This is a genomic window from Clostridium sp. 1001283B150225_161107_B6, assembly GCF_015556325.1.
GTDB lineage: Bacteria > Bacillota > Clostridia > Lachnospirales > Lachnospiraceae > Enterocloster.
The window spans coordinates 403,310-518,652 of the sequence record NZ_JADNMD010000003.1 but is presented as its reverse complement, the minus strand read 5'-3'; the positions used below and the strand labels follow the sequence as shown (position 1 = coordinate 518,652).

106 protein-coding genes, 1 pseudogene and 1 riboswitch (1 of these 108 cut by a window edge) are annotated in these 115,343 nt (G+C 50.9%); of the genes and pseudogenes, 90 read left to right on the top strand and 17 right to left on the bottom strand.

The genetic code is table 11. From position 1 onward, the window contains the following. Positions 1 to 45 precede the first annotated feature (45 nt). Positions 46 to 1,395 (top strand): glucose-6-phosphate isomerase, encoded by a 1,350-nt coding sequence (locus tag I2H39_RS10865; RefSeq protein WP_138310756.1) that lies wholly within the window; start codon positions 46 to 48, stop codon positions 1,393 to 1,395. Positions 1,396 to 1,506: 111 nt separating this feature from the next. Here the strand turns inward: I2H39_RS10865 and I2H39_RS10860 are convergent, their stop codons facing one another. From I2H39_RS10860 to I2H39_RS10850, 3 genes are all read right to left on the bottom strand, one after another. Continuing rightward, a complete protein-coding gene (locus I2H39_RS10860) occupies positions 1,507 to 2,865 on the bottom strand; it encodes an MATE family efflux transporter (protein WP_195626443.1) in 1,359 nt (452 codons plus the stop codon). Positions 2,866 to 2,943: 78 nt separating this feature from the next. After that, positions 2,944 to 3,771, bottom strand: a complete 828-nt coding sequence (locus I2H39_RS10855; protein WP_195626442.1) for a MerR family transcriptional regulator — start codon at positions 3,769 to 3,771, stop codon at positions 2,944 to 2,946. A 53-nt stretch (positions 3,772 to 3,824) separates the two neighbouring features. Next, complete coding sequence (locus tag I2H39_RS10850) at positions 3,825 to 5,744, bottom strand: sigma 54-interacting transcriptional regulator (protein ID WP_195626441.1); 1,920 nt, start codon at positions 5,742 to 5,744, stop codon at positions 3,825 to 3,827. 240 nt (positions 5,745 to 5,984) lie between these two features. Between I2H39_RS10850 and I2H39_RS10845 the strand changes: the two genes are divergently transcribed. The 6 genes from I2H39_RS10845 to I2H39_RS10820 all read left to right on the top strand — a co-directional run bounded on the left by I2H39_RS10845 (position 5,985) and on the right by I2H39_RS10820 (position 12,948). Next, positions 5,985 to 7,607, top strand: coding sequence for a glutathione ABC transporter substrate-binding protein (locus I2H39_RS10845; protein ID WP_195626440.1), 1,623 nt, complete (start codon positions 5,985 to 5,987; stop codon positions 7,605 to 7,607). A 113-nt stretch (positions 7,608 to 7,720) separates the two neighbouring features. After that, entirely contained in the window at positions 7,721 to 8,641 is a 921-nt protein-coding gene (locus tag I2H39_RS10840; RefSeq protein WP_138310751.1) for an ABC transporter permease, read from the top strand. A 14-nt stretch (positions 8,642 to 8,655) separates the two neighbouring features. Then, entirely contained in the window at positions 8,656 to 9,570 is a 915-nt protein-coding gene (locus I2H39_RS10835) for an ABC transporter permease (protein ID WP_138310750.1), read from the top strand. Between the two features lie 30 nt (positions 9,571 to 9,600). Then, positions 9,601 to 10,959 (top strand): M20/M25/M40 family metallo-hydrolase, encoded by a 1,359-nt coding sequence (locus tag I2H39_RS10830; protein WP_195626439.1) that lies wholly within the window; start codon positions 9,601 to 9,603, stop codon positions 10,957 to 10,959. A 29-nt stretch (positions 10,960 to 10,988) separates the two neighbouring features. Then, positions 10,989 to 12,005: an ABC transporter ATP-binding protein gene (locus tag I2H39_RS10825; RefSeq protein ID WP_275892399.1), complete on the top strand. Its 1,017-nt coding sequence runs from the start codon at positions 10,989 to 10,991 to the stop codon at positions 12,003 to 12,005. Continuing rightward, positions 11,998 to 12,948, top strand: coding sequence for an oligopeptide/dipeptide ABC transporter ATP-binding protein (locus I2H39_RS10820; protein WP_138310747.1), 951 nt, complete (start codon positions 11,998 to 12,000; stop codon positions 12,946 to 12,948). The genes I2H39_RS10825 and I2H39_RS10820 overlap by 8 nt, the downstream gene beginning before the upstream one ends. 13 nt (positions 12,949 to 12,961) lie before the next feature. Here I2H39_RS10820 and I2H39_RS10815 read toward each other — a convergent pair whose 3' ends face one another. Beyond that, positions 12,962 to 13,228 carry a hypothetical protein gene (locus I2H39_RS10815; protein WP_138310746.1) on the bottom strand — a complete coding sequence of 89 codons (267 nt, stop codon included), beginning with the start codon at positions 13,226 to 13,228 and terminating at the stop codon, positions 12,962 to 12,964. Between the two features lie 219 nt (positions 13,229 to 13,447). Between I2H39_RS10815 and I2H39_RS10810 the strand changes: the two genes are divergently transcribed. Continuing rightward, positions 13,448 to 14,554 (top strand): hypothetical protein, encoded by a 1,107-nt coding sequence (locus I2H39_RS10810; RefSeq protein WP_138310745.1) that lies wholly within the window; start codon positions 13,448 to 13,450, stop codon positions 14,552 to 14,554. A gap of 182 nt (positions 14,555 to 14,736) precedes the next feature. On the opposite strand, the gene I2H39_RS10805 is transcribed toward I2H39_RS10810, so the two are convergent. The 6 genes from I2H39_RS10805 to I2H39_RS10780 all read right to left on the bottom strand — a co-directional run bounded on the left by I2H39_RS10805 (position 14,737) and on the right by I2H39_RS10780 (position 23,891). Continuing rightward, positions 14,737 to 15,891: an amidohydrolase gene (locus tag I2H39_RS10805; RefSeq protein WP_207739992.1), complete on the bottom strand. Its 1,155-nt coding sequence runs from the start codon at positions 15,889 to 15,891 to the stop codon at positions 14,737 to 14,739. 77 nt (positions 15,892 to 15,968) lie between these two features. Then, positions 15,969 to 17,804 (bottom strand): prolyl oligopeptidase family serine peptidase, encoded by a 1,836-nt coding sequence (locus I2H39_RS10800; protein WP_195626438.1) that lies wholly within the window; start codon positions 17,802 to 17,804, stop codon positions 15,969 to 15,971. After that, positions 17,801 to 19,765, bottom strand: coding sequence for a S9 family peptidase (locus I2H39_RS10795; protein ID WP_195626437.1), 1,965 nt, complete (start codon positions 19,763 to 19,765; stop codon positions 17,801 to 17,803). Before I2H39_RS10795 ends, I2H39_RS10800 begins: the two co-directional genes overlap by 4 nt. A gap of 184 nt (positions 19,766 to 19,949) precedes the next feature. Further along, positions 19,950 to 20,753, bottom strand: coding sequence for a tetratricopeptide repeat protein (locus I2H39_RS10790; RefSeq protein WP_195626436.1), 804 nt, complete (start codon positions 20,751 to 20,753; stop codon positions 19,950 to 19,952). Positions 20,754 to 20,950: 197 nt separating this feature from the next. Then, the gene (locus tag I2H39_RS10785; RefSeq protein WP_138310740.1) at positions 20,951 to 22,063 is read right to left on the bottom strand and encodes a response regulator; all 1,113 of its coding nucleotides are present in this window, start codon (positions 22,061 to 22,063) and stop codon (positions 20,951 to 20,953) included. Continuing rightward, positions 22,056 to 23,891, bottom strand: a complete 1,836-nt coding sequence (locus I2H39_RS10780) for a sensor histidine kinase (RefSeq protein WP_195626435.1) — start codon at positions 23,889 to 23,891, stop codon at positions 22,056 to 22,058. The genes I2H39_RS10785 and I2H39_RS10780 overlap by 8 nt, the downstream gene beginning before the upstream one ends. A 214-nt stretch (positions 23,892 to 24,105) precedes the next feature. Here I2H39_RS10780 and I2H39_RS10775 point away from each other — a divergent pair, with 214 nt between their 5' ends. From I2H39_RS10775 to I2H39_RS10750, 6 genes are read left to right on the top strand one after another with little or no spacing between them, the layout of a single operon-like run. Continuing rightward, positions 24,106 to 25,077, top strand: coding sequence for an ABC transporter permease (locus tag I2H39_RS10775; protein WP_138310738.1), 972 nt, complete (start codon positions 24,106 to 24,108; stop codon positions 25,075 to 25,077). Between the two features lie 42 nt (positions 25,078 to 25,119). Beyond that, the gene (locus I2H39_RS10770; protein ID WP_138310737.1) at positions 25,120 to 26,013 is read left to right on the top strand and encodes an ABC transporter permease; all 894 of its coding nucleotides are present in this window, start codon (positions 25,120 to 25,122) and stop codon (positions 26,011 to 26,013) included. 31 nt (positions 26,014 to 26,044) lie between these two features. Continuing rightward, positions 26,045 to 27,034, top strand: coding sequence for an ABC transporter ATP-binding protein (locus I2H39_RS10765; protein WP_195626434.1), 990 nt, complete (start codon positions 26,045 to 26,047; stop codon positions 27,032 to 27,034). Beyond that, the gene (locus I2H39_RS10760; protein ID WP_138310735.1) at positions 27,031 to 27,975 is read left to right on the top strand and encodes an oligopeptide/dipeptide ABC transporter ATP-binding protein; all 945 of its coding nucleotides are present in this window, start codon (positions 27,031 to 27,033) and stop codon (positions 27,973 to 27,975) included. The genes I2H39_RS10765 and I2H39_RS10760 overlap by 4 nt, the downstream gene beginning before the upstream one ends. Positions 27,976 to 28,006: 31 nt before the next feature. Continuing rightward, entirely contained in the window at positions 28,007 to 29,683 is a 1,677-nt protein-coding gene (locus tag I2H39_RS10755; RefSeq protein ID WP_195626433.1) for an ABC transporter substrate-binding protein, read from the top strand. A 58-nt stretch (positions 29,684 to 29,741) separates the two neighbouring features. Beyond that, on the top strand, positions 29,742 to 30,098 hold the full coding sequence (locus I2H39_RS10750; RefSeq protein WP_138310733.1) for a RidA family protein: 357 nt from the start codon (positions 29,742 to 29,744) through the stop codon (positions 30,096 to 30,098). 148 nt (positions 30,099 to 30,246) lie between these two features. Here I2H39_RS10750 and I2H39_RS10745 read toward each other — a convergent pair whose 3' ends face one another. The 3 genes from I2H39_RS10745 to asnS form a co-directional block, all read right to left on the bottom strand. Further along, positions 30,247 to 32,112: an AAA family ATPase gene (locus tag I2H39_RS10745; RefSeq protein WP_138310732.1), complete on the bottom strand. Its 1,866-nt coding sequence runs from the start codon at positions 32,110 to 32,112 to the stop codon at positions 30,247 to 30,249. A 4-nt stretch (positions 32,113 to 32,116) separates the two neighbouring features. Then, entirely contained in the window at positions 32,117 to 33,187 is a 1,071-nt protein-coding gene (locus tag I2H39_RS10740; protein WP_138310731.1) for a metallophosphoesterase, read from the bottom strand. A 162-nt stretch (positions 33,188 to 33,349) separates the two neighbouring features. After that, positions 33,350 to 34,741: an asparagine--tRNA ligase gene (gene asnS / locus I2H39_RS10735; protein WP_138310730.1), complete on the bottom strand. Its 1,392-nt coding sequence runs from the start codon at positions 34,739 to 34,741 to the stop codon at positions 33,350 to 33,352. 554 nt (positions 34,742 to 35,295) lie between these two features. Here asnS and I2H39_RS10730 point away from each other — a divergent pair. From I2H39_RS10730 to I2H39_RS10715, 4 genes are all read left to right on the top strand, one after another. Beyond that, the gene (locus I2H39_RS10730; RefSeq protein WP_138310729.1) at positions 35,296 to 36,570 is read left to right on the top strand and encodes a glucose-1-phosphate adenylyltransferase; all 1,275 of its coding nucleotides are present in this window, start codon (positions 35,296 to 35,298) and stop codon (positions 36,568 to 36,570) included. Then, on the top strand, positions 36,567 to 37,688 hold the full coding sequence (gene glgD / locus I2H39_RS10725; protein ID WP_138310728.1) for a glucose-1-phosphate adenylyltransferase subunit GlgD: 1,122 nt from the start codon (positions 36,567 to 36,569) through the stop codon (positions 37,686 to 37,688). The genes I2H39_RS10730 and glgD overlap by 4 nt, the downstream gene beginning before the upstream one ends. A 77-nt stretch (positions 37,689 to 37,765) precedes the next feature. After that, positions 37,766 to 38,053, top strand: coding sequence for a septation regulator SpoVG (gene spoVG / locus I2H39_RS10720; RefSeq protein ID WP_138310727.1), 288 nt, complete (start codon positions 37,766 to 37,768; stop codon positions 38,051 to 38,053). Between the two features lie 103 nt (positions 38,054 to 38,156). Continuing rightward, complete coding sequence (locus tag I2H39_RS10715; protein ID WP_227147107.1) at positions 38,157 to 38,567, top strand: hypothetical protein; 411 nt, start codon at positions 38,157 to 38,159, stop codon at positions 38,565 to 38,567. A 108-nt stretch (positions 38,568 to 38,675) separates the two neighbouring features. Here I2H39_RS10715 and I2H39_RS10710 read toward each other — a convergent pair whose 3' ends face one another. Next, positions 38,676 to 40,085 (bottom strand): NAD(P)/FAD-dependent oxidoreductase, encoded by a 1,410-nt coding sequence (locus tag I2H39_RS10710; RefSeq protein ID WP_138310726.1) that lies wholly within the window; start codon positions 40,083 to 40,085, stop codon positions 38,676 to 38,678. A gap of 117 nt (positions 40,086 to 40,202) precedes the next feature. Beyond that, positions 40,203 to 40,298, bottom strand: a riboswitch (purine riboswitch). Positions 40,299 to 40,535: 237 nt separating this feature from the next. On the opposite strand from I2H39_RS10710, the gene I2H39_RS10705 reads away from it, so the two are divergent. The 3 genes from I2H39_RS10705 to mfd all read left to right on the top strand — a co-directional run bounded on the left by I2H39_RS10705 (position 40,536) and on the right by mfd (position 45,790). Beyond that, positions 40,536 to 41,249 (top strand): biosynthetic peptidoglycan transglycosylase, encoded by a 714-nt coding sequence (locus tag I2H39_RS10705; protein WP_138310725.1) that lies wholly within the window; start codon positions 40,536 to 40,538, stop codon positions 41,247 to 41,249. 350 nt (positions 41,250 to 41,599) lie between these two features. Continuing rightward, on the top strand, positions 41,600 to 42,169 hold the full coding sequence (gene pth / locus I2H39_RS10700) for an aminoacyl-tRNA hydrolase (protein ID WP_171042703.1): 570 nt from the start codon (positions 41,600 to 41,602) through the stop codon (positions 42,167 to 42,169). An 18-nt stretch (positions 42,170 to 42,187) separates the two neighbouring features. Next, positions 42,188 to 45,790 carry a transcription-repair coupling factor gene (gene mfd, locus I2H39_RS10695; protein ID WP_195626432.1) on the top strand — a complete coding sequence of 1,201 codons (3,603 nt, stop codon included), beginning with the start codon at positions 42,188 to 42,190 and terminating at the stop codon, positions 45,788 to 45,790. Positions 45,791 to 45,934: 144 nt separating this feature from the next. Here mfd and I2H39_RS10690 read toward each other — a convergent pair whose 3' ends face one another. Both I2H39_RS10690 and I2H39_RS10685 read right to left on the bottom strand, forming a co-directional pair. Then, the gene (locus I2H39_RS10690; protein WP_138310722.1) at positions 45,935 to 46,249 is read right to left on the bottom strand and encodes a DUF1622 domain-containing protein; all 315 of its coding nucleotides are present in this window, start codon (positions 46,247 to 46,249) and stop codon (positions 45,935 to 45,937) included. Positions 46,250 to 46,268: 19 nt separating this feature from the next. Then, positions 46,269 to 46,520: a TM1266 family iron-only hydrogenase system putative regulator gene (locus I2H39_RS10685; protein WP_027641985.1), complete on the bottom strand. Its 252-nt coding sequence runs from the start codon at positions 46,518 to 46,520 to the stop codon at positions 46,269 to 46,271. A 414-nt stretch (positions 46,521 to 46,934) separates the two neighbouring features. Here I2H39_RS10685 and I2H39_RS10680 point away from each other — a divergent pair, with 414 nt between their 5' ends. The 58 genes from I2H39_RS10680 (at position 46,935) to I2H39_RS10395 (ending at position 101,662) form a co-directional block, all read left to right on the top strand. After that, the gene (locus I2H39_RS10680) at positions 46,935 to 47,714 is read left to right on the top strand and encodes a nitrogenase iron protein NifH (RefSeq protein ID WP_195626431.1); all 780 of its coding nucleotides are present in this window, start codon (positions 46,935 to 46,937) and stop codon (positions 47,712 to 47,714) included. After that, positions 47,707 to 49,116, top strand: a complete 1,410-nt coding sequence (locus tag I2H39_RS10675) for a nitrogenase component 1 (protein WP_195626430.1) — start codon at positions 47,707 to 47,709, stop codon at positions 49,114 to 49,116. The genes I2H39_RS10680 and I2H39_RS10675 overlap by 8 nt, the downstream gene beginning before the upstream one ends. Then, a complete protein-coding gene (locus I2H39_RS10670) occupies positions 49,098 to 50,420 on the top strand; it encodes a nitrogenase component 1 (protein ID WP_195626429.1) in 1,323 nt (440 codons plus the stop codon). Before I2H39_RS10675 ends, I2H39_RS10670 begins: the two co-directional genes overlap by 19 nt. A 17-nt stretch (positions 50,421 to 50,437) precedes the next feature. Beyond that, the gene (locus I2H39_RS10665; protein WP_195626428.1) at positions 50,438 to 51,700 is read left to right on the top strand and encodes an ABC transporter substrate-binding protein; all 1,263 of its coding nucleotides are present in this window, start codon (positions 50,438 to 50,440) and stop codon (positions 51,698 to 51,700) included. Between the two features lie 45 nt (positions 51,701 to 51,745). Next, positions 51,746 to 52,765 (top strand): iron ABC transporter permease, encoded by a 1,020-nt coding sequence (locus tag I2H39_RS10660; protein ID WP_138310717.1) that lies wholly within the window; start codon positions 51,746 to 51,748, stop codon positions 52,763 to 52,765. Continuing rightward, positions 52,762 to 53,571: an ABC transporter ATP-binding protein gene (locus I2H39_RS10655; RefSeq protein WP_195626427.1), complete on the top strand. Its 810-nt coding sequence runs from the start codon at positions 52,762 to 52,764 to the stop codon at positions 53,569 to 53,571. The genes I2H39_RS10660 and I2H39_RS10655 overlap by 4 nt, the downstream gene beginning before the upstream one ends. Continuing rightward, entirely contained in the window at positions 53,571 to 54,617 is a 1,047-nt protein-coding gene (gene hydE, locus I2H39_RS10650) for a [FeFe] hydrogenase H-cluster radical SAM maturase HydE (RefSeq protein ID WP_195626496.1), read from the top strand. Before I2H39_RS10655 ends, hydE begins: the two co-directional genes overlap by 1 nt. A gap of 137 nt (positions 54,618 to 54,754) precedes the next feature. Then, entirely contained in the window at positions 54,755 to 55,303 is a 549-nt protein-coding gene (gene spoVT / locus I2H39_RS10645; RefSeq protein ID WP_138310715.1) for a stage V sporulation protein T, read from the top strand. 179 nt (positions 55,304 to 55,482) lie between these two features. Next, positions 55,483 to 56,757 carry a C40 family peptidase gene (locus tag I2H39_RS10640; protein WP_227147113.1) on the top strand — a complete coding sequence of 425 codons (1,275 nt, stop codon included), beginning with the start codon at positions 55,483 to 55,485 and terminating at the stop codon, positions 56,755 to 56,757. Positions 56,758 to 56,786: 29 nt separating this feature from the next. Further along, entirely contained in the window at positions 56,787 to 58,007 is a 1,221-nt protein-coding gene (locus I2H39_RS10635) for an N-acetylmuramoyl-L-alanine amidase family protein (protein ID WP_138310713.1), read from the top strand. Positions 58,008 to 58,029: 22 nt separating this feature from the next. Next, on the top strand, positions 58,030 to 59,238 hold the full coding sequence (locus I2H39_RS10630; protein WP_195626425.1) for an N-acetylmuramoyl-L-alanine amidase family protein: 1,209 nt from the start codon (positions 58,030 to 58,032) through the stop codon (positions 59,236 to 59,238). Between the two features lie 259 nt (positions 59,239 to 59,497). Next, positions 59,498 to 59,827: a flagellar hook-basal body complex protein FliE gene (locus tag I2H39_RS10625; protein ID WP_330640705.1), complete on the top strand. Its 330-nt coding sequence runs from the start codon at positions 59,498 to 59,500 to the stop codon at positions 59,825 to 59,827. Between the two features lie 29 nt (positions 59,828 to 59,856). Beyond that, positions 59,857 to 61,464: a flagellar basal-body MS-ring/collar protein FliF gene (fliF, locus tag I2H39_RS10620; protein ID WP_195626424.1), complete on the top strand. Its 1,608-nt coding sequence runs from the start codon at positions 59,857 to 59,859 to the stop codon at positions 61,462 to 61,464. 1 nt (position 61,465) lies between these two features. Then, positions 61,466 to 62,473 carry a flagellar motor switch protein FliG gene (fliG, locus tag I2H39_RS10615; protein ID WP_138310709.1) on the top strand — a complete coding sequence of 336 codons (1,008 nt, stop codon included), beginning with the start codon at positions 61,466 to 61,468 and terminating at the stop codon, positions 62,471 to 62,473. Positions 62,474 to 62,477: 4 nt separating this feature from the next. After that, a complete protein-coding gene (locus tag I2H39_RS10610; protein WP_243281796.1) occupies positions 62,478 to 63,296 on the top strand; it encodes a FliH/SctL family protein in 819 nt (272 codons plus the stop codon). A gap of 12 nt (positions 63,297 to 63,308) precedes the next feature. Beyond that, positions 63,309 to 64,613, top strand: coding sequence for a FliI/YscN family ATPase (locus tag I2H39_RS10605; RefSeq protein ID WP_195626422.1), 1,305 nt, complete (start codon positions 63,309 to 63,311; stop codon positions 64,611 to 64,613). A gap of 10 nt (positions 64,614 to 64,623) precedes the next feature. After that, on the top strand, positions 64,624 to 65,073 hold the full coding sequence (gene fliJ / locus I2H39_RS10600) for a flagellar export protein FliJ (protein WP_138310706.1): 450 nt from the start codon (positions 64,624 to 64,626) through the stop codon (positions 65,071 to 65,073). Positions 65,074 to 65,106: 33 nt separating this feature from the next. Next, entirely contained in the window at positions 65,107 to 66,546 is a 1,440-nt protein-coding gene (locus I2H39_RS10595; protein ID WP_195626421.1) for a flagellar hook-length control protein FliK, read from the top strand. 25 nt (positions 66,547 to 66,571) lie between these two features. Next, on the top strand, positions 66,572 to 67,213 hold the full coding sequence (locus I2H39_RS10590) for a flagellar hook capping FlgD N-terminal domain-containing protein (protein ID WP_138310704.1): 642 nt from the start codon (positions 66,572 to 66,574) through the stop codon (positions 67,211 to 67,213). A 58-nt stretch (positions 67,214 to 67,271) separates the two neighbouring features. Continuing rightward, positions 67,272 to 67,667 (top strand): TIGR02530 family flagellar biosynthesis protein, encoded by a 396-nt coding sequence (locus I2H39_RS10585; protein ID WP_138310703.1) that lies wholly within the window; start codon positions 67,272 to 67,274, stop codon positions 67,665 to 67,667. Between the two features lie 71 nt (positions 67,668 to 67,738). Then, positions 67,739 to 69,427, top strand: a complete 1,689-nt coding sequence (locus I2H39_RS10580; protein WP_195626420.1) for a flagellar hook-basal body complex protein — start codon at positions 67,739 to 67,741, stop codon at positions 69,425 to 69,427. A 20-nt stretch (positions 69,428 to 69,447) separates the two neighbouring features. Next, positions 69,448 to 69,654 carry a flagellar FlbD family protein gene (locus I2H39_RS10575; protein WP_138310701.1) on the top strand — a complete coding sequence of 69 codons (207 nt, stop codon included), beginning with the start codon at positions 69,448 to 69,450 and terminating at the stop codon, positions 69,652 to 69,654. Between the two features lie 38 nt (positions 69,655 to 69,692). Continuing rightward, positions 69,693 to 70,577: a motility protein A gene (locus tag I2H39_RS10570; RefSeq protein ID WP_138310700.1), complete on the top strand. Its 885-nt coding sequence runs from the start codon at positions 69,693 to 69,695 to the stop codon at positions 70,575 to 70,577. Positions 70,578 to 70,591: 14 nt separating this feature from the next. Next, positions 70,592 to 71,695 carry a flagellar motor switch protein FliN gene (gene fliN, locus I2H39_RS10565; RefSeq protein ID WP_195626419.1) on the top strand — a complete coding sequence of 368 codons (1,104 nt, stop codon included), beginning with the start codon at positions 70,592 to 70,594 and terminating at the stop codon, positions 71,693 to 71,695. 2 nt (positions 71,696 to 71,697) lie between these two features. Further along, entirely contained in the window at positions 71,698 to 73,752 is a 2,055-nt protein-coding gene (gene flhA, locus I2H39_RS10560) for a flagellar biosynthesis protein FlhA (RefSeq protein WP_138310698.1), read from the top strand. Positions 73,753 to 73,764: 12 nt separating this feature from the next. After that, a complete protein-coding gene (locus I2H39_RS10555) occupies positions 73,765 to 74,535 on the top strand; it encodes a FliA/WhiG family RNA polymerase sigma factor (RefSeq protein ID WP_330640706.1) in 771 nt (256 codons plus the stop codon). A 4-nt stretch (positions 74,536 to 74,539) separates the two neighbouring features. Then, positions 74,540 to 75,280 carry a flagellar hook-basal body protein gene (locus I2H39_RS10550; RefSeq protein ID WP_195626417.1) on the top strand — a complete coding sequence of 247 codons (741 nt, stop codon included), beginning with the start codon at positions 74,540 to 74,542 and terminating at the stop codon, positions 75,278 to 75,280. A 13-nt stretch (positions 75,281 to 75,293) separates the two neighbouring features. After that, entirely contained in the window at positions 75,294 to 76,061 is a 768-nt protein-coding gene (locus I2H39_RS10545; protein WP_195626416.1) for a flagellar hook-basal body protein, read from the top strand. Between the two features lie 51 nt (positions 76,062 to 76,112). After that, complete coding sequence (locus tag I2H39_RS10540; protein ID WP_195626415.1) at positions 76,113 to 77,849, top strand: FapA family protein; 1,737 nt, start codon at positions 76,113 to 76,115, stop codon at positions 77,847 to 77,849. After that, positions 77,849 to 79,249, top strand: a complete 1,401-nt coding sequence (locus I2H39_RS10535) for an antitoxin (protein WP_138310693.1) — start codon at positions 77,849 to 77,851, stop codon at positions 79,247 to 79,249. The genes I2H39_RS10540 and I2H39_RS10535 overlap by 1 nt, the downstream gene beginning before the upstream one ends. Beyond that, positions 79,236 to 79,628: an EscU/YscU/HrcU family type III secretion system export apparatus switch protein gene (locus I2H39_RS10530; RefSeq protein ID WP_138310692.1), complete on the top strand. Its 393-nt coding sequence runs from the start codon at positions 79,236 to 79,238 to the stop codon at positions 79,626 to 79,628. The genes I2H39_RS10535 and I2H39_RS10530 overlap by 14 nt, the downstream gene beginning before the upstream one ends. A gap of 18 nt (positions 79,629 to 79,646) precedes the next feature. Further along, entirely contained in the window at positions 79,647 to 80,297 is a 651-nt protein-coding gene (locus I2H39_RS10525; RefSeq protein WP_195626414.1) for a PilZ domain-containing protein, read from the top strand. 37 nt (positions 80,298 to 80,334) lie between these two features. Next, a complete protein-coding gene (locus I2H39_RS10520) occupies positions 80,335 to 81,219 on the top strand; it encodes a M15 family metallopeptidase (protein WP_195626413.1) in 885 nt (294 codons plus the stop codon). A 207-nt stretch (positions 81,220 to 81,426) separates the two neighbouring features. Further along, positions 81,427 to 82,905 (top strand): flagellin, encoded by a 1,479-nt coding sequence (locus tag I2H39_RS10515; protein ID WP_195626412.1) that lies wholly within the window; start codon positions 81,427 to 81,429, stop codon positions 82,903 to 82,905. Positions 82,906 to 83,130: 225 nt separating this feature from the next. Beyond that, the gene (locus tag I2H39_RS10510; RefSeq protein WP_138310688.1) at positions 83,131 to 83,901 is read left to right on the top strand and encodes a ParA family protein; all 771 of its coding nucleotides are present in this window, start codon (positions 83,131 to 83,133) and stop codon (positions 83,899 to 83,901) included. After that, positions 83,894 to 84,412 carry a late competence development ComFB family protein gene (locus I2H39_RS10505; RefSeq protein WP_195626411.1) on the top strand — a complete coding sequence of 173 codons (519 nt, stop codon included), beginning with the start codon at positions 83,894 to 83,896 and terminating at the stop codon, positions 84,410 to 84,412. Before I2H39_RS10510 ends, I2H39_RS10505 begins: the two co-directional genes overlap by 8 nt. A gap of 286 nt (positions 84,413 to 84,698) precedes the next feature. Further along, the gene (locus tag I2H39_RS10500) at positions 84,699 to 85,001 is read left to right on the top strand and encodes a flagellar biosynthesis anti-sigma factor FlgM (RefSeq protein WP_195626410.1); all 303 of its coding nucleotides are present in this window, start codon (positions 84,699 to 84,701) and stop codon (positions 84,999 to 85,001) included. A gap of 11 nt (positions 85,002 to 85,012) precedes the next feature. Further along, a complete protein-coding gene (flgN, locus tag I2H39_RS10495; protein ID WP_138310685.1) occupies positions 85,013 to 85,459 on the top strand; it encodes a flagellar export chaperone FlgN in 447 nt (148 codons plus the stop codon). A 27-nt stretch (positions 85,460 to 85,486) separates the two neighbouring features. Further along, complete coding sequence (gene flgK / locus I2H39_RS10490; RefSeq protein WP_195626409.1) at positions 85,487 to 86,956, top strand: flagellar hook-associated protein FlgK; 1,470 nt, start codon at positions 85,487 to 85,489, stop codon at positions 86,954 to 86,956. A gap of 10 nt (positions 86,957 to 86,966) precedes the next feature. Beyond that, the gene (locus I2H39_RS10485) at positions 86,967 to 87,950 is read left to right on the top strand and encodes an FgL, flagellar protein (RefSeq protein WP_195626408.1); all 984 of its coding nucleotides are present in this window, start codon (positions 86,967 to 86,969) and stop codon (positions 87,948 to 87,950) included. A gap of 21 nt (positions 87,951 to 87,971) precedes the next feature. Beyond that, positions 87,972 to 88,571 (top strand): DUF6470 family protein, encoded by a 600-nt coding sequence (locus tag I2H39_RS10480; protein WP_138310682.1) that lies wholly within the window; start codon positions 87,972 to 87,974, stop codon positions 88,569 to 88,571. A 44-nt stretch (positions 88,572 to 88,615) separates the two neighbouring features. Continuing rightward, entirely contained in the window at positions 88,616 to 89,062 is a 447-nt protein-coding gene (locus I2H39_RS10475) for a flagellar assembly protein FliW (protein ID WP_138310681.1), read from the top strand. Continuing rightward, a complete protein-coding gene (gene csrA, locus I2H39_RS10470) occupies positions 89,056 to 89,334 on the top strand; it encodes a carbon storage regulator CsrA (protein ID WP_138310680.1) in 279 nt (92 codons plus the stop codon). Before I2H39_RS10475 ends, csrA begins: the two co-directional genes overlap by 7 nt. After that, positions 89,321 to 89,797, top strand: coding sequence for a hypothetical protein (locus tag I2H39_RS10465; protein ID WP_195626407.1), 477 nt, complete (start codon positions 89,321 to 89,323; stop codon positions 89,795 to 89,797). The genes csrA and I2H39_RS10465 overlap by 14 nt, the downstream gene beginning before the upstream one ends. An 11-nt stretch (positions 89,798 to 89,808) precedes the next feature. Then, positions 89,809 to 92,703 carry a flagellar filament capping protein FliD gene (gene fliD / locus I2H39_RS10460; RefSeq protein ID WP_195626406.1) on the top strand — a complete coding sequence of 965 codons (2,895 nt, stop codon included), beginning with the start codon at positions 89,809 to 89,811 and terminating at the stop codon, positions 92,701 to 92,703. Between the two features lie 16 nt (positions 92,704 to 92,719). Continuing rightward, positions 92,720 to 93,100: a flagellar export chaperone FliS gene (fliS, locus tag I2H39_RS10455; protein WP_195626405.1), complete on the top strand. Its 381-nt coding sequence runs from the start codon at positions 92,720 to 92,722 to the stop codon at positions 93,098 to 93,100. A gap of 21 nt (positions 93,101 to 93,121) precedes the next feature. Then, on the top strand, positions 93,122 to 93,478 hold the full coding sequence (gene flgB, locus I2H39_RS10450; RefSeq protein WP_138310676.1) for a flagellar basal body rod protein FlgB: 357 nt from the start codon (positions 93,122 to 93,124) through the stop codon (positions 93,476 to 93,478). A gap of 11 nt (positions 93,479 to 93,489) precedes the next feature. Further along, complete coding sequence (flgC, locus tag I2H39_RS10445) at positions 93,490 to 93,924, top strand: flagellar basal body rod protein FlgC (RefSeq protein WP_138310675.1); 435 nt, start codon at positions 93,490 to 93,492, stop codon at positions 93,922 to 93,924. Further along, positions 93,925 to 94,776 carry a flagellar motor protein MotB gene (locus I2H39_RS10440; protein WP_138310674.1) on the top strand — a complete coding sequence of 284 codons (852 nt, stop codon included), beginning with the start codon at positions 93,925 to 93,927 and terminating at the stop codon, positions 94,774 to 94,776. After that, positions 94,769 to 95,659 carry a FliM/FliN family flagellar motor switch protein gene (locus I2H39_RS10435; protein WP_195626404.1) on the top strand — a complete coding sequence of 297 codons (891 nt, stop codon included), beginning with the start codon at positions 94,769 to 94,771 and terminating at the stop codon, positions 95,657 to 95,659. The genes I2H39_RS10440 and I2H39_RS10435 overlap by 8 nt, the downstream gene beginning before the upstream one ends. A 15-nt stretch (positions 95,660 to 95,674) precedes the next feature. Then, positions 95,675 to 96,616, top strand: a complete 942-nt coding sequence (locus I2H39_RS10430) for a FliM/FliN family flagellar motor switch protein (RefSeq protein WP_195626403.1) — start codon at positions 95,675 to 95,677, stop codon at positions 96,614 to 96,616. A gap of 1 nt (position 96,617) precedes the next feature. Next, positions 96,618 to 96,995, top strand: a complete 378-nt coding sequence (fliO, locus tag I2H39_RS10425) for a flagellar biosynthetic protein FliO (RefSeq protein WP_138310671.1) — start codon at positions 96,618 to 96,620, stop codon at positions 96,993 to 96,995. Further along, complete coding sequence (gene fliP / locus I2H39_RS10420; RefSeq protein ID WP_195626402.1) at positions 96,988 to 97,764, top strand: flagellar type III secretion system pore protein FliP; 777 nt, start codon at positions 96,988 to 96,990, stop codon at positions 97,762 to 97,764. The genes fliO and fliP overlap by 8 nt, the downstream gene beginning before the upstream one ends. A gap of 44 nt (positions 97,765 to 97,808) precedes the next feature. Beyond that, positions 97,809 to 98,072 (top strand): flagellar biosynthesis protein FliQ, encoded by a 264-nt coding sequence (gene fliQ / locus I2H39_RS10415; RefSeq protein ID WP_002566250.1) that lies wholly within the window; start codon positions 97,809 to 97,811, stop codon positions 98,070 to 98,072. A 15-nt stretch (positions 98,073 to 98,087) separates the two neighbouring features. Next, positions 98,088 to 98,867 carry a flagellar biosynthetic protein FliR gene (locus I2H39_RS10410; RefSeq protein WP_195626401.1) on the top strand — a complete coding sequence of 260 codons (780 nt, stop codon included), beginning with the start codon at positions 98,088 to 98,090 and terminating at the stop codon, positions 98,865 to 98,867. Positions 98,868 to 98,946: 79 nt separating this feature from the next. Then, entirely contained in the window at positions 98,947 to 100,008 is a 1,062-nt protein-coding gene (gene flhB, locus I2H39_RS10405; protein ID WP_138310668.1) for a flagellar biosynthesis protein FlhB, read from the top strand. A gap of 45 nt (positions 100,009 to 100,053) precedes the next feature. Then, entirely contained in the window at positions 100,054 to 100,740 is a 687-nt protein-coding gene (ftsE, locus tag I2H39_RS10400) for a cell division ATP-binding protein FtsE (RefSeq protein WP_347708581.1), read from the top strand. Beyond that, positions 100,730 to 101,662, top strand: a complete 933-nt coding sequence (locus tag I2H39_RS10395) for a permease-like cell division protein FtsX (protein ID WP_195626399.1) — start codon at positions 100,730 to 100,732, stop codon at positions 101,660 to 101,662. Before ftsE ends, I2H39_RS10395 begins: the two co-directional genes overlap by 11 nt. 180 nt (positions 101,663 to 101,842) lie before the next feature. Here I2H39_RS10395 and I2H39_RS10390 read toward each other — a convergent pair whose 3' ends face one another. Further along, positions 101,843 to 103,744 carry a DUF885 domain-containing protein gene (locus tag I2H39_RS10390; protein ID WP_195626398.1) on the bottom strand — a complete coding sequence of 634 codons (1,902 nt, stop codon included), beginning with the start codon at positions 103,742 to 103,744 and terminating at the stop codon, positions 101,843 to 101,845. Positions 103,745 to 103,956: 212 nt separating this feature from the next. Between I2H39_RS10390 and metG the strand changes: the two genes are divergently transcribed. From metG to I2H39_RS10330, 11 genes and pseudogenes are all read left to right on the top strand, one after another. Next, positions 103,957 to 106,017, top strand: coding sequence for a methionine--tRNA ligase (gene metG / locus I2H39_RS10385; RefSeq protein WP_264469668.1), 2,061 nt, complete (start codon positions 103,957 to 103,959; stop codon positions 106,015 to 106,017). Positions 106,018 to 106,173: 156 nt separating this feature from the next. Continuing rightward, a complete protein-coding gene (locus tag I2H39_RS10380) occupies positions 106,174 to 107,517 on the top strand; it encodes a glycosyltransferase family 4 protein (protein WP_138310663.1) in 1,344 nt (447 codons plus the stop codon). Positions 107,518 to 107,673: 156 nt separating this feature from the next. Continuing rightward, positions 107,674 to 108,447 carry a TraX family protein gene (locus I2H39_RS10375; protein ID WP_138310662.1) on the top strand — a complete coding sequence of 258 codons (774 nt, stop codon included), beginning with the start codon at positions 107,674 to 107,676 and terminating at the stop codon, positions 108,445 to 108,447. A gap of 4 nt (positions 108,448 to 108,451) precedes the next feature. Continuing rightward, a complete protein-coding gene (locus tag I2H39_RS10370; RefSeq protein ID WP_195626396.1) occupies positions 108,452 to 109,216 on the top strand; it encodes a TatD family hydrolase in 765 nt (254 codons plus the stop codon). A 171-nt stretch (positions 109,217 to 109,387) separates the two neighbouring features. After that, the gene (rsmA, locus tag I2H39_RS10365) at positions 109,388 to 110,275 is read left to right on the top strand and encodes a 16S rRNA (adenine(1518)-N(6)/adenine(1519)-N(6))-dimethyltransferase RsmA (RefSeq protein WP_195626395.1); all 888 of its coding nucleotides are present in this window, start codon (positions 109,388 to 109,390) and stop codon (positions 110,273 to 110,275) included. Positions 110,276 to 110,403: 128 nt separating this feature from the next. Next, on the top strand, positions 110,404 to 112,188 hold the full coding sequence (locus tag I2H39_RS10360) for an oleate hydratase (protein ID WP_138310773.1): 1,785 nt from the start codon (positions 110,404 to 110,406) through the stop codon (positions 112,186 to 112,188). A 106-nt stretch (positions 112,189 to 112,294) separates the two neighbouring features. Continuing rightward, positions 112,295 to 112,693 (top strand): zinc ribbon domain-containing protein, encoded by a 399-nt coding sequence (locus tag I2H39_RS10355; protein WP_138310774.1) that lies wholly within the window; start codon positions 112,295 to 112,297, stop codon positions 112,691 to 112,693. 371 nt (positions 112,694 to 113,064) lie between these two features. Beyond that, complete coding sequence (locus tag I2H39_RS10345) at positions 113,065 to 113,655, top strand: hypothetical protein (protein WP_243281795.1); 591 nt, start codon at positions 113,065 to 113,067, stop codon at positions 113,653 to 113,655. A 270-nt stretch (positions 113,656 to 113,925) separates the two neighbouring features. Then, positions 113,926 to 114,102: pseudogene (locus I2H39_RS10340) on the top strand (extracellular solute-binding protein); the annotation flags it as partial. Between the two features lie 171 nt (positions 114,103 to 114,273). After that, positions 114,274 to 115,014: a glycerophosphodiester phosphodiesterase gene (locus I2H39_RS10335; RefSeq protein ID WP_195626394.1), complete on the top strand. Its 741-nt coding sequence runs from the start codon at positions 114,274 to 114,276 to the stop codon at positions 115,012 to 115,014. Between the two features lie 28 nt (positions 115,015 to 115,042). Continuing rightward, positions 115,043 to 115,343, top strand: the start of a protein-coding gene (locus I2H39_RS10330) for a Cof-type HAD-IIB family hydrolase (protein WP_138310874.1). It continues 551 nt past the right edge of the window; the window shows 301 of its 852 coding nt (coding positions 1-301); it begins with the start codon at positions 115,043 to 115,045; its stop codon lies off the right edge, out of view.

The following is a 115,343-nucleotide window of genomic DNA, read 5'->3' as shown; positions in this document are numbered from 1 at the left end:
CATGGGCAGATGGTCCATGGACATAAGAAAAGGAGAGCGCGAGTTATGGGAAAGGAAGTTATGTTTGATTATTCCAAGGCAGCAGGATTCGTTTCTGCGGAAGAGATGGCCAACTTTAAGACCACAGTCATGAGTGCAAAGGAGACCTTGCTGAGCAAGACTGGCGCCGGTAATGATTTTCTGGGATGGATCGATTTGCCGGTAGATTATGATAAGGCCGAATTTGCAAGGATTAAGAAGGCGGCGGAAAAGATTCAGAATGATTCTGATGTCCTGCTGGTGGTAGGCATCGGCGGCTCCTATCTGGGGGCAAGGGCAGCCATTGAATTTCTGTCACACAGCTTTTATAATGTGTTACCCAAGAGCGTTCGCAAGACACCTGAGATTTATTTTGTAGGCAACAGCATCAGCAGTAAATATATCCGTGACTTAAAGCAGGTACTGGACGGCAAGGATTTCTCCGTCAACATCATTTCCAAGTCAGGCACTACCACAGAACCTGCAATTGCATTCCGTGTATTTAAGGAAATGCTCATTGAAAAATATGGCAGAGAAGAAGCCAACAAGCGCATCTACGCAACCACTGACAAGGCTAAAGGCGCCCTAAAGAACCTGGCAGACGAAGAAGGCTATGAAGAATTCGTTGTGCCGGATGATGTGGGCGGACGTTTCTCCGTATTGACGGCTGTAGGCCTTCTTCCGATTGCAGTGAGTGGAGCGGATATTGATAAGTTAATGGAGGGTGCTGCTTCAGGCAGGCAGAAAGCCCTGGAGACACCATATGAATCCAACGCAGCCCTTCAGTATGCAGCTGTGCGTAACATTCTCCACCGCAAGGGAAAGGCAGTTGAAATTGTGGCCAACTATGAGCCAAGCCTTCACTATGTGTCCGAGTGGTGGAAACAGCTCTATGGCGAGAGCGAGGGCAAGGACCAGAGGGGCATTTTCCCGGCGGCAGTGGATTTGACCACAGACCTTCACTCCATGGGACAGTTCATACAGGACGGAGCACGTATCATGTTTGAGACAGTTCTCAATGTTGAAGAATCTCCTGCCGAGATTCTTCTGAATAAAGAAGACGTGGATACCGACGGCATGAATTACCTGGCAGGGAAGAGTGTGGATTTTGTAAATAAGAGCGCCATGAACGGAACTATCCTGGCTCACACCGACGGCAATGTACCCAACCTGATGGTTAAGATTCCGGAGCAGAACGAGTTCTATCTGGGAGAGCTGTTCTACTTCTTCGAGTTTGCCTGCGGTGTCAGCGGATATATCCTGGGCGTGAATCCGTTTAACCAGCCGGGTGTGGAGAGCTACAAGAAGAACATGTTTGCATTGCTGGGTAAGCCTGGATATGAGGCTCAGAGAGAGGAACTGCTAAAGCGGCTGTAATGACGGTGCGGTTTCGGGATGACTGGCCGGTCATGCCATATGAATCTAAGTGAGATAAAAGCTTAACAGAGATACGGCATAGAGAAAAGGCCGTCCTGCTGATGGGGTGAGTCAGCAGGACGGCTTTTCGATTGCCCGGGCATCCTGTTTTAATTGCCGTATCACAAAGAACATGGTATACACTGCCATAAAGCCGGACACAGCGGGCGCAATCAATCCTATGACAAACAGGTTATCAGGGCAGTAGGTGTAGGCCAGCCATATGAGAGGCATTCTGAGGGCCAGGGCGCCGAAACAGCAGCTGACCATGGTAAAAACTGTTTTGGAACGGCCGTTCATAAAGCCGTTGAGACAGAATACAAAGGAAACAGCCAGGTAATCAATGCTGCAGGAATGAAAGAAGGGGATTCCGGCCTCTATGATGTGGGGATTGGTGTTAAAAAGTCCAATCATGGTCCGGGGGGACAGCTGGGCCCACAGGAAGAAGACAGAGGAGGCCAGCACCGCGAATCCAATGCCGGCGGCCAGGGATTTCCTTGCCCGCCCCGGTTTTCCGGCGCCGTAGTTCTGGGCTGTGATGGCAGCCAGGGCGCTGGCGATGGAGGTGGCGGGAAGCATGGCAAACACATCGTATTTGCTGGCAATGCCAACTGCTGCAGCTGCATTTACCCCCAGACGGTTGGTGACCGAAGTCAGATACAGAAAGGACAGCCGGACCATGCACTCCTGGGAAGAGATGGGGATGCCCACCATGGCCAGCTCCTTCAGCCTGTCCCTGTCAATGCGCAGGTTTTTAAGGGTAAAGGTAAATATGAACTTCTTCCTGTTAAGGTAGACAATGGAGCATATCATGCTGATGGATTGGGAGAGGACGGTTGCCAGGGCCGTGCCGGCCACGCCCAATCCCAGATACTTGACAAAAATAATATCGCCTGCAATGTTGAGCACACAGGACAGCGCCACAAAATACATGGGCCTGCGAGAGTCTCCGTACCCTCTTAATATGGCGCTGATGGCATTGTAGCCGCAGATGAAAAATATACCGCAGAAGCAGATGGTCACATACTGCCTGGCTTCATCCATGGAGGCGGCCGGCGTCTTTAAGGCTGCAAGTATGGTGTCCCTGAAAATCAGCATTCCAAAGGTCAGTGCCAATGCCACAACCGCAAATACGGACAGAGTGGTCCCGATGGTGCGGCAGGTCCTTTCATCATCCTTCATGCCGGTGTATTTTCCCACCAGTATGGTGCCGCCCAGGGTCAGGCCGGATACCATGCTGGTGATAATCTGGGTGACCTGGGTTCCGGTGGAAACAGCGGCCACGCTCTCCGGCGGGCAGTACCATCCGATGACCATCAGGTCCACAGCGCCGTAAAGGGCCTGTATCACATTGGCAACCAGAAATGGGACAGAGAACGCCAGCAGCACGTGAAATACATTTCCTTCTGTCAGCAGATTACTGTTTTTCATGTTGAACCTCTCCTCAATCTAACATTTGTTATGTATAAAAATAAACCCTCCAGTAACTAGAGGGTCAATAAGAAATGTCTAATTTTCTGATTTTCTTGAAAAAGGAATCTGTATTTCCGTCACATACCGGGACACATCATTGGTGAAGCCCGCGTCAATCAAGGTGATTTCCACGGAATCCCCGCAGCAGGAATAGCCCATCCGGTCCATGTATTCCAAAAGCAGTATATAGTGCTGGGACGCCTCCTGATGGGTGCCTGAAAAGCGGACGCTTATATAGTCCCCGGCCTGCAGATGCTGTTCCTCTCCCTGATAGTGGTCCTCCTTCTCGAGAAGTACAAAAATACCTGAAAATGATTCAAATCTCCGGGCCTTCAGATTAACGGATGACAGGGACACGCCTACCTTGCCCAGGAACATTGCAGGTTCCAGCGTATTGGCCCTTTCCAGCTCACGGAGGGGGAATTCCAGGTCCTCTCCCAGTTTAATATCCTTGCGCAGATATGCAATGGGCCTCTGTTCCAAATGAAGGATTCTGATTTGGCCGCATTGTGTGTCCATGGCATCCTCCAGGGCCTTCAGGCGGTATTCCAGCTTCTGTTCAATCTGTATCAGTTCACTGATTTTTGCCTGTGTTTCTTCCCTCTGTTCTTTGAGCAGTCCCAGCATAATATCCACATCCCTGTTTTCAAAAAACAATGAAATTTTCTTGAGAGATACGCCCAGGGCCCGGAGATATTTGATGGTATTCAGCCGTTCAAACTGTCGGGTGGAGTAATACCGGTATCCGGTTTCCGGGTCTGTTGTCTCCGGGCGCAGGATGCCGATTCCGTCATAATAGCGCAGGGTACGTATGTTGATGCCGAAGAGTTCGGCCATTTCTCCGATTGTAAATAGGTTTTTCATGATATCCCTCCGCTTGTGGTATAAAGTTGATACACACTGTATTTACAGATGTCTTAAGGCCGCCGTATACCGTGCTTTTTCATGCGTCTCCACAGGGTTGTCCGGTTAATGCCGAGCTTCTCAGCAGTCAGGGTCTGATTATAATTTGATTCTTCTAACATCCGAATCAGGAATTCACGCTCCCCATCCTGGTAAAAAGGCGGAATGGGCGTGTCCGCGGACTGGAATTTTGCCGGCAGCTCTTCGGGATGCAGCGCCTCCCGCATATCATCTGACGTTATTTCTTCTTTATCCATACATATAACAACCAGCCGTTCCGTGACATTTCTCAATTCGCGGATATTTCCGGGGAAATGGTAATCAGACAGCATCTGTATGGCTGCTGTGGCCACATGGGGGATGATTCTGCCCAATTGCCGGTAATACAGATTTAAATAATGGAGGAAAAGTATCTTGGTATCGCCGCAGCGCCTGCGCAAAGGAGGCAGGAACAGCTTCAATACATTCAGGCGGTATAAAAGGTCCTGGCGGAACCGCCCCTGCTCTGTTATGTGGCTCAGGCTGTGATTGGTGGCGGCAATGATACGTACATCCACGGAAATCACCCGGTCCCCGCCCACCCTCCGGACCTCATGCTCCTGGAGGACGCGGAGCAGTTTGCCCTGGATGCTGAGGGGGATTTCGGAAATTTCATCCAGGAACAGGGTTCCCTTGTGGGCCAGCTCAAAGAGGCCGGTTTTACCGCCCTTGGCTGTACCGGTAAATGCACCCTCCACATATCCGAACAGTTCGCTTTCCAGCAGGTTTTCCGGCAGTGCGGCGCAGTTGACTGCCACAAATGGACCGTTGCAGCGGGTGCTGGCATTATGTATGCTTTGCGCAAACAATTCCTTTCCGGTGCCGGTTTCCCCCTCTATAAGGATATTTGAGGAGACAGAAGCGAACTTTTTCGCTTTTTCGATTACATAATCTATTTCCGGGCTTTCATGGATAATATCATCAAAGTGGTAATGGGCGTTAAGCCCTTTATCAGTCATCTTCTTACGTATCTGGATTTCCACCTGCTGAATCTGTGTTACATCCTGGAAGGTTACCACGATACCGGTTAAGCGGCTGTTGATAATGACAGGATGGATGGTGGCGTTGATTGTGTAGTTTTTCCACCGTATGAGCTGGTTGGGAAGCTCTGTTCCCGAATTTATCACAGCAGAAACCGGCTCTGAGAGGAAGGGGAAGGCGGACTGCAGGGAAAGACCCTGGAGCTTCTTCTTTGGCCCTGTGTACATCTTCAGGGCAGCGGGGTTGCATATTTTTATGGTCTGCTGTGTATCCACATATAATACCCCATCCATGGCTGTCTGGGTAATGGTGGTGAACATGGCCGAGCGTTCCCGTTCCATACGGACCACATCCACGGTACGCACAGCCTCGTCCAGGGCCCTGGTAACGGCCTCATTGCCCGTGCGTATGGTGACGGATGGAAGTCCCCTCTGGGAACAGATTAAATTGACGGAATATCCGCCTATGAAGGCAGTATAGCCGTCAGCCACAGCCTGGTCAATTGCTTTGGTAATGTCATCCGTGGATTCGGAATGGTAGCTTTTAATATCACAGTTTACAAAGCTGCCCAGTTCATCCGCCTCCGCAAGGGCGGTATAATTTCCAATAAATGCCACTTTCTTGGGTGAATAAAGAGTGATACACTCATTGAGAGCCCGAATCAAATCATAGGCCGTTATGGGAAGTTCTATGATAGGGAGTTCCGGGGTCATCCTGCGCAGGCCGCAGGCCGTGTAGCCGCGGGCTATAATGACATCGCTGTGGGCGTTAAATGAAAATGTTTCAAGCTCATCGGCCGTGCGCATCTCGATTCTTTTTCTCAGCCTTGCCCGGAGGGGGTGATTCTGGAAAATTTTGTTGACCCTTTCCTCCAATTCCGGATAGGGGATAATAAAAATGATATTTATCAGCATAAAGTACCTCCTGGATGATGCAACGCACGCAACGTTGCTTCAATACTACAACACTGTTGCGAAAAACACAAGAAGGATTTGAAAAATAATTTTCTTTAATCAGTCACAATTTAATGGCAGCTTATGGCTATTTGCAGTGAATTGTGTAATTATATATATGTTGGCATGTGATTTGCTAGTTATATAAGTATCCAAGAAAGGCCCTAACCGGCTCTGTATAAAATCATAGGAGGAATGACAATGAAAAAAAGAACAGTAAAGGTTTTAGCAATGGCTATGGCATCCCTGTTTGTTTTGAGCGCATGCTCCGGGACAGCCAGTAACCAGACAAGTACGGGGGAGGCAGCAGGTGCAGCCGGCACAGCCGATACAACTGCCTCCGCATCGGCAGGCCAGTCCACGGCAGGACAGTCCACGGCAGGCAATCATTTTACGTATGTGATAGGTACGGAGCCCCTTACCATGGATACCCATCTCATGAGTGATGCAAATACCGGCCGTGTATCTGTGCAGATACATGAGAACCTGGTGAAACGGGATTTGGAAGGCAATTTCCAGCCGGTACTGGCAACGGAATGGTCCCCAAATGAGGATGCAACCGAGTGGACCTTTAAGTTAAGGGAGGGAGTTACGTTCCATGACGGCGAACCCTTTAATGCCGAGGCAGTGAAATACAATATTGAGCGTCTTAAGGACCCTGCAACAGGCTCACCCAAGTCTTCCCTGGTGAATATGATTACGGATTTTGAAATTGTCAATGACCACGAAATTAAATTTATCCTGGACCAGCCCTGCGCGGTAATTCCGGCCATGGTCAGTACATACAGTACGGGCATGATGAGTCCGAAGGCCCTGGAGGAGTATGGGAAGGATTACAGCACCCATGCAGCGGGCACCGGTCCCCTTAAACTGAAGGAGTGGATTCCAGGCACTTCCATGTCCCTGGAGAAAAATGAAACCTATTGGGGGACCCCGGCAACGGCAGAAACCATTGATATAAAGATAATTGCCGAGGATTCTGCAAGGGCAATGATGCTTAAGACAGGTGATGCAGATGTTGCAGCTAACATTCCAAGTGTTTTAGTGGATGAGCTTCAGAGCGACCCCAATGTTGAGGTGGAGATGGTTCCCGGTTACCGCACCATTTATCTGGGACTTAATTTCCAGGATGAGAAGCTTGCAAATCTGAAGGTCCGCGAGGCAATTGACTATGCAATTGACCGCGACGCCATCATCAATGGCATTTTAGGGGGATATGTGACCTTCCCGTCTACCGGAGTTATCTCATCTTCAATCCAGAATGCAAAACCGGGAATTGGAGACGATTATAAATACGACCCTGAAAAGGCAAAACAGTTATTGGCAGAGGCCGGTTATCCGGACGGATTTACCACAAAGATTAATACTCCTGAAGGCAGGTATGCAATGGACCGCCAGGTTGCAGAAGCCATCCAGGCCATGCTGTCACAGGTAGGCATTACAGCAGAGGTTAATGTTCTGGACTGGGGCGCTTATACGGAAGCAGCAGCTGCCGGAGATACGGAAATCTTCCTGTTAGGAAAGGGATGCGCAACCGGAGATTTGGCCCAGGACCTTATGTATAATTACAGGTCAGGGGAGCTTCAGAACTATACATTCTACTCCAACCCTGAATATGACAAGGTATGCGAGGAGCAGCAGCGTACGGCAGATGAGTCCGCCCGCAAGGAACTGCTGTATAAGATGCAGGACATCATCCATGAGGACCGGGCGTCCGTCATCCTGTATTATGAGAACCAGACATTCGGCACAAGGGCAGACGTATCAGGACTGGTTATCTATCCGAATGAGACAATTGAACTGGCATATCTGAACAGAAAGTAATGTGATAAAAACAGGATATAGAACAATGTAATCTGTAAATGCAATATAAAAAAATGGTTCCCTCCCCCGGATGTATCCCGGGGAGGGAAGTTAAGAAAGGAACAGGGCGGTCAATGGCAAAATATATTTTTAAACGAATGTTGTCTTTGATTCCAGTGCTTATTGTAGTCTCCCTTTTAGTATTTCTGATGGTACATATGATGCCCGGCGACCCGGCCCGGCTAATAGCAGGTGAGCAGGCTACAACGGAGGACGTGGAGCGGATTCGGGTGGCGTATGGATATGATAAGCCTCTGTACGTACAGTATTTTAAATATGTTGGAGGTATTCTCCAGGGGAATTTTGGCACATCTACAAGAACCGGCCGGCCTGTGGCAGAAGAGCTGGCAGTACGTTATCCAAATACTCTTTTATTGGCAGCCACATCCACAATTGTGGCAATCATAGGCGGTGTAGGGATTGGCCTGCTGTCAGCCGTGAAACGGTTTTCCATATGGGATAATCTATGTATGTTCCTGGCCCTGATAGGCCTTTCCACACCGGCATTTTATCTGGGTCTGATGCTGATGCTGGTTGTCTGTGTCAAGCTTCAATGGCTTCCTATTACACCCCAGTCCACTGCGCTGAGCCTGATTTTGCCTACGGTGACTCTTTCGTCCAGAAGTCTGGCGACCATTGCCCGTATGACCCGCTCCAGTACCCTGGAAATATTGGGTCAGGATTACATCCAGACCGCCAGGGCCCAGGGATTCAGCAAAAGAAAGGTCATATTCGGATGTGCGTTAAAGAATGCCATGAATGCCATTGTGACGGTTGCCGGACTTCAGTTTGGCCTTTTGATTGGCGGAGCCGTCATTACAGAGAAGGTATTCGGATGGCCGGGCCTGGGAGATTTAATCGTGACGTCAATCAAGGCAAGGGACTTTCAGGTGGTGCAGTCAGCCATCCTGGTTATTGCCGCATCGTTTGTGATTGTTAATTTGATTGTAGACCTTCTGTATGCAGTCATCAATCCAAGAATCAAATTGTCCTGATGGGAGGGAGACGAATGCCGGAGAAGACAGAGAATCCAGCAGCTGAAGGCGCTTTGCAGGCGGATATCAAGATTTCCAAATCGTATCAGATTAAGCGCTTCTGGCATAATTTTAAAAAGAGAAAAATCGCTGTTTTAGGCCTGGTGATTGTACTGCTGTATGTGGCTATAGCAATTGCCGCGCCTTGGATTGCTCCTTATGACCCGGAGGAGGCTAACTTCAGCATCATGCTGAAAGCCCCGGGGACCATAGAAGGGCATCTGCTTGGAACGGATGAGCTGGGACGTGATATCCTGAGCCGTCTTGTTTATGGGGCCAGAATTTCAATTGGCATCGGCGTTACGGTGGTTCTGGCTGCATTTTTTATTGGGGTGCCCCTGGGTATCGTGTCAGGCTACTATGGAGGAAAGATGGATTTCATGCTGATGCGTATCATGGATGTGCTGATGGCATTTCCGCAGCTGCTCCTGTGTATTTTGTTCGTGGCAGTGCTGGGGGCCAATCTTACCAATGCGGTCATGGCTGTATCAATCTATACAGTGCCGAATTTTGCGCGCATGGCCCGAAGCGAGACACTGGCGATTAAGAATGGGGAATATATCGAGGCAGCCAAAGCCCTGGGCGCCAACAATTTCCGGATTATCGTATCACATATCCTGCCCAACATTATGTCGCCGTTAATTGTTCTGGCTACTTTGAATTTCGGAAATGCGGTATTAACTACATCCGGAATGGGATTTTTAGGAATCGGCGCCCAGCCGCCCACACCGGAGTGGGGAGCAATGCTGTCCAGCGGACGCCAGTATCTGTTGGTGGCCCCCCATGTGACCAGTATCATTGGTCTGGCAATCCTTTTCCTGGTATTGGGACTGAACCTGTTTGGCGACGGCTTAAGGGATATTTTAGACCCTAAGCTTAAGAGTGACTGATAAAACAGACAATGAATGTGAGGCATTGGAATGAAAGAGATTTTCGATTACATAGAACAGCATAAGGAAGCGTATTTAGAGGAATTATTTACATTTTTGCGGTGTAAGAGCATAAGCACCAGGGATGAGGGAGTGGAGGAATGCGCAGAGCTTCTTGCCGGAATCATGGAGAAAAGCGGTATCAGGGCTTCCATTTTTCCCACGGACAGGCATCCCATTGTATATGGAGAGCGCATGGAAGATGCATCCCTTCCCACCATGCTGGTATATGGCCACTATGATGTGCAGCCGCCGGAACCTCTGGAGGAGTGGAAGAGCGACCCGTTTGAACCGGATATACGGGATGGGAAGATATTCTGCAGAGGTGTATCAGACGATAAGTCACAGCTTTTCACCCATATTAAAGCTGCCCAGGCATGGGCAGAGGTGAAGGGAAAGCTTCCTGTCAATGTAAAGTACCTTTTTGAGGGTGAGGAAGAAATCGGAAGCCCTGATTTGCTGACCTTTGTGGAAAGCCATAAAGAACTGTTGAAATGTGATGTATGTTTCTATTCGGACAGCCACTATCATGAAAGCGGCAGGCCGCAGATTAACTTAGGTGTAAAGGGTCTTTGCTATGCGGAGATTACATTGAGGGAAGCCGAGACAGACCTGCATTCCATGATGGCGACCTGTATACAGAATCCTGCATGGAGGATGGTAAAGCTTCTGAATACAATGCGGGATGCAGAGGGCAATATCACCATTGATGGGTTTTATGATGATGTAAGGCCGCTGAGCCAGCTGGAAATAGATGCAGTATCTAAGATTCCGTCAGATGAAGAGGTCTTAAAGAAACAATATGGAGTGGACCATTTTATAAAGGGAAGGAAGTCAGATAATTTCTATTATAATCTTATATTTGAACCTACCTGCAATATTGCAGGATTATCATCTGGTTTTACCGGAAATGGGTCCAAGACCGTGCTGCCAAGGGAAGCGGTTGTAAAGATTGACATGCGCCTGGTTCCGGGACAGACTCCGGAAAAGATATATAGGACACTGCGCCGTCATCTGGATAACCATGGGTTTAAGGATGCAGAGCTTAAGCATTATGGGATGGTTACCCCGTCAAGGACGCCGGTGGACCATCCGTATGTGGAAGTGGCAGCCCAGGCCCTGCGGGACGGGTTTGAGGAAGAACCCATTATTTTCCCCGGAATTGGGGGAGTGGCTCCGGATTTTGTGTTCACCGGCCATCTGGGAGTTCCCAGTATTGTGATTCCCTATGCCGCGGCAGACCAAAAGAACCATGCACCCAATGAAAGTATGGTTTTGAGCGGATTTTTCAAGGGAATCCGTACATCGGCAGCATTGCCGTATTATCTGGCAAAAAAGAGGCAGGCATGAGCCTGAAAGATTTGTGCGGCTGTCCGTGATTGGCAGTACAGCCGCTGAAAGGGGAAAAGGATATGAGCGAGAACCTGCTTGAAATAAAAGATTTAAGCATTGAATTCCGCACATATGACGGAGTGGTGAAGGCAATCAACCACATGTCATTTGATGTGCCCAGGGGAAAGACCGTGGGACTTGTGGGGGAGACAGGGGCAGGTAAGACCACCACGGCCCTGTCTGTCATGGGATTGGTGCCAAATCCGCCCGGGGTCATCACATCTGGCTCCATCCTGTTTGAGGGCACGGATTTGCTGAAGCTGAATGAGTCGGCCATGTGCCAGTACCGGGGAAAGAAAATAGGAATGATATTCCAGAACCCCATGACATCCCTAAATCCGGTTTACACGGTAGGGCACCAGATTAGCGATGTCATCAAGCAGCATCAGGATGTAGACCAGAAGGAGGCCTGGAAAAGGGCCGGCGATATGCTGGAAATCGTGGGGATTCCCAGGGAGCGCCTTACAAACTATCCTCATGAGTTTTCCGGAGGTATGAAGCAGAGGGTGTGCATTGCCATGGGACTGTCCTGCAATCCCCAGCTTCTCATTGCAGATGAGCCCACCACTGCGCTGGATGTGACTATCCAGGCCCAGATTCTGGAATTGATGAAGGGCCTGAAGGAGAAATATAAGACTTCTACCATATTTATTACCCATGCCCTGGGGGTTGTGGCGGAAATTGCAGACTATGTGGTAGTTGTTTATGCAGGGTGTGTGATTGAGAAGGGAACCATACAGGAAGTGTTTGAACAGCCGTCCCATCCATATACACAGGGACTGTTCGGATGTCTCCCTGATATTGAGTCGGAGGAGTCCGCCATGCTTCACGTAATCAGGGGGTCCATGCCCGACCCCATGGAATTGCCTGCGGGATGTAAATTTTGTCCGAGATGCGACAAGGCCATGGATATATGCAGGACAACAGAGCCGGAGGACATGTCCATCGGCGGGGAGCACACTGTAAAATGTCATTTATACAGAAAGGAAGAACAGTATGAGTGATACGATTTTAGAGGTTCACAACTTGAAGAAGTACTTTAAGGTGCCTGCAGGTACGCTCCATGCAGTGGATAATGTGAGTTTCCATATAGATAAGGGGGAGACGTTAGGACTTGTAGGGGAAAGCGGGTGCGGAAAATCCACGGTAGGCCGGGTGGTCCTGCGTCTGATTCCGCATACGGACGGCCAGGTCATATACCAGGGGGAGGATATTCTTTCCTATGATAACAGGAAGATGCAGGGATTGAGAAAGAAAATGCAGATTATATTTCAGGACCCCTATTCCTGTCTGGACCCCAGAAAGACCATCGGACAAATCATTGCAGAGCCGCTGCGTATACATAAGACATATCCGGCCGGGGAGATTAATGACAGGGTACTGGATTTGATGGCAAAGGGCGGTGTCAGCAGAAAATTATTTAACAGCTATCCCCATGAACTGGACGGAGGACGGCGCCAGAGGGTGGGTATCATAAGGGCGCTGGCCCTGAATCCGGAATTCATCATATGTGACGAACCGGTGTCATCCCTGGATGTATCCATACAGGCCCAGATACTTAACCTGCTCCAGGAACTTCAGAGCACAATGGGGCTGACCTATCTGTTCATTTCCCATGACCTGAGTGTGGTTCGCCATATCAGCAACCGGATATTAGTAATGTATCTGGGACAGATGGTGGAAATATGCGATTCCAGGGAGCTCTTTAAGAATCCCGTGCATCCTTATACTAAGGCGTTGCTTTCCGCGGTCCCCATTGCCAAGTATGGCTATAAGAGGGAACGGATTCTGTTGGAGGGGGATGTGCCCAGCCCAATTAATCCCAAGCCTGGCTGCAAATTCGCCAACCGCTGTCTGATGTGCCAGGATATCTGCAGGCGGGAAGAGCCGCCTGTGTATACGGTGTCGCCCGGACATCAGGTATGCTGCCACATGGCGGAGCATTAAAACAGGCCGGATATTACTCTTCAATTACCTGGATTTCCAAAAAATCAAAGTCAATGGATTCTATAAAATTATCCTGGGTAAACCGTACCTTATCATGAAGCTGGAATTCCTTAACAGAAGATTCCAGCCAGATTGGTTTTTCCAGGTCAAACTCATAGCAGATAGAATCCAAAGAGTCAAATACCATCTGGGTCCTGGACCGTGAGTAGTCAGTCATGACTGCCACCGTGTCCTTGACCAGATGGTTGTCTTTCATAAGTTTTCCCCACATTCTGAACATAGTGCTTCTCCTTTTGCAAGTCTGTTACATTGGCTTCTGATGTTTTAGTATAACATCTAATCCGATGTTTTAAAAGTCATTTTTAAACTCAATGCCGGCTGTGACTGTATCCGTCATATTTCGGCCATATTTGAATTTTTTGTAACATCCCTTGCCCGTGGGGACTATTTGTAGTAAGCTATACGTAATAACAAACGTTCCCATAAGGAGGAAATGCAGGTGGGACAGGCAATTACGGATTATGTAAAGTTCCTGGCAGATGCCAGGGATGCGGTGTACCGTCTTAACTGTGACCAGAATACGGCCGGCCAGCTGGCGGATGAAGAAGAGAAAAAAGAACGGGAGCTTGAAACTGCCGGAAAGGCTGTATCCGATTCCGTGAACCAGACCGTTAAAAAGCGTTTGGATGAGATTAATTCCAGCTATGACAAGGAGATTGGAAAAGGCCAGGAACGTCTTAAGAAAGCCAGGGCAAAACGGGAGAAGGCCAAGAGCCAGGGGATGAAGGAACGGATTGCCGAGGAGACCAGCGAACTGCGGGAACACAACAGGGACCTGAAGGTCCAGCTGAGGACATTGTTCCAGAAGAACCGGGTGCCTGCCTGGTGCGGGACTACATTTTATTATGCCTTGTACTATCCCAGAGGATTTAAGGAAATACTGATATTCCTGCTTACCCTGATAATCTGCTTTTTGGGAATTCCCTGCGGCATTTATTTTCTGATTCCCCAGAGGATTATCTGGTATCTGGCGGCTGTGTATTTTGTGGACGTCCTGTTGTTCGGCGGCCTTTATGTGATGATTGGAAACAGGACCAGGCTCCGTCACCAGGACACGCTTAAAAGGGGACGGGATATCCGCAATGTTCTGAGGTCCAACCAGAAGAAGATAAAGGTGATTACCAGAACCATTCAGAAGGATGGGAACGAGGATATATACGACCTTGAAAAGTATGACGATGAGATTGCCTGTGTGGAGCAGGAGCTGTCGGAAATAGCTTCCAGGAAAAAGGATGCCCTGAGCACCTTTGAGAATGTGACAAAGACTATCATAACAGATGAAATCATAGCCAGCCATAAGGATACAATGGACAGGCTCAGGCAGGAGCTGGACGAGGTGTCCGCGAACCTGCGGAGCCTGGAGAGCAGCATTAAGGAGCAGAATATACGCATTACAGACACCTATGGACCATACCTGGGAAGGGAATTCCTGCAGCCGGATAAACTGGCGCAGCTTTCACGGCTTATACAGGATGGTTCGGCGTCCAACATTACGGAGGCTATTAAGGTGTACCGGGATGCAGGACAGGCTGAGGGCAGAGGATAGGCTTGTGACGGCTTGTCAGTATAAAAATACGGACTCTTCGGAGTCCGTATTTTGTTTCGCGCATAAGGAAGGAGCCGCTGCGCCATAGAGAATCACCCATCTATTTTGCCGCAGCCCCATATTTCTTGAGCCAGTGCCCTCAGACGCTCTATGCCTGAAGGGATGATGGCGGCACGGCAATGCTATTGATTCCGGGAAAATACCTGCTTTCCGTCAATAAATACAGAGAGGATATTGGTTTCGATTTCAAAGGGATTTCCGTCAGTGATTACAATATCCGCATCCTTTCCCACTTCCAGGGAGCCTACCCGGTGGGCCACTCCAATATGTTCAGCAGGATGAATCGTGATGGCTTTCAGCGCCTCAAACTCATCCATCCCAGCCTTCACAGCCAGACCCGCGCAAAGAGTAAGATACTTCTGGGGGATAAAGGGAGCATCCGTAATGATGGAAACATGGCAGCCGCTGGCCGCCAGTACGCCGGGCGTATCCCAGGTCTTGTTTCTCAGTTCAAACTTCGTGGCATGACCCAGGGTGGGCCCCACGGCCAGCATCACATTTTCCTGAGCCAGTTCTTCTGCAACCAGGTGACCTTCCGTAACATGTTCCAGTGTAATATTGACATCAAATTCCCTGGCGATGCGCAGAGCGGTAAAAAAGTCATTTGCCTGATGGGCGTGGGCCTTCAGAGGAATTTCCTTCCGGAGAACCGGCAGCATGGCCTGGAGCTTCATATCAAAGGGAGGACGGGCTGCCATATCATCTCCGGCCCTGTCCAGCCTGGCTTCATACTCCCTGGCTCTGAAAAGAACCTCTCTCAGGCGGGCGGCAGTGGTCATGCGGCTGGAATTCCCCTTTTCCTGGTAGCAGCGCTTCGGATTCTCACCAAAGGCGCATTTCATGGCAGCCTCCTCTTTAAGACACATCTGCTCCACCCTGCATCCAACGGGTTTGATGGCAGCAAAGGTGCCCCCCAGAACATTTGCACTGCCCGGGCCCACGCAGAGGGTTGTAACACCGGCATTTCGTGCTTCCGCCAAGGTTTCATCCCTGGGTTCAATGGCGTCTATGGCGCGAAGCTGGGGGGAAATGATGTCCCCCAGTTCATTATAGTCATGTCCCTCGTAGCCAATGCCGTATCCGGACAGACCGGTATGGGCATGCGCTTCTACAAAGCCGGGATAAATCTCTGCCCCGGCTGCATCATATACTTCTGCGCCATCCCGGACAATATCCGGCTCAATCTTTATAATCCTTTTGTTATCCACCAGAATATCAGCCATAAAAGGAGTCCGGCGGACGGCATTGTGAATAAGTCCATTTTTAATCAGCAGCATAGTGATTTCCTCCTGCCCTTTCTCATTATTATTTAATTCTGCCGGTTATCCGGCACAGAAAAGACCAAATATATTTGTTACAGATACATTCTCAGCCACCGGAGAATTTCGCTGTAGTAGCGGTCCCGTGCCAGAGGCGTTCCTCTGCCTGCAAGGCCGTGATGTTGGCCGGGGAACACGCATAATCTGGCTGGCACATCATGAACCTTTAGGGCGGTGAAGAGCATCTGGCCCTGGGAGAGGTGACTGCGGCGGTCATTTTCGCCGTGGAGCAGCAAGGTGGGCGTTTTCATGGAAGGGATGCGGCTGAGAGGAGAACGCGTCCACAGTTTGGCGGTTTGCCGGAAAGCACAGGCTTTCATCTGTTTTTCGGCAAATTCAATGCCGTAATCACTGGTTGATACCATGGAAACACAGTTGGAAATGACCCCATCGCAGACTGCAGCTCTGAAACGGTCACATTTCCCCGTGGCTGTTGCAGCCAGATAAGCTCCGTAGCCAGTGCCAATCACAGCCATACGGCTGGAATCAATCTCAGGACAGGCGTCCAGAGCCGCATCCAGGAAACGGATAAGACCGTTGTAGTCATAATCGCCCCAGTGTCCGTCCAGCTTTGAAAAATCTTCGCCATACCCCATGCTGCCGGGCAGGTTGGCAAACAGTACAACATAGCCGTTTTGGGCAAGCAGCTGCATTCCAAAGTGGTATACTTCACCAAATGCCTGCTGAGGACCGTCGTGAAGAAATAAAACCGCAGGACAAGTCTTTTCATCTGTTTCCTCCCGTAGTGCCCAGCCCTGAATACCATGGCAGGGGATTTCCACCATGGGGTGGCAGGGAAGCAGGTCCTCATTGTGAAGGCTTGAAACCTTCTGCTCTCCATCCTTCAGGATATAGACCTCCGGACAGGCTCCCCTGCGCAGACCGGCAAAGGCAATACGTCCGGCACGGACGTCCAGCTGGTTAATGCTGCCCGGGTCAAGGGTCAAGGGCAGCGGTTCACCTCCGGCAGCCAGCTTATAAATCTGGGAGGACCCCTTCTCTGTGGCGGCAAAATAGAGATTATCACCATCCGCACAAAAAGTCTTTTCCTGCAGGCAGACATCGGAAACAATGTAATTGCCAACCGCAATTCCGGATGCATACAGGATTCCGGCATTGCCGGTGTGCAGGGAAACCTGCATCAGGGCAGGAGCAGCATCCGCCTCACTGCCAATACCAGCCGCGTAAAAAAACGCATAATTGCTGCCTAAAGCAAGATGTTTGATTTCCCCATGGTTTTTACAGAGGACCCGGTCTTCTCCGTCCCAATAGTGAATCTCATTTGCAGCACCGGCAAGGATTCCGGGAGTATAGCCGGCATAGACCAGACAGCATAAATCTGCCGATACAATACGGACATCCATGCCCTCCGGAGAGATACGTTTCAACCGGCCATCGCAGGAGCAAAGAAAAAGCTGGCGGCGAATCTTGGCCCGGTATCCCACGCCGTCCTCCCAAAGGGGAAATTCATCCAGGATGGTCCACGCTCCATCCTCCCCGGCCTTTTCTTCCGTAATCGGACGGCGGGCTGAGATGAGAAGCCGCCCGGAAACCCAGCCTTCAATTCTGGCGGAAAAGGGGATTTCCCACACAGTCTCCTCCAAACCGTTCTTCAGGGACAGAAGTGCGCACTGCGTGCTGTCTCCATTGGGACGTGCAACCGCCAGTGTGGCTTCATCCACCCAGGCAAAGCTTGTAATCCCGGATACTCCAAGGGGATAAGACTGGGCAAAGTCACTGATATGTATGTGTGTTTCATAGTTATTTTCTGCTTCGCAGGGAGTATGGACAAGGAACGCGCAGCGGCCTGCCCCGGGAGAAATGCGCAGATTCGATATGTTGTGCAGACTTAATATTTCAGGGTGCTTCATGCCTTTCTTTCTCCTTTCAGGTATTTATCCATCCAGTTTGTGATTTCTGTCAGGCGTTTAATCCGGCAGCGGGGCTTGCCGGCACGGGACAGTTCATGGTTTTCACCATGGAACAGGCACATACGCACCGGGGTGCCTGCCAGCACTGCACCGGTATAAACAGGCATCATTTCACTCAGAGGGCAGCGGCGGTCTTCATCAGAATGGATGAAGAGGATGGGTGTCTTAATATTCATGGCATATTTTCCGGGGGAATGGTTCCAGGCATTTGCAGCATCGTACAGCGGTGAAGGGGGGAACTGCTCACTGGTGCCCCAGAAACCACTGTCGCAGGCACCATAATGCACCATCCAGTCACCGATGCTGCGCTGGCTTGCCGCAGCAGCAAACCGGTCTGTATGGCCTGCAATCCAATTGGTCAGGAAGCCTCCATAGGAGCCGCCGGTGACGCCCACCCTGCTTCGGTCGATTTGGGGATATACTTCCAAAACATGGTCGGTAAATTCCATCAAATCATCATAGTCCAGGGTACCGTTGATGCCGGAGATGGCAGAATAGGCATCTCCATGACCGTCGCTTCCCCTGGGATTACAGAAGAATACAAAGTACCCCTGATTGGCCCAAAGCTGCATCTCATGGTAGAAAACCATACCATAGCAGGCCTTGGGACCGCCATGGATGTCCAGAATAGCAGGGTAAGTACAGTTTTCATCATAATCTGCAGGAGGAATTACCCAGCCGGTTATGGTAATGCCGTCATGATTTTGGAAATAACAGGGGATGGGTGTGCAGACTCTGTGGCTGTCCGTATAGTCCTGGTTGAAATGTGTCAGTCTGGTTTCCTGACCCGTGGCCAGATTAAACGTATACAGCTCCTGCAGGCCCATGCCCCGCATTCCGACGAAAACAGCCTTATCTCCCTTGATGTCAAAACAGTCTACGGACCCTTCCTGGCTGCTTATCTGTCGGAAGCTGCCGCCGGATGTTACCTGAAACAGGTGGCTGGATTCAAAATGTGCTGAGGTGAAGTATACGCTGCTGCCGGAACACAGGCAGGTGGTGCCGGTTCCATAGCGGCAGTCGGAGCCGATGCCCAGTCCTCCTACATAGTGGTCAGGATAGCAGAGCTCAGATACTTCTCCGGTGGCAAGATTCAGTGTATAGAATGTGGGATTTTCATTGCTGTCATGGTTTCCCTTTGTACCGGCAAACAGCAGGTTCTGTCCCATCATGGAGGCGAAGTACAGGCGGTAGATATTGGGCTCCACAACCATGCGTCCGGTTTCGGTGGAAATGTCATACAGATAAACACTGCCCCTGATTCCACGGACATCTGTATACTCATGTCCATGGCAGACGATTTTCAGCTCCTTCATACACAGACTGTAGCCCATGGTTTCAAAGTGGGGAGGAGTAATCTGCCGGAGTGAGCTGGTAATCCGGTCAAACAAATACAGGCTGCTGCGGCTGCCGGAGGTGTACCCCACGCCATTGTAATGGGCAGGCAGCTCCTCCAGGACCACGCAGATTTTTTCCGTCAGCAGGCCCTTTGCTTCCTCATTTACATAGCTGGCAGCCTCCACAAGCCAGAGACTATCCGTTATGGGCTGAATGGCCCTGACCTGTATGGGTATGTTAAATGCCGGACTGAGGCTGCCGTCTGGATTCATTTTAGTGAAGCGGGTTTCGCCGTCAGGCGTGGCATAGAGAAGTGAGCCGTCCAGGGCCCAGCAAAACACCTGTTTCTTGTTGCCGGAAGTCACCTGGACAGTACAGCTGCGGCTTAAATCATATATCCAAAGATTAGAATCATATCCATCCTGGGTCCTGCTGCACTGATGCTTCATAAATGCGGCGCGGGTTCCGTCCAAAGAAAGAGACAGGTTGGAAAGGCTTTGAAATTGCAGAATATCGGTAGGCCCTATAGGAATGGAATGATGTTCAGTGTTCTTGTTCATCATGAAAAACCTCCTGGGTGGACATTGGGATTATAACGCGTATTCCTGCTCTGTAACGCAACAGAAAAGGGCTGTTTTGATATGTGGCATCAAAACCGCCCTTTTGTATAGAGCCGTGTTATTTCCCAAAACAACGGTTTCCCGGACAATGCCGGAGCAAATTCTGAGTCATATCAGAGAGATAATATTAGGCGTTGCTGCGGGCCTTTTTGTCAACCATTGCAGCCAGGTAGCCAAAGACCATCCACCATTCAGGGCCGGCCTCTTCCAGAATACGGTCAATCACGCGGTTGGAATTCTCCAAATCGCCGGTGATATAGTAATAGTTGGAGATGGCATACAGCCGGGTAAACTTATCCTTGCAGTCAGGCATATTACACTGAGCCTCGGTATCCTCAGGGGAAACCCAGCCCTTGAACATGCGAAGTGTGCTAAAGTAGGCTTCGCGGCTTGCCTCAAATTGTGTCTCCTTTGTTATAGGCGCCAAAATCTTCTCAGCTTCTTCCTTGCGGCCCAGACGCATCAGAGTAGACCAGTACCATCCGGTGGTAGTGATAATGTCATCGCCGCGGGCCAGGCCGTAGCAGGTCTGGTAGGCGTCTGCCGCTTTTTCGTATTCACCCAGCAGATAGTGGGACAGTGCCAGCAGATACCAGGCCTCCCAGATTTCATGGATATCAACTGTGTTGGGAACCAGTCTGGTAGACATAATAAAGTCAGAGCAGGCTTCCTGGAATTCCCAGCAGGACAGATGCCGGTGTGCGCGGTTGCGGTATGCCAGCCAGTTAAAAGGCTCCAGGCACAGGGCTTTGGAATAGGACTCTACCGCTTCCCGCATCAGGTTCTGCTCTACCAGGGCCAGACCGCGCTTAATCCAAAGATCCGCATTCTCAGGATTCTGGGCCAGCTGCATATTCAGATTCAGGACCTTCTCAGACAGTTCAATGTTGGTTCGTACAGGGTTTGCTACTTGATTCTCACTGCGTACCATATTATTCATCCTCCTATTAATAAACTGATAATTATAATCCTGCCGTGGGTCACAGCACCGACGTTCCTGTGGCTTTGCCTCGTACAGATATATCATGATTATATTTTACATCGCGTTCCAGGGAAGATGAACGGAAAATCTTTTGGTATCGTTTAATATTTTACAAAATTCCTAAAAAAACTTCCGGTCCTGCTGTGCTACATACGGTTGGTATTTGCGGAGGATTGGGCTCTGAATTGAGAAGGAGTGATTCCTTCTGTTTTACGGAAGACCTGCGAAAAGTATTTTTCATCATCATAGCCTATGCAGTAGGCAATTTCGTAGACCTTCATGGTTGTGCCGCATAAAAGCTCTTTTGCTTTCTGGATTCTCACAGACTGCACATAGTTGATAAAGGTGGTTCCCAGAATTCTGGAAAACAGGCTGCTCAGATAGGGGGACGAGAGCTCGATTTCATTGGCAACACTGTCCAGAGAGAGATTTTCCTTATAGTGGGCCTGAATATACTGAACTGCCTTGTTTACATAAATACGGGAAACATCCCCGGACTCAAGCAGCGAGAGTGCATCCAGCACAACGGATGTCAGAGTCCGGTGGATTTCCTGGGAAATATTCCCGCCGGAGCTATCCAAATCCTCAAAATATGGAGATGAAAAACAGCTTCCGCGTTCCAGCAGGAACCGGCAAACCTCTACATAAAGGATGACCGCGCAATTCAGCCGGCTCTCAGTATCACTGTTTAATTCACACAGACAGTTCCAGAAACAGTCAAGCTCCGCAAGAACACCTTCTTTTGTACCAACTTTCAAGCACTCCAGCAGGCGGTGTTCTTCCCGGGAAGGATAGTGAAGCAGTGAAAAGTCGATGGCATTGCCGGACAATGAGTTTTTCCTGCCGCCAGGAGCCGGAGCCTCCGGGTAACTGCTGCGGATAAGCTCAAGGTGCTTGATGGATTTTTGGATAGCCATTATCACATCGTCAGGGCGGAAGGGCTTTAACAAGTATTCTACCGCCGCCAGGCTGATTGCCCTCCGGGCAAATTCGAAGTCATCGTATCCGCTCATTATAATAAAGGCAGGAGAAATCAGGTTCTCTGAACGAATCTTTTCGAGAACATCAAGGCCGGTCATTCCAGGCATCTGGATATCAATTAAGACAATATCCGGACGCATGGAGTTTATAAGATTATAGGCGGTGAAACCATCGGAGGCCTCTCCGACCACGGTGATTCCGTAGGTTTCCCAGTCAATAAAACTGACCATAATCTGTCGGGTTTCTTCTTCATCGTCAATAATTGCCAATCTAAGCATTGGAAGCGCTCCTTTCATCTATCTCTTTTACAGGAAGAATAAGCTCAATGGTGGTCCCGTGGTCACTGCGGATACGGAAAGTAAAATCGCTTCCATATACAAGTGTAAGCCGGTCATAAATGTTTTTAACCGCAAAGCGGCTGCTCTTATTGGGTTTCAGACCATCCTCCGCTGAAGCCGGGATTACTTCGTTAGGTAAATACCGAAGGATGTCCGGGGGAATTCCACAGCCGTTATCCTGAATCATAAAGTGTAGCGACGTTCCATCCTCCGACAGGGAGACAGACAGCGAAATCACCAGATTGAGGGAAGCGTCCTTTGCCATTCCATGGACAATGGAATTTTCAACCAGAGGCTGAAGAATCAGCTTTGGAATCTGGCAGCCAAGGACATCCTCATTAAAATCAATATGATAGTCTATTTTTTTGCCCAGACGGTATTGCTGCAGGGATAAATAGTAGTTGACCAGGTCAAGCTCCTGCTTCACTGAAATAATGCTCTTGCCGCGGCTCAGGCTGATGCGGAATACCTGAGCCATGGAATAGGCGATGTCCGCAATCTCCTTGTTCCCTCCCTTGAGCGCCTGCCACTGGATTGCATTGAGCATATTGTAGAGAAAATGGGGATTAATCTGCGCCTGCATCAGCGCGAGTTCCGCATCCTTATTTTTTAAGCGCAAATCATATTCCGATATCCGTAGACGTTCATTATCCAAAACCATGTCATTGAAGGCTTTTCCCAGCAGGCCAATCTCATCCGTATATTTAAACTGAACTTTTACATTACGCTGCCCCTCTGCAAATTGCTGGATGGATTTTGTCAGGCTCACCAGAGGTTTTGTAATCATTTTGGAAACCAGTATAATCGACGGGAAGAGGCTGAGAATATACAGAAACAAACCCGCTAATATATAGCTGTATACGACATCAATCCCAAAGGCGAACGGGGTATGGCGGTATAGGAAGAACGCCACAAAATCAGTGGAAGGAATGGCCTGATAGCTGACCCGATACCTGCCGCTGCTTAAATCAGCGGTATAAAGGCCTGTATCGCTGCCAAAGGAGTTGCTGGATAACAGCCGGATATCATCCTCATTCAGATTGATATTGGAACGGTTGTATACTACCTGGTCTCGGGAATTGATAATTGCCAGGTTTTCAGACAGCTGCTTTGCGGTTTCGTCAAAGCCAAGGAGGGAGCGGGAATCAATGGTAACCGCCACAGCTCCGATTATATGTACATCGTTACTGTCCCGGACTACCCTCCACAAACACAGCTTGGGGGAAAAATCGTATTTCATAAAACCGCTGTTATTTTGGTCTATATACTCCCATACATAGGTGGCCTGTCCCAATTCCAGCTTCTGGAAGGCGCCGCTGTTTTTTTGATTGATGGGCGCCCGGGAGGTATCCTTCGTGGTATAGTAGATGGCCTCGCCTTCGGCATTATAGAATACGGTGCTGAGAATGATGATTGTAGGGGTTTTGAACCTGGACTCGTCCAGGACTGTTGTCACAGGAAGGCCGGAATTGCTGATGGTCATCATATTCTGGATTTCCGGAGACAGGGCATAATAATCCGCCACACCAATCATATACTGCTGGCGGCTGTTAATGGTAAGAATGGCAACCTTCAGCATCTTGGAGTGCTCCTCTACCAGCCGCTGGTCAGATGCCCGCCCAACGATGCCAAAAAGGAAAAAAGAGAGAAATAAAAAGAGAATGATTACGATTAAGTAAATAAAAACGCTGATTTTTACGGTCAGACTCTGATTCATAAGCCGTTCCATGACGGACAGACTTTTCCGTTTTATTAAATCCTTTTTCATACTGCCCCCCTGTATTTTGTTCACGCTCCGGCATCCAATCTGCTTTTAGCCATTATATACTATGTACATGCTTTTTTGAATAGAAAATGAAAATATTCAACCAAATCATAAAATACTGAGTTTATCTTGCCACTGTTATAATCTACAATTAAGGTGCGTTAATGATACAGGATTTACGTCAATATTATATGCAGAATGAAGGGGGTGAAGATTTGTGCTAAAATATATCTTTAAGCGAATTTTGATGATGATTCCGGTTCTCCTGGGAGTTTTGTTCCTGGTGTTTACCATGAACGAGATTTCTCCCGGAGATCCTGCGGAAATGATTGCCGGTGACGCTGCCTCAGTGGAGGTTGTGGAGCAGATTCGGGAAGACCTGGGACTCAACAAGCCGTTCCCGGTCCGGTTTCTCAATTATACCAAAAATATCGTGCTCCACGGGGATTTGGGTACATCTTACAAAACAAAGCGTCCTGTTTTGGAGGAGGTCATGGACCGGCTGCCTACAACAATACTCTTGTCATTAACAAGCGCGGCATTTGCGGTGATTCTTTCCATTCCCATTGGAATTATCTCCGCCATCAAGCAGAATACCTGGATTGATAATCTGCTGATGGTACTGGCTCTGATTGGTGTGGCAATGCCTGCATTCTGGCAAGGCTTAATGACAATTATTCTGTTCTCCGTTAAGCTGGGATGGTTTCCAAGCTACGGGTTTACAACACCGGCCCACTGGTTTATGCCGGTTCTGACCATCGGTACCGGCGCCATGGCATCGCTAGTCAGGATTACCCGTTCCAGTATGCTGGAGGTTATCCGCCAGGACTACATACGGACTGCCCGGGCAAAAGGCCAGACCGAACGAAAAGTGATTATTTCCCATGCATTAAGAAACTCGATGATTCCAATCATTACAGCGATTGCTATTCAGCTGGGCAGTATGCTGGGCGGCGCCATTGTTACAGAAACGGTTTTTGCAATTCCCGGTATAGGGATGCTGATGATTCAGTCCATTAAAGCCCGTGATTATCCGACTATCCAAGGAGCTGTGGTTGTAATTGCTGTCATGTTCAGTCTTTTGAACCTGCTGGTAGATATTATATACACCTTTGTGGATCCCAGACTGAAATCCATTTACCAGACCAAAAGAAAGATTAAAAACCTCATTGCCCAAAGTGAGACCTGACCGGTTTCTGGCAAATAACACACGCAAAGGAAGGTCTGATTTATGATGAAAGCAACGACCGGGGGAAAACCCCGCAGAGTCACAAAAAAATATGGAACCTCCCAGTGGGGGGAAGCCTGGATTCGTCTGAAACGGGATAAGAAGGCTATGATGGGACTGGTCATTATATGTATTCTGCTGTGCTGTGCGCTGGTTCCGGCTCTTCTGGCTCCCTATGGTTTGGATGAGCAGCGTCCTGCGGAAGCATTACAGTGGCCCAATCTGTGGCATCCTATGGGAACAGACAACTTTGGACGGGATATCTTAAGCCGTATTATATATGGTGCCAGAACATCCATTGTGGTTGGCTTTATCGCTGTTGGATTCGCCTGTATCACCGGCACCCTTTTAGGTGCGGCCGCAGGCTACTACGGCGGTAAGTCAGATAATGTGATTATGCGCTGCATGGATGTTCTGATGGCAATCCCCAGCACCCTGCTGGCAATTTCCATTGCCGCTGCCCTGGGCTCCGGTTTAGTTAACCTGATGATTGCGGCAGGCATCGGTACGATTCCCTCCTATGCCAGGACTGTGCGTGCCTCGGTTCTTACCGTTAAGGACCAGGAATATATTGAAGCCGCGCGTGCCGGCGGCGCCAGCGATTTGCGGATTGTCCTGCGCCATATTCTTCCCAATTGTCTGGCCCCCATCATCGTCCGTTCCACGTTAGGCGTTGCGAGTGCGATTCTGACCTGTGCATCATTGAGCTACATTGGACTGGGTATTCAGCCTCCCACGCCCGAATGGGGCAGTATGCTGAACACCGGTAAGGCGTATCTGCTGAATGAATGGTATATGGCGCTGTTTCCCGGTCTGGCAATTATGATGGTTATTCTGGCGCTGAACCTGCTTGGCGACGGATTGCGGGATGCTCTGGACCCCAGAATGAAACGTTAAGCAGCTGTTAAGCAAGGAGTTGAGACTGATTATGAGCGAAACATTATTAGATATAAAGAATCTTGTGATTCACTATGAAACTGACAGCGGCATTGTGGAAGCTGTTAATGGGATGAATCTGGCCCTGAGCAGGGGACAGTCTCTGGGCCTGGTAGGCGAAACCGGCGCCGGAAAAACCACCACTGCCCTGGGAATCCTGCGGCTTCTGTCCGAGCCTCCCGCCCGGATTATCAGCGGTGAGATTCATTTTGAAGGCCGGGATGTCCTTGCCATGGATAAGGAGACCCTGCGAAAATACCGGGGCAAAAAGGTTTCCATGATTTTTCAGGACCCCATGACCTCCCTGAATCCGGTCATGACAATTGGCGAGCAGGTCATGGAGTCCCTGCAGATTCATGAGCCGCATCTCTCCAGAGAAGAACTTGCGGCAAAGGCCCAGGGAACCTTGGAAAAGGTGGGCATAAGGGTGGAGCGCTTCAACGACTACCCCCATCAGTTTTCCGGCGGAATGAAACAGAGAGTGGTCATTGCCATTGCGCTGTGCTGCAACCCGGAGCTGCTTATTGCCGATGAACCCACCACTGCCCTGGATGTCACGATTCAGGCCCAGGTGCTGGATATGATTCGTACTCTGAGGAATGAACTGCAGACCTCCATGATTCTGATTACCCACGACCTTGGCTTAGTGGTTGAGAATTGTGATGTGGTGGCCATCATCTATGCCGGTGAGATTGTGGAGTATGGGAATCTGGCAGATATTTTTGAGAATGCCAGGCATCCCTACACCGTTGGCCTGTTTGGCTGTATACCAAACATTGACAAAGATGTTCACAGGCTGAAGCCCATTGAAGGCCTGATGCCTGATCCGATGAATCTGCCGGACGGCTGCCCGTTCCATGACCGCTGTGAGCACTGCATGGAGATTTGCAGTAAGGTTAAACCAGCGGAATTGGAAGTCTCTCCAGGCCATATGGTCAAGTGCCATCTTTGTGCCTGCGCAGAAAAGGAGGGATTGGAATGAGTGCGCTACTGGAAATCAGAAACCTGAAAAAATATTTCCATGTGCCTGACGGCTGGCTGCATGCTGTGGATGATGTGTCTTTTACTCTGGAGGCAGGCAAAACCCTGGGAATCGTAGGAGAGTCCGGCTGCGGCAAGTCCACACTGGGCCGTACCATTGTACGTCTGCTGGACACCACCGAAGGAGAAATCTGTTTTGACGGAAAAAAGATTACCAATGCCAGAGGAAAGGAACTGAAAAAACTGCACACGGACATGCAAATCATCTTTCAGGACCCCTTCTCATCCCTGAATCCCCGAATGACCGTTAGGCAGATTATTGCAGAGCCGCTGCGCTGCTGTGAGAAATTACCAGCCAGGGAGATTGATAAACGTGTGGATGAATTGATGGAGCTTGTGGGTTTGGCCAGACGGCTGGCAGGAAGCTATCCTCATGAGTTGGACGGCGGACGCCGTCAGCGTATCGGTATTGCCAGGGCTTTGGCTCTTAACCCAAAGTTTATAGTGTGTGATGAGCCGGTATCCGCGCTGGATGTTTCCATTCAGGCCCAGATTCTGAACCTGATGCAGGATTTGCAGGAGCAGCTTGGGCTGACATACATTTTCATCACCCATGATTTATCCGTTGTCAAGCACATCTCAGATGAAATTATGGTGATGTATCTGGGTCAGGTGGTGGAAAAGTGCGGCTCCGATGAGCTGTTTAAGGACCCGCGCCACCCCTATACCAAAGCTTTGCTTTCCGCAATCCCCATTCCCAGCCTGGGCGTTAAACGAGAAAGGATTTTTCTGAAGGGAGAGCTGACATCTCCCGTTAACCCCAAGCCCGGCTGCCGGTTTGCTCCCCGCTGCCCTTATGCTGACGGGGAATGCTTTAAAAGAAATCCCTCACTGACTGGCGACAGCCTTGGGCATTTTGCTGCCTGCCATCATATTCAGTAAGAAACAAATACAATCTAAGGAGGATTCATTTATGAAAAGGAAATTAGCACTGGTTCTGGCAATGGTCATGGTGCTGGGTTCATTAGCTGGCTGCGGCAGCAAGAACGGCGGTTCCCCGTCTGAGCAGGGGAGTAGTGCTGTGTCCGGCGAGTCTGCCGGGACAAAGGCCGGCGTTGTCATTGAAACAGGCGACAAAATTAATTCCACCTACACAGACAATACGCCTCAGGCGAATCTGCCTGTCACTGCCGTCGAAGACACGCTTACCGTTGCTCTGGCCAGCGAGCCTGCATCCCTGGACATTTTCCAGCTGTCCGACAGCGCCGCCACCCTGGTTTCAAAGGTCCACTGCGAAGGCCTGCTGAGGCGTAATGACGCAACCATGGAATATGAAGGTGTCCTGGCAAAATCCTGGGAGAATCTGGATGATACCACAATCCGGTTCCATCTGAGAGATGACGTTTACTTCCACAACGGAGAAAAGATGACAGCTGAGGATGTTTTGTTCATGTACCAGCGCGGCAATGAGCTGCCGCTGCAAAGCTCCTTCTACAACATGTATGATTTGGAGAAATGTAAGGTTATCGACGACTATACCCTGGACATCGTTACCTTTGAGCCCTTCCCTCCCATGGAGGATTTTATGAGCGACCCTGCGGACTGCGTTCTGAGCAAGAAGGCCATAGAAAGTTCGACTCCGGAGGCCCTTGTCCGGGATTTGAACGGCGCAGGTACAGGGCCCTACAAGTTTGTTGAGTGGATTGCCGGTGACCGCATTGTTTTCGAGCGCAATGAGAATTACTGGGGCGAAAAGCCGGAGTTCAAGAACCTGGTATTCCGTATTATAACCGACTCCACCGCAAGAACCCTGGCGTTCGAGGCCGGTGACGTGGATATCTGCATGCAGCCTCTGACCACCTCCGTGGACTCCCTGCGCCAGAATCCCAACTGCGATATCTGGACCTGCGATACCTTTACCACATCCAACATTGTGTTCAACTGCACGGTCGCTCCGCTGGACAATAAGAAGGTCCGTGAGGCCCTGGCCTATGCGCTTGACCTGGATACCATTGTTGACACTGTTTTCTCCGGCACCGGCAGGAAGCACGACAGCTTCTTCACTCCCCAGAATGAAGGCTACCATCCCGCTGATCCTGAAAAGCATAAAGCCCTGTTGGAGTACAACCCCGAGAAGGCCAAGGAACTGCTGGCCGAGGCAGGTTATCCCGATGGTTTCACCATTAAGCTCTGGACCAACGAAAGCCAGAACCGTATTGACCTTGCGGAAATCCTCCAGAACAACTGGGGCGCTATCGGTGTTAAGGTCGATGTTTCCATTATGGAATTCGCAACGCTGATGGCTGAGTACAGCAAGGGAATCCATGATGTTGTCATCTGCGCCTTTGCCCCCACCGGCAAGGACGGCCAGTTCTACTACCCTTATATGCACTCCACCGGTCCTTTCAGAAGAAACTATGCGGGCATCCGAAATCCGGAAATCGACAAGCTGATGGAAACTGCCCAGAGCAGTCTGGATAAAGAAGAGCGCGCAGCAGACTATGCCAAGGTTATCGACATTTTGCGTGAAGAAGTTTATATGATTCCCCTGCACAACTCAGAGAACATTTTCGGCGTCCGTTCCACCCTGACAAACTTTGAACCGAACCCTGTGAGTCTGCCCCGTCTGGCAATTGTCAAATCGAAATAGCGTTTTATACTGAGTTCAACTTTTATAATAAAATAAAAAACTTTAAGGAGAGATATCAATGGAAATTATTAGACATGATATGTGTAAACACTTTGCAAGGGTAACGGAGTATAATGGTGTTCTGTACTTTACCGGACACATCGCTGCCGGAAAGCAGCCCACCATGACCGAGCAGATGGCTGCCCTGACCCACCGCCTGGATGAGCTGCTGGAACAGTTTGGCTCCGATAAGAACCATATCCTCTATGCAAAGATTGACATCCATGATTGGTCTATGTTTGACGAATTTAATGCTGTTTGGGATGCCTGGTTTGATTCGGGCTGCATGCCTGCCAGAACCACTGCCCAGTCTGTTTTGACCGACGGTTACCTGGTTGAAATCACGCTGACCGCGGCAAAGATTAATAAAGACTAGCTTAAAAAGGGGCCGTTCCTCCATAGATAACTCATGTCTATGGAGCAACGGCTCCTTCCTTGTGCGGGAAAACAGAAAACGGACTCCGGGGAGTCCGCAATACCGCCCAACCGTCTGTGATGGATGATTTTGCCAACGTTTTTCTGCTTTATATGCGTATAAGATGATACTTCACCTGATTTGCCGTCAGCAGCTGTGCCTCCCTCTGGTGGCAGGTAAATACAATAATCTGGTTATCATATGCCTTCACTAGCCATTTTAACGCTGTTTTTAACCTCTCATCATCATACAGCACAAAGCTGTCGTCAAAAATCAGAGGCATGGTATCCCCCCGGCCGTTCTGGACCAGCTTGGCGGCGGCCAGGCGCAGGGCCAGATAAATCTGGTCCATGGTGCCGCTGCTGACCTGTTCTATGGGAACCAGCTTGGACGGCGTGTTCATGAACACGTCTAAGTTTTCGTCAATGCTCATGCTGGTGTAGATTCCCCCGGTGATGCCGGATATCAGGTCAGAAGCCTCCCTGTTCAGGTATAATCCAAAGGAATCGCGGATAGAGGTGGACAGGGTGGTCATGGTGTCCTGGGCCAGGTCGATGGCATCCAGTTCCTCCTGTATGCGTTCATTTTCCGCCAGCACATGTTTCAGGGCCTCAGCCCTTGTCTTGCAGTCGGCCAGATGCTCCAGTTTCTGCTCCAGTTCCCATTGGATACGCTGCTGCTGTTCTATCTCCTGGGAGAACTGGTCCTCGCTGGACTGAAGCTTTCCAATTTCCTCAGACAGCTGCACCAGGGTCTGTTCAGACTGTTCCACTGCCTTGCTGAGACGGAGGAACTCAGCCATCCGGCCCTCCAATGCATTCATGGCCTCCTGGGATATACTGGAATCCCCCAGGTGACGGGCAAATATCTCCTGGAGAAGGCGGGTGCTGGTGTCCAGTTCCTTTCGGAACCGGCGGTTTTTCCCCAGCTTAAGGATTCCGGTGATGCAGCCAGCCAGGGCAATGGCGCCGGATATGCCTGCGGCGGCAGTAAGCGGTACCGGAAGGAGTACAAGGGAGCGGACCAGGTCAGGCGCAGCCAGGCACAGACCTGCGGCTCCTGCAAAGGCCAGGGTAATAAGGAACATGAATACGGCGCAGACAGTCCTGGATTTCTTACTGCAGGCAGCCAGGGTGTTCTGATAGTCGCCGTAAAGCTTTCTGGTGTCCTCCATGTAGCTCTGCACGGATTCCTGGTCAGTAAACTGGCTGTTTAATAGAATCTGCCGCCCCTTGGCGGACTTTTCAAGCAGCCCCTCCTTTTCCTTCTGACAGCTGTCCAGTTGTTTCCTGATTTCACTCTTCTTATTACGGTACTCAATCAGCTGATTGGCATACTGAGGCGCGGATATTTCCTGCTCTGTCTTGCGGATATCCCCCAAAAGAGCAGTATAGCTGCGGGCTGCCTCAGGCACCATCTGATTTTCCAGCTCCCGCCTCTGACTCTTTAAGTAGGCAGTTGCCTTGGTTATGTTGAGGGCAATGCTGCCGGAGGTATTGAGATTGGCGATGTAATTGCGGAGCTCAGCCACCATGCCCCCGTCCGTGGCGCATTTTAACTGACCGATGCTGATGGTGTTGTCGTAGGCTGTTTCCGACAGGCCGCAGCGCAGCTGGTCCAGAAGGGCTCTGGTGGGTTCTGCCTCCCTTCCCAGGGTTTCATTGACAATGGTCAGCTCCTTGTTCTGCTTCTGGAATCTTCTCTGGATACGGTATATCTGTCCTTCGCTTTCCAGCCGCATCCAGCCCTCATAGGTGCCGCTTCCCTTCCAGGGTTCGTACTTGCTGTACACGTCATTCCTGGCCGCCCTGCCCCTCTGTTTCTCAATACCAAAGAGCATTCCCCTGATAAAGGTGTGAAGGGTGGATTTGCCGGCCTCATTCTTGCCGTACACCACATTCAGCCCATCCTTAAAGGAGATATCCAGGTCATGGAATTTACCGAAGCCCTCGATGTGCAGACTTAATATCTTCATGGGTTCAGCTCCTTTCATCGGTGGTATGCAGAAGGGCATTTACCCCGTAATACAGGGCTTTCTTCTCCACCGGACTCATATCTTCTTTTTGGAGGGCCTGGATATAGAACCCAATCATGTCGCTGGAATGTTCGGCAAACAGGGCTGAAAAATCATACTGGGGTTCAGAGTCATCAATAATTTCAGCAATCCTGTATTTGTCCGATAACTGCTCCAGGTCAAATTCAATATCAGGGTCCCTCATGCCCCTGATTCGGAACCGGTAAATGTGCTGGGAACCCCGGTTTTCAATTTCATTTGATATCCGGTCGCACAGTTCGCCGTTGGTGGTATCTTTGGACACATTCACGGCCAGAGGTATGTACTGGAGGCTGGCTGCCGGGATGAACCGGAGGCTTACCAGCTTTCTGGTGACAGGATGAATCTCACCTGCATAGAAGCCATGGGCGCCTGTCTCTGTCAGGTCCAGGGGTTCGGGGGAGCCGCAGTAAGCAATCTTTCCGTCAGCCAGGACGTGGGGCTTGTGGATATGTCCCAGGGCAATGTAGGAAAATGGGGACAGCTCCAGACTGTTAAAGTTAATCGGCAGGTGGGCGGCGTCGCCGCCATGGGCCATGAGAATCTGAATCCGGCTGTTCAGGGGGACCTGTATATCTTCCAGCAGGGGAGCCTTAATTTCAGCTGTGTGATAGCTGAATCCGTGAACCTCGGTGTTAATGTCCTCAAAGTATACAGAGGTCAGGTCCTCATCCATGATAAAGGTTACATTAGGACTCCAGGTAAAGCTTAGCAGGGCAGAGTTCTCCCTGATGCGGTCATGATTGCCTGCTATCAGGATGACCTTTACGGTGGGAATGGTGGAGAAGAGATAATTGACCTCCTTAAGGTCTTTCATCAGCGGCTGCCTGTGAAACAGGTCTCCGCTGATGAATAAGCAGTCCACATCCATCTCTTTTGTTTTTTCTATGATTATCCGGAAGGTATCTTTGATTGCCTGGGCACGTTCCTTGCCCCAGGGTTTGTTGGCATCGGGACACATACCCCAGTGGATATCCCCGGTGTGGATGAATTTCATGTCTGCCTCCTGTCAAGTAATGGTTCCATAAGCGCTGCTGCGTCCGGGTAGCGAATACCTGCCCGCTTCAGCGGGGCGGGCAAATAGGGGTTCCCCGAACTCCGCGTTGCTGCGTCCGGGTAGCGAATACCTGCCCGCTTCAGCGGGGCGGGCAGGTATTCTTTATAATTCGCAGTTGTTAACCGTTCTTGGGAATGGGATTACGTCGCGGATGTTGGACATTCCGGTCAGGTACATGACGCAGCGCTCAAAACCAAGTCCAAATCCTGCGTGGCGTGTGGAGCCGTATTTTCTTAAGTCCAGATAGAAGTCATAGTCTTCCTTCTTAAGGCCCAGCTCGTCCATCCTGGCTACCAGTCTGTCGTAATCGTCCTCCCTCTGGCTTCCGCCGATGATTTCGCCGATACCGGGAACCAGGCAGTCTACGGCGGCCACGGTCTTGTTGTCAGGATTCATCTTCATATAGAAGGCCTTGATTTCCTTCGGATAATCAGTTACAAATACAGGCTTTTTAAATACCTGCTCCGTCAGATAGCGCTCATGCTCTGTCTGCAAATCGCAGCCCCAGGATACCTTATAGTCAAATTCATCGTTGTGTTCTTCCAGTATTTTTACGGCTTCCGTGTAGGTAATGCGGCCGAACTCGGAATTTAATACATTGTGAAGACGATCCAGAAGACCCTTGTCCACAAACTGGTTGAAGAAATTCATCTCCTCCGGCGCATGCTCCAGGACAAAACGGATGATATATTTGAGCATGCCTTCCGCCAGGCACATGTCGTCGTCTAAATCCGCAAAGGCCATTTCCGGTTCAATCATCCAGAACTCGGCTGCATGGCGGGTTGTGTTGGAATTCTCAGCGCGGAAGGTGGGGCCGAAGGTATATACGTTGCGGAAAGCCATGGCATAGGTCTCAGCATTCAGCTGTCCGCTTACGGTCAGGTTGGTGGCCTTGCCGAAGAAGTCCTGGCTGAAATCCACTCTGCCTTCCCCTGTCTTTGGAATATTGTTTAAATCCATGGTGGTTACCTGGAACATTTCACCGGCGCCCTCGCAGTCACTGCCGGTAATCAGCGGCGTGTGCACATAGACAAAATCCCTTTCCTGGAAATACTGGTGGATGGCGTATGCAATTAAGGAACGCACACGGAATACAGCCTGGAAGGTATTGGTTCTGGCGCGCAGATGGGAGATGGTGCGCAGGTATTCAAGAGAGTGGCGCTTTTTCTGAAGGGGATAATCCGGCGAGGAGGTTCCCTCCACCGTTACCTCTGTGGCCTGAATCTCAAAAGGCTGCTTGGCCTGGGGAGTACTTACCAGGGTTCCCTTTACAAGAATGGCGGTGCCTACGCTTAATTTAGAAACTTCCGCAAAGTTGGGAAGGGAATCGTGATATACAATCTGCAATGTCTCAAAAAAACTTCCGTCGCTGACAACAATGAAGCCAAAAGCTTTGGAATCGCGCAGGCTGCGTACCCAGCCTCCCACATTTATCTCCTTGCCCAGATGTTCCTCCGGATGTTTGTAAAGTTCTCTTACGGTAATCAGATCCATGACTGATGTTCTCCTTTTCTCTTATCTATATATTCAGTATCCCCAATTCCCCTGGAAATGGACGGTAACTACATATACGTGATTATATGATATTTCACGTCATGTTTCAAGGCTTAACTTTCCCCTGAGTCCGGGTACGGAGCCTGTATTTTCAATATGATTGCATTATAGTAGTATATGAACGGGGAAAAATCCGCATAAGGGGCGTTACTTAACTGAAGCGGGTCATGCCGGATGCAGATTATGTCAGATAACTGCGGCTGGAGGCGTTCCAGAAATTGGAATGCACCGGCAACAAATTATCTGATATTATGTTTATAGCTGTTTTTGACAAAAACATCCGTGAATATACAGCCTGCGAGGGGGACTTATTTAGTGGTAAATTTTGGAAAGGGGTACAAGATATAGATAAATCAACATCAAATGGTTAAAAACGGAAAAAATGTCGGAAAAATGCACAAAAACGATGAAATAAATTTAAAAATTTATGTACTATTTACGAAGTTTGTGGTATAATTAAAATTACAAAAATTTTAACAGCAAGAGGTGATAACGTGATTAAAAAAGAAATGATAGCTATGCTATTAGCAGGCGGACAGGGAAGCCGCCTTGGCGTACTAACACAAAAAGTAGCCAAGCCGGCCGTATCTTTTGGGGGGAAGTACCGAATCATTGATTTTCCGCTGAGCAACTGTATCAATTCCGGAGTTGACACAGTCGGGGTATTGACACAGTATCAGCCATTACGTTTAAATTCTCATATCGGAATTGGTGTACCATGGGATTTAGACCGGAACGTTGGTGGTGTGACCGTTTTACCCCCATATGAGCGCAGCAAAGGCAGCGATTGGTACACAGGAACTGCCAATGCAATCTATCAGAACCTGGAGTATATGGAATCATATAATCCGGAATATGTTCTGATTTTATCCGGCGACCATATTTACAAGATGGATTACGAGGTAATGCTGGATTATCACAAAGCCAATAATGCAGATATCACCATTGCTGCCATGCCGGTTCCCATTGAGGAGGCCAGCCGTTTTGGCATCCTGATTACGGACGAGTCTAACCGTATCACGGAATTTGAGGAGAAGCCTCCAGTTCCCAGAAGCAATCTGGCTTCCATGGGTATCTACATATTCAGCTGGCCGGTATTAAAGGAAGCTCTGATTAAGATGAAGGAAGAGCCGGGATGCGATTTCGGCAAGCACATCATTCCATACTGCCATGCAAGAGGCGACAGGATATTCGCCTATGAATATAATGGTTACTGGAAGGATGTAGGTACGCTGGGCTCTTACTGGGAAGCTAACATGGAGCTTATTGATATCATCCCTGAGTTCAACCTGTATGAGGAATACTGGAAGATTTACACCAAGAATGATGTGATTCCGCCCCAGTTTATTTCCAATGAGGCAAATATTGAGCGGAGCATTATCGGTGAGGGAACTGAGATTTACGGCGAGGTAATGAACTCTGTTATCGGAGCAGGCGTTACCATTGCCAAGGGTGCCGTGGTAAAGGATTCCATTGTAATGCAGGGGACCGCCATTGGAGCCGGTGCTGTTGTTAATAAGGCCATCATTGCTGAGAACGTAAGGATTGGCTCAGGCGTGGAGCTGGGAACAGGCGAATACGCACCCAGTACATATGACCCCAAGGTATATCAGTTCGACCTGGTGACCATTGGTGAGAATTCTGTAATTCCAGACGGGGTTAAGGTAGGCAAGAACACTGCCATAGCAGGCGAGACAACCGTGGGCGATTATCCTGACGGATTACTGGCTGGCGGAAATTACATTATAAAGGCAGGTGGCGTAAAATGAGAGCAATCGGTATCGTATTAGCAGGTGGTAACAGCAAGAGGATGCGGGAACTTTCTAATAAGAGGGCAGTGGCTGCCATGCCGGTTGCAGGAAGCTACCGCAGCATTGACTTTGCACTCAGCAACATGACAAATTCCCACATCCAGAACGTGGCAGTTTTTACACAGTATAATTCCAGGTCCCTGAACCTGCATTTAAGTTCCTCCAAGTGGTGGGATTTCGGACGTAAACAGGGCGGTCTGTTTGTATTCACCCCATCCATCACGCCGGAAAACGGCGACTGGTACAGGGGCACGGCAGACGCATTGTACCAGAACCTTACATTCTTAAAGAACAGCCATGAACCGTACGTTGTCATTGCGGCAGGCGACGGCGTATACAAGCTGGATTATAATAAGGTTCTGGAATATCACATTGAGAAAAAGGCAGACATCACCGTTGTCTGCAAGGACATGGAAGAGGGCACGGATGTAACACGGTTCGGCTGCGTTAAGCTGAATGATGACGGCCGTATCACGGACTTTGAGGAGAAGCCCATGGCATCTGACGCAACTACCATTTCCTGCGGTATCTATGTCATCCGCAGAAGGCAGCTCATTGAACTGCTGGAGCGCTGCGCAGCAGAGGACAGGTATGACCTGGTCAATGATATTCTGGTACGCTATAAGAACCTTAAGAGAATCTATGCTTATAAGCTGGACGGCTACTGGAGCAACATTGCTTCTGTGGACTCCTATTATAAGACCAATATGGATTTCCTTAAATCTGAGGTGAGGGATTACTTCTTCAAGCAGTATCCTAATGTATATACTAAGATTGATGACCTTCCTCCAGCCAAGTATAACCCTGGCGCGTTGGTTAGAAACAGCCTGATTTCCAGCGGATGTATCCTGAATGGTACAGTTGAAAATTCCATTCTCTTTAAGAAGGCATACGTGGGCAACAATTGTGTAATCAAGAATTCCATCATTTTAAATGATGTCTATATTGGCGACAACACAGTGATTGAGAACTGCATTGTAGAGAGCAGGGATACCATCCGTGCCAACACCACGCACATCGGCACACCGGAAAACATCAAAATCGTTGTGGAGAAAAACGAAAGGTATACATTATAATACGCACATAGCCCCGCGGTACGCACGGGGAGCGCAGAGCGGGGGACCGGCGGGATAAGACGGAAGGGGTAGAAAACATGCAGGTTACAGACGTGAGAGTGAGACGGGTTGAAAAGGAAGGCAAGATGAAAGCAATTGTTTCCATCACACTGGACAATGAATTCGTCATTCATGACATCAAGGTAATAGAGGGGGAGAAGGGTTTATTCATAGCCATGCCAAGCCGCAAGGCGGCGGACGGAGAGTACCGCGACATTGCTCATCCGATTAACTCCAACACAAGGGATATGATTCAGACCATTATTCTGAATAAGTATGAGACAACCTTGCTGGAGAATGAGGCGGCAGAGGATGGGATGGCGTAAGATACATACAGAACAATGAGTGGGAGCTGTTTCCGGATAACCAATGTGAACCGGGACAGCTCTTGTTTTTTGTGTTGGCCTGTGCAATATCTGGCTGAGCCGCTTGAGAAGCGGGCTGAAGCCGGAAGAAGATATTGAAGTACTGGTAAAGGAATATAAGGGGAAGGAACAAAATCCCCTGTACGAGACTGCCATGGACTTAATCATGCGGGCAAACTGGGAAACATGTCAGGAGGTGGATAAGATGTGCGATGCTCTGCGGGAACTTTTTGCAGATGAGCTGGAGGAACGGGAAAACAAAGGAATTGAAAAGGGATTGGAAGAGGGATTGGAGCGGGGGAAGATGGCAAAATTGATAAACCAGGTCATGCGGAAACGGGAGAGAGGGCAGTCCGCTGCCAGGATTGCTGAGGACTTAATGGAGCCGGAAGAGGTGGTGCAGAAGTTATATGATTTGATTGGGCGCTATCCTGACTCTGATGCGGAGTCTATATCAGCGCATATAAAAGGTTGATTATATATCAAAAAACGTTTGGAGTCCTCTTGATAATTAGGGGGTTCCAAACGTTTTGATATTATGTGGTTTTGGGCGAGTATGACCGTGTATGCCGGACAGGGCCTGTTATGCTTCCATCTGCTTCAGGATACTCCTGGCCACGCTGATGCCGTTGGCGGAAGCCTGCTGCAGCCCTCTGGTAACGGATGCGCCGTCTCCAATCGCCCGCAGTCCTCTGATGCTGGTTTCAAAGTCAGCGTTGACCACTACTTTATTGGAGTAGAACTTGACCTCCACGCCGTAGAGCAGGGTTTCGTCGCTGGCAATTCCGGGAGTCACCTTGTCCAGGGCCAGCAGCATTTCCTTGATATCCGTCATGATGCGGTGAGGGAATACCAGGGACAGGTCGCCGGGTACTGCATCCTTCAGTGTGGGAATCAGGTTGTTGCGGCAGAGGCGTTCCTCTGTGGTCCGGCGGCCTCTCTGGAAGTCTCCGAAGGTCTGGACCATAATCCTCCCGCCGCAGAGCATATTGGACAGCTGGGCAATATGCTTGCCGTACTCAATGGGCTCGTTGAAGGGCTTGGTAAAGTTCTTGCTCACCAGAAGGGCAAAGTTGGTATTATTAGTCTTATACTCCTTGGATTTGTATGCATGGCCGTTTACCACTGCAAGGCCGTTTTCATAGTATTCTGTGGCCACTTCTCCGGATGGATTGGTGCAGAAGGTGCGGACCTTGTCGTCAAAGGTAGGGGTATAGTATACAAGCTTGGCCTCGTACAGGTTCTCGTTTAAGAACTTCATGACCTCATCCCGGACCTCCACACGGACGCCTATGTCCACGGTGCCTACCTGGGTCTGGATTCCGTGATTGCCGCAGATATGAGAGAACCAGTCAGAACCCTCCCGTCCAATGGCCGAAACCACCTCAGGCGCATAGTAGGTTTCATCCTTGTCTGTAATGATACCCTTTACGGTATTGCCTTCAATGATGATGTCCCTGACCATGGTGTTGAACTCCATGGTAATGCCCTGGGCCAGAAGATGTTCCTGGAGGCGGGTATAAATTTTATAGCCTTCCTCTGTTCCCAGGTGGCGGATGGGGCATTCAATCAGCTTTAAGTTAGCCCCAATGGCTTTGCGGCGGATTTCTTCTATTTCGTTCTGTTTGTCCACGCCGTATACATTGGTATCAGCGCCGAATTTTAAGTAGATGTTGTCAGATTCCTTTAAGAGTTCAACGGTTTTATCATAACCCAGGATTTCCGGAAGGTTGCCGCCTACGTCTGGGGAAAGGGACAGCTTGCCGTCTGAAAATGCACCGGCGCCGGCAAAACCAGTGGTAATGGAGCAGGGCTTGCAGCCCACGCATACCTTGGTGGTACGTTTTGGACAAACCCTCTTTTCAATGGGACGTCCTTTCTCCACCATGAGGATTTTCATGTCAGGTTTCTTCTGGATTAACTCATACGCGCAGAAGATGCCGGAAGGACCTGCGCCAATAATGATTACGTCGTAATTTGTGGTTGGATTCATAGGGAAACTCCTTTCTTTCACTGCCTGATTTGCCTGGTTTCGCGGAATGCCTTAGGATACGGTACATCCGGCGTTCCCTGGCCCTTTAAAATCCATTCCAGGGCACAAAAAAAACCAGTATGCAAAATAGAAGCATGTAGTCAACTATTCCGGTAGCTGGTAGAAACGTTCATCCAATCATGAACTTATACAGGCATCACAACGGTTATAGTTTAGCATAGTATGAGGCGTTATGCAAGGGCGGAACGCCTTAAAATACCTGTGTATGAGGGGCTCAAATCCTTAAGAAAAACCAATCAGACCTTTAGAAAAAATTTCATAAATAGTCAGAGAATAGTCACGGTATGTTAAGGCAAATTCAAAGATTATTGCATTCTCTTGTGATATGATACATATATGAGATAAGATGGTTCCACAATACAGGATTTAGAAGAGAAAGCGGGTGAAAGGATGAAGGTGCGTACAGGTATAAAATGGGTGGCAGCGGTCATGTTTACGGTGGCGCTGTGTTTCTGCGTGACAGTGGCTGCCAAGGGCTACGGAATGTACCGGGAGGCCATGGACAGCGTCAGCCTTGAGGATAAGGTGGCGTCCATACGTGCTAAGGAGAACTATACCACCTTTGACCAGCTTCCTGAGATTTATGTGGATGCAGTGCTGTCCGTGGAGGACCACAGATTCTATAACCATCCGGGAATCGACGTCATTGCCATTGGAAGGGCTGTATTTAATGATATAAAGGCAGGAGCCTTTGTGGAAGGCGGAAGCACGGTGACTCAGCAGCTGGCTAAGAACATGTATTTCAGCCAGGAAAAGGAACTGGTCCGCAAGGTGGCGGAGGTCCTGGTGGCATTTGATTTAGAACGGAATTACAGCAAGAATGAGATTCTGGAGCTGTATGTCAATACGATTTATTACGGGAACGGGTATTATTGCGTAAAAGATGCCAGCATGGGCTATTTCGGCAAAGAGCCTGAGGACATGACGGATTATGAGAGCACATTGCTGGCAGGGATTCCCAACGCACCATCCTGCTATGCGCCCACTGTGAGCCAGGAGCTGGCGGCCAGACGGCAGCAGCAGGTTTTGGACCGCCTGGTGGAATGCGGATATTTTACAGAGGAACGGGCTTTGGAAACAATGGCAGTGGGAAGCAGCCTGTGACGGCGGGAGCATGAGCTGCAGACAGGTATCGCGGCTGGCGGGTGCAGACTGGAAAATTAAAAGAACGGCAGATGGAGGAAAGAGGCCTCCATCTGCTTTACATTTTAAGCGTAATCTGATAGAATGAGGGAACGGAAAAAAGCGTTAGATACCCCATGTGGTGTGTATCTAACGCTTTAAGGCGTGTTTTGAATAATAGGAAGATATTGGGAAATGCAAAGGGAATGAGTAAGACAAATCATAAAACTGGAAGGTAAAGTGGCGGGAATATGAGCGGAATATGGGAGAGAATAAAAGAGCGGCTGGGATTTGGAAAGAAAGCGGAAGGCCGTAAGGAGGACGACAAGGTGATGTATATCATTGCAGGTTTGGGCAATCCCACCAGGGAGTATGAAAAGACAAGACATAATGTGGGATTTGAGGTCATAGACGTGCTGGCGGACCGCCTGGGCACCACTGTGGAGGAGAAAAAATTTAAGGGTTGTTACGGAAGAGGAATCATCGGCGGACAGAAGGTGCTGCTCTTAAAGCCCCAGACCTTTATGAATCTGAGCGGTGAGAGCGTAAGGGCGGCAGCTGATTTCTATAAAGTGGACCCGGAACATATTATTATTGTATATGATGATATCAGCCTGGATGTGGGACAGCTGCGAATCCGGAAAAAGGGCAGCGCAGGAGGCCATAATGGGATTAAGAATATCATTGCCCACCTGGGAACCCAGGAGTTCCCACGCATTAAGGTGGGAGTGGGCGATAAACCTAAGAAAATGGACCTGGCTGATTATGTTTTAAGCCGGTTCTCCAAGGAGGACAGGGCTGTCATGGAAAATGCGTTTAAGGAAGCGGCCGGGGCAGTGGAGATGATGATTACGCAGGGCGCTGACGCGGCAATGAATCAGTTTAACGGCCACAAGGGTTGATAAGGGGTGCAGGGATAAATGGAAAATCCATTATTGGAATTACAGGAATATGATAATCTGGTTCAGGCGCTGAAATCCGGAAAGGGACCGTTACAGGTAACCGGGACCCTGGATTCCCAGAAAGTACATCTGATGTATGAACTGGGGGAGGCCAGTGCGTTTGCCTGGAAACTGGTGGTCACCTATGATGATACCAGGGCCAAGGAAATCTATGATGATTTCCGCAGCTTTACCAGCCAGGTATGGCTGTATCCCGCCAAGGACCTGCTGTTTTACAGCGCTGACATTCATGGAAATCTGATGACCAGGCAGAGGATTGCTGTGCTGCGCCACCTTATGGAGGACAAAGAGGGGGTAGTGGTTACCACCATGGATGGTCTTATGGACCATCTGCTGCCTCTCAAATATCTGAGGGAGCAGTCAATATCGGTGGAGAGCGGACAGGTAATTGATTTGGATGTCTGGAAGGAACGTCTGGTTGCCATGGGCTATGAGAGGATGGCCCAGGTAGACGGGATGGGCCAGTTCTCCATCAGAGGCGGAATCGTGGACATTTTTCCGCTGACCGAGGAAGTACCGGTGCGCATTGAGCTGTGGGATGATGAGGTGGACTCCATCCGGACCTTTGACCTGGAGAGCCAGCGTTCGGTGGAGCAGTTAGAGAACATTACCATATATCCGGCTGCGGAAGTAGTATTGTCGGGGGACCAGCTGGCGGCCGGAATCAGAAGGCTGGAAACGGAAGAAAAGGCATATGAGAAGGCATTAAGGGAGCAGCATAAGCCGGAGGAAGCCCACAGAATCCACACCATTATCGAAGAACTGAGAAACGGCCTGGATGAGGGATGGAGGATTGGCGGGCTGGATGCCTATCTCCGGTATTTCTGCCCGGATACGGTTTCCTTCCTGGAATATTTCCCCCAGGGGGAAAGCGTGATTTACCTGGATGAGCCTGCCAGGTTAAAGGAAAAGGGCGAAACCGTGGAGCTGGAATTCAGGGAAAGCATGGTGCACAGGCTGGAAAAGGGCTATCTGCTGCCGGGCCAGACCGAGCTTCTGTATCCGGCTGCTGAGGTCCTGGCCAGAATACAGAAGCCCGTTGCAGTCATGCTTACGGGATTGGACCAGAAGCTTCCGGGTATGAAGGTAAACCGGAAATTCAGTATTGATGTCAAGAATGTGAACTCATACCAGAACAGCTTTGAGATGCTTATCAAGGATTTGACCAGGTGGAAGAAGGAAGGATACAGGGTTATCCTGCTGTCCGCATCCAGAACCAGGGCCAGCAGGCTTGCCAGTGACCTGAGGGAATACGGCCTGAGGGCTTATTGCCCGGATGTGCGGGCTGCCGAAAGGGGAGATTCCCCAGGTGAGGAAAATGTCATACCGGAATCCGGGAATACGGATTCGGCGGGCGCTGCCGTCCACAAGGTTCAGCCGGGAGAGATACTGGTTACCTACGGCAATCTCCACCGCGGATTTGAATATCCTCTTTTGAAGTTTGTATTTATCACAGAAGGCGATATGTTCGGCGTGGAGAAAAAGCGGAAACGCCGGAAAAAAACAAATTACCAGGGCAAGGCCATCCAGAGCTTCTCAGAACTGTCGGTGGGGGATTATGTGGTCCACGAGGAACACGGACTGGGCATCTATAAGGGCATAGAGAAGGTCGAGCGGGATAAGGTCATTAAGGACTATATCAAGATTGAGTACGGCGACGGAGGCAATCTCTATCTGCCGGCCACCCGTCTGGAGAGTATCCAGAAATACGCAGGGGCAGAGGCCAAGAAACCCAAGCTCAACAAGCTGGGAGGAACTGAGTGGAATAAAACCAAGACCAGGGTCCGGGGAGCTGTCCAGGAGATTGCCAAGGATTTGGTGAAGCTTTATGCGGCGCGCCAGGAGAAGGCCGGATTCCAGTACGGGACAGATACGGTGTGGCAGAGAGAGTTTGAGGAGCTGTTCCCCTATGATGAAACCGATGACCAGATGGATGCCATTGATGCGGTAAAGAAGGACATGGAGAGCAGGAGAATCATGGACCGGCTCATATGCGGTGATGTGGGGTACGGCAAGACAGAGGTGGCTCTGAGGGCGGCATTTAAGGCGGTACAGGACAGTAAGCAGGTGGTGTACCTGGTGCCTACCACGATTCTGGCCCAGCAGCATTACAATACATTCGTACAGAGGATGAAGGATTTCCCGGTGCGGGTGGATATGCTGTCCAGGTTCTGTACGCCTGCCAGACAGAAAAGAACACTGGAAGACCTTCGCAAGGGAATGGTGGACATTGTCATCGGGACCCACCGGGTCCTGTCCAAGGATATGCAGTTTAAGGACCTGGGGCTGCTGATTATTGACGAGGAGCAGCGGTTTGGCGTTGCCCATAAGGAAAAAATCAAGCATCTGAAGGAAAATGTGGATGTGCTTACCCTGACAGCCACGCCAATTCCCAGGACCCTCCATATGAGCCTGGCAGGCATACGCGACATGAGCGTGCTGGAGGAGCCGCCGGTGGACCGGACGCCCATCCAGACCTATGTGATGGAGTACAATGAGGAGATGGTGCGGGAGGCAATCAACCGTGAGCTGGCAAGAAACGGTCAGGTGTATTATGTATACAATCGTGTGACGGATATTGATGAGGTGGCTGGCCGTGTGCAGGCCCTTGTGCCGGATGCAGTGGTTACATTTGCACATGGACAGATGCGGGAGCATGAGCTGGAACGGATTATGGCTGATTTCATCAACGGAGAGATTGATGTGCTGGTGTCCACCACCATCATTGAAACCGGACTGGATATACCCAATGCCAACACCATGATTATCCACGATGCGGACCGCATGGGACTGTCCCAGTTGTATCAGCTGAGAGGCCGTGTGGGGCGCTCCAACAGGACTTCCTATGCCTTTCTCATGTACAAGAGGGATAAACTTCTGAGGGAGGAGGCGGAGAAGCGTCTCCAGGCCATCCGGGAATTTACGGAACTGGGTTCCGGAATCAAGATTGCCATGCGGGACCTGGAAATCCGGGGCGCGGGCAATGTACTGGGCGCGGAGCAGCACGGACACATGGAGGCTGTGGGGTATGATTTGTACTGCAAAATGCTGAACCAGGCCGTGCTGGCTCTTAAGGGAGAGACATTGGAGGAGGATTCCTACGAAACCGTTGTGGAATGCGATATCGATGCATACATTCCCGGACGTTATATCAAGAATGAATACCAGAAGCTGGATATCTACAAACGTATCTCTGCCATTGAGACAGAGGAAGAATATATGGATATGCAGGATGAGCTTATGGACCGGTTCGGGGATATACCCCGCAGTGTGGAGAACCTGCTTAAGATAGCGGCCATCAGGGCCCTGGCCCACCGGGCATATGTGACAGAAGTGGTGATTAACCGCCAGGAGGTAAGGCTTACCATGTATCAGAAGGCAAAGCTCCAGGTGGAAAAGATTCCGGACCTGGTCAGGTCTTACAAAGGGGACCTGAAGCTGGTGCCCGCAGATGTGCCCTCCTTCCACTATATTGACAGGAGGAATAAGAACCAGGACAGCCTTGAGATGATGGGCAGAGCGGAAGAAATACTGAAGGGTATGTGCGGGATTCGTCTATAGAGGACTATGGAGGCCCTTGTGGCAGGGGAAGCGGCAGAGGGCAGAGCATTAACCGGTTTTACTCCCCCAGTTCATACCATGACACAAGAAAGACCGCGCTAAGCGGGGAGATATTTTCCCTGCAGCGCGGCCTTACTGTGTGTATCAGGCCCGTTCCTCTTCCTTGATTTCCCAGTGAATCAGGAAGGTAAGGGCGGCTCTCAGGGCAATGATGCCGGCCACGATTCCTATTTCCTTCCACTCCCGGACCACGACCGTGCGCAGGATTTCGCTTCCCATTTTGAATTCCAGTCCCATGGCCAGGCCCTTTGCCAGATAAATCTTGGTGTCCGGGGACTTGCGGAGGAATTTAAGGAAACTTGTGAGGCCTGAGTATATGATGATGCCCACGCCGATAAATTCAAATATAATGATTGCGATGTTTGCTACCAGGGACAGCAGCCATTCCAAATGTTCCATGGGGTTCCTTCCCTTTCTTTTATTTGTTGACCGGCACCTGAATGGATTTCACCTTTACACCGTCTACCTTTCCCAGGTCCCCGGCAAAGGAACTGATTTGGTTCTGGGTTCCGTGAAGAACCACGCTGATGACGGAGACCCCGTAATCCCGGCAGGGAACGCCCAGACGGGCAATAATCAGACTGGACTGAAGGTGGAATTTTTCGTTTACCGTTGCCACAGAGTCAGGGTTGCTTATGATACAGCTGATAACAGCCAGACGGTCTTCCATAAAGTATAACCTCCCTTATTGTTTTTTACCCGGCAGGGCTCTGCAAAAATCAGATGCACACCCATATGCGGGTCGCGGTTGTCTGTGGTTATGATATCATGGGTCCCGGCCTTTCGTAAAGCCTAATAAAATGCGCAGGACAAGATATTTTTTTAACCCTTGCTTTTTCACGGGAGCTGGAATATGATGGTAGTAACTAAATAGAACCTTTCTCTGATGCGAAGCAACCCTGAGATAAAGAGAGAGCGGAACTGTCCTGGCTGTGCAGGCGCCGGTTTGTGTTATTTTCCGGTGTGCGCTGTTTGTGGGTGTGGCTTATGTGCCTGCAGCGGAAGCCGTGACTTGTTGATTATATCCTCTCTCTGAATTTCAGAGAGAGGTTTTTTATTTCAAGAACAGAGGGGAAGGAAAGATATGTTAAAGATAGCGGTTTACGGAAAAGGCGGAATCGGAAAGTCCACCATCTCATCTAATTTGTCAGTGGCCCTGGCGGAGCGGGGGTACAAAGTAATGCAGATAGGCTGCGACCCAAAGGCGGATTCCACCATACAGCTTCATCAGGGACTGACCGTGGCCTCCATCCTGGATATAATCCGGGCAAAGGGAGATAAGGCGGGTCTGGACGAACTGGTGACAGAGGGAAGCAAGGGTGTGCTCTGCGCTGAGGCAGGAGGACCTACCCCCGGCATGGGGTGCGCCGGGCGGGGAATCATCACTGCTTTTGAGGCATTGGAGGAGAGAAATGCATTTGAGGTTTATAAGCCGGACGTGGTCATTTATGATGTGCTGGGCGATGTTGTCTGCGGCGGGTTTGCCATGCCCATCCGGGAGGGGTATGCGGACAAGGTATTTATTGTTACATCCGGGGAAAACATGGCCATCTATGCGGCCGCCAATATTGCCACAGCAGTGAAATCCTTTGAGGCCAGAGGGTATGCCAGCCTGGGAGGCATCCTCCTTAACCGCAGAGGCGTGAAGCGGGAACAGGAAAAGGTGGAGGAGCTGGCAGAGGATATGGGAACGGAAATCATAGCTTCCCTGGATTACAGCTCCCTGGTGGGAGAGGCGGAGGAGCTTGGAAAGACGGTCATGGAAGCTTATCCGGACAGCGGCATTGCGGGTCAGTACAGGAAAATGGCGGATGCTGTTCTCGCGGCCTGCGGGGAGGAAGAGGTGAAGAGAGCCTATGCTTAAGAAACTGCATGAATGTGCCGGGGAGGGGATAGCCGGGCGGAGCATAACCGGGCAGAATAGAACCGGACAGAGTACAGCAGGCCAGGACGCGGCCCTTGCGCTGTCCCAGGTGGACAGCCTGGCCCCGTTTACCTACGGATTGGAGTACAGCGCCCCGGCCAGGGGAGGATGGACCATTGTGCATATCGGGATGCTGCTGCCGGAGAGCCACCAGGTGTTCGTGTGTGCCCAGAGCTGCCTGCGGGGCGTTGTATTGTCTGCTGCAGAGCTGAATGACAGCCGCCGTTTTTCCACTATATCCGTGGATGAGGAGTCGGTGCTGGAGGGGAACTGTGAGGATATCATCATTGAGGGCGTGACCCATATCCTGGAGGGTCTGCCGGTGCTGCCAAGGGCCCTGCTGCTGTTTACCAGCTGTATCCATCATTTTCTTGGAACAGATATGAAAATGGTATTCCGGGAGCTGAACACACGGTTTCCGCAGGTGGGCTTCGTGCAGTGCTGGATGAACCCCATTATGAGAAAGACAAAGATGCCGCCGGACCCGTTCATGAGAAAACAGCTGTATTCCCTGTTAAAGCCGGCAGATATGCACAGGCAGCAGATAAATATCATTGGCAATAACCTGGCCATGGGAAGGAGCTCAGAGCTGCACACTATATTGGAAAAAAACGGATTTTCCCTAAAAGATATATGCACCTGCCGGGACTTCGGGGAATATGAGGCCATGGCATCATCGCGGCTCAATCTGGTGACAAATCCGCTGGGGCGTCCTGCTGCGAAAGAACTCAGTGAGCGCCTGGGACAGGAGTGGGTCTATCTGCCGGTGAGCTATGACTGGGAACAGATAAGGGAGCACTGGAAATGCCTGTCGGATTTGCTGGAACTGGACTTTAATGCGGTGTGGAAAGACGGGGAACTGGACCAGCTGTGGCAGAAGGCGGAGACGGCCCTTGAAACGCTTGCAAGGAAACTGGAGGGATGGTCGGTGGCCATTGACTATACGGTTTCTTCCAGACCGCTGGGAATGGCCAGGCTGTTTGTGAAATGCGGTTTCCGGGTGGAACGGATTTATGCGGATACCATATCGCCGGAGGAGGAGGGTACGCTTGCCTGGCTGAAAGAACATTGTCCCCGGATGCTGCTCTGTCCCACGGTGTACCACAAGATGGCGGTGCTTCCCAGGACATGGCATCAGGAAAGGGGAGGAAAAGTGCTGGCAGTGGGACAGAAGGCTGCCTATTTCACAGGAACGCCTTATTTTGTAAACATGGTGGAGGACGGAGGACTGTACGGTTACGGCGGCATCCTGGAGCTGTCCGCCATGATGGAGGAGGCTGCCAGGGAAGAAAAGGATACGGAAAAACTGATACAGGTAAAAGGATGGGGGTGCTGCTGTTGAAACGGACAAACCGGATTCTGCCGGTATATGCGGCAGATATATCAGGGGTCTGCTCGGCCCTGTATGAGCTGGGCGGAATGACGGTGATGCATGATGCTTCAGGCTGTAATTCCACCTATACCACCCACGATGAGCCCAGATGGTACTCCATGGACAGCATGGTGTATATTTCGGCTCTGTCGGAGCTGGAAGCAGTCATGGGGGATGACGGAAAGCTGGTGCAGGATATTGTGGACGCTGCAGCGAATCTTCATCCGGCGTTCATATGTATGGGAGGAACCCCGATTCCCATGATGATGGGGACTGACTTTAAGGGAATTGCCAGGATGATTGAAAAACAGACCGGTATCCCAACCTTCGGCATTGCCACCAATGGAATGCACTCCTATGTCCGCGGGGCAGGGGAGGCGCTGAGGCAGATTGTGAAACGGTTCTGTCCGCCCGGAGCGGAGCTGCAAAAGCTGGCGGGAAATACAGGCAGCCCGGACGGAACCAGCCGCAAGGGGACGGAACGGGAGCATGCCCTGAGGGTGAATGTCCTGGGCGTTACCCCGCTGGATTTTTCACTTACGGGAAATACTGCCAGACTAAAGGATTTTCTCAGTGACCATGGAATGGAGAACGGGGGCTGCTGGGCCATGGAAAGCAGTCTGGATGAACTGCGTCTGGCCGGCCTGGCAGACGTAAATCTGGTGGTATCAGCAGCGGGGCTGCCTGCGGCCGGAGCGTTAAAGGAGCTGTACGGAATACCTTACGTGGTGGGAACACCTGTGGGAAGATTGACATCTGAACGGCTGGCAGGGTATATCAGGCAGGCGGCGGAAGCAGGTGAGAACCGCTGTTTGTTTGAACATGCTGAAAATGCGCTGCAGCCGGATTCAAATTCGCTTCAGCCGGAGGCCGGTTCCGCCGGGGCTGCCCGGCCTGACCTGGGGCTTTCCGGGCTGCCGGATGATTTGTCCGGTGAGAGGGTACTTATAATCGGGGAACAGGTCATTGCCGGTTCCCTGCGGTGCAGCCTGAGGGAGGAATTTGGAGCTGACCAGGTGACGGTGCTTTGTCCGGCCGGAGGAGAGAAGGACCTGGCCATGGAAGGAGATATCATTGACTGGGATGAGGATGAAGTTATTTCCGGTATAGCGGAGAGTACGGTTGTGGTGGCTGACCCCTTATACCGTCAGGTATGCCCTGCTGACAGAAATAGGGTGTTTGTGGATTTTCCCCATGAGGCATGTTCAGGCAGAATGTATCACAGCATTATGAAGCCCTTTGTGTGCTCTTTGGATTGTTCCGGGGAAAAATAAATGGAGGAAGAGGTATTATGAAAAAGCTAACAGCAATCATTTTAGGTGTGTGTCTTGGGGCAGCAGGACTTTCTGGCTGCCAGTCCGGGGCATCGGGGGCGTCTGCCCCAGGCGGTCAGGCTGCAGAAAGTCAGCGTCAGGAGGACAAGGGACAGAATGACAAGGGACAGAATGACAGCGGTCAGAACCCTGATGAGGGCCAGAGTGCAGACAAGGGCCGGAGGGAACCGCAGACCTCCCGGTCCGGCGGCACAGTGGTCATAACAGACCATGCAGGCAATCAGGTGGAGATACCCGGGGAAGTGAACCGGGTGGTGGTTACGGATATACTGCCGCTTCCCTCCATCATCACCGTGTTCCTGGGGTCCGGGGAAAAGATAGTGGGAATGGCCCCCGCCAGCATGAGCGCTGCCAAAACAGGGCTTTTGGGAGAGCTGTTTCCCGACATCCTGGATGCCAGTACGGATTTCATGAACGGCAGCGACATCAACATGGAAGAACTCATGAAGCTGGAACCGGATGTGGTATTTTACAATGCAGGCAGCAAGGAAATAGGGGAGGCCCTGCGCTCTGCCGGATTTGCGGCAGTTGCAGTATCTGTAAATAAATGGAATTACGACAGCATAGAGACGTATGACCAGTGGATTGGCCTACTGAGCCGGATTTTTCCGGAGAAGGGGGATACATCGGAGCGGGTGTCCCAATACAGCCAGAAGGTATATGAGGATATCCAGAGCAAGGTGTCAGGATTAAAGGATGAGGAGAGGAAGAATATCCTGTTCCTGTTTAATTACAGCGATACCACCATGGTGACCTCAGGCAGGAAATTTTTCGGTCAGTTCTGGTGCGACGCAGTGGGCGGACGCAATGTGGCTGAAGGCGTGGCAGCGGAGAATTCCAATGCAGTCATCAACATGGAACAGGTATATGAGTGGAATCCGGACATTATATTCATCACCAATTTTACCCCGGTCCAGCCTGAGGACCTCTATGAAAATGCAGTGGGACAGGATGACTGGAGTCCGGTAAAAGCAGTGCAGGACAAACAGGTATACAAGCTTCCCCTGGGAACCTACCGGAGCTATACGCCCAGCACGGATACGCCCATGACTCTTTTGTGGATGGCAAAACAGGTATATCCGGACCTGTTCCCGGATGTGGATATCACCCGGGAGGTAAAGAATTATTATGAGGAAATGTACGGTGTGGAGCTGAGCAGCCAGCAGGTACAGAGGATGTACCATCCTGGCCGGGAGGCAGCGGCCGGGTATAAGAAATAGGTGCCCGGGCATATTACCAGAACTATATGAGGATGGAACATAACCATGAGTGGAAGTAAACAAACGTGGAACCGGTACTGGACCCTGGGTTCCCTGGCAGTGATTTTTGCAGCTGCAGCTGCAGCTATGGCAATCGGACGTTTTACCATTGCTCCAAAGGAGCTGGCAGCCGTGCTGATACCGGGCTCCTTTCCCGGCGTCCAGGTGTCGGACCAGGTAAGGACGGTCATATCCAATATCCGTTTTCCAAGGGTGGTGCTGGCCCTATTGTCCGGAGCAGGACTGGCTGCTGCCGGGGCAGCATTCCAGGGGCTGTTTGCCAACCCCCTGGCCACCCCGGATACCCTGGGAGCTGCCAACGGGGCCTCCTTTGGCGCTGTCCTGGGTATCCTGTTAGGCCTTCCGGCCTTTGGCATACAGACTCTTGCCATGGCGGCCGGGGTGGCGGCCGTGCTTATGGCCTGGAGCGTGGCCCAGGTCAGGGGGACCATACCTCCGCTGATGGTCATACTGGCAGGCATGGTGGTCAGCTCCCTGTTTTCCGCCCTGGTATCCCTGGTAAAATATGCGGCGGACCCACAGGACGTGCTTCCGTCCATCACCTACTGGCTCATGGGCAGCATGGCATCCACCACCAGGACCACCCTTCTTATGGGGGCGCCCTTTATCATTGCGGGAAGTCTGCTTTTGTTCCTTTTGAGATGGAAACTCAATACCATGTCCCTTCCTGAGGACGAGGCAAAGTCCCTGGGCATTCCGGTGAAGAGAATCCGGAGCCTTGTAATTCTGGGGGCAGCCATGGTGACTGCGGCCGTGGTTTCCATGTGCGGGCAGATTGGGTGGGTAGGGCTTCTCATACCCCATATGGTGCGTATGATATTCGGAAATGACAACCGCTCCGTGGTACCCGCCAGCATGGCGTCGGGGGCTCTGTTCATGCTTATCATAGATACTGCGGCCAGGTCGGTAATGGCCACGGAAATACCTGTATCCATATTGACATCCCTTATAGGAGCGCCCTGTTTCATATTGCTGCTCAGAAAGACAGGAGGTATCCGTTTATGATATTTGAGGTGAAGGACGGGGGATTTGGTTATTCCTCCAATGATTGTATACTGGAACATGTGAATGTTTCCCTGGATGAGCCCCAGGTGCTGTCCATCCTGGGGGCCAACGGCGCAGGCAAGACCACCCTGCTTAAATGTATGCTGGGCCTTCTGGAATGGAAAACAGGAGGAACCTTTGTGGACGGCGTCAACATAAGGGACATACCGTATAACCAGCTGTGGCGGAAGGTGGGATACGTACCCCAGGCAAAGGCGTCTGCCTTTGCCTACAGCACAGAGGAAATGGTGCTTTTGGGGAGAAATGCGCATCTGGGCACCTTCGGGCAGCCTAAAAAGAGGGACTGGGAAATAGCAGGAGACTGTATGGAAGAGATTGGAATCGGATATCTTAAGGGTAAGCTCTGCAGCCATATAAGCGGCGGGGAACTGCAGATGGTTCTTATTGCCAGGGCACTGGCGTCGAATCCGTCCATCCTTGTGCTGGATGAACCGGAATCCAACCTGGATTTCAGGAACCAGCTCATTGTACTGGAAACCATTGAACGTCTGTGCAGGGAAAAACATATATCCGCCGTGGTCAACACCCATTATCCGGAACACGCCCTTTCCATATCCCAAAAAGCGCTGCTGCTCACTTCCCATGGTACTACCCTGTTTGGACCCACAGATGAGATACTCAGCGAGGAACACCTTAATGAGGCGTTTGGGGTGGAGGTCAGGCTGTATCCGCTGAAACTCAGGAACAGGACATATACCTGTGTCCTGCCTGTGGGATTAAAAGATAAAATGGAGAGAGGTGCATGATGGAGCAGGTGACCACACTGGTGGATAAGTTGGCAAAAACCCATATGCTATCTCGGGAGGAATTTATTTTCCTGCTGGATAACATAGGGGAGGAGGAATCCTATCTGTATGAAAAAGCCAGGGAAGCTGCCCTGGCTAATTACGGGAACCGGATTTATGTACGCGGTCTGATGGAATTTACTAATTACTGTAAAAATGACTGCTACTATTGCGGTATCCGGCGGAGCAACCAGAAGGCGTCCCGTTACAGGCTGTCGCCGGAACAGATTATGGAGTGCTGCCGGATTGGCTATGGACTGGGGTTTCGGACCTTTGTGCTCCAGGGAGGCGAGGACCCATGGTTTACGGATGAGAAGATAGCCTATCTGGTGGAGCGCATCAAACAGCAGTACCCGGACTGTGCGGTTACTCTGTCTGTGGGGGAGAAGGGATACAGTACTTACAAGCGGTGGTTTGATGCGGGGGCGGACCGTTATCTGCTGCGCCATGAGACAGCTAATCCATGCCATTATGCCAGTCTCCATCCCCCTCAGATGTCTTCTGAATACAGGAAGGAGTGCCTGCAGAACCTGAAGGCCATTGGATATCAGACCGGCTGCGGAATCATGGCGGGCTCGCCCTATCAGACAACGGCCCATATTGCGGAGGACCTGGAATTCATGCACGGCCTTCAGCCGGAGATGGTGGGAATCGGACCGTTCATCCCCCATCATGATACTCCTTTTAAGGACAGGCCCGCCGGAAGCCTCCGCCAGACTCTTTTGCTGCTGGCCATTGTACGGCTTATGCTTCCGGATGTGCTGCTGCCAGCCACCACAGCCCTGGGAACCATTGAACCGGACGGCAGGGAACAGGGGGTGATGGCAGGGGCCAATGTGGTGATGCCCAACCTGTCTCCCCTGGAAGTGCGGAAAAAGTATATGCTTTATGATAATAAAATCAGCACGGGAGTGGAAGCCGCAGCCAATATTAAAGAATTAAAGCGCAGGATGGCATCCATCGGGTATGAGGTTGTGACAGACCGGGGCGACCACAAAAAAATATAAAGGCAGTTACAGCCCTTTGAATCCTCATAATTACTTTGAAGGTTACTTTAAGTATAAATTCCTCTGTTTTACAGATACTACATTTACGGGCAACAAAGAAGATAAATGACAGAAAGTAAAATGGAGGAATTTTGTTTATGAAAGCTACAGGAATAGTCAGAAGAATTGATGATCTGGGCCGTGTGGTCATTCCAAAGGAGATTCGGAGGACCTTAAGGCTCAGGGAAGGTACGCCGTTAGAGATATTCACAGACAGGGAAGGAGAAATCATCCTTAAAAAATACTCGCCTATGATGGAACTCACCTCATTTGCCGTGCAGTATGCAGAGGCCATGGCACAGTCCACCGGCCTTTTCGTATGCATTACGGACAGGGACCAGGTCATAGCCGTGGCAGGAGGAGCCAAGAAGGACCTGCTTCAGAGAAATATCAGCCGTCAGCTGGAACAGGCCATCAATGAGAGGAGCACTGTCATTGCCGCCAGGGAAGACAAGGCATTCATCCAGCTGGTGGACGAGGAGCTGGAGGGAATCAGCGCCCAGGTGGTTGCGCCAATCATCTGTGAAGGCGATGCCATCGGCGCGGTGGCTCTCATGAGCCGCGAGCCCAGGGCCAAGTTCGGGGACGCCGAGGTAAAACTGGCATCCACGGCTGCCGGGTTTCTGGGACGGCAGATGGAAGGTTAACAGTTATACAGGGGTTTTACGGAAATATCCCGGTGCGGGGCAGCATGACTGCAGGCCTGTACCGGGATGTTTCTGTTTTCAGGCTTTTTTCCTGGTTACATTTGTGCTATACTGACATTATTGAAAAATGATGTGTAATTTGGGAAGGGTTAAAAGGTATACATAAGAACGGTATGGGAATGAGTGGTAACCGGGGATGCCGGCGGAGGGCGGTACTGATTGCGGCAGCCCTTGTGCTGGCAGTCCAGGCGCCTGTGCCAGGCCGCGCATCGCCTGTCACAAAGGCAGAGAAGGAAAAGCGCCGGGCAGAGGAAGAAAAGTCCCGGGCAGAGTCTGAGGCAGAGCAGCTGGAACAGAAGCTGGGAGAGTCCAGGCAGAAGGAACAGGACCTGGAGGATGAACTGGTAAGGCTGCTGGCCCTAAAGGATATACTGGAATCGGATATGGAAGAACTGAAGGCGCAGATTCACCAGGCCGGCTTGGATTACCGCCAGGCCGAGGAACAGCGCCGGACACAGTACGGGATTCTCAAAAAGAGGATTCAGTTCCTGTATGAGGAAGGGGATATCACTTATCTGGACATCCTTTTAAAGGCAAAGAGTATAGGGGATGTGGTCAGCCAGACCGAATATTTCAGACAGCTCTATGAATATGACCGGCAAATCATAGAGAGGTATGAACGGCTAAAGAAGGAAGCTGCCGGAAAAAAGGAGCTGCTGGAGGAGAAACAGTCCCAGCTGGAGGTCATGGAAGAGGAGAATGAGTCCCAGCAAAAGGAGCTGGAAGGCTTTATCCGGGAGAGGGAAAAAGAGAGCAGCGGATTTGCCCTTGAACTGGAGGCAGCCCGGACACGGGCCGCCCGCGCGGCCGGTGAAGTGAGAAGGAAGACAGAGGAGATACGCATTCTCAGGGCCAGGCAGGAGGAGGAACGTGCCAGGCAGGAGCGTATCAGGCAGGAGCATATCAGGCAGGAGCAGGAGCGCATCAGGCAGGAGCAGGGAAGCATAGGGCAGGGACCGGGAGGCGCCAATCAGGAGCCGCCGGTCCTGGGTCCGGGGCAGGAACCGGGAAGCAGCGGCAAGCCGGCAGAAAGCACGGGCGGCACTGAGTTCGGCAGAAATGTGGCGGACTATGCCCTGCAGTTTGTGGGAAATCCCTATATATACGGAGGTACAAGCCTGACCAACGGAACGGACTGCTCCGGTTTTACCCAGTCCGTATACCGGCATTTCGGCGTCAGTATCCCCAGAACATCGGGGGAACAGGCCGGATTTGGCAGAGAGGTACCGTATGAGGATATGGAGCCAGGGGATTTGGTGTGCTACTCCGGCCATGTGGCCATGTATATCGGCGGAGGCCGTATCGTACATGCCAGTTCCAGAAAAGAAGGTATCAAGGTGAGCAATGACCCGGCCTACCGGACCATTGTATCCATACGCAGGCCATGGCAGTAACGGGGATAAAGGATAAGGGGAGGTTTAAGATGGGGATTAGAAACAGGCTGATACATGTTTCCTGCAGGGCAGCGGCAGGATTGTTCCTTGTGCTGGGGGTATGGTGGTCCGCTGCCATGGTTTCTTATGCGGACGAGGCTATTAAGTCGGTGACCATAGCGGTTACCTCTTCCGTGGAGGTGGGGGGCAGCGCAAGCGTGTCAGCCACGGCGGACAGCACCAAGTATCATGTGGTGTCCTGCGGGTTTATCAATGGAAAGACATCCTGGAAGGCAGGGGAGACACCGCGTATAACCATTGAATTGGCTGCTGAGGACGAGTACTATTTCGGAAGCATCAGTTCCTCCAGCGCGCATATACGGGGCGCGGATTATGTGTCATCCAAGAAAAGCGATGCAAAGCGCAGCCTCACCATTACTGCAAAGCTAAAAGGCGTCAAGGGGACACTGGACCAGGTGGAAGAGGCCCATTGGGAGGAAACACCTTTGGGAAAAGCAAGATGGGCCAAGGTAGAGGGGGCCTCCTCCTACGAGGTAAAGCTGTTCTGTGATGAGAGCATGGTTTACCATGTGCCCAGGACCAATTCCGTCAGCTATGATTTCTTTCCCTATATGACGGAAGAAGGGGATTACTATTTCAAGGTAAGGGCTGTGGCAAAGTCGGAGTCAGAGTCTGACTATCTGAAAGCAGGAGGATGGACCGAGTCTGACAACCAGCAGATTACCAGGAAGGATGCCCAGGCAGCGGATAAGAGGGCCGTGTCCCAGGGAAAGGGAACCGCCGGTGTCAGTGTGAAGGACGGAACCGGACCCAATGCCCAGGCCCCCGGCTGGGCCCAGGACAAAAACGGCTGGTGGTACAGGAACCAGGACGGAAGTTATCCCGTGGGCTGCTGGCAGGAGATTGGCGGTAAGTGGTATCTGTTTGACATAAACGGATATATGCTTACGGGCTGGCAGTGGAAGAACGACAGGGAATACTACCTGACATCCAACGGGGACATGGTTACGGGCTGGCTTCAGTTCAACCGCATCTGGTATTACCTGGACCCGGAGAAAGGAAAGCTGACAGGACAGTGGCTGCAGCAGGGGAACGACTGGTACTATCTGAATCCGGACGGCAGTATGGCAACCGGGTGGCTGCTGTGGCAGGGGAATTGGTACTATCTGGACCCGTCAGGCGGGCGTATGGTGCGGGATATGGCTGTGGACCAGCATTATGTGAATCAGGAAGGGATATGGGTCCCGTAACCGGCAGAAGGAGGATAAAAGGATGTATGGATGGAAGAAGGCGGCTGCAGCCATGGGGATTTGGGCGTTGCTGGCAGCGGCATTCCCTGCTGTATCCATGGCAGCAGTAAAGACAGAGACAAGGACACCCATTACCAGCGTATCATTAAGGGTCCGCTCTGATGTGCAGGCGGATTATGAACTCAACGAGGCTACGGTGCATGCTACCACGGACAGCAGCCTGTATACCGTGGGCGCTTATAGATGGGTTGCCAAGAATAATAAGGATTACTGGGAGCCGGGGGATGAACCCAAGGTACAAATTGAGATACATGCCAGAAGCGGTTATTATTTCAACAGGGTCACAGGACCAAGCAAGTTCCAGATTGACGGAGCTTCCTATAAGTCGGTAAAAAAGACCAACAATGACGAAACCCTGCTTCTCACGGTACTGCTGACACCTGCTTCCGGCACCCTGGAGATACCGGACACAGCGGAATGGATGGGATACCCGCCGGGAAAAGCCACCTGGGCCCAGGTCCCTTACGCGGGCGCCTATGAGCTGAAGCTCTACCGCAATGGGCAGATGGTCCAGGGCATACCAAAGGTCATTGCCACTAATTACGATTTCTATCCTCTGATGACTGCGGCAGGGACATACCAGTTCCGCGTCAGGGCCATTCCCAAGGACACGGAGGAGACAGCCTATATCACCAGCAGCGACTGGGTATATTCAGACGAGCTGGACATAGACGCGGATGAGGTCTGCACACTGACCGGAGGGAACATGGGCGGTCCTGACAAGGGCGATGCACTGACGCCGTCCCAGCTGGGATGGATTAAGGACGATGAAGGATGGTGGTACAGGAATACGGACGGCACCTATCCCGCCGGAACCTGGAAAAACATTGACGGCAGATGGTATCTCTTTGATTTCAGCGGGTATATGCTGACCGGCTGGCAGCAGAAGGACGGCAATTATTATTTCCTGGATATCAACGGAGTCATGCAGACAGGCTGGTTACAGGACAGCCGTAAATGGTATTACCTGGGAAATGACGGCATCATGTATAAGGGATGGCTTGCGGCCGGGGACGGCATGTACTTCTTTGACCAGGACGGCAGCATGCATACAGGATGGCTCTTAGACAGCGGCAGCTGGTATTATATGAGTCCGGAAAACGGGCGCATGGTTAAGAATGCCTATGTGGAGGGACGGTATCTGGATGGTTCCGGTATCTGGCATGGTTAGGAACGCTAAAGCAGCTATGGGCAGGCTGCCATAGGGCAGTGTAGGATTAGGCAGCGGCAGGAAATGGAAAACATATCCTGCCGCTGCTTTTTATGCGGACTTTATATCAGCTTTATTGCATGGAAACAATTACCAACAACCTGTTTTCCCTGTAAACAGGGTCAAAATGGTTACAAAACAGTTCCAAAAACATTTATTTTTGTTGACTGAGTGACTGAATGGGGATATACTTAAAATATTGGATAATTGTGTAAATAACATGAGGTATACAGGGGGGAAGATTATGTTCATCATACCGGTTACAAGGATGGAGGGTGCGGGCTCTTTATCTGACTTAAAGGGAGACAGCACGGTTAAGGCGGTCCCGGAGAAGAGCTTTAACAATGTGCTTAAAGAAGCAGTCAGGGAGGCGGACCAGTCCATCAGGGACACCCGGATAATGGATATGAAGCTTGCATCAGGGCAGGTGGATAACCTGCATACCGCTTTGATACAGGCTGAAAAGTCAGCGGCAGCAGTGGAGTTCGCCACTCAGCTTACTTCAAAGGCAGTGAATGCCTATAATCAGATTATGGGTATGCAGGTCTAATACGGGATGAAGGATGTTACAATTGAATCATGGGGATAAAGGATAAGATAAAACCAGGAGCCGGAGGAAACGGTGCCATAGGACGAGTCCTGGGAAGCGGCAAAAGAAAAGCCGTGGCAGCGGGGGTGGCTGCGGCTATAGTGATAGCCCTGGCAGCCAGCATTTTATTAAACAGAGGGAATGCCGGAAGCTATGTAACATTGTTTCCAGGGATATCCAGGGAGGAGAATAACGAGATTCTGGCAGTGCTGGGCGGAAGAGGCGTGCCGGCTAAAAGAAATGATGAGGGTGAAGTGACGGTTCCGGAGGAACAGCTGGGTGACATCATGATTGAGATGTCAGAACTGGGATATCCGAAAACGGCGCTTCCTTTTGATATTTTTTCAGATAATATGGGTTTTACTACCACGGAGTTTGAGAAGCGGCAGTATCTCCTTATGAACCTTCAGGACCGGCTGGAACGCACCCTGAAGGACATGACCGGTATTAAGAACGCCATCGTCACATTGAATGTGCCCGATGAGAGCGCTTATGTCTGGGATGATGGGGATTCCGGCAGTACAGGCTCCGTTTCTTTGACTTTAATGCCGTCCTATGACTTGTCACCGGAAAAGGTATCGGCCATCAAGAATCTGGTGGCGGACAGCGTACCGCGCCTGCTGCCGGAACATGTAACCGTGGTCAACGCGGAGTCCATGCAGGAGATGGTGTCCGATGATATCGGAAACACGGCCTACGGTCTGAACCGTCTGGATTTTGAGGCCAAGGTGGAGGAACGGTTACAGAATAAAATCAAAAATGTACTGACCCTGGCCTATCCTCCCGATAAAATCCGGGTATCTGCCACGGTTGTCATAGACTACGACAAGATGATAACCGAGAATCTGGAGTACGAGCCCCAGGAGAACGGACAGGGAGTGGTGGACCACTACCGGGAAAGCAGGGGCACGGCAGGAGGCCTGGCCGGCGCGGGAGGCATTGCCGGGGAGGAGAACAACACGGACATACCTGCCTACGGTACTGCCGGAACAGGCGGCGCGGCCCAGGGAACCGGGGATTATTACAGGGATGTGGATTACCTTGTAAGCTACATAAAGAAACAGATTGAAAAGGACAATGTTAAACTGCAGAAGGCGACCGTGGCCATCACGGTCAATGACGATAACCTGACAGAGGCCAAGAAACAGCAGCTGATTGACGCGGCTTCCAAGGCAGCCAATATTGCGCCGGAGGATATCGTGGTGTCCAGTTTCCGTGAAGTGCCCAAGGAGTCGGCTCCGGCAAAACCGGCGCTGCCGGTGCAGGCGCCTGTGGATACGGGAATTGACTACAGGACCATAGCCATTGCGGCCGGAGCCGGAATCCTTTTGTTCCTCCTGCTTTTGCTCCTGCTTTTCGGACGCAGGCGCAGGAGGCAGATGAAGGAAGACCAGGAGCTGTTTGCTCCCTTTGAGGGAGAGGCTCCGCCCCAGGCAGATGCAGCTGACCGGGCCGAGGAGGAGGCGGTGCACAATGACCTGGGCCGTATGCAGGTGAATCCCGATGACCCGGTGGAGCAGGTACGCTCCTTTGCACAGATGAATCCGGAAATTATTGCATCCATGATAAGTTCATGGCTGAAGGAGGATAAGAAATAAGATGCCTGCAGAAGAGAGAAGGCCAGCAGAGAAAGCAGCGGCTGTCATATCCATACTGGGGAGCGAACGGGCATCTGAGGTGTTCCGGTATCTCACGGAAAACGAGGTGGAACAGCTGTCCATGGAAATCACCCGTCTGCCCCGTCTGGCTGAAAATGAATTGGAAGACATTGCCAAGGACTTTTATAACTGCTGCGTGACAGAGAAGGTCATAACCGAGGGCGGACGGGACTATGCCAAGGAGGTCCTGGAAAAGGCATTCGGGCAGCAGCAGGCCAGGAACCTGATGGACCGGGTCAGCAAGGCCCTGAAGACCAAGGCGTTCAGTTTTATCAGAAAAGTGGATTATAAGACACTGATGGCAGCCATACAGAATGAGCATCCGCAGACACTGGCTCTCATCCTGTCCTACGCAACGCCGGAACAGGCGTCAAAAATCATAGCCAACCTTTCCCAGGACACCAGGGTGGATGTGGTGGAGCGCATTGCCAATATGGACCGGGCCCTTCCCATGGCCATCAAGATAGCCGAAGAGGTCCTGGAAAAGAAAATCGGTTCCTCTTCATCAGAGGAAACCATGGAAGTGGGCGGTCTTAACTACATAGCAGATGTAATGAACCATGTGGACCGCAGCACGGAGCGGGATATTTTCGACGAGCTGAACATGAAGAATCCGCAGCTGGCCGAGGATGTGCGCAAGCTCATGTTTGTATTCGAGGATATCGCATATCTGGACCCCCTGTCCGTGCAGAGGTTCCTGCGTGAGATTGATTCCAAGGATTTGTCTGTGGCGCTGAAGGTTGCCAACCGGGATGTTACTGCAACCATATTTTCCAATATGTCCAACCGTATGCGGGAATCCATACAGAGCGATATGGAGTATCTGCATAATATACGTATGAGCGATGTGGAGGATGCACAGCAGAGGATTGTGGCTGTTATCAGGCGGCTGGAGGAGGAAGGCGAGATTGTGATTTCCAAGGATGGAAAGGATGAGATAATTGTCTAGGGTATTGAAGCAGGGACAGACCGTCACGGGCCATGCCAGGGTCAGGGTATATCAGACTGACGCAGGAGCGCCGGGACAGCCCCGGACCGGGGAAAACGCAGACGGGACAGGAAATCCGGAGGGCCATGGGGCCGGAGCCAGCGGACCGGGTGCAGCCGGAACCGGCGGCCAGGACGCAGCCGGAAAGCGGTATGCCCTTATATCGGAGGAAAAGCGCAAGATTCTGGAGCATGCCAGAGAGCAGGCGGAACAGTCGGCTGCCAGGATACTGGAGGAAGCCTATGCCCAGAGGGACAATATAGTAAACACGGCACGGGACGAAGCCGGAAGGATACATGACCAGGCAAAAAAGGAAGGCTACAGCCAGGGAATGGACCAGGCGCTGGAGGATATTTCGAGGGATGTTGCCGGCATACAGGCAGCGGTTGACCGGATGGGTCAGGGACTGGAGGAATTCAAGAGCCGGATGAATGAGAAGGTGGCCGGCCTGGCCTTTATGATGGCAGAAAAAATACTCAGGAAAAAGGTGGAGTATGATGCGTCCGAATTGGCGGACATGGTGGCGTCTGCCGTGCTTTCGGAACGGGATAAGGAGAATATAACGGTCCACATTCCGGAGGATGCCGTGGGGCTGGTGGAGGTTCTTGAAAAGCGCCTGGAACCCCTGAAGGATAAAATGGGCGGTGTACTCCGCATTAAGCCGGAAAGCAGGCCCCCGGGCTTTGTCCAGATAGAGACAGAGGAGGGCATTGTGGACGCGTCACTGGATGTTCAGCTGGATAATCTGAAAAGGCAGCTGACGGCCCTGACCAGTCAGGAGTAAGGCGGTAAGCATATGGAGCTGGAACAGATAGAACGGGTCATTGAGAATGCCGGCCTGTACACATATCTTGGCAAGATTGACAAAATAGTGGGAACCACGGTTGAGTCCACGGGACCGGCCTGCAGGCTGGGAGACGTGTGCACCATTGATGTGGTGGAGGGCGGTTCTCCGGTCATGGCCGAGGTGGTGGGCTTCCGGGAGAACAAGGTGCTTTTGATGCCCTATGGCGAGACTGAGGGCATTGGTTACGGCAGCGCTGTCCGCAATACCGGGGAGCGCCTGCACATTGCGGTGTCCAACCGTCTTATCGGCAGGACCGTGGATGCCATGGGAAATCCCATAGATGATTTGGGGCCGGTGGAGGATGTGTCATACTATTCCATCACAGGAAAACCCTCCAACCCCATGACGCGTCCCAGAATCGACACAATCATACAGATGGGGGTAAAGGCCATAGACGGTCTTCTGACCGTGGGCAAGGGCCAGAGAATGGGAATCTTCGCAGGAAGCGGCGTTGGAAAGAGTACGCTGATGGGCATGATTGCCAAGAATGTAAAGGCGGATGTCAACGTCATCGCCCTGGTGGGGGAGAGAAGCAGGGAGGTTGTGGAGTTTATCAACAGGGATTTGGGAGAGGAAGGGCTCAGACGTTCGGTTCTGGTGGTGGCAACCTCCAACCAGTCCGCCATGATGCGTTCCAAGTGCACCATGACAGCCACCACCATTGCAGAGTATTTTAAGGACCAGGGCATGGATGTGCTTCTCATGATGGATTCCCTTACCAGGTTTGCAATGGCCCAGAGGGAAGTGGGGCTGAGCATTGGGGAGCCGCCGGTAGCCAGGGGGTATACCCCTTCCATTTATTCAGAGCTGCCTAAGCTGCTGGAGCGTTCCGGCAATTTTGAGGAAGGTTCCATTACCGGCATCTATACGGTCCTGGTAGAGGGGGACGATGCCAACGAGCCCATATCCGATACGGTCCGCGGAATTATAGACGGACACATCATGCTGTCCCGGAAGGTGGCTGCCAAGAACCGTTATCCGGCCATTGATATATTGTCCAGTGTCAGCCGTCTTATGAATGACATTGTGACGCCGGAACATAAAGCGGCTGCCGGAAAGCTCCGCAGGCTTCTGGCTGTATATGAGAGCAACAGTGATTTGGTTTCCATCGGAGCCTATAAGAAGGGGACTAATCCGGAATTAGATGAAGCGCTGGAACGAATCGACCGCATTTACGGGTATCTCCAGCAGAAGACGGATGAGAGCTTTTCCCTGGATGAGGCAGTAATCCAGATGATACAGGCAACGGATTAAGGGGCGGGCCATGAAAAAGTTTGTATTTACGCTGGAGCGCATGCTGGCGTACCAGGAACAGAACCTGGAAAAGGAAAAAGGCGTTCTGGGCAGGGTTACGGCTGAACGGGATAGGCTGGAGGAAGACAAACGGGATAAGGAGCTGAAAATCCATCATATCCAGGAGGATATCGGACAGCGCCAGATGCAGGGGACAACCGTATTTATCCTGAAGGGCTGCTATTCCATCCTGGAAGGCACCAGAATCCAGCTGGAAGAAATAGAGACAGAGCTGGCCCGGGCGCAGGCCAGGGTGGAGAAGCAGAGACGCATTGTGACAGAGGCTTCCCAGGAGGTAAAGAAGCTGGAGAAGCTGAAGGAAAAACAGTTGGAGGAATACCGCCATGACGAGGCAAAGGAGCAGCAGGACCTGATTATTGAGCATGTTGCCGGAGCATTTGTCAGGAATGGCGTTTCCTAAATAGAACATTATCTGCGAAAGGAGGTGAAACAGATGAACGCAGGAACATTTACACAGGCTCTCACAGCCAGCCGTTTTAAGGAGAATCCATCCGTTGGCTCAGGGGCCAGGGAAAAACAGGAGGATGCCGCCAGTTTCATGGATGTGTTTGCACAGAATTTAAAAGATGCCCGCAGAGACGGCACAAAGGCGGCAGGCAGGAAATGGGACGAGGCGGCTGATTCAAAAGCACGGGATACAGCAGATAAAGGAAAGAACCCCATGTCTGCGGACCGGGCCAAACAATCCGGGACCTCTGAAGAGAGCACATGCCGGGGCGGCAGTAAGACGGCAGTTTCAGAGACAGAGCATACGGATAACGCGGAACAGGACAGCCAGCCCGGAAAAAGCCAGAATAACAGCGCCATGACGGAAGCAGCCATCACGGAAGCAGCCATGAGCCTTCAGGCAATGATGCCATTGCTGCAGGAAGTGCCGGTCCTCACTGGGGACGGGAAAGCGCCGGATATCCAGGATGCTGTCATGCAGACGGAATTTTCCCCGGAAACAGGGAAGACAGGACAGCCTCTTTTAATCAACACGAATCCGGAGGGTTACGGGCAGCAGGCAGCTAATCCGTTCCGGGAGGTGGTTCAGCCGGAAACCGCGGAAGCGGCCAGAGGGCAGACGGCTCAGGAAGCAGTGCCCAGGCCCGAGGTCAGACAGGAGACAGCAGACAGGACCTCAGATTTTGTCCGTCTTTCAAGGACAGATGCCATGGAAGCAGAAATGGAGGCCCCGGTCCGGAACCACAAGGAGACACAGCCATCCGGTGAAGATATGTTTTCCGGTATGGGAGGCAGGCAGAATAAGGCTTTTAATCTGCTGCGGGAACAGGCCGGGACAGCGGATGAAGAACCCGGGGATGTGAACCAGGCTCTGGAGGAACTGAAACGGAATGCGGATGCCAGGGGGCTTGACCTGACCGGGAAGACAGTGCAGAACAGGGTGAATGACAGCCTAAGGCCGGTGCCGGACGCCAGGGAACAGCAGATGGAGACTCCTGTGCTGGAACAGCTTAAGACTGGGTTTGAACGGGCTGTGAAGACAGACGGCGGGGAACTTACCATCCATTTAAAACCGGAAGGACTGGGAGATATAGTGGTACGCCTGACAAGCGCCGGGGAGAAGATGACGGTACGAATCGGGGTCACAAATCCGGAGACAGAAAAGCTGGTTACCAGCCAGATGGAGAGCCTTAAGGAAATGCTGAGGCCCTTAAACACAGAAGTACAGGAAGTTTACCACAGCAGCCAGAATGCCATGGATTTTTCGGGATTCAGCCAGCATATGCCGCAGCGCCAGGGCCGGCAGGCCCATTTCGGATACAGCTATCACGGAACAGAGGACAGCGGATTAGAGGATGAACTTCTGACGGAAGCAGAGCGGATGATGGCAGAGAGCCGCATGAGCAGGCTATACGCCTACGTTTAGGCCGCTTACAGAATAGGAGAGAACAATGCCCATACAGTCAGATTACAGTACGCCTTATACATCAGGCGCAGGTGCCGCCGGGCCGGGAGCCGGTTCCAAATCAGGATTACAGGGAACAGATTCAGCCAAAGCCAGGGGGCTGTCCGACGACAATGATACGGGGACAGGGGGAACAGACAGTACAAACAGTACAGACAGTTCCGGCAATGTGATTGACGCTGTCTTCGGAAGCGAGGACGACAAGAAAGTCAGCATGGATGATTTCCTCACCCTGATGGTGGCGCAGCTGAAGAACCAGGATTTTATGAATCCGGTGGATGACACCCAGTATGTGACCCAGCTGGCCCAGATATCCACCATGCAGCAGATGGAGGAAATGGCATACAATGCAAAGAGTTCCTATGTGGCTTCCCTGGTGGGCAAGAATGTGTCCGCAGCTAAGTTCACCGTGTCGGGGGACCTGAAAAAAGCAGACGGAGTGGTGGAGAAGATATCCCTGCTGGATGGGAAATTCGTAATATATGTGGACGGGGAAGCCTTTTCCATGGATGAAATCATGGAAATTAAGGATAAGCCCGCAGCAGAAGAATCCGGTGGAAATGATGAAACCCCGCCTGACGGCCAAACTGCGCCAGATGAAAAAACACCATCCGGCGGCACGGCATGATAACCATTTTTATGAGCAGATGTTTCATGAACCGCAGCAAGGGACTGGAGGATGAACAATGGATTCCATGATTTATAATAAAATGCTTCATACCCCCATCTATACGGGGACTCCGGGTGAGCCGCCGAAGAGCAGGCCCCGGGAAACGGGAAACGACAATGCATTTAAGGAACTGCTGGAGCAGAGACTGAAGGAAGAAAGCCAGGTATCCTTTTCCAGACATGCCATGGAGCGTGTGGTGGAACGGGGCGTGGATGTTTCCTCTGAAAAGCTGGACCGCCTGAATGAGGGAGTGCGCATGGCAGAGGAAAAGGGACTGAAGGAACCTCTGATTCTCCTGGGAACCACTGCATTTGTTGTAAATGTAAAGAATAATAAAGTAGTCACTGTTGTGAATGAAGACAGCCTGAAAGGCACTGTTTTCACGAATATCGACGGAACCGTAATGATATAGCCGGTCCTTTGGGAGGCTATCCTTACCCCGAATGACGGACGGGTAGGGCGGTTAGAAAAGGAGAATTCAACATGTTAAGGTCATTATTTTCAGCTGTGTCCGGTATGCAGGCCCACCAGACAAAGCTAGATGTTATCGGCAACAATATTGCCAACGTTAATACATACGGCTTTAAGTCAAGCCGGGCCCGTTTTCAGGACGTATATTACCAGACACTGCAGAGCGCCACAGGCGGTGACAACAATAAGGGCGGAACCAATGCCAGCCAGGTGGGCTACGGCGCGCAGCTGGCAGGCGTTGACCTGAATATGGGACGGTCGGCCCTGCAGTCCACAGGCAGGCCCATGGATGTTGCCATCACAGGAGAGGGATTTTTCCAGGTGATGGACTCGGACGGAAACATATTCTATACCAGGGCCGGAAACCTGCAGCTGGACAACAACAGCGGCAATCTGGTGGATGCCAACGGATACACGGTGCTAGGCGTTACAGGGGACCCTCTTGGCAAGGCTGCCGGGGCAGACAAAATACATTTAAGCATACCCGGCAAGAACAATGCACAGTCAACTAACTCCCAGACTATCAATGGGATTGAATATACCATAACATCCCAGAACACCACCGGCGCAGCCAATGTCACCATCTCATTCCGGCTGGACGACACGCTTCCGGACGGAGCGGATGTGGTGGTAAAATCAGGGGATTTAAAGGATTCCAGTATAACGGTCAGCGTAAACAAAAATGCGGTTTTTACAAGTTTAGCTGATTTTAACAGCAAGATGAACGCCGCCATCACACGGGCCAACAGCGGAAAGGCCCATCCGGCAGGCGATTTCACCATAACAGCGGTTCCCGCGGACAAGATATTCAAGACCAGCCTTACAGGAGAAGAATTGCTGGGTGAGAATTTCGGAATCAAGTCAGGCGTACAGACCTTTACCAATGCGACAGACATCAAGGACGGCATATTCGGAGGAATCAAACCCTCCGGTACCAGCACAGAGCCCAAATTTACTGCCTCAGGCAAGGTGAGCTATGAGATGACCTTCCAGCCAGCCACTGCAACCGAGCCTGCAGCATGGATTATCAAGGCCACGGTTGAGAATGACGATAGAACGAAACGATATTTCACAGGCCAGGTCAGCGAGAACAGCACCTCGGCTAACAGCGTGTGGCTGAAAGAGGAGGATTCTTCCGTGCCCCTGAACGACCAGCCCGGCCAGTATATTGAGCTGAAGCATCCGGGCTATGCCGCTATCCAGGATGCATGCAAGGACCTTACGGGCAATGCGCTGATAAAGACAGATGTGGGTACTATCACAGCCGCAACCAACTCCAACGATTTAGGTCTGAAGAGCAAGAACTTTACCCTGACAAACGGCAGCGAGGGCGGGGATGTGGCCCTGTCCGGCGTGGGAGTGACGATTCTTTCCAATGGAATCATCGAAGCAACGCACCCTGATTTGGGCAAGATTCAGATAGGACGCATTGATTTGGTTACCTTTGATAACCCCTATGGTCTGGAGGGCGTGGGCAACTCCTACTTCAAGACCACGGCTAACTCCGGCGACCCAAAGCTGTGCCAGGCAGGAGAGAACGGCACAGGAGCATTAAAAACCTCATCCCTGGAAATGTCCAATGTGGATATCTCCACGGAATTTGCAGATATGATTGTCACACAGAGAGGTTTCCAGGCTAACTCCAGAATCATTACGGTTTCGGATTCCATCCTGGAGGAACTGGTGAACCTTAAGAGATAAAGTGATGGGAGGGTGGTATCATGATTATCCTGAAAAAGCTGAACGGCGAAGAGTTTGTGTTAAACAGCGACCTGATTGAAACCATTATGGAGACCCCTGATACCACCATACTCCTGACCAACGGAAAGCATCTGATTGTCAGGGAGTCCAAGGAAGACGTGGTCAAAAAAGTGGTGGAGTTCCGCAGGGATGCCTTCCGGGGCATACTGGAACAGATTAAGGGCTGATGCAGCAAGATAAAAGTTGAGGAAAAGGATGTAAGGGTATGGATGTCTTGTCAATTTTAGGTTTTATATTAGCAGTTGGACTGGTGATGTTTGGTATGACATTTGACCAGGAGTCCATGAGGATTGTGTATCATAACCTCAAGGCGTTCCTGGATGTTCCCAGTATGGCCATTACCATCGGAGGAACCATCGGGGTCATGATGATATCATTCCCGGCAGGGGCCTTCAGGAAGATTGGAAGCCATCTGAAAATCATTGTCAGGCCCTACCAGTACAGTCCCGCGGATTCAGTGGAACAGATTGTGAATCTGGCCACAGAGGCCCGCATGAAGGGGCTTCTGTCCCTGGAGGACAAGCTAAGTGAGATTGACGAGCCGTTTCTGCATAACAGCCTGATGCTGGTGGTGGATTCCGTGGACTCGGAGAAGGTGCGCAAGGCCATGGAGACAGAGCTGGAACAGCTGGATGAGCGCCATGCCCTGGACCGGCGGTTTTATGAAAAGGCAGCCAGCTACGCGCCTGCCTTTGGCATGATTGGCACGCTGGTCGGACTGATTCTCATGCTGGGAAACATGTCGGATGTGGATGCCCTGGCAAAGGGCATGGCAGTGGCGCTTATTACCACCCTGTACGGTTCGCTGCTGGCCAATGTGGTATGCCTTCCCATGGCAAGCAAGCTGAAGGCCCGCCATGACGAGGAATTCCTGTGCAAACAGCTGGTCATGGAGGGAGTCCTGGCCATCCAGGAGGGGGAAAACCCAAAGTTCATAGAGGAAAAGCTCTATAAGCTTCTTCCGGCCAGCTATAAGAAGCCTGGGGAAAAGGAACAGAAACAGGACGGGAACCAGGACGGAAAAAAGGACGGGAAAAGAAAGGGCTTTGGAAGACGCCGCAAAAAGAACAAGAAAGAGATTGAGGAATAGAAGGAGCTTAAACCATGGCAAAGGCAGAGGGAGGCCAGGATGTCAGCGCAATGACAGACAGGCAGATGTTTGAAGAACTGATTAAAATACATGCACAGTCAGCAGGGGAGGCCATCTCTTCCATCCTGAGGGCGGACATAGGCATAGGCGAGCCCAGGATTCAGGATATGACAATCAAGGATGTGGAGTACGGTATCCTGGAACCTGCCATCTTTGTAAAGAACTGTCTGACCTCCCAGGTGGCGGGCAATATTGTCCTGGTTCTGCGCCAGAGGGATATGCAGGTATTCTTAAATGAACTTATGGGCGTGGACGACCTTCCGGACCCGGACTTTGTCTTTGACGATGTGGCCATGAGCGCTGCAGGCGAGCTGATGAACCAGATGTCCCATGCATCCGCCTCGTCCATGGCTGAATATCTGGGCGACACCATGGATTTGTCGGACTGCCAGCTGGTGCTCTCAGACGGGAGCCAGGACCTGGCTTCGGTCATCGGAGAGCAGCCGGATGCGAGAGTCATGGTGGTGAGCTACACCATGAAGATTAAGGATATGGTGGAATCAGAGTTTATAGAATGTATATCATCCACTGCCATGGACAGCCTGACAGAGGAAATACAGGCCCGGAGAGCGGCCTTTGAAAAAGCCCGCCTGGAAGAAGAGGAGGCCCGCAAGCAGGCCCTCCTGATGGAGCAGGATTCCATCATAGGACAGGAGCGGCCGGCAGGGGCAGGAGGCGGGAGGCTCAGGCCCGGAGAGACAGGGGCCCAGACAGCCGGTTCAGGCACTGTCCGGGGCAATGTTCCCGGCGGCAGGTTCCCGGGAATGCAGGGCAGAGCGCTGCAAAACCCGTCCATGAGCGGAAACCTGAGCCTTATCATGGATGTGCCCTTAAACGTGTCCGTGGAAATAGGCAAGACAAGACGCCGCCTAAAGGATGTCCTGAATTTCAGCAACGGCACCGTGGTGGAGCTGGATAAGCAGTCGGACGCCCCGGTGGACATCATTGTCAACGGCCAGCTCATTGCGCGGGGGGAAGTGGTTGTGATTGATGATAACTTTGGGGTGCGTATCAGTGAAATAGTAAATACGAGAAGCATTATTGGAAATGGTGAATAAAGTTGAAACGGTTTAATATCCTTGTAACAGCGGGAATCATCGGAATTATATTCCTCATACTGATTCCCCTGCCCACGCCTATACTGGACTTTTTATTTATACTGAACATATCCCTGTCTTTGCTGATTCTTGTGATGTCCATGTATATCAGGGAAACATTGGAGTTTTCCGTGTTCCCCTCCCTGCTGCTGATTACAACCCTGTTCAGGCTGGGACTAAACATATCATCCACAAGAAAAATCCTGTTTGACAATGGATACGCGGGACAGGTGGTTAAGACCTTTGGACAGTTTGTCATCCGCGGAAACGCGGTCATTGGTTTTATTATTTTCCTGATTATTGTGCTGGTTCAGTTTATCGTCATCACAAAGGGCTCTGAGCGTGTGGCTGAGGTTGCTGCAAGGTTTACCCTGGATGCAATGCCGGGCAAGCAGATGGCCATTGACGCTGATTTAAACAGCGGTCTTATCGACGAACAGCAGGCAAGGGAACGCCGGTCTAAAATCCAGAGGGAAGCCGACTTCTTCGGCTCCATGGACGGCGCCACCAAGTTCGTAAAGGGCGATGCCATTATCTCCATCATCATCACCTTCATCAATTTTGTGGGCGGCCTTCTGGTGGGAATCATGAACAGCCAGGGAAGCATACAGGATATCATGCAGATATACACCACATCCACCATTGGCGACGGCCTGGTGTCCCAGATACCGGCCCTGCTCATATCGGTTGCCACCGGCATGGTGGTGACCCGGTCAGCCTCGGAGAACAGCCTCAGCGAGGACCTGACAAAGCAGTTCCTGGCCCAGCCCAGGGTGCTGATGACCGCAGGCGGCGCAGCGGCCTGCCTGTGCCTCATACCAGGATTCCCTGTTCTCCAGATACTGATTATATCAGCGGGCATGATTGGGGGCGGGTATTATCTGTACCGGCATCAGAAGAGCCTGGTGGCGGAGACAGCAGAGGAGCTGGTGGAGACAGAGGTTACCAGCGAGGCGTCCTACTATAAGAATATTGAAAATGTATACGGCCTGCTGAATGTGGAGCAGATTGAAATGGAGTTCGGATACAGCCTGATTCCCCTGGCGGATGAAAGCAACGGCGGGAATTTCATTGACCGGGTGGTCATGTTCCGCAAACAGATGGCCCTTGATATGGGATTTGTGATTCCCTCTGTCCGAATCAAGGACAGCGGGCAGCTCAATCCCAACCAGTACAGCATCCTCCTGAAGGGGGAGGAAGTGGCGCGTGGGGATATACTCATGGACCATTACCTGGCCCTGCCTCCGGGCACGGATGCTGACGATGTGCCTGGAATCGATACCATTGACCCGGCCTTCCATATACCGGCAAAATGGATAAGCGAGGACAGGAAGATACAGGCCGAGCTGGCCGGTTATACCCTGATTGACCCCACTTCGGTGGTAATCACCCATTTGTCCGAGGTGGTGAAGGAGCACCTGCATGAGCTGTTAAACCGGCAGGAGGTCAACAACCTGCTGGAGGCCCTTAAGAAGACCAACAGCAGTATTGTGGAGGACACCATCCCTTCCGTCATATCGGTGGGAGGGCTCCAGAAGGTCCTGGCCAATCTTCTGCGGGAGGAAATTCCCATCCGGGATATGGAGACCATTGTAGAAACCCTGGGCGATTACGGCAGTCAGGTTAAGGATACGGATATGCTCACCGAGTATGTGCGCCAGGCCTTAAAGCGTACCATATCGCGGCGGTTCTCAGAGGCAGGGCAGATGAAGGTCATCAGCCTGGACGACCGGATAGAGAATATGATTATGTCTTCCGTGAAAAAGATGGATACAGGCTCCTACCTGGCCCTGGAACCAACAGCCATTCAGAGCATAGTGTCCTCTGCCACCTCTGAAATCAATAAGATTAAGGATTTGGTTAATGTACCTATTGTACTCACCTCTCCGGTGGTGCGGATTTACTTTAAAAAGCTCATTGACCAGTTTTACCCCAACGTTGCGGTGGTATCCTTCAGTGAGATTGACAACAATATACAGATACAGGCATTGGGAAATATTTCCCTAAGCCAGAGGTAACGGGATATGCTGATGGAACAGACAGAGAGTGAGGATATGGTCCGTGTTCTGGACGACTACAGAAAAAGCGGCGGCCAGGAATTGAGGAACAGGCTGATTGTGCACTATCTTCCCATTGTGCGTTCTGCGGCAGTGCAGCTGCGGTCCATGGCCGGTTCTCTCCTGGAACAGGAGGAGCTTATAGACCAGGGCGTGCTGGCGCTGATTGAATGTCTGGAACGGTATGACCCGGACCGGGGCGCCAGGTTTGAAACATTTGCATTTATGCGGATAAGAGGAGCCATGATTGACTATATTCGCAGCCAGGACTGGGTGCCTCACAGAGCCAGGAATTTCCAGAAAAAGGTAGACGAAGCATTTTCCATTCTGTCCCATGAGCAGATGAGGGAGCCGGATGTGGGTGATGTGGCGGATTATCTTGACATACCCGTGGAAAAGGTAGAGAATCACATTAAATATATGAATCACGCCAACCTTCTTTCCTTTGAGTCCGTGCTGCAGGATATGACGGCCATAGTGGCAAAAGGGGAGCTGGAGGCCGGCGGCATAGAGGGAAAACCAGAGGAAAGCCTGTTTTACAAGGAGCTGATGGAAACACTTACATCAGCCATAGACGGACTGGGAGAAAAGGAACGGCTTGTCATTACCCTATATTACTATGAGGAACTGAAGTATTCGGAGATTGCCCAGGTCATGGGTATCGGACAGTCCCGTGTATGCCAGATACATACCAAGGCAATCCATAAGCTGAAAACCAGCCTGGAAGATTATATGAGAGGATAAAACTATGTTTTCAGGATTTTACACAGCCGCATCCGGCATGCTGATGAACCAGAGGTCATTAAACATGGCAGCCAATAACATAGCCAATGTAAAGACCAGCGGTTATAAACCGAAACGCCTGGTTAAGACCACCTTTGACCAGCAGCTGGTGCGGGAAATGAACGGGAGGACGGAGGGGCTGGGCCAGGGGTCCACCATATCCGTCGGAACCAGGGAGATGACCACCCACGGACAGGGACCTATTGAAGATACCGGAAAAACCTATGATTTGGCTATTAACGGCGACGGGTTCTTTGTCATACAGGGGGAGAACGGCCGGTATCTGACCCGAAACGGACATTTTTCCAGGGATGATGAGGGAAACCTGATGCTTCCCGGAGTGGGGCAGCTCATGGGGGACGGCGGTCCGGTATATGTGGATGAGGAGGGATTCCGCGTTGGCGCGGACGGCATCATTTACGATAATGAGGACGGCGCCCTGGACCAGATTCAGATTGTGGCGCCGGACAATTACGACAATCTGGAGTTTTATGACAATGGTACCTACGGGGCAGGAGACGGCGTGGAGCTGACCCAGGTCTATCCCACGGTGTATCAGGGAAAGCTGGAACAGTCAGCAGTGAATCTTAACAATGAAATGACCAGGGCCATGGAGGTGCAGAGGGCATTCCAGTCCTGCGGCAAGGCCCTGACCATCATAGACCAGATGAATCAGAAGACAGCCAACGAGATTGGAAAGCTGTAGGGGGGAACCACAGATGAATATATCGTACTATACAGCAGTATCAGCCATGAATGCGTTCCAGAAGGATTTGGATGTGACTTCTAACAACATGGCCAATATAAGTACCAACGGCTATAAGTCCATGCGCAGCAGTTTTAATGATTTACTGTACACGCAGATGGATATGCGTCCCCAGGCGCAGGTGGGACACGGGGTCCGCAATGACGGGCCGGGGACCACGTTCCAGCAGGGGATTTTCCGCAGGACGGACCGGGAGCTGGATTTTGCCATAACAGGCAATGCATTTTTCGCAATCCAGACCAGTGAGGACGAGGAAGAACCGGCTTACACCAGGGACGGGGCGTTCCAGATATCCTCCACGGATGACGGCAATTTCCTGACCACCAGCGATGGAAGCTATGTGCTGGACCAGGACGGGGAACCCATAGAGCTGGAGTACAAGGTATCGGAGGACAGCAGGGACAGCGATACTGGGGAGCTGGACCTGGACGGACTGGCGGACCGCATCGGACTGTTTGTGTGTGAGAATCCGGAAGGGCTGCAGCATGTGGGAATGAACCTGTTCCGCACAGGAGAAACCTCCGGTGAATGGCTGTCCATAGATGATTTGGATGATGAACAGGAGAAGAGCAAGGTCATGAGCCATGCCCTGGAGATGTCCAATTCCAACATGTCAACCGAGATGGTGAATCTGATGCAGACACAGCGCGCATTCCAGCTCAACAGCCGGATTGTCACGACTGCGGACCAGATGGAAGAGATGATTAATAACTTAAGGTAATGACATACAAGGTAATGACGTACGCTGAACTTACTGAAAGGGGAGATGCCCATGAACGAAAAAAGCCTTATATACAGCTTGTTTTCTAAGTTCCTGGATGAGGGGCAGGAGGAGACGCCCCGGCAAGAGGACGGCAGCGAAAGCCCGGAACGGGAACAGGATAGAGTATCGGGGCCTCAGGGGCAGCCCTATGACAGCACGGACCAGACAGAACGCCGGGACAGAGACCAGGACCACAGGGTGGAAACCGTGGAGGACTGGAACGAAACCGAGCAGAGGCGCCGGCAGCAGATGGAACGGGAGCTGCTGGAAGAGGAGAGTCCGGAAACCGGCAGGGAAGACGCCGGGCAATATGATGAGGACCAGTCCGGGTTCAGCGATGCTCAGGATGGAAGTATGGAGGAAGATGAAGCGGACCGGGATGCAAGGGTGGAGCTTCTGGTTTCAGATGACAGGATGTCGGTATCCATGATGGTTTACGGGCCGTCCGGAGGCGGGCTTGATATAACGGAGGAAATGATATACGGCGCGCTGGAGCAGAAAGGAATATGCTTTGGCATAGACCGGAAGAAGATAAGCGGTGTTGCCGGTGAAAAACAGTACCTGCAGATGGTTATAATCGCCGGGGGCCAGCCTGCCAGAAACGGGGAGGACGGCCGCATTAAGGATTATTTCCCCAGAAAAGCCCAGATAAAGTACGCCTCCAAGGGCAATGGGGGAATCGACTTTAAAAGTACGAACCTGATACATAATGTGAAGAAGGGGGATGTGGTCTGCGATATTACCTTTCCCACCGAACCGGAGGACGGCATGGATGTGTACGGACAGCCTGTACACGGCAAAAAGGGAACCATGCCCCCTGTTCCCCAGGGAAAAAACATTGTGTACTCCGAAGAAAGGGACAGGCTGCTGGCTGGCTGCGAGGGCAACCTGACCTTCCGGTCCGGCCGTTTCCATGTGGAGAATGTATTTACTGTGTCCGGCAATGTGGACAATTCCGTGGGAAACATTAACTTTACAGGCAGCGTTGTTATTCATGGCGATGTTCTGGAGGGCTACAGCGTCAGGGCAAAGGGCGATATTACGGTGATGGGCATCGTGGAAGGCGCCCGTCTCAGCGCGGGAGGCGATATTCTGCTGCACAAAGGAATGCGGGGCATGAGGACCGGCGTGCTGGAGGCTGAGGGTGATATCACGGCTAAGTTTCTGGAGGATTGTAATATTTATTCCAAAAATAATATCCAGGCGGAGTATATCATTAATTCCGAGGTGTCCTGCGGCCATGATTTGACATTGATTGGAAAAAGAGGGGCATTTATCGGCGGAAGCTGTTCTGTTTACAATTGCATGAATGTTAAGGCAGTGGGAGCGCCCAGCCATATCGCCACGTCCGTGACCCTGGGACTGACGCCCCAGCTCATGGATGAGATGGAGGCAGTGGGCAAGGAGATGATTCTGCTTTCCAGGAAACTGACGGAGCTTAATAAAGATATCTCCTATCTCAACAGCAAGCTGAAGGAGGGGACCATAACACCCTCCCAGAGGGAACGCTTATCCAAACTGAAGCTGGAGGCCCCTATTAATACTCTGAAGGAAAAGAAACTGAAGCAGCAGGGTGCCGAGCTTTCCAGGAAGCTGAGGGAGGTTGGCAAGTCCAGGCTTACGGCCAGGGAGGTATTTCCCGGAACCGTAATCAATATCGGGGATTGTAAGATGAGTATTTCCAAGAAGGAGGACAGCTGTGTCTTCTATTATCTTGACGGGGAAATCAAGAAAGGAATTCGGTAATGGCAGACATCCTGCGGGTGACCTCTCCGGTTATCAACAAGAACATTATACAGCCTGACAAGGCATTAAAGGACCCTTCGGTTCCCTTTGATATGCAGGAAATCAGGCATATTACCAAGAACCCGTCGGGCAGCGGCCTTTTGGGCCATCACAATGTGCTGGAGGGGGAAGCCGGGGCAGCCACCCTTATGAACCTGCTGAAGGACCCGGCTGTGACAGTCAATTATCTGAAAAATATCTATATGCTGGAGGAAATCATCAATCTGCTTCCGGTCAACAACAATACCGTGACCCAGGAAATCCGCCAGCTATTTGATGCCCTTCTCATTGACCCGGAACACATTGTGGATGAACTGGTAGACCAGGAATACGCTTCTACCCTGTTTAAGGGCGAGCTGTTTGACTTGCTGCGGGGAATACTGGAAGAAATGCCGGATTTGCGGATGGAAACAGCCGAGCTTTTAAAGGCTGTGAACGCAGGCATATCCAGACAGGACGTTCTGGACTCAGTGGCCAACAGCCTGGAATACCTGTCCGAACAGCTGACAGGCAGCAGGAATCTGTCCGGAATGTTTTCACAGCTTGCCGCCCGTGTCAGGGAGAGTCCCGGCGGCCGGGAATTTGAGGAGCTGAAGCCCCAGGTGCAGCAGGCCCTGAAGGAACTGGAACAGAGCGTGCTCTACACGCCCCAGGCGGCCAGGGTCATTCCCAACATACTGTATAATATGTCCCGCTATCAGGACAATGACGCCTACCTCCAGGAGGCCCTTATGAACCTTCTCATCCATGTGAACGACAGGGAGGAAAAGGCACATATCAGGGAGCTGGTAAGGGAATACATTGCCGGCTTCAGGGAGCCGGAGCATCAGATGAACCGTTCCCGCATCATGGATACCCTGGCTAAAATCATTGCCAAGCAGGACAGGGAGACACCCATGAACAGCCTGAACGGGGATAAGATAGAAAAAATCATCACAAGTCTTTTATCCTCTCCCTGCAACTATACGCCTCTTCTGCATTTTGTGATACCGGTGGATTACCAGGGGATGAAGGCATTTTCCGAACTGTGGATAGACCCAAAGGACGAAGGCAGGAACGGGGAGCCCGGCAGCCGGGAAGGAAGCCACGTACATGTGCTCATAACCTTTGATGTGCCGGGAGTGGGTCAGATGGAGGCGGAATTCATGATGGCGGGCAGGGAGCTGGGGTTCCATCTGTATTGTCCGGAATCCTATATAAGCATATTTGAAGGGCTGGTTCCCGCGTTCAGAAACATCATGGAGGAACACGGATACAGGGCGGCGGGCATAGAGGTGGAGCGCATGGACCATGTGCGGTCCCTGATGGAGGTATTTAAAAACCTGCCGTTTAAAAGGACGGGTGTAGATGTCAAAATATAAGAAAAATAAAGCAGTTGCTTTGAAATACAACGTAGATGAGGACACGTCCCCGGTGGTGATTGCATCGGGGTATGGAACGGTTGCAGAACACATTATTGATATTGCGGAAAAAAAAGGCATTCCGGTGTTCAAGGATGACAGCGCGGCATCCCTGCTGTGTATGCTGGATGTGGGAAGCAATATACCGGTGGAGCTGTACGAAGTGGTTGCGGCTATTTACTGCAAGCTCATAGAAACATCCGCCCAGATACGCGGAGTGGAAAAGGGCGTTTCAGTCTCCGCATCTGCCGGGCAAACAGAGGAAACCAGCCAGCCCGGCCGTCTGCGCCGGAACCTGGTATCCAGACACGGCAAAGATGACAGTAAGCAGACTTCATGATAACAGGGGGTATGGAAGATGGTTGAATTGCTGGACGGGTATGTGGGTTCGTCCTGTGTCATAAAGGCCAAGAACAACGACTTGATTAGCATGGGCGTCCTCCATCGTATAGGCAAGAACTTCATAGATGTGGGCAGCTCCCGCAATGAACTGCCGGGAATTCCATATAATTTAATTATTAAGCTGGAGATATACAATACACAGCTTGGATTTAAGGTACTCATAGGACGGGTATACCTGTCCTCTCCCAAGCTGGTCCGAATCGTGGAGCTCAATGAGGCCACCAATGACGAGCGCCGGGAGTATTTCCGCATCAGTACAAGGGACGATGGAATTATCTATAACTGTATACGGGGAAATGAAACCCTGGACATGGGAGAGGGGGCCGAGGATTACAATGGCCTGAAGGTGCGCCTGGTGGATATCAGCCTGGGAGGCCTGATGTTCTGTACCAGGGAGGAATTCAAGGTCAATGACCGCTTCAATATCGTCATACCGGCTATGGGGGATTCCATGCTGTTTGTATGCGAAGTGCGCAGGCGGGCGGAGCGCCCGGAAGGGGGATATGGCTATGGCTGTGAATTCATGGACATGGCCACAAAGCAGGAGGACCTGCTGTACCGGTATATCCTCAGGCGTCAGGGGGACCAGCTGCGCAGGATACGGTAGATTTGAGAGAACGGCATGTTAGGAGGAAACGCGGAATATGGTTCAGAGGAAACCCAGGGACCAGCGTGTGGTCAGGAACCGGCGGGTGGCGGTTTACACCTTCCTGTTAATCCTGACCCTGTTTTATATCTCGGCTCACAGGACGGTGCAGAAGGAGAGGGAGCTGGCGGTGCGGGAGGAGCTGGCGGCGGGGGAAGAACAGACGGCGGCGCAGGACTGGGAGGAACGCGGGGGGAGTGTTAAAGGGAGTGGGGATGAGGCAGGAAGCAGGAGAGCTGTGCGGAGTGGAAATGATGCAGAAAAAGGTGAGGGGGACCAGGCCGGAGTCCTTAGAATCGCCCAGGAGGATATGTGGTGTCTGATACTTACCAATGCGGAATATCCTGTGCCGGAAGATTATGAGGTGGAGCTGGAGGCCATTCCCGGTACGGAGCAGTCAGTGGATAGGAGAATCTATGAGCCGCTGATGGCCATGATAGGAGATATGAAGGCCCAGGGCCTGTCTCCGGTGGTGTGTTCCGGCTACAGGACGCTGGATAAGCAGGAAAAACTGTTTAACCGAAAGGTCCAGTCCTATGTGAAGGGTGGGCATACCAAGGAGGAATCCTATAATCTGGCCAGACAGACCATATCCATTCCGGGCTCAGGGGAACACTGTCTGGGACTGGCAGTGGACTTCTATACCAGAAGATACCACAGGCTGGAACGGGCTTTTGAGGATACACCGGAGAGTAAATGGCTGGTGGAACATGCGCAGGATTACGGTTTTGTCATGCGGTATGGGGAGAATAAGACGGATATTACGGGAATTCAGTATGAGCCCTGGCATTACCGCTATGTGGGGGTGGAGGCGGCAAAATACATGAAGGACCACGACCTGTCCCTGGAAGAGTTTTATATTGAACAGAGTCTATATGGATAAGGTGCACGAAAATCAACGATGATTTTTGTGCACTTTTTTGGTAAATAAAATGGGAGGGGCGTACGATAAATATTACAGAGCGGAAGAGATGGTATGTCCCGGAAGTTCGGTCCAGTGTCCGACAGGGCCCGTCGTTCATTGGAATATCCAGAAAAAACGAGGGACAGGGAAGTCCCGGTAAAAAACAATTACATGGAGGTAATTAGTATGAGGATTCAGCACAATATTATGGCACTTAATTCCAACAGGCAGTTAGGAATCAACAACAGTGCAGTATCAAAATCATTGGAGAAATTATCATCAGGCTTCAGAATCAACCGCGCAGGCGATGATGCCGCTGGACTGGCTATCTCTGAGAAGATGAGAGCACAGATTAAAGGCCTGGAAGCAGCTACTGATAACTCTCAGGATGCAATATCCCTGGTGCAGACAGCAGAGGGCGGACTGCAGGAAGTTCATTCCATGTTAAACCGTATGACTGAGTTGGCTACCAAGTCTGCTAATGGTACTTATACGGATGATGTTGACCGTAAGGCACTGCAGGATGAAGTTTCTGCATTGAAGGATGAGATTAACCGTATTGCTGATGGTACTGATTTTAATGGGATTAAGTTGTTGGATGGTACTATGGGTGTTGGTAGTACCGGAAATTCAGGTACGACTAATGCTGCGGATAATGCTTCAGCAGCTAAATGGTCAATTTCGGGTGGAGAAGGTATAACCGTTGAGCTTAAGACTGTGGCCGCAACGGGTGCTAAAGGCGTTACCGCTACGTTTAGTGCCGGAAAGTTAGAGCTTTCTATTAAGGCACAGAATGGTGATAAAATCACTCAGGAGGATATTGACAAAGCAATTGCAGCAGCAGCAAGACCTGATGAAGCAAAGGACCTTAAGGTAACATTAGAGCAAGATATAACCTTTAGCGGCAATACGGCAGGTAGCGGAGATCTCGGAAAGCTAAAATCAGAAAAGGCTGCACGGGCTACCGTTACATCTAATGGCATAACTGTCACGGCTAATAAAGCCGGAACTGCACTAAATGGCAAAACGCTTAAAATTGATAATACAGCTGCTCTTGGGGTAACTGTGAACGTTGATGGTTCAACTGTTTTAAATATTGACCCCAATAAGAGTTATACTGCCAGTGAGCTAAATAGCCTTCTGTCTAGCGCTGGTTCGGGATTGTCAGTTTCCTTTGATGGAACCAAGAGTGCGGCTGATTTAGCTGCTACATTTACACTTCCAAATACAGGTGCTCCAGGTGCTGGTTCAGGCCTTTCCTCAGGTGGTGGCATGAAACTTCAGATAGGTGATACAAATGATTCCTACAACCAGTTGGAATTAAGCATTGCCGACATGCACGTAAATGCCCTTGATTTAAACAGCGTTGACATCAGCACCAGAGACGGCGCGGCCGCAGCCATGAGCAAAATCAAAACCGCCATCAACACCGTATCCACCAGCCGCGGCAAACTGGGTGCTATCCAGAACCGTCTGGAGCACACCATCAACAACCTGGGTGTTACCACTGAGAATATCACTTCCGCAGAGTCCCGTATCCGCGACGTAGATATGGCCAAGGAAATGATGAACTACACCAAGAACAGCGTACTGGTTCAGTCTGCACAGGCTATGCTTGCACAGGCCAATCAGCAGCCGCAGTCCGTATTACAGTTATTACAGTAATTTATAGTAAGTATGGTAATCGGGCAGGTTAACGGTAAAATAGTTCCAAACAGATAAGATAAAAAGGTGTTGCCAAATGGCTGTGGTCACGCAGCCATGAAGCAGCGCCTTTTTGAATCCTGCTTTATGGTTTCATACAGTAAAATACAATTGTCTGTTTCGACATTTCTTGCTATAATATGTAACATAATGTGAGAGAACCTTCAGGTTCCCGGGGGAGTAGCTATGTCGGTAACAATTGTGTTGTCCAATCAGAAGGGCGGTGTGGGGAAAACCACATCAGCCTATGTGCTGTCAACAGCGCTGAAAGAAAAGGGATATAAAGTCCTTGCGGTGGATATGGACCCGCAGGGCAATCTGAGTTTCGCCATGGGGGCGGACACGGAGAGCGCTACCATTTACGATGTGTTAAAAGGAGAGCTGAAACCCAGGTATGCGGTCCAGAAATCCCCTCTGGTGGATATAATTCCGTCCAATATCCTGCTCAGCGGTATTGAGCTGGAGTTTACCGGGGCGCGCAGGGAGTTCCTTTTAAAAGAGGCGCTGGAATCCCTGAAGAGCTCCTATGACTACATTCTCATAGATTCCCCGCCGGCCCTGGGCGTGCTGACAGTGAACGCGTTTACTGCGTCTGATTACGTCCTGGTGCCCATGCTTTCGGATATATTCAGCCTGCAGGGCATTACCCAGCTGGATGAAACCATATGCCGCGTCAGAAATTACTGTAATCCCCGGATTCAGATACTGGGGGTATTTCTTACAAAGCACAATCCCAGGACAAAATTCAGCAAAGAGGTGGAGGGCGCCCTTCGTATGGTGGCGGAGGATTTGGGTTTTCCGGTTCTGGATACATTTATCCGGGACAGCGTAGCGCTTCGGGAAGCCCAGTCCCTCCAGCGCTCCGTGCTGGAATACGCACCTGACTGCAATGCGGTCCGGGATTATAAAAAGCTGATACAGGAATTGATTCAAAGGGGGCTTAAGGCAGATGTCTAAGAGCAGGACAGAGATTGACAAGGAAATAATGTACCGCAAGATTATGCCCTCTGCCTCTAAAAGAGATGCGAAGGCAGCGCAGGGAGATACAGGAAACCCGGGCGCAGGGCAAATAGACGCCGTGCCGTCAGATGGTGCAGATGGGGACGGAACTGCTGCAGGCATGCCGGCTTTATCAGCGCCCTCAGCGGCCGCCATGGCAAAAACCCTTAAGCGTAGCCCGGTAACATTTCCGTTTAAAGAAGAAAATAATATGGTACTGGTAAACCTTATGGAGGAACTGGTGGTAAACAAGCTGGACTCCACCCTGGACCGGTTTAACTGCTGTAAATGTGATAAGTGTAAAAAGGATATAGCAGCACTGGCCCTTAACCGTCTGAAACCGCGGTACGTGGTGATGAAGGAAGGGGAACAGGAAAAGCGCAGGAAGGCGGAGCTGGAAAATGGGTCCGAAGTAACCGGGGCGCTTGTACAGGCTATCCTGGTGGTAAAGAAGGCCCCGTGGCACTGAGACAGCCTGTAAACAGTCAGATATACAGAGGACCGGACCAATATAAAACAACCCCATCAGCCGTTAAGAGGCAAAATCCCAGGATTTTCCCCTATAACGGTTTTTTTGTTATCTGTTTTTTGTTTCTGAAAAAGATAAAAAGGTCCCAATCATACAAAATAAATATAAAAATAACCTGAAGAACTATAAAGTTTTATCTTCCCTGTACGATAAGTACTATAGAAATATCACAGCCACTTATCAGGCCCACCATACAAAGAGCATGCAGGGAAAGGAAGCCGGACATATGGATATAAAAGTATCGAGAAATTACGCAGCCTATCAGAAGGCAGTGAGCAATGCAAAACATACGGAAAAAAGCCTTTCTGCTCCCGTACAGGCAGCCGGAAAGGCAAGGGGTGATGCTGTCTGCATCAGCAGCGAGGGCGCAAAAAAAAGCGGTGCATCCTCATTTTCAGCCGCACTGTCAAGGTCCATGGAAGAAGGGGCTCCGGCTGACCGGATTGCCGCGTTAAGGGAACAGGTGCAGGAGGGGACATACCAGGTATCGGCGGAGCAGATTGCCAGACGCCTTATGAGCGGCCTGTAGGAGGGAACACATTGGAAGAAATCATTGATTTTTTGGGGGAATACACAGAAACACTGGAGGCCATGGAACAGAAGCAGATTGAGAAATTAGGGCTTTTGATGACCAGGGAGCTGGATAAGGTTGAGCAGACCATCATGATGCAGCAGGCCATGGATAAGAAGCTGGAGAACATGGAGCAGAAACGTCAGAAGCTGTTTGTCTCCTGCGGGTTTGAGGGCAGGACCTTAAAAGAAATTGCAGAGGTTGCAGGGCCGGAGCAGAAAAAGGAGCTTATGGACCTGTACCGGAGAATTGACGGAGCCATAGGCAATATACAGTATTACAACCAGAAGGCAGAAGCGTTAGCCAAGTCTGAGCTGGAGCAGATGGGAGTTGATTCCAGATATGTGGGAAATCCCACCGGCATCTATGGACGTCCGGCATTCAATAAGGGCAGTAAACTGGAAAAAAAGGCCTGATGAGGGCCTATATAGGAGAGTGGTAAATTGAGACCGACATTTATGGGGCTGGAGACAGCCAAACGAGGGATTCAGGTTAATCAGAAGGCCATAGATATTGTAGGCAATAATATAAGCAATGCTAAAACAAAGGGATATACAAGACAGCGTCTGGATTCGGTGAGTGTCCATACCTACGGAAGCGACCAGTATAATTACAGCTCCATTCCCCTGGCCGGACAGGGCGTGGATGTCAAGGGAGTGGCGCAGATTCGCAATCCGTATCTGGATGCCAAGTTCAGGCAGCAGTACGGCGACGTGGGGTATTATGACCAGAAGGCAGCCATTATGGACCAGATTGAGGGAATCATCAGTGACCCTGAGGTAGAGGGAACCGGCATCAAGGCGGCTCTGAATACCCTGTCCCAGGCACTGGCGGATTTCAGCGCCTCCCCGTACCAGGAGACCAATGCCAATATTGTCATGAATGCGTTTAAAGGCGTGACCCAGGTGCTCAATGAATATGACGCCAATCTAAACACCCTGATGGAACAGACAAAGAATGATTTATCGGCTGCAGTGACGGATATCAACACAAAATTAGACCAGCTGTCTGAGCTGAACCGTTCCATTGCCCATGAGATATTCAGCAACAACGACTATGACGGAGTCAACTACGGGCCCAATGACCTGCTGGACCAGAGGAATGTCATACTGGATGACCTGTCACGGTACGGCGATGTCCAGGTAACCGACCTGGATGATGGAAAGATTCAGGTGAAAATCAATGGAAAGGTGGTGGTGGACGCTTCCGGGGCTTCCTACACCAATGATAAGATTAACATTGGCAGCGACGGCGTCACTCTCACATGGAACAGCAGCAACCAGAAGGCCAGTCTGGGAGAGGGAGCCATCAGAGGGTTTACGGATATGCTGAGCGGCGCGGACCAAATCAATGCAGGGATACCTTACTACCAGAACCAGATGAACCATTTAGCGCAGACACTGGCGGATGTGTTTAACAATAAGATTCATGCCGATGACCCTGATTTCCCGGATAAATACAAGTTTCTTCTCCAGGGTGATTCCAACGGAACGGTGACAGCGGGAAATATCTGCATCAGCGACCTGTGGGCCGACGATGTTTCCTATATTATCCGGAAACAGAATCCCGACGGAGAGCTGGACAATCAGGATATCCTGGATATGAAGGCTGCATTGGAGCAGGATTTTAACTTTGGCGGTGAATACACGGGAACCTTCAGTGAATTTATATCCAGCGTCACCAATACGCTGGGAAGCGGAATCAAGACAAACAGCGCCAGGATGAGCGCTTCCCTGGCCATTGCGGAAAGCGTGGATTCGGAGCGCATGGGCGTGTCCGGGGTTTCCCTGAATGAAGAGGGAATCAGCATGATGACATACAACAAAGCATACCAGGCTCTGGGAAGACTCATGACTACAATGGATGAGCAGCTGGACATGATTATCAATAAGATGGGCATAGTAGGGCGTTAAGGAGGGGCATATGAGAATCACGGAAAATATGATGACAGCTACCTATAACAGGAATCTCCAGAGGAATATATCTGATTTGGCGTCCTCCAACCTGAAGCTGTCATCCAGGCGTCAATATAATCATGTGTCGGAGGACCCGGCGACCGCGTCAAAGGCATTTGCCATCAGGGACCAGATTGCCAGGTCCGAGGAACATATCAGTGTGGTGAAGAATGCAAGGGGAGAGCTGGAGACAGCGGATTCCAATATTATTACGCTCAACTCCATTCTTGAGACGGTCTATGAAAAGGCCACCAAGGCAGGGGGAGCCAGCAGCCAGGATTCCATGGATGCCATTGCAGAGGAATTAGGCGGTCTTAAGGAAGAGATTCTCCAGACCATGAATGCCCGGTACGGGGATAAGTTCCTGTTTTCCGGTTCATCCAACAGCGAAGCTCCGTTTACCGTGGATTCAGATGGAAATCTGATGTTCAACGGGAAACTGGTGGACGCCTATGATAAGGATAATCCGGATACATATTTTGATGAAAATAAGCCTGTTTATCTGGATATCGGATTCGGTACATATGCATCGGGAATGAACACGGCAAAGACAGGAATCAAGATTTCCACATCCGGCGTGGATGTTCTGGGATATGGCAGGGATGAAAATGGCCTTCCCAATAATCTGTACAGCCTCATTGGCAAGGTGGAGCAGCAGCTAAGGGGCGGTGACAAGGACGGAGCCATGGATACCCTGTCACAGCTTAAGAAAAAGCAGAGCAATATTTCCATTGCCACATCTGAACTGGGAACAAGAGAAAAGCTTCTGGACCGCACGGAGGACCGCCTGGAAATAGGTCTTATCAATCTGCAGAAGAGCCAGACGGACCTGGAGGCAGTTAAGATTGAGACAGAGGCCGTTAACAACAAATCCTATGAGACAGCCTGGATGATTACCCTTCAGCTGGGGTCCAGCATCATACCGCCGTCCATATTTGACTTTATGAAATAGGTTGAAAAGAGGTGTCTGAAGATGAATGTCCTAAAAATTACGTCTACCCCCATTAAATTGTCCATGACGTCCCAGCGGGCCAGGCTTGAGAGCAGGCTGCCGGACCCGGAGGTGGGAATCATCCAGAATCCTGGTAAGCTGAATATGAAGTCCGAGCATATCAAGGTGGATATTGATACGTCCCGTTCCAGGGACAGCCTGGGATTCAAGACAGCCAGAGGACTAATGAGGGATGCTGCCAGCGCCGGCCTTAAAGCTGCATCGGATGCCACTGCCCAGTATTCCAGGGTGGGCAACCAGATGATGCAGATTCAGGATGGAGCAACGGTTTCCGGCATCATAAAGAATCAGATGATGGCTCAGGCCAACATCACCACTGGAATTGCATTTATTCCATCGGTGGGTCCGGATATTTCATGGGAGCCTGCTGATTTATCCGTTGACTTTACCCCTGCCCAGGTTGAGTTTGAACCTCAGGTACAGGAGCCGTCTGCCAGGTATGTGCCGGGTGAGCTCAGCGTAAATGTGGAGCAATATCCCAAGGTGGAGATAGAGTATATGGGGGAACCCATGTATGTACCGCCCAGCGCCAATCCGGCCGTCAATGAAGGGGCGCAGTAGCCAGGCAGGATGATTGGCATCAGGGATGAGATAGGGGGATTTACTTGAAGATAGAGACGCGGGATTTCGGAATCCTTGAAATAGAAGAAAGAAATATTATAACATTTAAACAGCCTATATTCGGGTTTGAAGAATATACGCAGTTTGTACTTGTAAATGATTCCAACATGGGAAATGGAATCTGCTGGCTGCAGTCCATTGAGCAGAAGAATATATGCTTTATTATGCTGAATCCTCTGGAGGTAAAACGCGATTATGCCCCGGTGGTGATGCAGGATATCCTAATCCTTCTGCAGGCAGTGCCTGAGGATGATTTGGACTGCTGGGTTCTCATGGTCATTGGAGAGACATTCCGCAATTCCACGGTAAACCTGAAAAGTCCCATCATCATTAACCATAAGACGAATCTGGCTGTCCAGGTAATACTGGACCAGGATTATCCTATACGGCAGTCCATATTCAGCCAGGGAGAGAGGGACGGCCTATGCTGATTTTATCCAGGAAAAAGGGCGAATCAATTAAAATTGGCGATGATATTGAGATATTTGTGGCTGAGATTAAAGGCGACAAGGTGCGTCTGGGCATTTCAGCTCCCGGCGATATGAAGATATGCCGCACTGAGCTGTATCTTACCATGGAGAATAACAAGGAGGCATCTGATAAGGTGGACCTGCTTAAGGTATTCCAGCTCTCCAGAAATCTGAAAGCCCTTGCCCAGGAGACTGGGGCGGACATAAAGGAGGAGAAACATGGAAGTGCTTGAGCAGATGCGGATGCTGCTCAGGGAAAAGGCCATTCTGTTCGGACAGTATGAGCAGGAAACCCTGAGGCTGGATACGGATGATTTGGATGCTGTGGATGATATTGCGGATGCGGTGAAGGCGCGGCAGTCCCTCATAGGTAAAATAGACGGACTGGACCAGAGAATGGCTGCCATCAGGGATGCATCGGATTACGGCGCATACTGCTACAGCATTGGACGGAACCAGTGCGATTACGCCGGACTTACCGGGACGGAGCAGGGAGTGTTCCGGGACGGGCAGGAGGTATTTGCCATCATGACCAGAATCCGGGAACTGGAGGCCAGAATTCCAATGAAAATGACAGTGATTCAGGAACAGCTCCAGGAAAAGATAAGGAAGAATAATGTAAGCGGTAAATTTACCGGTTACCTGAAACAGATGGGTCAGGGGAGCAAAGGGGTGCTCTATGATAAACGGAGATAGGGGGACAAACAATGTCATCAATCAATACGGTCAGCGGTAACGGCAACAAGAATTATGTATCAGGTCTTGCCTCCGGCATGGATACGGAAAGTATTGTCCAGAGTCTTCTGATGGGTACCCAGACTAAAATTGATAAACAGTCAGGATTAAAGCAGCAGCTTGAATGGAAACAGGATATCTACAGGGACCTGATAACGAAAATCAATACCTTCAGCGATAAATATTTTTCTTATTACGGTTCGGGCCAGACCAATCTTATGAGCCAGAGCCTGTTTAAGACCATGACCGGTATCAGCAGCTCCGGCGCCGTTAAGATAAGCTCCGTCTCGTCCAATGCAGTCAGCTCCATGAATATCAGTGAGATTTCACAGCTGGCAAAGGCCTGCACGGTCAAATCGTCAGGGACCGTGACAGGGGAGCCCAAAGGACAGGAAGCAAATCTGTCGGCATTGGCAGAGGGCGAGAACTCCTTTTCCATTACTTTGGACGGCGTAAACAGGATTATAACATTTACAAAAGGGGCAACAGAGCAGGATACTCTTGATAATATAAACCAGGCATTATACCGGAATTTCGGAACATCGGTGGGAATGGACCTGGTGGCCGGAACGGACGCAGACGGCACCAGCATAAATGTTATGAAGCTGGTGAAGCTGGACGGAAACGGAAATGCCACAAGTAATGCAATTGATTCCTCCAGAAGGGTTATCATAGAGACGGCGGGCGGCAGCAATGACACGATTGCAAACCTGGGATTTTCCGGCGGGTTTTCCAACAAGCTGGATTACGGCACATCCTTAAAAAATATGAATTTTGCCACCCCTCTTGAGGGAAACCGGTATGAATTCCAGATTAACGGCGTGACCATAAAAGGACTGACCGGGGATTCCACGCTCAGCGATGTGATCAGCGCCATCAACAGCAGCGATGCAGGGGTACGGGTATCCTATTCTTCAGCGGCTGACAAGTTTATTATGGAATCATCTTCAACCGGAGAGATATCCAATATAACCATGTCCCAGACCTATGGGAATCTGCTGACCACCATGTTTGGCGTGGAGGCAACAGGCGTCCAGTCGTCTCTGTTTTCACAGGAGATTACCAGCGGAACTTCCGTGGATTTTGATGCTATAGTAAATAATCTCAACAGCGGAAGGGACCAGTCCCTTACGTTCCAGGTGGACGGAGCAGATTTCACTGTAAAACTGGAAGGAAAAAACGGCGTTGGAAATTATAAGAATGCACAGGCTGTCATTGACGCGGTTAATTCCAAGCTTTCCAGAGAATTTGGCGGCGGTAAGGTGAACTTTTCTCTGAAGGAGGACCCTGACAATGCAGGAATGAATTACGTGACAGTGCAGTCTTCCGAACACGCGGTTTCGTTTACATCCGATAATGTAACGAACGGCGGAGCAGATGTGTTTGGGTTTGCCGGAGGAGAGACGAATGTCCTTGGCAAGGATACCACTTGGGATGCCGCGGGTATGGCTGGAAAAATAAAGGTCAATGGGACTGAGGTTTCTATAACTGGCAGTACTACATTGGAAACGGTGGCGAACCGGCTGCAGGCGGCCATTGGGGGAAATGCTAAGGTAGAGTATAAGGATGGCCGGTTTAATATAACGGGGCTGACCGGGAATGTGAAAATTGAGGGAGTGGAAGGTGATATAACCGACCCGGATGGCAATATAATAAAAAAGAATCCGGTAGAAATAATGTTCGGAAAGAAATCAATTCAGAGTGTTCCCAACATTAAAACAGTAACATCCAATGCAGTAAATGATACTGGTATTTTAAAAGGCAAATTAAAGTTAACTCTGGAAGATGGAACTTCACAGGAGATTAATGTAAACAATTTAAGTATTCCTAAAAACTTTGCGGATTTAGCAGCAGAGATTCAGAACAAAGCCGGGGCTGGTGTAACAGTAAGCTATACATCGGATGGTAAAATACAGATACAAGGCACATCAAAGGGATTTACCATGGAAGGAACGGATACAAACGGAAAAGCCCTCATGAACAGTCTGTTTGGGCAGGATGGAATTACATTTTCGTCGCAAATGACCGCCGAAGTAACCGCCGGCCAGAACGCCGTACTGACCGTAGACGGCACTGTCATTGAACGGAATACAAATACCTTTGAGCTGGATGGAATTACCATGGAATTAACCTCGGAGTATCATGATACTGGTGCTCCAATAAGCTTGACTACGTCCCGTGATACTGATAAAATAGTAGACAGTTTGAAGAGTTTTGTAGAAGATTACAACACACTTGTGGAAGAACTGAATGCACATCTGAAAGAGACTGCAAACTACAAAAAATATGCGCCTCTCACAGACGACCAGAAGAAGGAAATGAGCGACAAGGAGATTGAACTCTGGGAAGAAAAATCCAAGGAGGGACTTCTTCACAATGACGCCAACATCACCAGCTTTCTGGGCGATATGAGAATGGTTCTTTACAGCAGTGTGGAGGGCGCGGGGCTGTCACTTTATGATATCGGTATCGAGACATCCGATAACTGGAGGGACAACGGTAAGCTGGTCATTGATGAGGATGTTCTTAAATCCATGGTTGCCACCAATGCGGATGCCATATGCACGCTGTTTACGGACAGGGACCAGGGGCTGGGAGTCGGCATGCAGAATGCCCTTAAGGAGGCTGCCAATGTCAGCAGCGGAAGCCCCGGAACCATGGTGCGCTACGCAGGCACAAAGGACGTACTTACCACCAGCAATACCCTCTATGAGGAGATGAAGCACATTTCAGAGACACTTTCCAACCTGAATACCAAGTATCAGCTGGAAAAGACCCGGTACTGGAATCAGTTTAATGCCATGGAGCAGGCTATATCGAATATGAACAGCCAGAGTTCCTGGCTTACCCAGCAGTTCTCATCATGATGAAGGAGTAATCACTATGCAGAATCCATATGCAAAATATAAGCAGCAGTCCATAATGACCATGACCCAGGGAGATATGATTAACCTTTTGTTCGATGAGACAATCAACCGTCTGAACAAGGGCCTTCTGGGACTGGAGACAGGGGACTATGAAGCGACCAATACCCATTTTAAGAAGGCTCAGGCCATTATCAGTCATCTGGCATCCACGCTGGACCAGCAGTATCCGGTTTCCAAGGGACTGTCTTCTCTCTATGAGTATTTTAATTACCAGATTATTCAGGCCAATGTGAGGAAGAGTCCGGACACGGTACAGGAGATTCTCCCCATGATAACGGAACTGAAGGAAGCATTTGCCCAGGCAGACAAGCAGGTACGCATAGGCCATACGGGCTGATGAGAGATAAGGAGGCAAAACATGCCGTTATTTGATGACAGGGCCCTGGGAGCCCTGGAGAGAGGGATGGATGGCATGTGGCTGAAGCAGCAGATTGCCAGCCACAACATTGCCAATGTGGAAACACCTGGATATAAGGCCAAGAAAGTGGAGTTCAGGGATGTATTCCGCGAGACTGCCCAGGGGACAGAGCGGATTGCAAAGCCCGTGGTGGAGGAAGACGGAACCACCCAGGCCAGGCCGGACGGCAATAATGTCCAGGTGGAAAAGGAAGAACTGGAGCTGTGGAAAGCCTATACACAGTATGCAGCCCTCACGGGGCGCGTGTCAGGCAGGCTGTCCACCCTGCGGTATGTCATTAACAACACAGGCAAATAAAGGAGACAGATATGGGGTATTTGGATTCTCTTAATATAACAGGTTCCGCGCTGACAGCAGAGCGGTTCCGTACGGATATCATCATGCAGAACCTGGCAAACCAGAACACCACCAGGACAGCTGAGGGCGGTCCCTACAGGAGAAAGCAGGTAGTGTTCAGGGAGAATGCCCTGAGCTTTAAGAATGAGCTGGGCAAAGCCATGACAAAGGCGGAGAATGGCGGCGTGTTTGTGGAGGAAGTGGTGGAGAGCCAGAATCCTCCGGTACCGGTCTATGACCCGGACCATCCGGATGCCGATGAGGATGGATATGTGATGATGCCCAATGTAAACAGTGCAGAGGAGATGGTGGACCTGATGGCCGCCACCCGCGCCTATGAGGCAAATGTCACGGCCCTTAATGTTGCAAAAAGCATGGCTTTAAAAGCACTGGAGATTGGTAAATAAATGAAAAGGCAGAAGGATGAAGAAGGAGGCCAGGAGTGGTTAAATACCTACGCGGATATGATAACCCTTGTCCTGACCTTTTTCGTATTATTATACAGCATATCAAATGTAAACCTGACCAAGCTGGAGGAGGTTGCATCTGCCATGCAGAGGCAGCTGGGAATCGAGGCAAAGACTAAAATTGAGGATGTGCCCTCTGATTTGAAATATCCGGTTGTAGGGGAAGGCGCAGAAGCGCCGGAAGATGCAGCGGTGCCGTCGCAGCAGTACCAGACATCGCAGCAATACCAGGCATCAGCCAGGGAAATGGCTGACATGGCCAGGGATATACAGACTTATTTTGACTCCGAGAATCTGGACGCGGTTGTCAGCAACAGTGAGAACGCAGTGTACATCCGTTTTAAGAATGATTTGTTATTTGCACCTGACAATGCGTATCTGACAGACGCCAGCAAATCCATGCTGGATGCAGTCGGAATTATGCTTAAGGAAAAGCAGGACAATATCCTTGCTATCTACATAAACGGACACACGGCCCAGGCTGCAAACTCCCTGATTAACGACAGGCTTCTGTCTTCAGAGAGGGCGGATAATGTGGCCATTTATCTGGAGGAACAGGTGGGAATCAATCCCAGGAAGCTGATTTGCCGAGGTTATGGAAAATATTATCCCATTGCGGATAATACAACCAGGGAAGGCCGTGAGCAGAACCGGCGGGTGGATATGATTATTCTTGGAAATGGATATAAGCCGCCGGATACGGCCGAAGGAATGGAGACAATGGACCCCCTGTTCCCGGTGACCATGCCCGGGGATGAGACTATGATGCAGGAAGGAACAGCCAGTGATTAAGAGTTACGATTTTAAATCACCAAAGAAATTTACAAAGGAACGTATGAGCACGGTGGAAAATCTGTACGACAGCTTTGCCCGTGCCCTTGCGCCGTATCTCACAGGTCTTCTCCAGTCTTTCTGTGAGATTAATATCAACAGTATTGTGGAGAAGCGTTACCAGGAATTCAGCAGCTCTGTGCAGGACCATTCCCTTTTCGGAATGATTACCATGAATCCGGCAAATAAGGATTACAATGAGGCGCCTCTGACCATGGAAGTGGATACCAGGCTGGCGTTTTTTATGATTGAGAGGCTTTTAGGCGGAGTTGGGTCGGAGTATGATTTGTCAAGGGATTTTACGGACATTGAAAAGGCCATTTTACAGTACGTCCTGCAGAAAATCACCGAATTTATAGGGGAAGCCTGGGGACAGTATCTGGACATTGAGGCGTCCCTGACCGGGCTTCAGACCAATCCCCACCTGCTTCAGATGAGCGCCCAGGAGGATGTGGTCATCCAGGTGGAGCTGGAGGTGGTGATTGAGAAGCTGAGGGCCAGACTCAATATGGTGATGCCTGCTCCTAATGTGGAGGAGCTCACTTCCAAGTTCGGCTATTCCTTTGCGGTCAGCCATAAGAAACTGGATGAGGACAAACAGAAATCCAAACGGAGCTATATTGAACAGCACCTGCTGGAATCCGAGGTGGAGCTGAGGGCCATCCTTCATGAATTTACCCTGGATGCCCAGGACATACTGCAGCTCGCTCCGGGGGATGTGATTCCCCTTAATAAAAAGGTTGACAGTGCCGTGTCCCTGTATGTGGAGGATGTGGCCTGTTTTGAGGCCAGGGCGGGCCAGACAAAGATGCGCAAGGCCGTGGAAATCAGCAGTGAATTGTAGCCGGGAGGAAAAGGCATGTTATCAATGGACAAAGAAGCCATCAAGGAACTGACGGAGATGGAGGCGGTTCCTATATGCAATATACTGGGCTCCCTTCTGGGCAGAAGTGTGAAGATGTCGGTGTCCAATGTGGAGGAAACGGACACAGGCGCCCTGGCGGAGAGCCTGCCTCATTTTAATGTGGTCATAGAGAGCCGGAAGGCGGTCAGGGGAATGTCTGCGGACCAGCTGTACATATTTGCAAAGGAAGACATGATAAGGCTTACCAACTATATCATGGGGGTACCGGTGGATACCCTGAGCCCGTTGGATGAGATTGCCCTGAGCACTTTAAGGGAGGTTGCCTCCCAATGTGTGGGCGCGGCCATGGATGAGCTCAACGATTTCCTGGGCAGGGATATGCGGGATTCCATAACCAGGATATCGGCCTTTGACAATACGGAGAGGATTCAGGATATTATCCGCAGCTGGAGGGCAGAGGATTCCGTACTTTTAATGGGCCTCCACTATGTCATTGACGGTGTTGTGGAATCAGATGCATATATCATTGCCGACCAGGCGCTGAAACAGGTCATGGGGATACCGGATATGGCCGATATGCCTGAACAGGAGACGGGAATGCAGATGGCGGAGCATAAGGAGGCCATTGCTGTCCAGGAGGTGTCGTTTCCGGAGTTTAAGTACACGCCCATTGAATATTCCAAAGAACAGATAGGGGAAGACAAAAAGAAGCTGCTGGATATCACGCTGGATGTATCAGTACGGCTTGGCAGCACGGTGTGCAGTGTAAAGGACGTGCTTTCCCTTAAGGAGGGACAGGTGCTGGTGCTGGATAAGCAGGCTGGCTCCCCGGCTGATGTGGTTGTCAATGGCGAGCTGATTGGCAGAGGCGATGTGCTGGTGACCGGGGAGCATTTCGGGGCGCGTATCACCGAGGTCATGGGCAAGAGGGAATAATATGGCATTTTTAAAAATACTGTTTTACCTTGTTGTCCTTATTGCGGTGCTGGTACTGGCCTATTACACCACCAGGATGCTGGGCCGGGGAATGGGACGGGCCCAGAGGACCGGGGGAATGGAGATTCTGGACCAGATGGCCCTGGGCCGTGATGCCTATCTGCTGGTGGTAAAGGTGCAGGAGCGGATTTTCCTGATGGGGATAACCCCTGGCGGGATATCCAAAATAGAAGAGCTGGAGTCCTATGATAAGAAGGGGGCAGCGGAAACACCGCCTGATTTTATTTCCCTTCTGTCATCCCAGATGAAGGGGCATTTCCAGGAAAAGGGACAGAAGGACAGGCAGGAGAAAAAGGCAGGAGAAAAGAATCATGAGTAAGATACTGCGAAAGACAGGGAGAATCATAGGAGCAGGGGCGCTGGTCTGTATGTGGGCGCCGGGCGCTGTCACATCTTATGCAACGGATGTATCCCTGACCCTGCAGGGAGCTTCCGGCACAGGCAAACCCATGGATATGCTGGACATCATGTTCCTATTCCTGTTCCTGGCTGTGGTCCCGTCCCTGATTATCATGATGACAAGCTTTACCAGGATTGTGATTGTGCTGTCTTTTCTGCGCAATGCTCTGGGCACACAGCAGTCGCCGCCCAACCAAATCCTGGTAGGGCTTGCCTTGTTTCTGACCCTGTTTATCATGAGTCCTGTTATTGCCTCTGTGAATACCCAGGCCTACCAGCCATACCGGGAAGGCCGGATTACAAGGGAGGAGGCCTTTGTGCGGGCACAGGAGCCCATGAAGGAATTCATGCTGAAACAGACTGAGAAAAAGAGTCTGGACCTTTTCCTGTCCATATCCAAAACCCAGCCGCCGGATGTATCCCAGGGACAGGAGGGATATATGAAGCTGGGTCTTACCACCATTGTGCCTTCCTTTATCCTCAGTGAGCTGAACAAGGCATTTACCATGGGATTCCTTATATTTATTCCCTTTCTGATTATCGACCTGGTTGTGTCCAGCACGCTGATGTCCATGGGAATGGTTATGCTGCCGCCTACCATGATTGCACTTCCCTTTAAAATTATGATGTTTGTGCTGGTGGATGGGTGGAGCCTGGTGATTAAGACCCTGGTCCAGAGCTTCCGGTGACAGTCTGGGATGACACTCTGATTACATTCTGAGGAGGAAAAGATATGAGCGCTGAACAGGTAATGGAAATCATGAAGGAGGCCATGCTGGTTGCATTTGAAATCGCAGGCCCCCTTCTCATTATAAGCATAGCGGTGGGGCTTCTGGTGGCCATATTCCAGGCAGCCACCCAGATTCATGAGCAGACTCTTACGTTCGTACCCAAGCTGATTGTCATTGCCCTGGTGCTGTTAGCCCTAGGGTCCTGGATGAGCAAGGTCATGAATGAGTTTGTGGTGGAGCTGTTTGCCATTATGGCAGCTCTTTGATGAGAGTGGTGTGGTATGGACAGCGGTATATTTGAGTATTTTGACATTTTTCTTTTGGTCTTTGCGAGAATGGGGGGACTGGTTTTTATCAATCCCGTGTTTTCACGCAAAGGCGTTCCGCCCATGGTGCGGACCGGCCTGGTGCTGGCCCTCAGCCTTCTTATTGCGCCCGGAGTCAGAAACGGGGCAGGTCATGTCATGGCCTTTAACACCTTTGATATGGTGGAGGCCCTGATAAGGGAAGTGATACTGGGGCTGGTGATTGGCTGTGTGTTTCACATGTTTTTTTATATGCTCTATGTGGCAGGAGACTTTCTGGACACGGTGTTCGGACTGGCCATGGGAAAGGTCATGGACCCGGCAGGCGGAGTCCAGACCGCTATTCTGGGCCAGTTTGTCAACGTGTTTTTTTATCTTTATTTTTTTGCGTCTGGCTGCCATCTGACTATGGTGCGGCTCTTTGCCTACAGCTACCAGGTGGTGCCGGTGGGAGCAGGGGCTATAATGGGAGGACGTATTCTGTGGTATATCATAACCCTGTTTGGTTCCGTATTCCTCATGGTGATAAAGCTGGTTCTTCCCTTTGTGGCGGCGGAGTTCATCCTGGAGATGACCATGGGGGTGCTTATGAAGCTGATTCCCCAGATTCATGTGTTTGTCATCAACATACAGTGCAAGATTTTGCTGGGAATTCTGCTGCTGATGCTGTTTGCCTATCCCATGGGCGCATTTATGGACCGTTATATAGAGGCCATGATGACAGAGGCGCAGAAGCTGCTGATGATGTTCGGGTGACGGGATGCCGGGATGCCGCAGATGCCGGGCGCTGCAGATAACCGGATGTTTAATATACAGGGAGAGGAAGTGGTGACAGGTGGCTGCTGAGGAAAAGACCGAGAAAGCCACGCCAAAGCGGCGGCAGGACGAACGCAAAAAGGGAAATGTGTTCCAGAGCAGCGATGTGGCCGCTGTGTGCTCGCTGCTGGTCCTGTTCCATTCCCTAAAGGCCCTGGCGCCTATGATGTATGAGAGCTTTGGGGAGTGTATACACTTGTTTTTTTCATATGCCTCATCGCCGGATGTGTTCTGGCAGGAAGGGGGGAAGGGACTGTTCATGAAAGCCGTGCTGGTGTTCTTTAAGGCGTCCCTGCCCCTGCTTTTTATCGGCGTTCTGGTGGCGGTCATAGTCACCTTTTTCCAGACCAGGATGGCATTTTCGTGGGATGTGCTAAAATTCAAGTTTGACAGAATCAGCCCCCTGAAGGGATTTAAGCGTATGTTTTCCCTGAGGTCTGTCATTGAACTGTTAAAGTCCCTTATTAAGATTACGGTGCTGGGATGGGTGGTATGGTTCTTTTTAAAGGGCAGGCTGGCGGAGCTGACGGGACTGATGGAGGGAACAGTTGCATCCGCCCTCATTTATGTGGGGAATACAGTGGTTTCCCTGGTGGACACAGTGGGAATTGCCTTTGTATTTCTGGGAGCCGTGGACTATCTCTATCAATGGTGGGAGTATGAGAAGAACCTGCGCATGAGCAAACAGGAGATAAAGGAAGAGTACAAACAGACGGAAGGCGACCCGCAGATTAAAGGGAAAATACGTGAGAAGCAGCGCCAGATGGCGTCCAGGCGTATGATGCAGAATGTTCCCAATGCAGATGTGGTAATCCGTAACCCAACCCACTACGCTGTGGCCCTGGGGTATGATTCCGGGAAAAACAGGGCGCCGGTTGTGCTGGCCAAGGGCGCGGACCATCTGGCCCTTAAGATAGTGGAGGTGGCGGAGGCCAGCGGTGTGTATATCATGGAGGACAGGCCTCTGGCCAGAGGATTGTATGATACGGTGGACGTAGATATGGAGATTCCAGAGGAATATTATCAGACCGTGGCCAAGATACTTGCCTTTGTTTATAAGCTTCAGAATAAGGATATGTGATTGTGGATAAATTTCCCGGAAAAGAGGTTTGCAGTGGACAACAGTATGATTTTCTTTGACAGGGTTACTAAAATATACGGAAACGGGCAAAAGGCCCTGGATGATGTGAGCCTGAAGGTTGACAGGGGGGAGCTGGTGTTTCTGGAGGGAGACAGCGGCGCGGGAAAGACCACGCTGCTGGAGCTTATTTTAAAGGAAACAGAGCCTGCCCAGGGGAATATCCGGGTCAATGGGATTGAGCTGGCAGGCCTCAGGGAGCGCCAGATTTACCAGTACCGGCGCTATATCGGTATGGTATTCCAGGATTTCCGGCTTTTCTCTGATTTTACAGTATATGAAAACGTGGCATTTGCCCAGCGGGTCGTGGAGGCGGAATACAAAACCATGAAGCGCAGGGTTATGGAGGTATTGAACCAGGTGGGGCTTGCGTCAAAGGCAGGGTATTATCCGGACCAGCTCTCAGGAGGGGAAAAACAGCGCACAGCCATTGCCAGGGCAATTGTGAACCGTCCGGTGCTGCTTCTGGCGGATGAGCCTACGGGCAATCTGGACCAGAAGAATGCAGAGGACGTCATGCGTCTGCTGGAGCGGATTAACAGTCAGGGGACCACGGTACTGGTGGTTTCACACAATCAGGAGCTGGTGAGGAGCATGCACAGAAGGCAGGTGGTGCTGCGCCGGGGACAGGTGGTGAGGGACCTTGCAAGGGAGGGAATGGCATATGGGCATTAGGACATTGCTTTACCTGTTCCGCCTGGGGTTTAAAAACCTGTGGCATCACAGAGTGTATACGGCTGCGTCTGTCATTACCATGTCGGCCTGTATTTTTCTGTTCGGCCTTTTTTATCTGGCGGCGGCCAATGTGGACAGTATGGTAAAGAGGACGGAGCAGGAAGTCTATGTGGCTGTATTCTTTGATGAGGGTATCCTGCCGGAACGGGTGGAGGAGATTGGAAATCTGATTCAGAGCCGTCCGGAGGTGCTGCGGACCGTGTATGTGTCGGCGGACGAGGCCTGGAGCGGATTTAAAGAGAAGTATTACGAAAATGCAGAGGCATTGGACGGAATTTTTGAGGAGGATAATCCTCTGGCCGCCAGTGGAAATTATCAGGTGTATATAGACCGGATTGGCAGCCAGGAGGGGTTTGTGGAGTATGCCGAGGGCCTTGAAGGCGTGAGGAAAACCACCCATTCGGCGGATACGGTTATGGCGCTTTTAAGGCTGCGCCAGGGCGCGGCCCGTCTGATTACCGGAAGCGCAGTGCTTTTAGTCCTGATATCAGTGCTGCTGATTCATAATACCCTGTCCGTGGGCATTGAGGCCCAGAAGGAGAAAACAAGGGTTATGCGGCTTATGGGAGCGCGGGAAGGCTTTGTGAAGATTCCTTTTATGGCGGAGGCCGTTGTCATGGGGGCGGCAGGGGTGGTCATTCCGCTGATTCTTCTGTTCTGGCTGTACCGATGGGGCCTTGCCTTTGCGGTGGCCGGCCTGGACGGCATGGGAAGTCTGGGCGGGCTGGAAGGCGGGCTTCTCACTGAAGCCCAGGTATTTCCGGGGCTTGTACGGGCATCTGCGCTGCTGGGGATTTTTACAGGAGTGGCGGGAGGTCTGTCTGTTATGGGGAAATTGAAACGGAAAAGGAAAGAGCGTTAATGGTTCCGGATAAAGGGGCTGGGAAGGCGGACGGGGATAACCGGTTATGGATGTCTGCGGCTTAACTGAATGGGGATTTTAATATAATAAAGCAGGATTTCTCCCGTTGGGGAAGCAAATCCTGCTTTATGATACGTATATGGTTCAGGCCATGCATGGATGGCGTAAGACTGTTTTATTTTATCCGTCTGTCCGCTGGTTATTGCCTGGATTCTGGCTTTCAACCGCCTTCTGTCCGGCCTCATTCTGCCGGGTCAGCCACTCTGCAAAATAGGGTTTGATGACGCTGAAGGGAGCGGGTCCGATATCCAGGAGGAAACGGTTGAATTCCATGTTGGTATAGCGGCTTCCAAGGGTTTTTTTGGCTTCCCGCTGCATTCCCAGGATTTCCAGGTAGCCCACATAATATTCTAGGTAGTTGGCAGGATTCTCCGCAATGTCATAATAAATAGTGGTGATGACGGAAGAATCGCTGATGCGGAAGTAGTGGTTCAAATAATCCTCCACCTGCTTGATGTCCCAGCCTTCATAGTGTATGTTCACATCCAGGATGGCATACAGGGCAAGGGTAAAGGCTGCATTGTGCTGGAGCAGTTCTCCAAGGTCCGGGTCCAGGCCGTTGTTCAGGCTGTAGGAATAGTATTCCACATAGGTGGCCCAGCCTTCGGAATAGCTGCTGAAGCTCAGGAGCTTTCGCAGGTTGCAGCTGTTATGTTTGTTGAAATAGAGGGTCTGGTACATATGGCCGGGATAGCCCTCATGGGCCAGGGTGGAATACAGGTTCCTGGCTGTGTTGGTGCTCCCGTTGTTGATGTAGATGGAATTGTCCTGAGGACGGTCAATGGGTACGGTCAGGTAGAAGGCCGGGCTCAGGGTGGCTTCCAGGGCAGCCGGAACATTTTTTATGCTGCAGGTATAATCCTCAATGGCCGGGAAATCCTTTGCACACTGTTTTCTCAAATCCTCCAGAATCTGGTTTGGGTCGGTGAGGGAAAAGGAATAGGAGTACAGTTTTTTTCCCAGGGTGGGATTTTCGGTCAGCAGCTCATCCATAGCGGTCAGGTCATCCATCATCTGGCTGCTCATGGCCTTTTTCAGGGCAGGAATATCCTGATAGGATGTTCCTGTATATGCATTGACCAGGTACTGGTAATATTTCTGGCCCTGAGGGAAGTAATACAGTCCCTTGTCATTGGTTCCGGTTCCTTTTAAGGGAGTCAGTCCCTCAATCAGCTTCTGGTATGCAGGTACGAAATGTTCGTCAATGGCAGTATGGTTCCTGGCAATGAAATCATCCTTTTCCTGCTTTGTCAGACCTTCCACCTGCTCCAGGCGTTCCGCAAAGGTTTCTGCCATGAAGCTGTGGTCTGCATCCAGCAGATATGCATTGCAGGATTTGAGGATGCGGTCAATGACCGTGTCGCACAGTCCCAGGCCGGCAGCGGTCTTTTCCTTTTCAAAGGCAATGATGCTGTCATAGTAGGTGTCTATGGAGGATAAAAGGGACAGGTAATCCTCTACGTCCTGCTTGCTGTAGAATACATACTCGGACAGCAGTATGGGAAGCTGTGCCTGTATGCCCAGGGATGAGGAAAGAGGCTGGTCATAGAGCTCCAGACCTTCACTGGTCAGCATGGTGTTTAAATAGGACGACAGGATATTGTATGTGAGCAGCTGGTCTTCACGGAGCAGCCGGCTGTCAATGTCGTTTAGTTGTACTTTCAGGGATTTGGCATCATTCAGAGCCTGTTTACTGTCCTCCAGGGATACGGTCCCCAGGGTTTTATCGTAGTCAGTAATGCCGTAGGCGGCCGGATTGGCCAGGGTGTAGTGAAGCGTGATAAGCGAATTGTCAACTTCATCCAGGAACAGGTCCGTGGTCAGCTGGTCAAAGGACGTCTGGGCATCAAGGGTTTTCTTTTCATACTGTTCATAGGACTGTGTGCTTTCCCGGGCAGCGGATTCCTTTGCCGGCGGAGCGGAAGCCTGAGGGCGTGCGGGCGCCGTGCATCCGGCTGTCAGGCTTATGACCAGGAGCAGGGATAAAAGGTATTGTAAAAATATGGTTTTTCGTTGTCTCATTCTAAACAAATCCTCCATTGGGGTGTCTGTTCTGTTTTGTATTACGACATTATATAGTATATGAGCGGAAATTACAACTTATGAGCAGTGAAAAAACTGCCGGGCCTTTCCAAAGAGGGAAAAAACAGGGGGCACGTCTTGACGAACATGGGGGAAACGCTTATACTTAAAACTATTAAAATAAGCGGATTGGGCGCTGTGACAGCCAGAGCATGATACAGGCAGGCTCTGTCCCGGCCCTTTGTTTCCGCTCAGAAAAAGAGGGATTTAATCATATGTGTCAGGATTGTAAAAAACCATATTATATTACCACGGCCATTGCCTATGCTTCCGGCAAGCCGCATATCGGCAATACCTATGAAATCATTCTGGCTGACAGCATAGCCAGATATAAGAGGGAGCAGGGACTTGACGTGTTCTTCCAGACAGGCACGGACGAGCATGGCCAGAAGATTGAGGAAAAGGCCCAGGCAGCGGGCGTGACTCCGAAGGAGTTTGTGGACAAGGCTGCTGCTGAGATAAAGCGGATTTGGGATTTGATGAACACTTCCTATGACAAGTTCATCCGTACCACGGACCAGGACCATGAGGCCCAGGTGCAGAAGATTTTCAAGAAGCTTTACGACCAGGGCGATATCTATAAGGGATACTACGAGGGGCTGTACTGCACTCCCTGTGAATCCTTTTTCACTGAGTCCCAGCTGGTGGACGGCAAGTGTCCTGACTGCGGGCGCGAGGTAAAGCCTGCCAAGGAGGAGGCATATTTCTTCCGCATGAGCAAGTACGCTCCCAGGCTGATTGAGTATATCAATGAGCATCCCGAGTTCATCCAGCCTGTGTCCAGGAAGAATGAGATGATGAATAACTTCCTGCTTCCGGGCCTTCAGGATTTGTGTGTGTCCAGGACCACCTTCAGCTGGGGCATACCGGTTGATTTTGATTCAAAGCATGTTACCTATGTATGGCTGGATGCGCTGACTAACTATATCACGGGTATTGGATATGATTGTGACGGCAATAGCACAGACCAGTTTAAGCGGTTCTGGCCCGCAGACCTGCACCTGATTGGAAAGGATATCATCCGTTTCCATACCATTTACTGGCCCATCTTCCTGATGGCTCTGGGCGTGCCCCTTCCCAAGCAGGTATTTGGCCATCCATGGCTTCTGCAGGGCGACGGCAAAATGAGCAAGTCCAAGGGCAATGTGCTCTATGCAGATACGCTGGTGGACTTTTTCGGCGTGGATGCCGTGCGTTATTTTGTGCTTCATGAGATGCCCTTTGACAATGACGGCGTTATTTCCTGGGAGCTGATGGTGGAGCGCATGAACTCTGACCTGGCTAATATACTGGGCAACCTGGTGAACCGGACCATTTCCATGAGCAACAAGTATTTTGACGGCGTGGTCAGCGACAAGGGTGTTTCCCAGGAGGTGGACGAGGACCTTAAGAAGGTAGTGCTGGAGGAAGTGAAGAAAGCGGATGCCAAGATGGAGCAGCTGCGCGTGGCGGATGCCATGACGGAAATCTTCAACATTTTCAGAAGATGCAACAAGTATATCGATGAGACCACACCCTGGACACTGGCTAAGGATGAGGAACAGAAGGACAGGCTTTCCACCGTACTTTACAATCTGACTGAGGCCATTGCCATTGGGGCTTCCCTGCTGTATTCCTTCATGCCTGAGACATCTGAGAAGATTCTGGCGCAGATTCGTACAGGCAAGCGCGGTTTGTCCCAGATGGATACCTTTGGACTGTACCCAAGCGGACAGAAGGTGACGGATAAGCCGGAGATTCTCTTCGCACGTATGGATATCAAGGAAGTGCTGGAGAAGGTAGAGGCCATGCATGCGGCAGAGGCTGCGGCAGACACAAACCAGGCTGGCGGCGGGGACGGAGCATCCGGGCAGGCAGAGGACAGCGGCATTGACCTGGAGGCCAAGCCGGAGATTACCTATGATGATTTTGCAAAGCTTCAGTTCCAGGTGGGAGAAATCATCAAGTGCGAGGCAGTTCCCAAGTCCAAGAAGCTTCTCTGTTCCCAGGTAAAGATTGGAAGCCAGGTGCGCCAGATTTTGAGCGGCATAAAGGCTTACTACTCTCCTGAGGAGATGGTGGGCAAGAAGGTTATGGTGGTGACCAACTTAAAGCCGGCCAAGCTGGCAGGCATGGTGTCTGAGGGCATGATTCTCTGCGCAGAGGATGCAGAGGGCAATCTGGCGCTTATGACACCGGAGAAGAGTATGCCGGCAGGAGCAGAAATCTGCTGACAAAATGTTAATAAGAATAGGATATATACCGGGCAGGAGTGATTGAATGCATATGCGTTTCATGGCTGCCCGGAAGGCAGGAGCGGGCGGTGATGACCTGCTCCTGTTTTAGATAATGTGTTTTATTACATGTTTTCAGGAGAAACGGAGGGGATTATGAGGATACTGAGCATAACGGCCCAGAAACCCCATAGCACGGGGAGCGGTGTTTATCTCACCGGTCTGGTAAAAGGGTTTGCTGCACTGGGGCATGAGCAGGCAGTGGTGGCAGGCGTCTATAAGGAGGATGAGATGCATTTTCCTGAGGGGACCCAGGTCTATCCTGTGTATTACAGGACAGAAAGCCTGCCCTTTCCCATAGCGGGAATGTCGGATGAGATGCCCTATGAGAGCACCGTATACAGCCGGATGACAGGCGATATGGTGGATGCGTTTAAACAGGCGTTTTTGGAAAAGACCAGGGAGGCGGTGGAGGGCTTCCGGCCGGACCTGATTCTGTGCCACCATCTGTATCTGCTTACAGCCGTGGTGCGGGAGGCATTCCCCCAGTATAAAACAGCAGCCATATGCCATGGCACGGGCCTGCGCCAGGTAAAGAAAAACGGCCTGGAACGGGACTATATCCTGGCCCGCATAAAGGAGCTGGACAAGGTGTTCTGCCTCCACAGGGAGCAGAAGGAGGAAATCAGCCGGGTATACGGTGTGCCGGAGGAACGGCTGGAGGTGATTGGAAGCGGCTTTGATGATTCTGTTTTCCGGTATATGCCGGTTAAAAAGGCGGATGGGGTCAGGCGGCTGATATACGCAGGCAAGCTGTCCGAAAAAAAGGGGGTTATGAGCCTGCTGCGCAGCCTGACGTATCTGGCGGAGTGCCAGGGAGAGGGCATAGAGCGGCAGGAGCAGGATAGGCAGGGGCAGGATAGGCAGGGGCAGGTGCCGCCTGCGCAACAGGCTCCGGCGTCCATGAAGCTTGAGGTATGGCTGGCCGGCGGATACGGAAATCTGCCGGAATACGAAGCCATTGAGAAGCTGGCAGAGCAGTCGCCTTATCCGGTAAAATTTCTTGGAAGGCTGGAACAGTCCCGGCTGGCGGAACAGATGAACCAGGCAGATGTTTTTGTACTCCCGTCCTTTTATGAGGGTCTTCCCCTTGTGGTGATAGAGGCCCTGGCCTGCGGCTTAAAGGTGGTCTGCACGGATTTGCCGGGGGTCAGGCCCTGGCTGGAGGAAAATATCGGAACATGTCCCGTGGAATTTGTGTCCCTTCCCGCCATTGTAAATGCGGATGAACCGGTTGAACAGGAGCTTCCCGGATTTGAACAGCGTCTGGCAGAGGCCATAGGCCGGAGTTTGGATATGACCGGCATGGCTCAGGAAACAGCCAGCGCAAAATGTGGGGCAGCTGCCATTCCGGCAGATACGGCCTCTCTTCCGGATTTAAGCCGCATATCCTGGGCAGGCATAAGCAAAAAAATATTGGAATCCTGTAATTGTATGTAAAAGCACTGAAATCTGGGTGAAAATGGGAGGGGTATACCCTGTATCATGGAAAAATCGACCTGAAGTGGGAGAAACTTGCAATTTTCGCCATTTTGGAGTATGATGAAAGGAAATTAAAACATGAGGGGGCTTATATGGCCCTAAAGAGGGTACGATATGGGGAGAAAACGCAGCCGCGGTCCATACGCCGGCCGCCGGCAGGGGCTTACGGGAAACCAGCTGAAGATTCTGGGAATTGTGGCAATTCTTATTGATAATATCGGTGCTGTGGTGATTCAGGGAGGGATTCTCCATGGAACGGACAGCGCTCTTTATCATGCGGTGGTGCTGACGCCTTCCGGTCATTACTGGCTGATTGCGGGACAGGTCTGCCGCTATGTGGGCAGACTGGGCTTTCCCATTCTGGCCTATCTCACAGCGGAGGAATTCGTGCGCACCAGGGACCGCCGGCAGTACGCTCTCAGAATGCTGCTGTTTGCCCTGTTATCCGAGGTGCCCTTTGATTTGGCTGTATACCATACCCCATTCTATCCCCATTATCAGAATATGATGTTTACCCTGTTTGCAGGCATTCTGGTTATGGCTGTTATGGAGTACACCCACAGCCTGGGGCTGCGGGCAGCTGCCCTGGCAGCAGGATGCGCTCTGTCATGGGTGCTGCAGTTTGATTATAATGTGGTGGGAGTGCTGTTCATAGCCGCCATGTACTGTTTCCGCCGCAATGATACGGCCCAGCTGGTTGCCGGAGTGGGAATCTGTGCAGTGGAGAGCATCAGCTGCTATTGTGTGTCGGCCTTGTCCTTTGTGCCCATTGTCCTGTACAATGGAAGGCGGGGGGCGTTTCAGCTTAAATATATGTTCTGCGTGTTTTATCCGGTACATTTTCTGGTGCTGTATGGGGTGAGCATGTGGATAGCAAAAGGAGTATAAAATCATGATATTTGATACCCATGCCCATTATGACGATGAGGCATTTGATGAGGACCGGACAGAGCTTCTGGGACGTCTGCAGGAAGCCGGAATCGGTGCGGTCATGAATGTGGCAGCCAGCCTGGAGAGCTGCCGGAGTACCATAAAACTGGCCGAAGCCCATGACTGGATATACGGATCCGTGGGAGTCCATCCCAGTGAGACAGGGGAGATGGACCAGGAGGGACTTCAGTGGATTAAGGAACAGTGTGACCGCCCGGTGATAAAGGCCGTGGGTGAGATTGGCCTGGATTATTACTGGGAGGAGCCGGCCCATGACATACAGAAAAAGTGGTTTGAGGCACAGATGGATTTGGCCAGGCAGGTAAAGCTTCCCATAATCATCCACAGCAGGGATGCTGCAAAGGATACCCTGGATATGATGAAGGCGGCCGGGGCCGGGGATATAGGAGGCGTTGTCCATTGTTTTTCCTACACCAGGGAAATGGCCAGGGAATACCTGAACATGGGATTCTTCCTTGGAATCGGAGGTGTCCTTACCTTCAGCAATGCCAGGAAACTGAAAGAGGTGGTGGAGTATATACCTCTGGAATCCATTGTTCTGGAGACAGACTGTCCCTATCTTGCTCCGGTCCCCAACCGGGGAAAAAGGAATTCTTCCCTGAATCTTCCCTATGTGGTGGAAGCTGTCAGCCAGTTAAAGGGAGTGGACCCGGAAACCGTCATGAAGGTCACCTGGGAAAATGGAAAAAAGCTTTACCGGCTGTAGAATGCCGGGTTATGGGAAACAGAGTTGAGTAATAGACAAAAGGCGCTGTGATGTACGATATACAGCGCTTCTTTTTTTCCTGTTCTTTTGCCCAGGCATTGACTTTTGGACGGGAATCCATTACTCTTAAAAGAGGGCCGGATCCGGCCCGCAGAAAGGAAATTATCATACATGGCAACTTTGGGTAATCCGAAAAATACCATTGAAATCATACAGAAATACCAGTTCGCATTCCAGAAGAAATTCGGTCAGAATTTTCTTATTGATATCCATGTGCTGGACAAAATTATAAGCGCCGCAGGGATTACAGAGGCTGACTGTGTGCTGGAAATCGGACCAGGCATCGGTACCATGACCCAGTATCTGGCAGAACACGCAGGAAAAGTAGTGGCAGTTGAGATTGACACCAATCTTCTTCCCATATTGGACGAGACCTTAAAGGGCTATTCCAATGTGACTGTCATCAACAGTGATATCCTGAAGATAGACATGAACCGGCTGGTGGATGAGTATAATGATGGAAGGCCGATTAAGGTGGTGGCCAACCTGCCCTACTACATCACCACGCCCATTATCATGGGATTGTTTGAGAGCAATGTACCCATTGACAATATTACTGTCATGGTGCAGAAAGAAGTGGCGGACCGGATGCAGGTGGGGCCAGGCTCCAAGGACTATGGCGCCCTGTCCCTGGCGGTGCAGTATTATGCAAAGCCTTATATCGTGGCAAATGTACCGCCTAACTGTTTTATTCCGCGTCCCAATGTAGGTTCTGCAGTTATCCGCCTGACCAGGTATCAGGAACCGCCGGTGCAGGTGGACGAGCCGGGGGTCATGTTCCGCCTTATACGGGCTTCATTTAACCAGCGCAGGAAGACACTTCAGAACGGACTGAATAATTCACCGGAGGTTCCGTATACAAAGGAGCAGATTGCTGCTGCTATTGAGAGCCTGGGAGTTCCTGCCTCTGTCAGGGGGGAAGCACTGACACTGGAGCAGTTTGCCGGCCTGTCCAATTATTTTACCCGGACAGCGGGAAACGGGGCCTGCGGTTCATAATGTTATGCCAGGAGCACAAAAACGGGGGTCTGCTGTGTATTTCAGGCGGATAAAGGGAATAATCCTGGAAGGACAATTATCTGTATCATCAGAGAATTTATATATAAAACAGAAAGGAAGGTAAGTCGATGAACAAGAAAGTGGGTAAAATCCTGACAGCTGCGGCAGCAGGAGCAGCAGTGGGTGTGGCAGTGAAAAAGCTGCAGGACAGCCGGAAGGAAAAGGAAGATGAGAGGGTTGCCGCCATTGAGGAAGCGGTGATGAATAACCGGGATTACGGCGACAGGAAGGCGTATCTGGTGGGCGGCGGCCTGGCCACCATGGCAGCGGCGGCGTATCTGATTCGTGACTGCAAGTTTCCTGCCAACCAGATAACGGTTTACGAAGGTATGCACATACTTGGGGGAAGCAATGACGGCATTGGTACGCCGGAGCAGGGCTTTGTATGCCGCGGGGGACGTATGCTCAATGAGGAGACTTATGAGAACTTCTGGGAGCTCTTTCGTTCCATCCCATCCCTGCGCCAGCCCGGACACAGTGTGACGGAGGAGATTCTGGAGTTTGACCATGCCCATCCCACCTGCGCTAAGGCAAGACTGGTGGATAAGGACGGCAACATTTTGGATGTGAAATCCATGGGCTTTAACCAGGCTGACCGCATGGCCCTTCTGAAGCTGCTGATGACAGACGAGAAAAAGCTGGACAACCTGACCATTCAGGACTGGTTCAAGGAGACGCCCCATATTTTCGAGACTAATTTCTGGTATATGTGGCAGACTACTTTTGCGTTCCAGAAGTACAGCAGCCTGTTTGAATTCAGACGGTATATGAACCGCATGATTTTTGAGTTCAGCCGTATCGAGACACTGGAGGGAGTTACCAGGACGCCGTTAAACCAGTACGACAGCGTGATTCGCCCTCTGGAGACCTATCTGAGAAAGGCAGGGGTCAATTTCCGTGAGAACTGTGAAGTGACGGATATAGATTTCACGGACGGACCTGGAATTACGGTGAAAACCCTGTATCTGAAGAAGAAAGTGGAGAGTACAGAGGACTCAGGTGAGGATGCAGACGGGCCGGCTGAGGTTTCTTATGTGACCGAGGAGGTCCAGTTAAACAAGAGTGATATCTGCATTATGACCAATGCGTGTATGACGGACAGCGCTACCCTGGGAAGCCTTTACAAACCAGCACCTGCTCCTGAGAAGAAGCCAATCAGCGGAGAACTCTGGACCAAGGTGGCCGGGAAGAAGCCGGGGCTGGGGAATCCGGAGCCATTCTTTACCAAGCCTGAGGAGACTAACTGGCTCAGCTTTACCGTTACCTGCCGGGGCGATGATATCTTAAAGACCATTGAGAACTTTACCGGCAATGTGCCCGGCAGCGGCGCCCTTATGACCTTTAAGGATTCCAGCTGGCTTATGAGCAGCGTGGTTGCGGCACAGCCTCATTTTGTGAACCAGCCGGCAGACCAGACTATATTCTGGGGATATGGACTGCACACAGAAGCCATTGGCGATTATGTAAAGAAGCCAATGAAGGATTGTACGGGACAGGAGCTGTTAAATGAATATCTCCATCATCTGCATATTCCGGAGGACAGGATTGCAGAGCTGATGAAGACGGTCATCAATGTAATTCCATGCTATATGCCTTATGTGGATGCACAGTTTGAACCGCGCAAGATGAGCGACAGGCCGCCGGTGATTCCGGCAGGCTCCACCAACTTCGCAATGGTGAGCCAGTTTGTGGAGATACCGGAGGACATGGTATTTACCGAGGAATACTCAGTACGCGCGGCACGCATTGCGGTGTACGGCCTTATGGATGTGAAGAAGAAGATTTGTCCGGTGACGCCTTACAACAGGCAGCCTAAGATACTTCTGAAGGCACTTAAGAAATCTTATCTGTAGCAGGGGATATACTCTGCCGTATGGTTTAATATTGGGCCGGCTTTTGCCGGCCCGGACTTTTGGAATACATACAAGCGCAATATAGGCAGGATAGGAGATAAATTTAATGATATTCATAGGAGGAATCAGCCAGGGCCAGAAAATACTGGATTATGTGAAGACTGTCATATGTGACCGGTGCGGCGGATACGGGCGTTACCAGGTATTTATGACCTATATGTATTTCAGCTTTTTCTTTATTCCCCTGTTTAAATGGAATAAAAAGTTCTATGTTAAAATGTCCTGCTGCGATGCTGTTTACGAGCTGGACCCGGAGGTGGGAAAAGCGCTGCTTCACGGGCAGCAGGTGGACATAAGAAGTTCCGACTTGACCCTGGTACAGGAGGGGAACCGCCGGGGCTATTATGACAGCGGGGCTTATAAGACCTGGAGAAAATGCAGCAATTGCGGATATGAGACGGAAGAAGAGTTTGAATACTGTCCTAAATGCGGCAGGAAACTGTGATTGAGTGGGATGTGCAGCCGGAGGCAAGGTGCATATCCCATTCACGGTTTCCTGCCGTCTGCATTAGAGCGTGTTGGAAAATTGCGTTCCGTCAGATGGGTGTTGCGGTTGGAGGGGCATATGGCTGGCCGTTTAAACCATTTAGGTCCTTTGGCAGATTTCTGATGGTATCCACATGTCCGGAAATGAAATATGCGGTTTTGTATATCACGGGATAATGAACCAGGAATAATATAATTTTTGAAATTCAATCTGGAAATAGACCCTCCGGGATAGTATAATAGAGTTAGCCTTTACGGTGCATCTGATATTTGGAGAGGTGTTGGATGCTGCAATGGATATCGTCATTGCATAAGAGAAAGGATGAGGAAATGACAGAAAATCAGAAAATGGATTTGATTCTTCAGAAGTTAGGGGGAATCGAGGGCGGTCTTGTCTCGGTAGGTGAGGATGTGCAGTCGCTGCAGGGGGATATGCAGGTGCTGAAAGGAGACGTGCAGGTACTCAAAGGAGACGTGCAGGAACTGAAAGGTGACGTGCAGGTACTCAAAGGAGATGTGCAGGTGCTGAAAGGAGACGTGCAGGTACTCAAAGGAGACGTGCAGGAACTGAAAGAGGACGTGCAGGTACTGAAAGAGGACGTGCAGGTACTGAAAGAGGACGTGCAGGTACTGAAAGAGGACGTGCAGGTACTGAAAGAGGACGTGCAGGTACTGAAAGAGGACGTGCAGGTACTGAAGGAAGACGTGCAGGTACTGAAAGAAAGGGTTACAAACATAGAGATTACATTAGAAAATGAGACGAACAGGAACATCCAGCTGATTGCAGAGGGACATTTGAACCTGGACCGAAAGCTGGATGAGGCTTTAAAGGAATTGCATCCTAATACGATGTACCATTTAAAGGTAAACCACCTGGATGGAGAAGTCACGAAGATGAAGCGCATTCTGAATATGGCATAAAACTATTTTCCGGATTTTAATTCAATAATCCAAAGTAATCAAGAGGATTTTGCAAGGCAGACAACAGCTGCGTTGCAGAATCCTTTTTGTATTTTCAGCATTCAATATAAGCCGAATCCATTATTCCATATATGAACAACCAGTAAAATTTATTGGTTTTACCTCCATTTTACGCGAACCTGCTTTTGGATTTTACCTGGATAATTTAGAATCTATAGGTAGATTTGCAGGAGAGAAAGGGACGGACGAGGGAGGCAGCCCGAATCCTGGATATAGGACTTAATTGATGCGGACGGATGGGATAAAACACAGATTGAACCTAACATTGCTGCGTATTATACTGTAGGTGATACATTATATTCCATGCCCTTTAACTCTTCCACGCCCCTCCTTTACTACAACAAGGATATGTTTGAAAAGGCGGGCATCATGCAGGCGCCCTGCTCAGTGTATTCCCTGAGGCCAGGCAGGTGGTTGAGACGGAGATAGAGAACATGCTCAACAATGGAGTAAGCCCGGAGGAGACTGCTTCCAAGATGGCGCAGCAGATTAATAAGGCAATTGAGGAATATAACCTGCTCAATGAATGATAATTATGGATTGGAGGGTATACTGAGTATGAAGACACAGGTTTGGGCCCACAGAGGCGCTTCGGCTTATGCGCCGGAAAATACGCTGGAGGCATTCCGGCTGGCGGCGGAAATGGGGGCTGACGGCGTGGAGCTGGATGTACAGTTAAGCAGGGATAAAGAGCTGGTAGTGGCCCATGATGAGACCATAGACAGGGTGAGCAGCGGCACGGGGTATATAAAGGATTATACCCTGGCCCAGCTTAAGGGGTTTTCTTTTAACAGACTGTTTCCGGCATTTAAAGATGCCCGGATTCCCACGCTTAAGGAAGTCTATGAACTGTTAAAGCCCACAGGGCTGACCGTGAATGTGGAGCTTAAAACCGGCATCATACTCTACCCTGAGATAGAGAAAAAGGTACTGGCGCTCACTGCGTTCATGGGGATGGAGGACAGGGTGATTTATTCATCCTTCTGCCATCCCAGCCTGGTAAAAATTAAGGAGTTGGACGGTAACAGCAGGACGGGCCTCCTATACTCGGACGGCTGGATTGACGCCGCGTCCTATGGACGTCATACGGTTGGGGCGGACGCCCTGCATCCGGCCCTGTATCACCTGCAGGATTTATCACTTATACCGGCTGCCAGAAGGCAGGGGCTGGCAGTGAATGTATGGACGGTGAATGAAGAGCAGCATATGGAAATGCTGGTGCAGCAGGGAGTGGATGCCATCATTACCAACCGGCCGGACCTGTGCAGAAGTGTGGTTGACAGGTATACGCAGCTATGACAGAATATTTGACAGAAGGCAGGAATATATGATTAAACTGGTTGCACTTGATATGGATGGCACCCTTTTGCGCCCTGACGGGCATATTTCAGAGAGGAATGTGCGTGCACTGAAAGGGCTTATAAGTACGGGAGCCGAGTTTTTGATTTGTACGGGACGCAGTTATATAGATGCACTGGAACCCCTTAAGGAGGCCGGACTCAGGGCGCCTGTGGTGTGCATGAATGGAGCTGCTGTGTATGATTGGAACGGAAGGCTTATGGATGAAATACGGCTTTCTGAGGAACAGGTCAGAGGAATTCTGGAATGCTGCCAAAAGGAGGACATCA

Bases quoted from the DNA above. Each gene is read 5' to 3' on its own strand.
- I2H39_RS10865 (WP_138310756.1), top strand. From the start codon at position 46: ATGGGAAAGGAAGTTATGTTTGATTATTCCAAGGCAGCAGGATTCGTT.
- I2H39_RS10860 (WP_195626443.1), bottom strand. From the start codon at position 2,865: ATGAAAAACAGTAATCTGCTGACAGAAGGAAATGTATTTCACGTGCTG.
- I2H39_RS10855 (WP_195626442.1), bottom strand. From the start codon at position 3,771: ATGAAAAACCTATTTACAATCGGAGAAATGGCCGAACTCTTCGGCATC.
- I2H39_RS10850 (WP_195626441.1), bottom strand. From the start codon at position 5,744: ATGCTGATAAATATCATTTTTATTATCCCCTATCCGGAATTGGAGGAA.
- I2H39_RS10845 (WP_195626440.1), top strand. From the start codon at position 5,985: ATGAAAAAAAGAACAGTAAAGGTTTTAGCAATGGCTATGGCATCCCTG.
- I2H39_RS10840 (WP_138310751.1), top strand. From the start codon at position 7,721: ATGGCAAAATATATTTTTAAACGAATGTTGTCTTTGATTCCAGTGCTT.
- I2H39_RS10835 (WP_138310750.1), top strand. From the start codon at position 8,656: ATGCCGGAGAAGACAGAGAATCCAGCAGCTGAAGGCGCTTTGCAGGCG.
- I2H39_RS10830 (WP_195626439.1), top strand. From the start codon at position 9,601: ATGAAAGAGATTTTCGATTACATAGAACAGCATAAGGAAGCGTATTTA.
- I2H39_RS10820 (WP_138310747.1), top strand. From the start codon at position 11,998: ATGAGTGATACGATTTTAGAGGTTCACAACTTGAAGAAGTACTTTAAG.
- I2H39_RS10815 (WP_138310746.1), bottom strand. From the start codon at position 13,228: ATGTTCAGAATGTGGGGAAAACTTATGAAAGACAACCATCTGGTCAAG.
- I2H39_RS10805 (WP_207739992.1), bottom strand. From the start codon at position 15,891: ATGCTGCTGATTAAAAATGGACTTATTCACAATGCCGTCCGCCGGACT.
- I2H39_RS10800 (WP_195626438.1), bottom strand. From the start codon at position 17,804: ATGAAGCACCCTGAAATATTAAGTCTGCACAACATATCGAATCTGCGC.
- I2H39_RS10795 (WP_195626437.1), bottom strand. From the start codon at position 19,765: ATGATGAACAAGAACACTGAACATCATTCCATTCCTATAGGGCCTACC.
- I2H39_RS10790 (WP_195626436.1), bottom strand. From the start codon at position 20,753: ATGGTACGCAGTGAGAATCAAGTAGCAAACCCTGTACGAACCAACATT.
- I2H39_RS10785 (WP_138310740.1), bottom strand. From the start codon at position 22,063: ATGCTTAGATTGGCAATTATTGACGATGAAGAAGAAACCCGACAGATT.
- I2H39_RS10780 (WP_195626435.1), bottom strand. From the start codon at position 23,891: ATGAAAAAGGATTTAATAAAACGGAAAAGTCTGTCCGTCATGGAACGG.
- I2H39_RS10770 (WP_138310737.1), top strand. From the start codon at position 25,120: ATGATGAAAGCAACGACCGGGGGAAAACCCCGCAGAGTCACAAAAAAA.
- I2H39_RS10765 (WP_195626434.1), top strand. From the start codon at position 26,045: ATGAGCGAAACATTATTAGATATAAAGAATCTTGTGATTCACTATGAA.
- I2H39_RS10760 (WP_138310735.1), top strand. From the start codon at position 27,031: ATGAGTGCGCTACTGGAAATCAGAAACCTGAAAAAATATTTCCATGTG.
- I2H39_RS10755 (WP_195626433.1), top strand. From the start codon at position 28,007: ATGAAAAGGAAATTAGCACTGGTTCTGGCAATGGTCATGGTGCTGGGT.
- I2H39_RS10750 (WP_138310733.1), top strand. From the start codon at position 29,742: ATGGAAATTATTAGACATGATATGTGTAAACACTTTGCAAGGGTAACG.
- I2H39_RS10745 (WP_138310732.1), bottom strand. From the start codon at position 32,112: ATGAAGATATTAAGTCTGCACATCGAGGGCTTCGGTAAATTCCATGAC.
- I2H39_RS10740 (WP_138310731.1), bottom strand. From the start codon at position 33,187: ATGAAATTCATCCACACCGGGGATATCCACTGGGGTATGTGTCCCGAT.
- asnS (WP_138310730.1), bottom strand. From the start codon at position 34,741: ATGGATCTGATTACCGTAAGAGAACTTTACAAACATCCGGAGGAACAT.
- glgD (WP_138310728.1), top strand. From the start codon at position 36,567: ATGAGAGCAATCGGTATCGTATTAGCAGGTGGTAACAGCAAGAGGATG.
- spoVG (WP_138310727.1), top strand. From the start codon at position 37,766: ATGCAGGTTACAGACGTGAGAGTGAGACGGGTTGAAAAGGAAGGCAAG.
- I2H39_RS10710 (WP_138310726.1), bottom strand. From the start codon at position 40,085: ATGAATCCAACCACAAATTACGACGTAATCATTATTGGCGCAGGTCCT.
- I2H39_RS10705 (WP_138310725.1), top strand. From the start codon at position 40,536: ATGAAGGTGCGTACAGGTATAAAATGGGTGGCAGCGGTCATGTTTACG.
- pth (WP_171042703.1), top strand. From the start codon at position 41,600: ATGTATATCATTGCAGGTTTGGGCAATCCCACCAGGGAGTATGAAAAG.
- mfd (WP_195626432.1), top strand. From the start codon at position 42,188: ATGGAAAATCCATTATTGGAATTACAGGAATATGATAATCTGGTTCAG.
- I2H39_RS10690 (WP_138310722.1), bottom strand. From the start codon at position 46,249: ATGGAACATTTGGAATGGCTGCTGTCCCTGGTAGCAAACATCGCAATC.
- I2H39_RS10685 (WP_027641985.1), bottom strand. From the start codon at position 46,520: ATGGAAGACCGTCTGGCTGTTATCAGCTGTATCATAAGCAACCCTGAC.
- I2H39_RS10680 (WP_195626431.1), top strand. From the start codon at position 46,935: ATGTTAAAGATAGCGGTTTACGGAAAAGGCGGAATCGGAAAGTCCACC.
- I2H39_RS10675 (WP_195626430.1), top strand. From the start codon at position 47,707: ATGCTTAAGAAACTGCATGAATGTGCCGGGGAGGGGATAGCCGGGCGG.
- I2H39_RS10670 (WP_195626429.1), top strand. From the start codon at position 49,098: ATGGGGGTGCTGCTGTTGAAACGGACAAACCGGATTCTGCCGGTATAT.
- I2H39_RS10665 (WP_195626428.1), top strand. From the start codon at position 50,438: ATGAAAAAGCTAACAGCAATCATTTTAGGTGTGTGTCTTGGGGCAGCA.
- I2H39_RS10660 (WP_138310717.1), top strand. From the start codon at position 51,746: ATGAGTGGAAGTAAACAAACGTGGAACCGGTACTGGACCCTGGGTTCC.
- I2H39_RS10655 (WP_195626427.1), top strand. From the start codon at position 52,762: ATGATATTTGAGGTGAAGGACGGGGGATTTGGTTATTCCTCCAATGAT.
- hydE (WP_195626496.1), top strand. From the start codon at position 53,571: ATGGAGCAGGTGACCACACTGGTGGATAAGTTGGCAAAAACCCATATG.
- spoVT (WP_138310715.1), top strand. From the start codon at position 54,755: ATGAAAGCTACAGGAATAGTCAGAAGAATTGATGATCTGGGCCGTGTG.
- I2H39_RS10640 (WP_227147113.1), top strand. From the start codon at position 55,483: ATGAGTGGTAACCGGGGATGCCGGCGGAGGGCGGTACTGATTGCGGCA.
- I2H39_RS10635 (WP_138310713.1), top strand. From the start codon at position 56,787: ATGGGGATTAGAAACAGGCTGATACATGTTTCCTGCAGGGCAGCGGCA.
- I2H39_RS10630 (WP_195626425.1), top strand. From the start codon at position 58,030: ATGTATGGATGGAAGAAGGCGGCTGCAGCCATGGGGATTTGGGCGTTG.
- I2H39_RS10625 (WP_330640705.1), top strand. From the start codon at position 59,498: ATGAGGTATACAGGGGGGAAGATTATGTTCATCATACCGGTTACAAGG.
- fliF (WP_195626424.1), top strand. From the start codon at position 59,857: ATGGGGATAAAGGATAAGATAAAACCAGGAGCCGGAGGAAACGGTGCC.
- fliG (WP_138310709.1), top strand. From the start codon at position 61,466: ATGCCTGCAGAAGAGAGAAGGCCAGCAGAGAAAGCAGCGGCTGTCATA.
- I2H39_RS10605 (WP_195626422.1), top strand. From the start codon at position 63,309: ATGGAGCTGGAACAGATAGAACGGGTCATTGAGAATGCCGGCCTGTAC.
- fliJ (WP_138310706.1), top strand. From the start codon at position 64,624: ATGAAAAAGTTTGTATTTACGCTGGAGCGCATGCTGGCGTACCAGGAA.
- I2H39_RS10595 (WP_195626421.1), top strand. From the start codon at position 65,107: ATGAACGCAGGAACATTTACACAGGCTCTCACAGCCAGCCGTTTTAAG.
- I2H39_RS10590 (WP_138310704.1), top strand. From the start codon at position 66,572: ATGCCCATACAGTCAGATTACAGTACGCCTTATACATCAGGCGCAGGT.
- I2H39_RS10585 (WP_138310703.1), top strand. From the start codon at position 67,272: ATGGATTCCATGATTTATAATAAAATGCTTCATACCCCCATCTATACG.
- I2H39_RS10580 (WP_195626420.1), top strand. From the start codon at position 67,739: ATGTTAAGGTCATTATTTTCAGCTGTGTCCGGTATGCAGGCCCACCAG.
- I2H39_RS10575 (WP_138310701.1), top strand. From the start codon at position 69,448: ATGATTATCCTGAAAAAGCTGAACGGCGAAGAGTTTGTGTTAAACAGC.
- I2H39_RS10570 (WP_138310700.1), top strand. From the start codon at position 69,693: ATGGATGTCTTGTCAATTTTAGGTTTTATATTAGCAGTTGGACTGGTG.
- fliN (WP_195626419.1), top strand. From the start codon at position 70,592: ATGGCAAAGGCAGAGGGAGGCCAGGATGTCAGCGCAATGACAGACAGG.
- I2H39_RS10555 (WP_330640706.1), top strand. From the start codon at position 73,765: ATGGAACAGACAGAGAGTGAGGATATGGTCCGTGTTCTGGACGACTAC.
- I2H39_RS10550 (WP_195626417.1), top strand. From the start codon at position 74,540: ATGTTTTCAGGATTTTACACAGCCGCATCCGGCATGCTGATGAACCAG.
- I2H39_RS10545 (WP_195626416.1), top strand. From the start codon at position 75,294: ATGAATATATCGTACTATACAGCAGTATCAGCCATGAATGCGTTCCAG.
- I2H39_RS10540 (WP_195626415.1), top strand. From the start codon at position 76,113: ATGAACGAAAAAAGCCTTATATACAGCTTGTTTTCTAAGTTCCTGGAT.
- I2H39_RS10535 (WP_138310693.1), top strand. From the start codon at position 77,849: ATGGCAGACATCCTGCGGGTGACCTCTCCGGTTATCAACAAGAACATT.
- I2H39_RS10530 (WP_138310692.1), top strand. From the start codon at position 79,236: ATGTCAAAATATAAGAAAAATAAAGCAGTTGCTTTGAAATACAACGTA.
- I2H39_RS10525 (WP_195626414.1), top strand. From the start codon at position 79,647: ATGGTTGAATTGCTGGACGGGTATGTGGGTTCGTCCTGTGTCATAAAG.
- I2H39_RS10520 (WP_195626413.1), top strand. From the start codon at position 80,335: ATGGTTCAGAGGAAACCCAGGGACCAGCGTGTGGTCAGGAACCGGCGG.
- I2H39_RS10515 (WP_195626412.1), top strand. From the start codon at position 81,427: ATGAGGATTCAGCACAATATTATGGCACTTAATTCCAACAGGCAGTTA.
- I2H39_RS10510 (WP_138310688.1), top strand. From the start codon at position 83,131: ATGTCGGTAACAATTGTGTTGTCCAATCAGAAGGGCGGTGTGGGGAAA.
- I2H39_RS10505 (WP_195626411.1), top strand. From the start codon at position 83,894: ATGTCTAAGAGCAGGACAGAGATTGACAAGGAAATAATGTACCGCAAG.
- I2H39_RS10500 (WP_195626410.1), top strand. From the start codon at position 84,699: ATGGATATAAAAGTATCGAGAAATTACGCAGCCTATCAGAAGGCAGTG.
- I2H39_RS10485 (WP_195626408.1), top strand. From the start codon at position 86,967: ATGAGAATCACGGAAAATATGATGACAGCTACCTATAACAGGAATCTC.
- I2H39_RS10480 (WP_138310682.1), top strand. From the start codon at position 87,972: ATGAATGTCCTAAAAATTACGTCTACCCCCATTAAATTGTCCATGACG.
- csrA (WP_138310680.1), top strand. From the start codon at position 89,056: ATGCTGATTTTATCCAGGAAAAAGGGCGAATCAATTAAAATTGGCGAT.
- I2H39_RS10465 (WP_195626407.1), top strand. From the start codon at position 89,321: ATGGAAGTGCTTGAGCAGATGCGGATGCTGCTCAGGGAAAAGGCCATT.
- fliD (WP_195626406.1), top strand. From the start codon at position 89,809: ATGTCATCAATCAATACGGTCAGCGGTAACGGCAACAAGAATTATGTA.
- fliS (WP_195626405.1), top strand. From the start codon at position 92,720: ATGCAGAATCCATATGCAAAATATAAGCAGCAGTCCATAATGACCATG.
- flgB (WP_138310676.1), top strand. From the start codon at position 93,122: ATGCCGTTATTTGATGACAGGGCCCTGGGAGCCCTGGAGAGAGGGATG.
- flgC (WP_138310675.1), top strand. From the start codon at position 93,490: ATGGGGTATTTGGATTCTCTTAATATAACAGGTTCCGCGCTGACAGCA.
- I2H39_RS10440 (WP_138310674.1), top strand. From the start codon at position 93,925: ATGAAAAGGCAGAAGGATGAAGAAGGAGGCCAGGAGTGGTTAAATACC.
- I2H39_RS10430 (WP_195626403.1), top strand. From the start codon at position 95,675: ATGTTATCAATGGACAAAGAAGCCATCAAGGAACTGACGGAGATGGAG.
- fliO (WP_138310671.1), top strand. From the start codon at position 96,618: ATGGCATTTTTAAAAATACTGTTTTACCTTGTTGTCCTTATTGCGGTG.
- fliP (WP_195626402.1), top strand. From the start codon at position 96,988: ATGAGTAAGATACTGCGAAAGACAGGGAGAATCATAGGAGCAGGGGCG.
- fliQ (WP_002566250.1), top strand. From the start codon at position 97,809: ATGAGCGCTGAACAGGTAATGGAAATCATGAAGGAGGCCATGCTGGTT.
- I2H39_RS10410 (WP_195626401.1), top strand. From the start codon at position 98,088: ATGGACAGCGGTATATTTGAGTATTTTGACATTTTTCTTTTGGTCTTT.
- ftsE (WP_347708581.1), top strand. From the start codon at position 100,054: ATGATTTTCTTTGACAGGGTTACTAAAATATACGGAAACGGGCAAAAG.
- I2H39_RS10395 (WP_195626399.1), top strand. From the start codon at position 100,730: ATGGGCATTAGGACATTGCTTTACCTGTTCCGCCTGGGGTTTAAAAAC.
- I2H39_RS10390 (WP_195626398.1), bottom strand. From the start codon at position 103,744: ATGAGACAACGAAAAACCATATTTTTACAATACCTTTTATCCCTGCTC.
- metG (WP_264469668.1), top strand. From the start codon at position 103,957: ATGATACAGGCAGGCTCTGTCCCGGCCCTTTGTTTCCGCTCAGAAAAA.
- I2H39_RS10380 (WP_138310663.1), top strand. From the start codon at position 106,174: ATGAGGATACTGAGCATAACGGCCCAGAAACCCCATAGCACGGGGAGC.
- I2H39_RS10375 (WP_138310662.1), top strand. From the start codon at position 107,674: ATGGGGAGAAAACGCAGCCGCGGTCCATACGCCGGCCGCCGGCAGGGG.
- I2H39_RS10370 (WP_195626396.1), top strand. From the start codon at position 108,452: ATGATATTTGATACCCATGCCCATTATGACGATGAGGCATTTGATGAG.
- rsmA (WP_195626395.1), top strand. From the start codon at position 109,388: ATGGCAACTTTGGGTAATCCGAAAAATACCATTGAAATCATACAGAAA.
- I2H39_RS10360 (WP_138310773.1), top strand. From the start codon at position 110,404: ATGAACAAGAAAGTGGGTAAAATCCTGACAGCTGCGGCAGCAGGAGCA.
- I2H39_RS10355 (WP_138310774.1), top strand. From the start codon at position 112,295: ATGATATTCATAGGAGGAATCAGCCAGGGCCAGAAAATACTGGATTAT.
- I2H39_RS10345 (WP_243281795.1), top strand. From the start codon at position 113,065: ATGACAGAAAATCAGAAAATGGATTTGATTCTTCAGAAGTTAGGGGGA.
- I2H39_RS10335 (WP_195626394.1), top strand. From the start codon at position 114,274: ATGAAGACACAGGTTTGGGCCCACAGAGGCGCTTCGGCTTATGCGCCG.